The organism is Pleomorphomonas sp. JP5, from assembly GCF_023721815.1.
Taxonomy (GTDB): Bacteria; Pseudomonadota; Alphaproteobacteria; order Rhizobiales; family Pleomorphomonadaceae; genus Pleomorphomonas.
Genome location: NZ_JAMDLI010000022.1, coordinates 515869 through 626283 on the forward strand (window position 1 = coordinate 515869; position 110415 = coordinate 626283).

A 110415-nucleotide genomic window follows, 5' to 3' on the forward strand; every position below is an offset into this window, starting at 1 on the left:
GTGGTGTCGGTTCTTCGAGCATGCCAAGGGCGGCGGACGTTCGCCTACGGCCGGCAAGGCGAAGTTCATGGCTCAACAGGCGGAACGGGGGCAGGGAGTCGCGGTGACGCTTGCCGAGGCTCAAGCGATGGAGAGCGCATCGAGGAGCTTCGCCTATGTGCTGGTCGCTTCGCCTGAGTTCGTGGCGTGGCGCGAGTGGTTCGCCGATCGGGGCTTCAGGCTTCCACGGCCGGTCAAGGTCGATCGGATCTGGATGCCATCGGTGAGGCCACCGGAGGAGCCGACAGGCGGGCAATTTCAGACAACTCAGGGCGAGGGCGTGCGATGACTGCTAACGCAAGAATTGAAGTATCTGTCGCAAGTCCTTGGTTTAAAGACAAAACGGATAGGGTTCTCGTTCGCGCTTCGGAGACGATCCGACGCCTTGCCGCCAAGTCTCCGGAGCGAGGCGGCCTCAGCCGGTTGGCGATCGTTGCGGCTGGCTACGTCGTGTCACTTGCCGAGGCAGCGCAGGCGAGCGGCTCTTCGGCGATCGACTACCGCGTGATCCGGGTGGACACCTCGACCAAGCCATACGACGGGCCGGCCGATACGATCCTCGGCGCAAAGACCGAGCTCGCAATGATCGCCGCGTACATCGGGCAACCCGACTGGTCGATCCTGATGGCGATCTGCGTGGAAGGGCGAACGATCGAGGAGGCCGCCAAGGCTTGGCCTACGGTCAAGGTGTTGAACGGAAAGGCGGACAAGGAGACGTGCGCCGCGATTGGGCGCCGTTTGCGAGACGCCCTATGCCTCGTCGGTGAAAGGTTTGTCCCCAACTCGATGAAACCCCGCCTGGGGTCGCCTTGACTTCTCCGGGGAAGATAATCAGTTTTTGCCACATTGAAGAATTGCGCCTTCGGGCAGCGAAGCCGGGTTGGATCTCCAGCCCGGCTTTTTCTATGGCGGTGCGCTGATGGAATTCGAAATTCGGGCGAACATGGCCGATGTGTCGGCGAGGCTGGCATCGGTTGCCAGCGAGCAGATCCCGTTTGCCACGGCGCTCGCGCTGACCTGGACGGCCAAGGATGTGCTCGCCGCCGAGAAGCGCACGATGGGGCAGGTGTTCGATCGGCCGACGCCGTTTTCCAAGAACGCCTTCCAGGTGGTGCCCGCCACGAAGACGCGGCTCGTTGCCTCGGTGGTGCAGAAGACGGCGACAGGCACCTCGCATCCTCGCAACTGGTTCAATCCTCAGGTCCATGGTGGGACGCGTCGACACAAGGCTTTCGAGCGGCATCTGATCGCAGTCGGTGCGATGCCGTCGAACCTCTACGCAGTGCCGTCGCGGGCCTGTCCCAAGGATGCCTATGGCAACGTGCGCGGCTCTGTGATCATGCAGATCCTGTCCGACCTTGGCGCACAGGCGGTCGACGTCTGGCAGAATGCCTCGGCTCGATCGCGGCGACGCAACCGGCGGGAGCGGTTCTTTCTGCTGAAGGCGTCGAACACGCCTCTCGCCATCGCCATCAACAAGGGCGGCCGGCTCGTCGTCTACTTCAACTACGTGCGGACCCCGAACTACCGGAAGCGCTTCCCCTTCTACGAGGTCGGGCAGTCGGTAGGCGAGGCACTGGCAGCGACGAACTTCCGGAAGGCCTTCACCACGGCCATCGCCAGCCGGCGCCGAGGCTGACCGGCCTCTGAGAAAAAGCCGATCCGACGCGGGGCCCCAACCCTTTTGGGTCCTTCCAGAGAAAAACCCGCCTGGGGGTAATTCGCTCCCCGGTCGGTCGATCTGTGCGCATCTCGAAAGCGCGTTGGGTTGATATTGTTGTTGTTGTTCAAGAGGGTGCGACGTGACGACTGACGTTGAGCGCTTCCCGCTGCCGCAAGGTGTGGCCGATGCCGTTCTCAACAAGTCCCAGCTTGCGCGCGCCCTCAACGTCTCGGAACCAACCGTTGATCGTTGGATCGGCGACGGGATGCCGGTGCTCTCGACCGGTACGAATGGCCGTTCCTATGAGTTCCAGCTTTCCGAGTGCTACGCTTGGCGCAAAGCACGGGAAGCCGAGCGGGAAGCCGAGAACGATGCGGCCGAACGTGCGGTTCAGGAAATGCGCCTCGCCCTGGTCGGTGGGAAAGCTGGAACGTCCGAGCAAGCGTTGCCACCACGCGAACGGCGCGAGCTCTATGCGGCCGAACGCGAGTACATGGCCATGTCGCAGGCGCGCGGCGAGTTGGTGCGTTTTGACGACATGGTCGACGTGCTCGACGGTGCGCTAGCTGCTGTCCGAGCCGGTATCGAGGCAATGCCCGATCGCCTTGGCCGCGAACTGTCGTTGACCACTCCGCAAGTCCTGGTCGCCGTCCGGCTCGCCGACGACATCCTCGACGATCTCTCGAAGTCGCTTGCCAAGTTCGTAGAACAGCAGCGGGCGAAGGGCGAGAAGGTATCCGCATGAACGTTCAGAGCTTCCGCCGCGACCGTGAAGGGCCGGTGCCGTCCTTCGCACGAGCCGTGAGCGCGCTTGCGGCCACCGTCAAATCCGTGGCGCCGATCGAGCGGGTTTCGGTTGCCGCCGCCGCAGAGATGTATCGGCGGATCTCCTCGGGTGGTGCTCGCACCAAATGGCGCAACGACGTCGCGCCTTACATGGTCGAGCCGATGGACATGACCGACAGTCGGCGTTTTCGCGGGCTGATCTTCGTGGGCCCGGCGCGTTCGGTGAAGTCGGAAGCGCTGATCAACAACGTGATCGCCCATCGCGTGAAGTGCCGGCCGCGCGTCGGCCGTCTGATCTGCCCCGATGAGAAGGCGGCGCGCGAATACTCGCTGTCGAAGCTCGACACGATGATCTGGGACTCGCCCGACATTTCGGCGCAGATCATGCCGGGCCGCTACTCGATGACCACCTACGAGAAGCGCTTCCTTGGCGGGATGCGCCTCACGCTCGGATGGCCGGTGAAGTCGCATCTTGCGATGGTCGACCTCTTCGACATCCTCTTCACCGACTATGACCGCATGCCGATGGACGTCGACGGCGAGGGCTCGCCCTGGGGCCTCGGCTTCAAGCGTATCCAGACCTTCGGCACGCAGGGCATGGCGATCGCCGAGAGTTCGCCGGGCAAGCCGATCCTTGACGAGGCGTGGCGGGCGCCGGCCGACGCACCGCACATGGCGCCGCCGTGCGATGGCATCCTGTCGCTCTACAACGACGGCACGCGCGCCCGTCGCTACTGGCAGTGTGATCATTGCGGCGAACTGTTCGAACCGGATTTCAAGCTGTTCGACTATCCCAAGGACGGCGATCCGATGGAGCGCGGCCGAAAGGCGGTGATGCTCTGTCCGCATTGCGGTGGGGTCCACGAGCCGGCGCGTCGGCGGGATCTCGATGCGGCCGGGGTGTGGCTGCACGAAGGACCGGGCGGCGTACTCGCCCGGATCGATGACGAGGTGCGCGACACCGAAATCGTCTCCTACTGGCTGAAGGGGCCATGCGCCGCCTTCCAGCCTTGGGCACAGCTCGTCAGCCAATATCTGACGGCCAAGGAGACCTATGACGCGACCGGCAGCGAAGAGAAGCTGAAGACGACCGTCAACGTCGATCAGGCATTGCCCTACAAGCCGCAGTCGGCCGACAGCGAAACCGAACTGACGCCGGATACGCTCCGCGACAAGCCGGCGCCGATCGTCGTCAAGACACTGCCGGCCGGCACGCGCTTCGTCCTGTTGTCGGTCGACGTGCAGGCAAATCGCTTCGTCGTTCAGGCGGACGCCTTCGGTCTCGGACTTGAGCGCTGGATGGTCGACCGCTTCGACATCCACGCGCCGCCGGCCAAGGCGCCCGGCGCCGGGACGCGCGCCATTGCGCCGCCGCTCTATTCCGAGGATTGGGCAGCGCTCGACGAGCTGTTGAGCAAGCCCTATCCGGTGGAGGGTAGCGGTTGGCGGATGCTGCCGGCGGCGATCATCGTCGACAGCGGCGGCGCGCCTGGCACCACGCAAAACGCCTACGCTTGGTGGCGCAAGGCGCGTAAAGCGTTCGGCCGGCGCCGGGTGTTCCTGGTGAAGGGCCTCGGTGGCGTTGATCGCCAGCCCCGTGCTCAGGAACGCGAGCCGGAGAAGATCGACCAGACGCGACAGACCAAGGCCAATCCACGCCGCCGCAAGACGGTCAACGTGGTGTTCGCGGCGTCCGACGTCCTCAAAGACGAAGTTGCCGTTTCGTTGGCGCGCAAGGTTCCGGGGCCGGGTGCCTATCACTTGGCGTCCGGACTGCCGCCGGAGGTCTACACCGAACTATGCGCCGAACGCCGATCGGCGGACGGCTGGGAGCCGAAGCCGGGGCAACGGCGTAACGAGGCTTTCGACTGTGCCTATTACGGCAAGGCGCTCGCCATCGTGCTCGGCGCCGAGTCCATTGACTGGACCAATCCGCCGCTTTGGGCCGCCTCGATCGAGGCCAACGCGTGGGCGCTCAGACCGGAAAATGACAACGCACCGGCTCCGCTCGCTCCGGCGGCTCCGCAAGCATCGGCGACAATCGAAACAACGGAAGACACCAAGGCGCCGCCTCCGGCGCCCGTCGCGGCAAGGCCTCGCGGCCGCCGGATGCGCTCAAGAGGACTGAGATAATGGCCGGGATCACGCTGGAACAGGCAGAAACGCAACTTGACCTCTGGATGGCCGCCTCAACGGCGGTTGCGTCCTCACAGTCCTACGAGATCGGCGGGCGCAAGCTGACGCGGGCGGACGCGGCAACCATCCGCGACAACATCGAGTTCTGGGAAGCCAAGGTTCTGAAGCTCACAGGCGGCGGGCGTCGCGGGCCGCGCTATGGGGTGTCGGCATGAGCAAAGCGTCGGTTCCGAAGGTCCGCAATCACGGCAAACGACGACAGAGGAGCGCCGGGATTGCGGTGGCCGCGCCGAACCTGGTTGACCGCGTCGTCGGATACTTCAACCCGACCGCCGGGCTTGAGCGGGCAAAGGCGCGGACCCTGCTCAGCATGTCTCTCGAAGGCGGCTATAAGGGCGGCAAGACCGGCCGGCGGCCGACGCGGAATTGGCATCCGGGCGAAGGGTCGGCCGATGCCGATTTGTTGCCGGAGCTTCGCGATTTGCGCAGCCGGTCGCGGGATCTCGCGCGAAACATGCCCGTGGCGACCGGCGCCATTTCGACCAACGTCGGCCATGTCGTTGGAGACGGTCTCCAGCCACAAGCGAAGATCGACCACGAAGTGCTCGGGATCTCGCCTGAGGAAGCCGCCGCGCTTGGACGACAGGCGGAGACGGAATGGGGCCTGTTTGCGGCAACGCTCGATTTCACCCGCGTGCAGTCCGACGAGGACATGCAAGGCACGGTGTTTCGGGGCGTGTTGGAAAGCGGCGATATCTTCGGGGTGCGCCGCTATCGCAAGGATGCCGGCGACACCTACGGGACGAAGGTGCAGCTCGTTGAGGCCGACCGGGTTTCCAACCCGAATTGGGGCGGCGATCGGCCGAACCTAGCCGGCGGCGTCCAGGTCGACGCGGATGGGGTGCCTGTCGCCTATCACATGACCAACCGGCACCCTGGCGAATTGAGCTCCAGTCGCTTGGAATGGACGGCCATGCCGGCCCGTTTCACCGATGGCCGACCGCTGGTGTTGCATCTCTTCGACCGTCTCAGGCCGGAACAGTCGCGCGGCATCCCGTACCTCGCCCCCGTGATCGAGGCGTTGCACGAACTCGGCGAGTATACAGACGCCGAGGTACGGGCCGCTGTGATCTCGGCCTATTTCACGGTGTTCGTCAAAAAGCAGGCTGCGACGGACGAAGGTCCGCTGCCAGCCGGACAGGGCGGCGGTGCTGATAGCGATGAGATCGAGTTGGCACCGGGCGCGGTTGTCGAGCTTGCCGAAGGCGAGGATGTGCAGATTGCCAACCCCGGCCGGCCCAATCCGGCCCTCGATGCTTTCCTGACCGCCATGCTCCGGCAGATCGGCGTTGCGCTGGAACTGCCGTTCGAAGTGTTGGTGAAGCACTTCACGTCGAGCTATACGGCCGGCCGCGCCGCGCTGGAGATGGCCTTCTTCTTCTGGCGCCGCCGTCGTGGTTGGCTCGCCCGCAACTGGTGTCAGCAGCTCTACACGTGGATGTGGGAAGAGGCGGTTGCGATAGGCCGGCTCAAGGCGCCCAGCTTCTTCACCGATCCGGTGAAACGGCAGGCCTACCTCTATGCCGAGTGGATCGGGCCGACCCGGATCTCTCTTGATCCGCTCAAGGAAGCCAAGGCCGATGACGTCGACCTGACCAATGGCGCCACCACCTTGCAGAAGATCGGCATTCAGAGAACCGGCGGCGACTGGCAGGACAACATTCTTCAGCGCGGCCGCGAAAAGCGCCTGATGCGTGCCGAGGGCATCGAGCCGGCGCCGGTCGCGACACCGGCCGGGAGTGCTCCGCCGGCCGAGCCGGACGAAGACGACAACTGAGGACACCAACATGATGAGACTTGCAGCGGAGGCGTTTGAAACGCCTCTGATGATTGACGCACGCAAGGCCGCGACCATTGCCACGGTGCTCGGCCCGCGCCTTCTCGGCTCGTCCGTGGTGGTGGTCGACCATGCCGGGATCGAACATGACGTTCATCGCCAGCATGCCGGTGTCGTCGGCGAGCCGGTGCGGCGGATCATGGAAAAGCGCGAGATGTTCGGCTTCATGCGCATCGGCGCCGTGGGCATCATCCCGATTGAAGGCACGCTTGTGCGTAAAGGCGCCTTCCTTGGTCAGTCCTCCGGCGAGACCTCTTATGAGGGGCTATCGGCACAGGTGGCGCGGGCGATGGACCCCGCCATTCGCGGCGTCGTCTTCGAGGTGGACAGCTTCGGTGGAGTGGTCAACGGCGCCTTTGAGCTGGCCGACCAGATCCATGCCCTGTCGCAGGTCAAGCCGACCCTCGCCATTCTGACGGATTACGCTATGTCGGCCGCCTATCTCCAGGCCTCGCAGTGTCGACAGATCGTCATGCCGAAGCACGGCGCGGCCGGCTCGATCGGCGTCATCACCATGCACGTCGATCGCTCGGCGGCCGTCGAACAGTCCGGCCTCAAGGTGACGGTGGTCAAATCCGGCGCCAAGAAGGATCAGGGCTCCTCTCTTGGCCCGCTTTCCGATGACTATCTCGCCCGTCTTCAGACGAGCGTGGATGCGGCCCGCGACGAGTTCGCCGACGTGGTCGCCCGTGGGCGCGGCGCCCGCCTGACCAAAGCCGCCGCACTCGCAACTGAAGCCGACTGGTTCGAAGGGGAAACGGCTGTTGCCGCCGGCCTTGTCGACGCCATCGCAGATCCCCGTGAGGCTTTCGAGGCCTTCGCCGCCGCCATCAACGCGGCCAACACTGGAGCGTGAAACATGAGCTTGCTTGCCAACACCATCCTCGCCGCCGTGAGCGATCCGGCCGCCACCAACCCGGGGCCTGTCGCGTCCGCCGCCTCGGCGCCGGCCGTGGATCTGGACGCCATTCGCGCCGAGGCCGCCGCCGCCGAACGCACCCGCATCATGTCGATTGATGCGCTCGCCGTTGCCGGCTGCGAGACGCTGATCGCCGACGCCAAGTCCAACGGCTGGACGCCGGGCGACACTGCAACCGCCGTCGTCGCCAAGATCAAGGCCGACGGCATGCTCGACGCTGTCGCCGCGCTGTCGAGCGCCGCCGCGACGGTGCCGGCGATCGCCGCCGATACCACCGAAGCTGGCACGGCGGCTCCTGTCGCCGGAGCGCCCGAAGGCCCGGAAACTTGGGCCAAGAGCTGGCACGCCTCTGAGAAGCTTCAGGAAGAGTTTCCGACAGCCGAGGCCTACGTCGCCGTGAAGCGGCGCGAGACGCTGGCGGGCTGACCCCGCCGAACTAACCCAAAGGCGGCCGTCGCCGCCAACCTTAGGAGACAGACATGACCACGCTTGCCAAGAACAAGACGCGGGAGTTCTCGCTCGGCGACGAGGAAGAGTATCCCGTCGTTGCCGCCGACATCATCTTCCAGGGCGCCGCAGTCGGCGAGAATGGCGCCGGCTATTCGCGGCCGCTGGTTGCCGCCGATCCCTTCCAGGGCTTCGCCATCGCACAGGCGGACAACTCCACCGGTGGTGCAGGTGAAGTCACCGTTCGCGTGAAGTCGCGCGGCCGGATCGTCCTCGACATCGCCGGCATCGCCATTACCGCCAACGATCGCCCGGCGGTCTATGCCTCCGATGATGACACCTTCACGCTCGCCGCCGCCGGCAACAGCCTTATCGGCTACGTGTCGCGCTGGATCTCCGCCGGCACGGCCCTCGTCGAATTCGACGCCGCCCTCGTGAAAGCCGCTCTTCAGGCCTGATCCCAAGTCTTAGCGCCACGCATTTCCGTGTGACGCCTGTCCATTTTGACCGCGCAACGAACCTCGTTGGCGCGGTTTTTCATTTCGTGGAGAACAGACATGCTGCCCTCGCAGTATAGGAAAATCACGGCGCGCGGCGTCCAGGGCCTCATCCTCGCCCGCCTCGACACAGGCGATAACTCGTGGGTCGATGCGATCGCCATGCGCATCAACTCCGATCAGGCGACCGAAGAATACGGCTGGCTTGGCTCTTCGCCGGCCATGCGCGAGTTCATCGGTGGTCGCACCCCGGCGGAACTTGCCGAAAACACCTTCAGGATCTCCAACAAGGATTATGAGGGGTCGATCACCGTCAAGCTGAAGGATCTTCGCCGCGACAAGCTGGGCATGATCCAGGTGCGAACCAATCAGCTCGCCGATCGTGCCATGGACCATCCGGCGTCTCTGATTTCCAAGCTGCTCGTCGGCGGCGCCAGCAAGCTTTGCTATGACGGGAAATACTTCTTCGACACGGCGCATGAGGAGGGCAAGTCCGGCCCTCAGTCCAATAAGCTCAACGTCAAGGCTGAGACGCCGGACGCGCCGACCGTCGAGGAGTTCTCGTCTGCCATTCTCAGTGGCATTCAGGCCATCTACGGCTTCAAGGATGATCGCGGCGAGCCGATCAACCAGTCGGCCAAGGCGTTTCAGGTGCAGGTGCCGATTTCCCTCATGGGAACGGCGCTCACCGCGACCACGGCGCTCCTCGGCAACGGCGGCAAGAGCAACGTCCTGCCGGCGCTGGCCGGCAAGTTCTCGCTCGATGTCGTGCCGAACCCGCGCCTTTCTTGGACGAACACCTTCGCGATGCTGCGCACCGACGAGGCGGCGAAGCCCTTCATTCTCCAGCAGGAGGGCGAAGCGGACGTCATCACGCTCGATGAAAGCTCCGAGTACTGCAAGCTCAACAAGGAATGCCTGTTCGGCATCGACTGGTCGGGCAACGTCGGCTTTGCCTATTGGCAGCATGCCGTACAGACGACCTTCGCCGCCGGCTGATCCATCCCCTAACTCGCAGAACCGATGACCGGCCGCCTGACGCGGCCGGCCTATCCGGAGTGATCATCATGGCAAAAGAGAAGTTCGCCGCTTACCGCGTTCTTGATCGGGTGGGCTATGGCGTTGGCGTTCGCCTGCAACTGACGGCATCCCAGATCGCCGACCGCCGGCACGCCCTCGACGTCGAAGACGAGAAAGCCGGCGTCGTCTCGGTAAAGGAGCCGATTGAGTTCCGTGCCGGAGAAGAGATCGGCATCACGCACACGTTGACGCGCCACGAGGAAACCGCGCTCGAGCCGGTCGACAAGGCCGCATCTCGCAAGGCCAAAACGTCAGTCCCGGTCTCCAAGCCGGCACCTGTTGTCGACGATGGGCCCGACACCGATGAGGCTGGCGCCGATCAGGGCACCGGTGAAGACAACGTCGACAGCGACGACGACGCGGATGGTCCCGATGTGGGCGCCGCCGATGAGGGCAACGGCGAAGCGGACGGCGACGATGCCGGTGGAAACTGAGGCCGATCGGCGGTCCTTCTTCAATACCGCCGAGTACGGCCGCGAAGCCACCTACACCCCGCCCGGAGGTCCTGCCCGGACCATCGCCATCCTCGACGACTGGCAAGCCCTCGATCTCCTGACCGATGGCGTCGCCGGCATCGAGGCGGACAGTCTGAAGGTGTCGGCGCTGGCCGATGACGTCCCCGACACCTCTCGTGACGCTCGCCTGATGCTCAGCGGCGTCACCTACAAGGTGGCGAGGGCGCATCCGGACGGCACCGGCTTCGTCGTTCTGACGCTGGTGGAGGCATGATGCATCACCGCAGCAAGATCAGACAGCGTCTCGTCACTGTCCTCGACGCCATCCCCGAGCTGACGGGCAACGTCGAAGCCAGCCGGCGCTATCCGCTCGAACGCGGTTTCACCATGGCCGCGACCGTACAGACGCTCGACGAGGCGTCAACGCTCGACATCGAAGACGATGAAGATGGAGACGGCCTCCGCCGGACGGTTCGCCTTCAGATCATCGTCTCGCTGCAAGATGGCGCTGATCCCGACACCGCACTCGACGACATCGCCGAGAAGATAGAGGCCGCGATCGAGGCGGACGACATCCTTCAAGGGCTCGTCCATTCGATCCGTCTCGACAGTACCCGCTTTGACATCCCCGGCGCCGATGGCGGCGAGGAACAGCCGACGCAACCTGTCATCCGCGTCGGCTTCATCTACACGGCGACCTACTTCACGGCCGCTGCCGACCCGGCCCGCTCCTACTGAGCCGGCCATCCTCCGGAGACATCAATGACCGATCTCACGCCCATTCGCTTTGGCGCCGGCACGCTGTACGTCGAAGACCTGGCAACGCCTGGCACCTATATCAAGCTCATCGGCTTCACTCAGATGAGCCTCACTTACAAGAAGTCGACCGGAACGACGGTCGTTCCCGATCCCGATGACCCCGACGCGGCCGCCTGGGAGGTGACGGACACCACCTCGCTCGGCTGGTCGATTGGAGCGCAAGGCGTTTGCGCGGCCGAACAGTTGCCGCTCCTCGACGCCCTCAGCCAGCGCGGAACGTCGGTACCGATCCGATGGGATGTGAAGGGAGCCGGCAAGGGAGTGGACACCCCGAAGCGACGCTATGCCGGCAGTGCCGTCATCACCCATGACATTACCGGCCAGCGCGGCGAGCGCTATCAGGTGAAGCTCGACGGCACCGGCGACGGCCCGCTGACGCCGACCGATGTCGCGGCGGACGCCTGACATGAGCCGGGACGCTTCCACCTCCGGCGTGTTCGGCGATGGCGAACACACCTTCCGCATGGGCATCGGCGAGCTGCGCGAGCTTCAGGAGAAGACGGGCGTCTCGCCCTTTGCGGTGCTCGCCCGTCTCACGGCCTACATGCCCATGGTCGACGACGCGCCGGACATCATCCGCATCGGGCTCGTCGGCGGCGGTATGGCGCCGATCGACGCCGTTCGCCTCACCGATCGCTATGCGCGGCAGCGCCCGCCGGCGGAATCGATCCCGTTGGCAACGGCGATCCTCAAGGCCGGGCTTCTCGGCGTTCCGGACGAAAAGCCGGGAAAATCGGAGGGGGAGGCGGCAGCGGAAACGCCTCTCCCGACAACCGGCTGAAGTTCGCCGTCTACTACGGCCTCGGCGCCGCGATGGGGTTTACCCCACAACAGGTGGACAGAATGAGCCTTTGGCAGTTTCAGGCCGCTTACGCGGGCTGGGCCGAAGCCAACGGCGCCACTGTCGAAGAAGACCTGTCCGAAGACGAATGGAAGGCCGCAGAAGCGGCCTTCGACGAAGCCCCCGACAGCATCAGGTGACACCATGGGCGTTGATATCGGAACGCTTGAACTGGAGTTCGTCGCGCGCGGCGAGAAGCTGGAAGCGCAAATGTCGGCCGTCCGGCGCGATATCGAGATGTCCTTCAAGGAACTGGATAAGCGTGTCCGACAGGCCGGCGGCGGCTTCGATGCCATCCCGGCCGGCGCCAAGAAGGCGGGCGCGGCCGTCAACACCCTGCAAGGCCAGACGGCCAACATGGCGGCGCAGTTCCAGGACATTGCCGTCCAGTTGCAGGGCGGCGGTTCGCCCTTCACCATCGCCCTTCAGCAGGGAACGCAGCTTGGCGCCATCCTCTCGGGGGCTGGCAGCGTGAACGGAGCCGTTCGCGGCCTTGGCGCTGCCTTCATGTCGGTCGTCTCGCCGGTGAACCTCGTCACCATCGGCTTGATCGCCGCTGGAGGCGCGGCGGTTCGGTATTTTGCCTCCGGCGATGAAACCAAGGCGCTGACGGAAGCGCTGAAGGAACAGCCCGACGTCATTCGCGATATTCGCGACGCCTGGGGCGAGGCCGCCCAAGGCGTCAAGGACTACAACACCAGCAGCAAGGCCGTCGCCCTTGCGGGGGCCGCCCGGCAGGCCAAGGCCTTCGCGGACGGCATCGCCGAGGCCGCGAATGAAGCGTCGGCGAAGATTGACGCTGCGTTTGGCCAGAGCGACGCCATTTCGAGTGTCGCGGCAGCATCAAGCTCGCTGACAGGTCCCGCCGCAGGTGGCCCGGCCGGTCTCGATGACCTCAAGCGGGCATCCGATGAGCTACAGGCCAGCATTCAACGTGGCGCACCGGATATGTCGGGCTTCAGGGATACGCTGTCGCGCCTCATCGTGTCGGACACGGCAGCGGAAAGCGTCAAGGCGCTGGCGCGGGATCTGCTCGACACCACCAAGGAAGCCGGCGACGCGGACGCGGCCCTCAAGCGGATGGCGTCGACGGTTCTGCAACTCAACATCAAACAGGCAACGGCCGACCTTCAGAAGTGGGCCGACACGCTGAAGAACGCCCCTTCGGAGGGTGTCATTGGCTATCTCAAGTCCGTCGTCGGCTGGATGGAGCGCGCCGTCGACTCGGCCACTCAGTTTCGCAAGGGCATTGAGGAAAGCATGGGGCGGCAGGGGCCGGCGTATGAAGCGCTCGACAACGCCTATCGCATGCTCGCAGCCGGCGAACAGGGGTTTTCGCCCGCTGGCGGCATCCTCGACCTCATCGCACAGGCAGAGGGCACGGCCAACGGTCGCGGCTATAACGAAACACTCGACTATGGCCGCTGGACCGGCGGCAATCGCAATCTGACGATGATGACACTCGATCAGATCGACTCGCTTCAAACCAACATGCTGGCCGATCCGGCCAACCGGGCAAAATATGGCAATGGGCGCGGTTCCTCGGCCCTCGGTCGCTATCAGTTCACCCGCGAAACCTTGCGCGACCTTAGGGGCAGCCTCGGCATCAAGGGCGAGGAATACTTCACGCCCGACATGCAAGACCGGCTGGCCACGGAGCTTGTGCGGCGATCGGGAGGCGACGTCGGCAAGCTTCGCGGCCGGTGGGAAGGGCTCAACCGTGTCGGCGATCCCGTGATCTCCGCGGCGATGGGGAACTCGGCTCAGACCATGCCGGGGCAGGATCAGGCCGTTGCCCAACGCGCCCGCAGCTATGAGGACATGATCAAGCAGGGCGAGGCCTACATCACTGAACAAAAGTCAGAGGCCTCGACGGTCGGCCTGACGGCGATCGCCGCTGCCAAACTCTCCTATGAACAACGCATGCTCGCCGAGGCGACCCGGCTCGGCATCGAGTTGACGCCCCGGCAGCGTGAGGAGATCGGGACGCTCGCCGACCGGATGGCGGAAGCCGACGTCGAAGTGCAACGGCTTGCGACGTCGCAAAAGCAGCTCGTCGACGCGCAACAGTTCCTTGCCGAGTCTGCCTCGAATGCCTTCATCGACATGATCGTCAACGGCCGGAGCGCCGCCGACGTGATCAGCGGCCTTGCCAAGAGCATCGCGAGTGCGGCTCTGCAGGCGGTGTTTCTGGGACAGGGGCCTCTTGCCGGTCTGTTCGGAGGCGGTTCGTCCGGTGGGACGTCTGGCGCCGGCGGTCTATTCGGCAAGCTGTTCTCCTGGCTGGTCCCCTCAGCCAAGGGGAACGTTTTCCAGTCAGCCGGCCTCAGCGCCTATTCGAACTCTGTGGTTTCCAAACCGACCATGTTCGCCTTCGCGCGCGGCGCCGGGCTGATGGGTGAGGCTGGCCCTGAGGCCATCATGCCCTTGCGTCGTGATGCCAGTGGCCGCCTCGGCGTCATGGCCGCCGGTGGTGGTAGCAGCGGAATGGCGGTCAGCTTCGGCGACATTCACGTCTCGGTACCCGAGGGGACCAGTGCGAAGGAAGCCGCACTGTGGGGCAACGAAATGCGGCGCCAGCTCGGCCTTTTGGTCGACGAACGGCTGAAAGATCAGTCGCGCTCGCGCGGCTTGCTAACGCGGGGGCCGTTCTGATGACGGAGACTTTCACGCCCCCGCGTCGTCCGGCGTCGCCCTCGAGCCTCGCCGTTGAGATCAAGACGGCAGAGTCGGCCTTCGGTGAGGGCTACTCGCAGCGATCGGGCGATGGCCTCAACACCGAAGGGCGAACTTGGACGACTGTCTGGCCGGTGCTCACCTTCGCCGAACTTGAGGCGATCGAGGGCTTCTTTCGGGCGCACAAGGGATATGTCGCCTTCTTCTGGAAGGGGCCGGGCGACAATGAGGTGATGAAGTACCGCTGCAAGACCTGGCAGCGCTCCTTTGCTGGCGGCAAACCGTCGTTGTCGGCGACACTGGAACGGGTGTTCGACCGATGACGCTGCCCGCCGTTCTCGCGACAACAGGTCAACAGGCCGAAGCGGATAGCATTGTTCATCTCTACGAACTCGATACCAGCCTTTATGGCGGGCCGGTCTACCGCTTCACCGCGTCGGCGCTGGAAACGCGCGCCGTGTCCTATGGCGATGAGGTCTACGAGCCGTCACCGGTGGAGGCGACCGGTTTCGAGACGTCGTCTGAGGGCACCTTACCTCGGCCGACGATCAAGGTGGCCAACGTCTCGGGAATCTTCTCGGCGGCGATCGCCGAGTTTGGCGACCTTGCCGGGTGCATCTTCCGCCGCATCCGCACCTATCGCCGCTGCCTCGATGGCGAGGCGGACGCCGACCCCGACGCGCACTATCCGATCGACGTCTACCAGATCGAACAGAAGACCAACCAAAACCGCGTCTATGTGGAATGGACGCTGAAAGCGGCCTTCGACCAGGAGGGGCGGCTATTGCCGGGCCGGCAGGTGTTGCAGGGCGTCTGCACGCAGCATTACCGCCGCTGGACCGGGGCCGGCTTCGATTACTCCTCGGCGACCTGTCCCTATGTCGGCGAGGCCTGTTTCGATGCGACCGGCGCCCCGACAACGCCGGCCAAGGATCGCTGTAGCAAACGCCTGACCAGCGGCTGTCTCAAACGGTTCGGCAGCAATCCCCTGCCGACTTGGGCTTTCCCCGGCGCCGGCCGCTCATCAACCACCTGAGGGGACACCTCAATCATGTTTGGAAACGACGTCTCACGGGCGGCGTGCGAACACGCCTTGTCCGAATGGCCGCGCGAGTCTTGCGGCGTGGTGGCCGGCGGGGCCTATCACCCGGTTCCCAACATCGCGACCGACCCGCTGAACAGCTTCGAGATGGATGCGCGGGTATGGCTCGATCTCGCCCCCGAGGCGGTCATCCATAGTCATGACGCCTCGACGGTGACGGGTAAGAACGGCAGGCCTCGACCGCGCCACCCTCACCACCCGAGCCGGGCCGACATGGCCAGCCAAATCGCCGCCGGAGTGCCCTTTGCCATTGTCTCGACCGATGGCGAGTTTGCCAGTGATCTCCTCTGGTGGGGCGATCACCTGCTCGCCGAGCCGCTGGAAGGGCGGACCTTCGTCCCCGGTGTGCGCGACTGCTACGCCCTCGTGCGCGCTTGGTACTTCCAGGCGCGAGGCGTCACCCTGCCAGACTTCGCCCGTGATGATGGCTGGTGGTCGGCCGGCGAGAACCTTCTGCTCGATGGCTTTGCCGAGGCCGGCTTCGTGCCAGTCACCGGACCACTACAAGCGGGCGACGTGTTCTTCGCCCGCGCTGGCTCGTCGGTGCCTTGTCATTCGGGCGTGCTGCTCGCTGATGGGCTGATCCTTCATCACCTCGACGGTGGTCTGTCAGGTCGGGCGCCGCTCGGCCGCTGGCTTCACCGCATCACCCACTGGGTGCGCCATGCTCCGTAACATCTACCTTCACGGCGCGCTGCGTCGCCAGTTTGGCCCGGTGTTTCGTCTCGATGTCGCGACGGCAGGCGAAGCCGGACGGGCACTCGCCGTTGTGTTGCCAGGCTTTCGTGAGGCGGCGATCGGAAAGTGGTTTCGCGTGGTGCGCGGCGATCGGCGCAAGGGGATGTCGCTCGGCCGCGACGATCTCGACTTCCGCCTCGGCGGTGCGGATCTGCACATCGTACCTGTGCTGGCCGGAGCCGGCGGGCGCGGCGGCATCGGCAAGATCATCGCCGGTGTGTTCCTGATAGGCGCCGCCTTCTTCTTTGCCCCGTCGATCGCCGCCTTTGGCACCTCGACCGGTCTCGGCATCACCGCCGGTCAGGTGGCTGGCCTCGGCGTTGCGCTGGCTCTGACCGGCCTCGGCCAAATGCTGGCGCCCAAACCCAAAGCGACCAAGGATCAATCCTCCTACCTCTTCGAGGGCGGTGCCAACGTGACGGCCGAAGGCGGGCCGGTGCCGCTGGTCTATGGCCGGCGGGCGCGCGTCAAACCCGTCATCGTCGGTATCGGCCTTTCCACTGAGGACGCAGTGCTATGACCTTTCACGATGCGCGCGCGCCTCGCATCGCCGGTGCCGGCGGAGGCAAGTCCGGCGGCGGCGGCTACTCGGAGTCGCCGAACACGCTCCGCGCCAAGCAGACGCTTCGCCTTCTCATGCTCGTCTCGGAAGGCGTGACCGGTGGCCTTGTCGACGGTGCCAAGTCGATCTTCTGCAATGACGTGCCGCTGCAGAATGACGACGGCAGCATGAACTTTGAGGGCGTGAGCTACGAGACGCGGCTCGGCCTGCCTGATCAGGCGCCCATGTCTGGCTTTCCGGCAGTCGAGACGGAAGTCTCTGTCGGCGCCGAGCTGAAGAAGGCCGTGCCGATCGTCCAGGCGATCACCAACCTCGACGCCACGGCTGCCCGAGTATCGATCCGCGTTGCTTCGCTGACCAAGACCGACACCGGCTCGGGCGCCGTGTCGGGCAACTCGGTTGAAGTTGCCATCGACATCAGGACCGAAGGCGGCGCCTGGTCGGAAGTGAAGCGCGACACGATCTCGGGCAAATGCACATCACCCTATGTGCGGGCCTATCGCATCCCGCTCGCCGGAACCGGGCCTTGGTACATCCGCACCCGCCGGCTTTCCGAGGACAGCAACGGCACCACCTCGCTCAACGCGACCTATTGGTCATCCATGACGGTGATCGAGGATTACCGCCTCAGCTATCCCGACAGCGCCATGCTCGGCCTCGTCGTGGATGCCTCGTCCTTCGGCTCTTCATCGATCCCGACCATCACGGTCGATTGGCGGCCGATCGAGGTGCAGGTGCCTGCGAACTACGATCCGGAGACGCGCACCTATGCCGGCATTTGGGATGGAAGCTTCAAGCGGGCGGCGTCCGACAATCCAGCCTGGGTGTTCTTCGACCTGATCGACAACCCCCGCTATGGCCTCAGGAAGTATCTGCCAAGCCTCAGCGCCGCGTTCCCCGAGGTCTACTCGCTGACCAAGTGGGAACTCTATGACATCGCACGCTATTGCGACGAACTGGTTGACGATGGCTATGGCGGCAAGGAGCCGCGCTTTGCCTTCAACGGCGTGATCTCCGATCGCGACGAGGCAATCAACGTTCTCACCGCCATGGCCGGCGTGTTCCGCGGAGTTGTCTATTGGGGCGCTGGCGCCATCATGCCGGTGGCCGACAAGCCAGCCAGCCCCAAGAAGATCATCAGCCGCGCCAATGTGATCGACGGGGCCTTCACCTATCAGGGCTCGTCGCTGACCGCCCGGCATACTCAGGTGCTCGTCCAGTTCCTCGATCCCGAGAACAACTTCAAGCCGGCGATCGAGGTTGTCGAAGACGCCGAGGCCGTCACGCTCTACGGCGCGCGGCCGACGGAGATTCAGGCGATCGGCTGCACCTCGCGCGGCATGGCGCACCGTTATGGCGACTGGCTTCTCCATACCGAACAGAAAGAGACGGAGGTGGTGAGCTACCGCGCGGGGCTCGACCATGCCGACGCGGTGCCCGGCGACGTGGTGCTGATCGCAGACCCATCCTATGCCGGGGTCCGCTTCGGCGGTCGGCTGGCGGGCGTTGCGGTGGACCTTGAGGAAGTCACTCTTGATGCGCCGGTCACTCTCAGCGCCGACGAGACTTATCAGCTCACCGTCGTCATGTCAGATGGCTCACTCGCCGATCGGGCCGTCACCAGCCCGGCCGGTGAGACGGTAACGCTGTCGCTCGCCTCGGCACTGCCGGCGGCGCCGGTGACCGGTGCCATGTGGCTCCTCACCGGGGCCGACGTCGCTCCCCGGCCATTCCGCGTGCTCGGCGTCAAAGAGAGCGAGAAGCATCAGTTTGATGTGTCGGCGCTGTTCTATGACGAGGGCAAATATGCGGCCGTCGAGCAAGGCCTTGTGCTCGATGCGCCGTCCTTCTCGGCTTACCCCAAGGGGCCGCTCGGCAAGCCTAGCGAGATCAGCATCCGCGAATATCTCTATCTGGCCGGCGGAACGACGGTTCGCGGTGCTGTGACTCTTGGGTGGACGCCATCGATCGACGCTCGCACAGAACGCTATGACGTCGAGATCAAGGCGCCCGGTCTCGAATGGGCATCAGCGGGGAACAGTTCAGCGCCGAGCCTCGACATCTTTGACCTGGTGCCGGGCATCTATCGGTTTCGGGTGCGGGCTGTCGGTGCCCTTGGAGGTCTCCGCTCCGGCTGGCTGGAAACCCCGGCACTGTTGATCTCCAGCGTCAACGCGCCGCCTGATGATGTCAACGGCTTCAGCGTTGCGGTGCTCGGAGATCTCTCCACGCTGTCATGGCGGGCGGTCGCCTCGCTCAACCTCTCGCACTACCTGGTGCGCTACACCCCGGCCACGGCCGGTGCGACGTGGGGGAGCGCGGCCGTGCTGTTGCCGCATGTGACCAGCACCAGCGCGCAAGTGCCGACCCGGCCGGGAACCTATCTCGTCAAGGCGGTGAGCACGCAGGGTGTCGAGAGCCTCGCGGCGGCGCTGATCGTCTCGACGGTGGAGGGGGCGACACGCAACGTCGTCGATGTGATCACTGAGGATCCCGCCTGGACGGGCGACCACGACGGCACCTATGCAACAGGCGGCGCCTTGCGGCTAGACAGCGTCGACACGCTGGCCGACTGGCCGACGCTCGGCGCGGTGACACGCATCGCTCTGGGCATCAACGGCATTCGTCCCTCGGGCATCTACACGAGCGAGACCGTCCTGGATCTCGGCGAGGTCTACACCTCGCGCGTCACGCCGGAGATCGTCGCCTCGGGCGACAACCTCGCCAACACGGTCGGATCGTGGGCTCGCCTCGGCGACGTCGAGAGCCTAGCCGGTGCGAGCTCGACCCTTTGGGGCGCGGCGATGGAGATCCGCACCACCAACGACGACCCCGAGGCCGATCCGGTCTGGAGCGGATGGCGGGAGGCGGCGACCGGTGATGTGGCGGCCCGTGCCTACCAGACGCGACTTGTGCTGACGAGTGGCGCCCCGACCGTCACGCCGGTGGTCACACGGGCGCGGTTCCTAGTCGACATGCCCGACCGCATCGTCAGCGGCAACGATCTCGCCGTGCCGATCGAAGGCCTGCGGGTGGCGTTCGTGCCGCCCTACAAGCGCCTGACCGGGTTGTCCGTGTCGGCTCAGGGCATGGCGACGGGCGACTATTACGAACTGACCGACAAGGGCGAAGGCGGCTTCTCGATCGCCTTCCGGGACGCCAGCGGCGCGGCCGTGGCGCGAACCTTCGACTATGTGGCTGCCGGCTACGGGCAGCTCAAAACCTGAGGTGATCAATGACACAATATGGCTATGAGCCGCTGTCGCCCGCCGACAGCGGATCGACCTTGCTTGAGCGCTTGAACGGTGTGGTGCCGGCGTTGGTGACCAACCACAAGGGACCGGCGCGGCCCGGCTACGTTCAGCCGGGCATGATGTGGATCGACGACTCCGGCTCGGAGTGGCTGCTCAACCTCTATGACGGTGCGAGCGACGTGGCGATCGCCGCGATCGACCCGGATACACATACGGTGGTCGCGGCATATGTGCCGCCCTCACGCAAGCTCAAGGTTGGCGCTGGCCTCGTCCTCAACGGCTTCGCCGGCACCGATGCGGAACCGGCAGAGGCGGACCTGACTGCCGATCTGGCCTTCACGATGGCTTTCGCAACCCCTGCCGTAACGATTGCCGGTGAGCGCGACGATCTGCCAGTGCATCCCGCCGGCCTCAAGGCTGCAATTGCAGCACTGGCACCGAGGGGCGGCTACACAGACGTTGTCGCCATCACGACGAGCGGAGACTTTGTGTTCCCCGCCGATCTCGACACGTCGCTTGATCCGCTTGTGTTCGTGGTGGGGGCTGGAGGCGGCTACAACGGAGTCTCCGGCCAATACGGTGGTGTGGCTGTGGGCACCGTGACAGCATCGCCCGGCGAGGTCGCAGCGGCCACGATTGGCGCAAGCGTAATCACCGGCACCGCAGGGGCATCGTCGTTTATGGGCCTGTCGGCTACCGGAGGCGCAGCGGGTGCGGGATCTGCCGGCGTAGGGACAGGCGGAAACCTTATGAACGGCAGGGCCGACGCCCTAAGAACAGCCACCATTGTCCCACTCGGCGCACGACTTCTGGCGTCAGCGCTATTCTCGCTCCCATTAGCCAAGCATTCAGCATTTACCGGGGCCATGCTCTTCCAGGAATACGCCGTGGCGTCGCTGTCCGCCGCTGAGCCGTGGGTATCTACGTCAGGCATGCTGCCGGGCGGTTACGGACTTAACGCTACCGGCCGCTACGGGGCCGGAGGTGCCGTGATCATCTTCTACAGGCGGAAGGGAGTCTGAAGGATGCGCATAGCGCACAAGATTTTGGGTGGCCAAATCGTAGACGTGTTGGCTTTACCTGACGATGCTGACCCGGCGGCGTTTGGCGCCATAATCAACGATGCCATACCGGAGGGTGCCGGCATCGGTTACCGTCTGATCGACGGCGTATGGACCGCTCCGGACCTACCCCCGACCGAACCGGCTCCGTTCATTCCACTCTCAGCCCGACAGCTCCGGCTAGGCCTCCTCAAGATTGGCATCAAGCCGGCCGACGTTGCGGCGGCGATCGCCGCCTTGCCGGACGATCAACGAGACCAAGCCGAAATCGAATGGGACTATGCCAGTGAGTACCGAAGAGACCACTCGTTGATCGCCTCGTTCGGGCAGACCTTCGGCCTCTCCGCCGATCAGATTGACGCGGCTTGGCGCGATGCCATGGCGCTCTGACGCCCCTCCTGAAGCCTCACGGACAGGAATGCCCATGCCCGCCTCTGGCGGTTTTTTGTTGCCTGAAAGGACGCAACATGACTGCGATCACGACTGAATTCGACCGCGCGCTCGCCAAGGAACTCATCCTTGAGGGCGGCTTCGTGAACCATCCCAAGGACCCCGGCCGCGCCACCATGAAGGGCATCACGCAGGCCGTCTATGACACCTATCGGAAATCGGTCGGCGCCGGCCGGCAAAGTGTCCGTTGCATCTCCGATGACGAAGTGAGGGCCATCTATCGCGGCCGCTATTGGAACCTCATCAAGGGCGACAGCCTGCCGCCTGGCGTCGGCTTCGTCGTCTTCGATGGCGCGGTCAACTCCGGTCCCGCTCAGTCGGTGAAGTGGCTCCAGCGCGCGCTTGGCCTCGATCGTGTTGACGGCCTGGTTGGCCCGCAGACGTTGCAAGCCGTCGCCGCCGTCAATGACCATGACGCGCTGATCGAGCGCGTCCTGAAGCTTCGAGACGCCTTCCTGAAGGCGCTCAAGACATGGTCGACCTTCGGCAAGGGCTGGACCAACCGGCTCCGGCAGGTGCTCGCCGTGGGGCAGTCGTGGGCGCGAGGTTCGGTCGGCCCGGACGTGGTCTATGACGCGGTCGGCGCTGCCAAGGCGCTTTCCTCCGACGCCAAGGCCGCGCCCTCGGCGGCACTCGCCGACGCAGTGACCGGCGGCAGCGCCATTGTCGGCGCGCTCCAGACGGCGCAAACGCAGCTTGCGCCGCTCGCCGCCGGTAGCGCGGCCATCAGCAACATCGTCGCCGGCATCGTCGTGGTCTCGGCCGTGCTGACGATCGGCGGCGCCCTCTACGGCTGGTGGGCGCGCCGGCGCCGGGCCGAACTCGCCGAGGCGCTGGCGTGACCGGCCTCCTCGGCGGCGCCATCGCCTTCGTCAAGGCCGACTGGCGGCTAGTCCTCCTCGTCGCGCTGGCGGCCGGGCTCGGCTTGGCCGCTTGGCGCATCTACGCGGCCGGCGCCGCGTCCGAGGTCGCCCGGCAGAACGCCGGAAGCCTCGAAGCTCTCCAGGAAAGGGTGGTGATTGATGAAAAGCTCGATCGGGAGACGATTGAGGATCTGTGTCGCCGTGCCGGTGGCGGCGCTGGCTGCGGCGGGCTGCGCGAGCACGGCCGGCCGACCCGGTGACGGGCTAAAGCTCGTTACCCCGCTCGCGCCGGCGGCGGCCGTGTGCCTCGCCGAGACCGACCCGGCCGCACTCCGGCGCATCATCGGCAATGACGAGATGATCAAGCGGTCGCGGTGACCGCTCGATCCTGGCGGCGGGGCAGGGCGCTCCGCCGCATATTCAAACAAAGCAGGGGGCTACCGTGGACGATACCCGCGACAAGGTGATCGCGCTGGAAGTGAAGGTCGAACAGATGGGGGAGGATATTCGCCGGCTCGCTGATGCGGTCGAACATCTCAACAGCCTGCTCGATCAGGCTAAGGGCGCCAAGATCCTGCTCGGCCTCATGCTGTTCATTGGCGGAGCGGTTTCGACCTATGCTCCAACGCTGATCAAGTGGGCAATGGCGAGCAAGTGAGGTTCTGTCAGCCGAGAGATACGCTTCGCTCCCTGAGCCAAGCTGCCAAATCGGTCTCGCTGATTTCTCCCTCGGCAAGTTGCAGCCAAGTGCTCAGAAGCTCGGCGTCGCCGGCTTCCAGCTCCATGCCGTTGAGGAGCATGAAGGTTTCGGCGACAACCAACGAGGTTCGCTTGTTGCCATCGGTGAACGGGTGATCTCGTGCGATGCCAAAGGCATAGGAAGCGGCAAGAGCCGGAATGTCGGGCTCGGGTTCCGTGTAGGAAAGGAGGTGCTTCGGGCGCGCCAAGGCGGATTCCAGTAGCCCGTCATCCCTAAGCCCCACGGCGCCGCCATGTTCGGCAAGCTGCTCTTCGTGGGCAGCGAGAACGACGGCCTTGCTCAACCAGATCACCGGCAACTTGGTTTCGTTGGTCACTTCGCCAGCTCGCGGAGTACGTTGCGGCGCTTCTTCATCACTCGCCGGGCCGCCTCCATCTGCTCCTCGAACTCCGGCTCGTAAGGCGTGACCCGAAAGCCTCCAGGCGCTTCGGTCAGGTAGAGGGTATCTCCCTGCTCGACATGAAGCCGCGCCATCACCTCCTTGGGGAAGACGCTGCCGACCGAGTTGCCGATCTTGGTCAGCTTAAGAGCGAGAACCATGGAGTTCGAACCTCGTGTTATAACGACTGTTATTACAAGTAGCGAAACGAACTGCCGCTTGCAAGATCTGACTTACAGCGTGGCAACGTTCTGTTACCCTGCCTCCGGCGCAATCCTTTCCAGCCACTGCCAGTCCGCCCACTTGTCGCCGAGCTGACGCAAGTGCGTGTAGCGCTTGAGCGAGTTCCACGAGCGATGCCCGGACACGGCCGCAACATGCGGCACATTCAGCCCGATCTCGAACAGCCGGGACACGCCTTCGTGGCGAAGGTCATGGAAATGCAGATCCTCGATGCCTAGAAGCGCTACGGCACGTGTGAAGGCTGCACCAATGGCGTAGGTGCTGAAGGGGAAGATGCGGTCTTCGGCCCGCTCCATTGATCGGATGATCTGCAGCGCTGGCGGCGGTAGGTCGCACCACACGTTGTTTCCGATCTTCTCGCCAGGGTTCTTCATGTCGCGAACCAGAACGCGAGAACCTTTCTCGTCCAGGTCGCCCCACTCGATGCGAGTGATCTCTTCGAGGCGCCGCGTCGAGAACATCGCAAAGGCCGTGATCTTCTGCATCGGCGTCGACGTCGGGCGTCTGGCATAGCGTTCGGCGAAATGCCCCATCAGCTTGTCCATCTCCTCGATCGTCGGGCGCCGCTCGCGGCTCTGTGCGCGGCCGGTGAGGCCCAAGGCCTTGCCGACGATGAAGGCATCACGCACCGCCTCGTAGTTCAGTTCGAAGCCCCACGCCGGCCGAGCGATCCGGAACACGGCGGAGAGGTGGGACAGGTAGTTGGAGACGGTCGCGGCCGACCGTGTCTTCCGCAGCTCCGTTGCAAAGGCTGTGATGTGTTGGCTGTTGATATCGGCGCAAGCCATGTCGGCAATGTCAAAGCTCTTGATCGCGTTGAGCACCTGCGTCTTGGTTCGCCCCATGCTCCGGGTGCTTTCCATCACGTATTTGTCGATGGCATTGGCGAGAGTAGCCGTTCGCTTCGCTGCCTTAGCGGCGGCAAGGCCCTCTGGCTTGGCAAGTTCCGCCTCCCGCCTCTTAAGCCAAGCAGAGGCGGCGGGGCGCCGTTCAAACGTTCTGTTCTCGCGGAGCACGATTTTCCGGTCGCGCATAATCATGATTTGCGCCATATAGGCGACCGTTCCGTCTTTTCTCTTCCGCTCGATGATCGAACCCATTTACAACATGGCCTTTGGCTTTACGACATTTGTTGTAAACGGTATCGCAAACGGGCATAGTTCACAACATACGAGACCAAATCGGCATGCTTGGTAGCCCCGGAAATCCGCAGAAGTCCGCGAATTCCCTGTATTCCTCGGGGCCGATTTTTGCGGTGGCACCGATGCTCGATTGGACCGACAGGAACTGTCGCCTGTTCCATCGGCAGCTGAGTGCGCGCGCGCTGCTCTATACGGAGATGGTGACGACGGCGGCGATCCGGTTTGGCGATCGCGAGCGGCTGCTGGGATTCAATCCGGAGGAACATCCGGTTGCCCTTCAACTTGGTGGTTCCGATCCGGCCGAGCTGGCGTTTGCCGCCAAGGTGGGCGAGGACTGGGGGTATGACGAGATCAACCTCAATGTCGGCTGCCCGTCGGATCGTGTGCAGTCGGGCCGCTTCGGTGCCTGCCTGATGTTGGAGCCAGAGTTGGTTGCCGACTGCGTCGCGGCGATGCGCCAGGCCGTCCGTGTACCGGTTACCGTCAAGTGCCGCATCGGCGTCGACGAGCAGGACCCCGAGGAAGCGCTCGACAAACTGGCCGACGCCGTCATTGCAGCTGACGTTTCAGCGCTCTGGGTGCATGCGCGCAAGGCGTGGCTAAAGGGGCTTAGCCCCAAGGAAAACCGCGACATTCCGCCGCTCGACTATGATCGCGTCCGTCGCCTCAAGGCGCGCTATCCCAATGTGTTCATCGGTATCAACGGTGGCATCAATGACCTCGATACAGCGCTCGACCTCCTGAAGACGCTTGATGGAGTCATGCTGGGGCGCGCGGCGTACCAGGAGCCAGCGCTGCTCGGCTCGGTCGATCGGCTCGTCTATGGCGTGTCCACCGATGACGCCGATCCCTTCGCCGTGTTGGAGGGGATGCGCCCCTATATCGCCGCTCATCTGGCTGCCGGTGGTCGCCTCTCCGCCTTCACTCGCCATATGCTCGGCCTCTATCACAAGGTTCCCGGCGCTCGCGCCTGGCGCCGCATCCTGACCGAGGGAGGCGTCAAGGAAGGCGCTGGCCTCGAGGTGATCGATGCGGCCCTCGATGCGCTCGCCCGCCGCAAGGCCGCCTGATAATCGAAAGCTCGTCCGACCGTGGTTCGCCTGCCCAAGCTCGACTATTTCCTCATCGGCCTCGTCCTGATGGTAGCGCTGGCACTCGTCTGGCCGACGCCCGGCATGAGTGGCGGGCCTCTGCATTTCGAGTATGTCACGACCTACGGCGTCTCGGTGGTGTTCTTTCTCTACGGGCTGACGCTGTCGCCTGAGCGGATGAAAGCGGGCGTGCTTCACTGGCGGCTGCACATCTGCGTGCAGTTCGCCACCTTCGTCCTGTTCCCGGTCTTGCTGCTGGCCGCCCGCACGCTGATGCCGGGTATGTTCTCCGACGATCTCTGGCTTGGCTTCTTCTACGTGGCGGCACTGCCGTCCACCGTGTCGTCTTCGGTGGCGATGACCAACATCGCCCGCGGCAACGTACCGGCTGCCGTTTTCAACGCCTCGCTGTCGAGCCTTCTCGGCGTGTTCATTACGCCGCTCCTGATGAGCTGGTACATGAAGAGCAACGGCATCGACATGCCGCTCTTGCCGGTGATCCTCAAGGTGGTGATGCTGGTTCTAGTCCCGATCGTGCTTGGCCAGGTCGCCCGTCGCTGGCTTGGCGGTTGGGCGCATCGCAACGCGTTCTGGGTGAAGCTCGCCGACCGCTCCACCATTCTCGCCATCGTCTACAACTCGTTCTGCGATTCCGTGGCAGCCGGCGTTTGGAGCGCCAACGATCTCGAGGTGGTGCTGGAGATTGCCGTCGCCTCGGTGGCGCTGTTCTTCTTGGTCTACCTCATCATGAACGGCGTCTGCTCCGTGATGGGCTTCAACATCCCTGATCGCATCGCCTGCCAGTTTTGCGGCTCGAAGAAGTCGCTCGCGACCGGGGTACCTCTGGCTCCGGTGATGTTTGGCCAGAATGCGGCCATCGGCCTGATCGTGGCGCCGATCATGGTCTTTCATTTTCTGCAGTTGGTGATTGTCAGCGTGCTGGCGGCGCAATTTGCGAAGAGGACGACCGACTGATCAGATCGCAGTGGAGCGGGTGTTCTCGCTTGGTGCGAAGGCCGCGGGCGGCTGGTTGAACCACCGATAGCCGGCGGCGAGCGCCAGGAAAATGGCGAGCCACACCGCTATGTGCCAGAGCCTTGCATTGATCCTGTGCCGTCCGAGGGCGAGCGAAGCCCCGATCAGCAGGGCAAAAATCGAGAGATAGGCGACGTTGGCGAACTCGGTGGGGGCAAGACCGACGATGTCGCGCGACCCGCCAAAAATCAACAGGACGCCGGTGGCGACGACAAGGATCGCCACGGCAAGGTAGAGCACGGGTTGCCGCATGGGCTCAGGCCTCCGATCAGGATGTGTTATCCTGAATGTCGGCCTGCTTCAGTCGCTCCGCAAGGCCAGCCATGATTGCAAGCCGCTCCTCATGACGCATCGACGTCCAGCGAGCGATCTCGTCGAGGGTGCGGCCACAGCCGAGGCAGAGAGTTTCGCCTTCGAGTATCTGGCAGATCTTGATGCAAGGCGTTTCAACCATCGCCGTCACCTGCCGATCAGGAGGCCGATCAGGAAAGCGGCCTCGGTGAGGACCTGTGTCGCACCGAGGATGTCTCCGGTCTGTCCGCCGATTTTTTTGCGCGCGAGGGCCCCGAAGGCAAGCGCGGCAAGTCCGGCGAAGGCGATGCCGAGGATAACAGCTGGGGCGCCAATGATCACCGGTAGCGGCGAAAGCAGCAGCACCGTCACGCCGGCGCCAATAGCCACCGATCGGCGGTCCGGCTGGCCAAGCCGAGCCGCGAGGCCGTCGGGTCGGGCATTGGGTAGCGCTGCCCAAAGAGCAGTCATGGAGAGGCGGCTCAGGGCGCCTCCACCCAACACGGCCAAAGCACCCGCAGCCGGGTGAAGGAACAGCGCGCCATAGGCGCTGGCGCGAATGAGAGTCGACAGGACGAGCGCAAGCCCGGCAAAGGTGCCGATGCGGCTGTCCTTCATGATCAAAAGCCGTTTCTCCGTCGTTGCGCCGCCAACGAGACCGTCGGCACTGTCGGCAAGGCCGTCCTCGTGAAGCGCACCGGTGGGAGCTACCAGCGCCGTGACGACGAGAAGTCCGACGAGGAGATCAGGCAAGCCCGCCGCGCTGGCTCCAAGGCCGACGAGTGCCGCCGGCAGCGCGATCAGGAAGCCGGCCAGTGGCACCGCCGCCGCTGCCCTTGGCAGGACGGGCAGGGCGCCGGTGTCGTCCCGCCGGCCGAGTTGTGGCACAGGCAGGCGCGAGAAGAAGCGGAGAGAGGCGCCGAGATCGGCAAGGCAGTGGAGGATTTCGTCACGCAGCATTCTTCGTTTGTAGGCCGCCACGCGAGTCATGTATAGCGTGACCCCGCTAAATGTTGTGGCGTTTCGCGGTATTGCGATGATTTTGGCACTAAATCCAGACTTGTTGCTTCCAGTTCAATCAGAAAGACGAAGATATGATCCCCTCGATGTCCGGCCTACCGTTCGACGATTTTCGCGAGTTGATCCGTTCGATGCCAGGGCCGGACGACGCTTCGGTCGACGCCGTTCGGGCCCGCAATGCCCAACTCACCAAGCCGCTTGGTTCCCTGGGCCGGCTTGAGGAACTCGCCGAGTGGCTGGCCGCCTGGCAGCGAGTGGAACGACCGGCGGTGCGCCATCCGATGGTGTCGATCTTCGCCGCGAGCCACGGCGTTGCGGCGAAGGGAGTATCGGCGTTCCCTGTGGAGGTGAACTTCCAGATGGTCGCCAACTTCACGGCTGGCGGCGCCGCCATCAACCAGCTGTGCAAGAGCTATAACTACGGGCTGAAGGTGTTCGAGCTGGCGCTGGAAGTGCCGACCCCCGACATCACCGAGCAGGACGCGTTCGACGAGGCCGGCTGCGCCGCCACCATGGCCTTTGGCATGGAATCGGTGGCTGGTGGCACTGACTTGTTGATGCTCGGAGAGATGGGCATCGGCAACACCACGGTGGCCGCCGCCATCTATCACGCGCTCTACGGTGGCATGGCGTCCGACTGGATCGGTCGCGGCACCGGCGTCGACGACGCGGGACTGACGCGCAAGCGCGATGCTGTCGCCGCCGCCGTCGACCGTCTCGGCAAGGGCGAGCGCGACGGGCTCGAGGTCCTGCGCCGCGTTGGCGGCCGCGAGATCGCCGCGATGGTCGGCGCCATCATTGCGGCCCGTCATCAGAACATCCCGGTGGTCGTTGACGGTTATGTCGTCACCGCGGCGGCAGCCGTGCTGCATGCCGTTGACCCGCACTCGATCGACCATGTGCAGATTGCCCATGCATCGGTGGAAGGCGCCCACCGTGACGTCATTGCCCGGCTCGGCAAGGCGCCGATCGTCGACCTGGGGTTCCGCCTGGGCGAAGGCACTGGCGCGGCCATTGCGGGCTCGATCATTCGTGCGGCCGCCGACGTACACGGGGGCATGGCGACCTTTGCCGAGGCGGGGGTCGCCAATAAAGACTGATTTGATAAAAGAAAGTTCGGACAATATCTTATCCGGACTTTCTAATTTCATATCTCAGGAGTTAGCTGACCCGACTGACGCAGAAATATACGACGTCTTCCAGCGCCGCCCGGTAGGGGCTTTCCTCGAGTACATCGAGCGCGGCAATCGCCTTGTCGCCATAGGCGCGAGCACGTTCGACGGTGGCGGCGATGGCCTGATGCTTTCCCAGCAGCTCGATGGCATGGTCCAGATCGGCGTCCTCGATCTCGCCGCGCTCAATGGTCCGCTGCCAGAAATCGCGGTCAGCATCGCCTCCACGGGCGGCGGCGATCAGGATCGGCAGCGTCACCTTGCCCTCGCGGAAGTCGTCGCCGACCTTCTTGCCGAGCGTCATCGACGAGCCGCCATAGTCGAGCGCGTCGTCGACGAGCTGGAAGGCGAGCCCGAGTTGGGTGCCGTATTCGGCAAGTCCGGCGCGCACTTCGGCGCTGCTGCCGGCGATGATCGGGCCGACCTCGGTCGCTGCCGAGAACAAGGCCGCCGTCTTGGCGTTGATCACCTGGAGATACTGGTCTTCGCTGGTCGACAGATGCTTGGCTGCAACGAGTTGCAGCACCTCGCCCTCGGCAATCACGGCGGCGGCTCGCGACAGCACGGCCAGCGCATCGAGCGAGCCGACCTCGACCATGGTTCGGAAGGCTTGGCCGAGCAGATAGTCGCCGACCAGAACGCTTGCCTGATTGCCCCAGACCATGCGAGCCGAGGGTTTGCCGCGCCGGAGCTCGCTTTCGTCCACCACGTCGTCGTGGAGAAGCGTCGCGGTGTGCATGAACTCGACGGTGGCCGCCAGCTTGACGTGTCCATCACCCCTATAGCCGCAAGCCAGCGCGGCTGCGAGCGTCAGCATCGGCCTTAGCCGTTTGCCGCCGGAATCGATCAGGTGGCGGGCGATTTCCGGGATCATCTCGGCGTTGGCGGCGGCCATGTCGAGAATCATCTGGTTGACCCGCTGCATGTCGGCGTCGACGAGTTGCATCAGGGGCGCGATCGACTTCTCGCGCGGTGCCGCCGGAGCGTTGCTGTGCTGAGATGCCACCGAACTCAAACCTCACTCCCAAAACCGTCCGTCCGGCTTGCCGCCAGTTGTTTCCACAGCGCTTCCCGCCTCGAGTCAGCGCCCGCGCAGGAAAGATTAATTGGGTGACCATTAGGCCGCCAAGCGGATAATGTCCAATCCTGTCGGGGAAGGCCACCGGCATTTCCGGAGGTTTCATGGAAGAATTGATCCGAACCAACGATCTGGTGATCATCTCCTTCGTAGAGGCTTTGCTGAAGGAGGCCGACATCGACTACTTTGTCGCCGATCAGGCGATGAGTTCGCTCGAAGGGATGGTCGGCGCGTTCCCTCGCCGAATCCTGGTCGACACGGACGAGGTGGATCGCGCCAGGCGCCTCGTCGCCGACGCCGGTCTCGGTCACGAGCTGCGCCCGGCGCCGAAGGCGGGGCGGTAGGCATGAACCTTTCCGGCGGGGTCAGTCGCGACGGTTTTCTCGGCAACCAGCTTATGATCGATCAGCCCGTGTCTGGTGCGCATCGGGCCGGTCTCGACGCCGTGCTGCTCGCCGCTGCCCTGCCCGAGAGAACGTCCGGCCATGTCGTGGATTTGGGCGCCGGCGTCGGCGTGGCCGGCTTGGCCGTGGCGCGGAGGTTGCCGGAGACGAGCGTCACCCTGGTAGAAATCGACGAGGAGCTGGCGCGTCTTGCCGAGGGCAATGCAGCGCTGAATGCGGGCATGGCCGATCGTGTCCGAGTCATCGTCGCCGACGTGCTTGCACTTGCCGCCGAGAGGCGCGCGGCTGGGCTTATCGATGACATGGCGGACCATCTCATCATGAACCCGCCATTCCATATCGCCGATCGCGGTCGATCATCCCCCGCACCTTCGCGGGCGCGGGCGCATGTGCTGGAGGCCGAGGCCATCGATGGCTGGATACGGGCCGCCGCGGCGGTCCTGAAACCATCGGGAACGCTGACGGTGATCTTTCGGGCCGACGAACTGCAACGGCTGCTTTCTGCAATCGGCAGCCGCTTCGGCTCCCTCGCACTGCTGCCGATCCACGCGCATGCCGGAGAACCAGCGCATCGGTTGATCCTGCGGGGGCGGCTGCAGGGGCGGGCGCCGCTTCGCATTCTGCCGGGGCTGGTGCTGCACGCGCCGGACGGCGGTTTCCGCCCTGACGTCGAGAGCGTTCTTCGGGGCGCAAGCCTGCCGGTCGTCTGGTGGTAGCTCAGGGCAGTCGCAGATCGGCGAGGACCGGAAAGTGATCGGAGCCGATATCGGGGCCGACCTCGAAGCGCTTCACCTCGATGTCGCGCGATACCAGGATGTGATCGACAGGCGAGCCGAAGTGGACGAGTTTGGCGAACCGTCTTGAAAACCGGGTGGTGGACGGCCAGTTGGTGCCCGACGCGTCCGCAAGGCCCGAAGTCTTCAGGAACGACTGAAAGAACGGCGACCAGGTTGGCGTGTTGAAGTCGCCCATGGCGACGATCGGGGTTCCCGGGGGCTCGGCGGCGATCGCCTTGGCGACGACCTCGAGGTAGGCGTTTCGGTTGACCCATTGATCGTAGCTGCGCGGCGTCGTGGGGTGCAGAACATAGACGACGAGGGCTGGTCGCTTGGTGTCGTGAGCGCCGGGCGGCGTCAGCTCCAACCTGAGCGGGGCGCCCCCCCAGCCGAACACCGGCAGGATGGGAACGTTCTTGACGTGCTCGGCCTTGAGGATGTGCCAGCCGGTCCAGGCCATCACTTCCGGATGACGACCGAGGAGGTCGGCCGGCGGAGTTGAGGGAAAGTGGGCGCGCAGGGCCTCGAAGCGCCGCAGGGCGTAGCCGCTCACCTCCTGCTGGCCGAGAATGTCGATGCCCGAGTTCGTGCTCCAGGCGAGCAGGTCACCATAGTTGCTGCGATTTCCAAGCACGTTGCTCGTGGCGACGCGCAGTTCAGGCCCGTTGGCTGACGTGGCGGCCTTGTCCACCGGGCGGATGAGCGGAAAGCCGTTGAGCAGAACAAGGATGACGGCCACAGCAGCGAGGATTCGGTGACCGGCTATGAACGCGACGAATGCAGTGAATAGGCTGGCCCCGAACAAGGCTGGCAGGAAGAAAGTCAGCAGATCGCCATAGTAGAAGGTTTCGGCATTGAGATGTGCGAGCGTCGCTATCACCAGCGCCATCAACATGACCGATGCGACTGAGCCGGAAAGCTTTCGTCGAGCGGGAGTCGCGCTGAACTCGAATGCCGTCATGCCAACTCCAGAAACCTCGGCGAACCGCCGCCCCGTCGATCGTCGAGGAAGTCTGCGGCATTCTTGTGAACGCCGGTCTAAACCTGTCCATCCCCTACAGGAAAAGCAAGGCGTGGGCCAGGCATCATCCGGCCGCCTAAAAAAGGCTGCCCTGGATCTCTCCTGTGTGGCGACCGGTTTCGTGCGCCAGCAGCCAGCGTTTGGTGTCGATGCCGCCACCGAAGCCGGTAAGGGCGCCCGACGCGCCGATCACCCTGTGACAAGGCACGATGATGGGAATGGGATTTGCGCCATTGGCGGCGCCGACCGCGCGGCTTGCCGAGGGGCGGCCAAGGCGCGAGGCGAGTTCGCCATAGGAGATGGTGACGCCGAAGGGAATGGCCTTGAGCGCCTGCCACACGGCAAGCTGGAAGGGGGTGCCGGACGGCGCTAGGTCGAGTTCGAAGGTGCGCAACTCGCCGCCAAAATAAGCAGTGAGCTGAGCGCGCGCCTCCACGAACTGACTGTCGTCGCGACGCCAGACGTCATCCGTCGTGACGTACCCCTTACCGTTGGGAAAGCCGACCTTTGCCAACCTCACGCCGTCGCCGGCCAGAAGCAAAGGTCCGATGGGGCTCTGCAGGTAGGTGTAGATGACCTCGTTGAGCATGAGCGCCTCACATGGCAGGGGCTCGCCTGAGGATGGCGAAGACTCGGCCGTCAATCGAGAGAAGGCCGAGTGCGATCAGTGCCATGCCCAGGAAATGGTTCGCCGACAATCTCTCGCCGAGTATCAGGCTGCCGAGCAAAATGGCCGAAACGGGGATCAGCAGTGTCACCAGCGACGAGTTGGTGGCGCCGCCGACCGAGAGGAGATGGAAGTAGATGATGTAAGCGAGTGCGGTCGAAATCAGCGCAAGGGCGAGAAGTGCGCCGATGGTGACGGCATGGGGTGCCGCCATGGTCCACGGCGCATCGACGAGGACGACGAGCGGCAGCATCATCACCGTGCTTGCGGTTGTCTGCCCGAAGGCGCCGACGGCGGGCGATATACCCATGCGACGAAAGCGGCGACCGAAGGTTCCGGCGAAGCCATAGGAAAGGGCGGCGCCGAGGCAGGCAAGCAGCGCCCAGAGAGGCGGACCGTCGCCAGAAAAGGCACTGCTGCTCATCAGTACACCGACACCGAGAACCCCGAGCAGAACACCGGCGATCTTCTGCGGCGTCATCTTCTCGTCGGTCGTCAGCAGATGCGCAACGAGGATGGCAAAGATCGGCGTGGTGGCGTTGAGAATGGACGCGAGACCGGAGGCGATCGCCGTTTGCCCCCAGAAGATCAGGCTGAACGGGATGAGGTTGTTGATCAACCCCATGCCGAAGAAGACACGCCACGCTTCGCCGCTTCCGGGGATCGTTCGCCCGGTTGCCCTGAGGTAGACGTAGAGCGCCATCGCGGCGATCGCCACGCGGCCGAGCACGACGGTGAAGGGCGGCAGCTCGGCGAGCGCCACCTTCGAGAAGAAGAACGATCCGCCCCAGAGCAGGGAAAGGACAAGGAGAAGGCCCCACTCGAGGAGGCCCATTTGCGGAGCTTTGGTCAAGGATGCCTCCAGGGTCGCAGAGAAAGAACCATTACCCGATGGGAAATGGTCGGCTCGCCGGAATCGGACTCGGTTCGTTGAACTTGCCGGATTGGGTGTACAATTCTTGTCATGAGCCTCGACATCACCCTCTGCGAAACCGCCTGGGCGGCCCGTGACCCCGCCTATGATGGCGCCTTCTTCGTCTGTGTGCGGACAACCGGTATCTACTGCCGCTGCGTCTGCCCGGTGAAGCCCCCGCTCAGGCACAACGTCGAGTTCCTGCCGAGCGCGACGGCGGCCGAACTCGCGGGCTATCGGCCATGTCTGCGTTGCCGACCGGAGACTGCACCCTTCTGTCCGGCGTGGAAGGGCACGCTGGCGATCGTCGAGAAGGCGGCTCGGCTCATAAAGGACGAAGGCGCTCTCGACGGGAATGATGGCGTCGAGGCGCTGGCGATGCGCGTCGGAATCGGCAGTCGGCATTTGACGCGCCTTTTCCGCCGCCACCTCGGCGCCAGCCCGATCGAAGTGGCGAAGACGGCGCGGATACAGCGCGCCAAGCGACTGATCACCGAGACTGATCTTCCGATGACCGAAGTGGCGCTTCAGGCTGGCTTCGGCAGCTTACGGCGGTTCAACGCGGTGTTCCGGGAGATCTATAGGCGGCCGCCGAACGAGATGCGGCGAGGAAGGAGCTAGATTTGAGCTGCACAGTCAGTCGCTCACACAGTAAGCTCTCATAGACCCTTTAGTGAGTGATTCAGGTGAGCTGGCACTGTCCATCACGAGTGGACTACAAATATCTCGCATCACGCCTAGGAACGCGTTGCGAATCTCACTTGTAGCGTCAAAGCCGATGGCGTCCGGTCCGCGAAATGCGAAAACTGGAAGACCGTTCAAACTCTGATGGGGATGACTAACCGCTGTCCGGGTCTCCCAGTTCATTGAGACTGCCCAATCGCGCTTGTTCCCCTGATAAGAAACCCCGCCGCGTTCCGTGCCGTCGGCCATCTCCGCCCACCATTCTCCTCCACTTTCAAACTGGAATCTCAGTTGGATGGTTTGTATGTATAACGGCCCTGGCTCTTCCGGGGGATCCCGTCTCTTCAATACAACGTAGCTTATCTCGCTTTGGTTTGTGTCTGAATTGTCGAAATTATTCAATATCTTGCCTGCTACTCCATTTTCATAAAGGTGGGAGTTGTTGATATATTTACTGATTTTGTCGCTGAACAATGTTTCGAGATCGTGGCGTGACTTTAATATTTCTAGCCTGGAGTCATCCTTGTCGAAGTACATCCCGGGCGCGAATTTTTGCTCGTAATGTGATGCTAAACGCGGTCCTTCGTCTCCAACCTCAAAACCAATTGATGAAAACAGAAATTTCTTAGTTCCGCTCCGGAAAGCTAAAACGACACATTGATCGGGGGCGGCAGTCTTCTCACCAAGCGCTGGAAAGACACACAGACCAATTGCGTCAGTTGCCTTTTTTGAGGGAAGAACTGCATGGGCAACTCTGTATTGCGTCTCGAAATCTGCCCCCGAAAACCCTAGCCCCCGATGTACCCACAGTCGTTCCGCCGAATGACCGGTTTGGCCTACCATCTGCTGAAGCCGATCGTAGTCCTCTTCGCCATGTTCAATATAAGGGACTTCGACAAAAGCAAACATGTTGCCGCGATGGGCCGGTGCTTTCGGAAAGCGAAAAATGCTCTGCGCAAGTTTGAATGGCCGAAAGTCTTTCGTAACGAAAGTCACCCAATCGGGCCTGCAGGGCAGATCCAGACCGTCACATGTCGCAGCTACAATGGGGGTGGCTGCCGGGGGTGGGAAATCGACAACATAGGCTTCCGGGGCACTGTGGACCTCAGATGCCATGAGAAGGCTGGCGGCAAGTGTCAACGTGCGGTACATGCGGCGGACTCCCCCAAGCCATACCGTTATTGTGCTTTCTTCGCATTCAAACCGGATAGCTCACCGCCTTCAGGAACGCGCGGGCGATGATCATGTGGCCGGTCAGTGTCGGGTGGACGCGATCGGTGGCTATGCCCATCGGGTGAATCTCGGTCATCACCTCGTCGAAGGCGGCCTGCGTGTTGGCGAAGACGGCGCCATGCTTTTCGGCCAGCTTTTTCACCACCGAACCGTAATCGTCGATCATCTTGCGCATGGGATCGGCGCGGTTGAACTCGACGAAGTAGGGTGCCATCAGCACCAGGCCCTTGAGGTGGGGCATGGTCCGGACGATCAGGCGCTCGAGCGTTGCCTCGTACTCGTCGATCAGCACGTGGTTCTCTGTTTGTAGACGGGCGTCGAACTGCCGCCAGACGTCGTTGACCCCGATCATGATCGACAGCCAGTCGGGCTTGAGGGCTTCGACGTCGGTCGACCAGCGCGCTTCGAGGTCGCGCACGGTGTTGGCGCTGACGCCCATGTTGACGACGCGGATGCGGTGGGCCGCGTGCGTCGCATTGAGGAAGGCGTTGACGAGACCGACGTAGCCGGTACCGAGGGAGTCGAACAACGCTTCGCCGACCGGACGAGCGCGGCTCCAGTCGGTGATCGAGTCGCCGATGAACAGCAACTTGCTGCTTTGATGGATCTTCACCTTTTCCTCCTTCATCTCCTCACCACACCCTGTTGAGCCAGGTCCTGATGCGATTTTCGTAGGCGTAAAACGAAATGAAGCCGATCACCACGGACAGAGCCATGCCGATCAACGCGTGCCCCGGCAGGCTGGCGAACAGGTACTTTTTGTATTGGTACATGGGCTGTTGCCAAAGATAGATAGAAAAGGAGGCGATACCGAGCAGCCTGAGGGGCGTCCAGGACAGCGCGGACCTCACCCATCGCGGGGCTTCGGCCAAGTGGTTCACGGTGAACGCGAGGAAGAAAGGGGCAACCGTCATGGTCAGCATCCACGGGAAGACGGAGCCGACGTAGAGCGCCGACCCTGCGGCGAAGGCGGCAACCGGCATCCACGGGCGGACGTAAGGTGCGGTCCGGTCCCTGAGAAGGGCATAGCCGGCCGAGAGCAACAGGTTGGTGGCGGCCACTTCGCTTCGTACCCAATATTCCTTGGGTGGGGCGATGGTGGGGAAGGCGTAGTAGCTCAGGTGAATCGCGATGGTGACAAAGCCAAAGGCGATCAATGCTCCACCTTCGCGGCCGCGCAGAAAAGGAACAAGGGTCAAGACCGACAGGAAAATATAGGAGTGCTCCTCCACGTTCAGCGACCACAGGTGGCCGATCGGATAGGGGCTTAGGAACATGTGAAAGTCGGTCGGCAGGTAGGACCGCAGAAATAGCGCGGTCGGTACGATTTCCGTCGCGGGTGCCGGCTTTCCGATCAGCGCGGCGATGCCGAAGACGACCAGAAGGAAAAGCAGAAAAGCCGGCATGATGCGCGATATGCGGCGCTTGTAGAAGGTGGCGAGTGGTACGCGCCGCTGGAACAGGATGCGGCTCATCAAGAGGCCTGACAGGCAGAAGAAGACGTCGACGCCCATTCGGCCGCTGTGCCAGCCCTGCACGGCGAAGAAGTGCCCCTGCAAGACCAGAAAGATCGCCAGTCCTCGCCAGCCGTCCAGATAGTCGATGCGCCGCAACTCGCTGCCGCCGTGCCGCGCCGAAGAGGACGCCATTTTTTCGATGGTCATGATTGGGCTCGAAACGAACCGTCGCGCAACTGGCGGCCGGACTGCGGCAGTCATTCCGGAAAATCGTGATAAAATAGTGACCGCTAGAGGTCGAAGACCCAAATACGACAAAGCGCCCGGCATCCCCTGGGGGATCGGGCGCTCACGTCGTACGTGGCAAGCCTGTTTGGGCTTATCAGAGGCCGAAGCCCTTCAGAAAACCGCGCTTCGGGGCGCGTGCCTTGCTGCCGAGGGTCTCTTCGTAGTTGGCGATCGCCTCGGCGATTTCGCGTTCGGCGGTGCTCTGGCTGTTGCGCTTCTTGTTGGCGCCCAGCATGGCGAACATCATGGCGTCCATCGTTGTTCTCCGTTCTCTTTTCTGTCTCTCTTCTTACAGCCTCAATATAAGTGACATGCCTGATGGGGACAAATCGTATCTTCTGAAGGGCTCCTTCAGTTTTCCTGCATCCAACGGGCGCGGCCATTTGATTCCGTCCCGCCTGCTTCCTACATGCGAAGACGACGAATTTTCCTTGAAGGATGCTGCCCTTGGTCGATTTCAGATCCTGGCTGCCGCGACGGTTTCGTGGCGATGTGCCCGTCGTGCCTCTCGTCCGTTTGTCCGGAGCCATAGGCATGCCCGCCGCGCTGGGACGAGGATCGCTTTCGCTTTCCGCCGTCGACGACACGCTCAAGAAGGCATTTTCCGTCAGCGGTGCCAAGGCTGTGGCGCTCGCCATCAACTCGCCGGGCGGCTCGCCCGTCCAGTCCCATCTCATTTTTCGCCGCATCCGGCAGCTTGCATCCGAAAAGAAGCTGCCGGTGATCGCCTATGTCGAGGATATCGCGGCATCGGGCGGCTACATGCTGGCCTGCGCTGCCGATGAGATCGTTGCAGATCGTTCGTCGATCCTCGGCTCGATCGGCGTGGTGTCGGCGACGTTCGGCCTCGACAAGGCCATTGCCCGCCTCGGCATCGATCGCCGCGTCTATACGGCCGGTACGCGCAAGGTGACGCTCGACCCCTTCCAGCCCGAGAATGGCGAGGATGTCGAGCATCTCAAGACGCTGCAACGCGACATCCACGCCTTCTTCATCGAGTTGGTGAAAGAGCGCCGAGGCGCTCGGTTGTCGGAGAGTGAGGATATGTTCTCCGGGCTTTTTTGGGCCGGCGAGCGATCGGTGTCGCTCGGCCTTGCCGATCGCATCGGTACAGCTCACGACGATCTTGCCTCCCGCTATGGCGACAAGGTCCATACCCCCCTGTTCGAGCCGGGTCGAAGTGGCTTCCTGCGGCGGCGTCTGTTCGGCGCCGCAAACAGCGAAGCCGTTGGTCTCGTCGATTTTGACAATGCTCTCGCGGCGATAGAGCGGCGCTATCTATTCTCGCGCTACGGTTTGTGAACCTTTCACAGGAATTTGCGCTTGCCAGGAAACAGAGACGGTGGTCTCATGGTTTCGTCAGCAAAGGAGACAGGCCCATGTCCCATTTGGTTGGATTTGCTCTCATCGGAGCCGGCGTCTATGTCGTCGTTCAGGTGCTGAAGCGCGAGATGACGCGTGTGGGCGAGATTCTCCACGAGGCCAACGCCAAGCCCGTCCGCGTCGAGATTCGCATGGAGCGCGACCCGGCAACGGGCGTCTACCGCGATCGCCGCTAGGCGTCATCGATCCGTTCAGGCGGTTGTTCCGCCCTAGTCCCAGAAGGCCGAGGCGCATTGCTTCGGCCTTTTTCGTATTGCGTCGCTATGGAGACAGGTTGCGGATGACGCCGCAGTCGCCGCGGGTGAGAACCTTTCTGCTGCCGTGCTCCGGCTTCCTTTCCGAACAGACGACCTTCCACGTCAGCCGTCCCGCCGAGTTTCTCTCGTGGATCGTTCGGCAGTAGCAAAGCTTGTCGCTCGCTTGCGGGCTGTCCATGGTCTCCTGCTTTCTGCGGTCTGGCTGTATCGGTTCGATGAACTGGTGGCGTTTTTCGGCTGCGAGCGTTGGCGAAGCGATGGCCAGTGCTGCAAGAACCATTGCGAGGTGGATTGGCGCGAAGGTCATCGTTTCTTCCTTTGGCGACGTTCGAACGCCGGTGACGGTTTGTATCTTGAACGTTGACGACCGCTTTTCCGGGCGCGAGTCCGCGCGGCTTTTTGCGGTTGACGGGGCGAGGGGGGGCACCTAATTTCGCCCCCGATCCCGCCCGGCTTCCGCCGAGGTTCCAGCCGCTTTCAGGTAGCTCCCGATGACCCAAACCGCCCAAGTCAACGATCCCCGCCGTTCCTTTCAGGGGCTGATCCTGACCCTGCAGCGCTTCTGGGCCGACAAGGGTTGCGTCATCCTGCAGCCATACGACATGGAAGTCGGCGCTGGCACCTTTCATCCGGCGACCACGCTGCGCTCTCTGGGCCCTAAGCCCTGGAAGGCCGCCTACGTTCAGCCGTCACGACGTCCCAAGGATGGACGCTACGGCGAGAATCCAAATCGCTTTCAGCATTACTACCAGTTCCAGGTGATCCTGAAGCCGTCGCCCGAAAACCTGCAGGAGCTCTATCTCGAGAGTCTTCAGGCCATCGGTATCGACCTCAAGCTGCACGACGTCCGTTTCGTCGAGGACGACTGGGAGAGCCCGACACTCGGTGCATGGGGGCTTGGCTGGGAGTGCTGGTGCGACGGCATGGAGGTCAGCCAGTTCACCTATTTCCAGCAGGTGGCGGGCATCGAATGCTCGCCGGTGTCGGGTGAGTTGACCTATGGCCTCGAGCGTCTCGCCATGTATCTGCAGGGCGTCGACAACGGCTACGAGCTCAACTTCAACGGTCAGGAAGGTGCGGACAAGGTCACTTATGGCGACGTCTTCCACCAGGCTGAGGAAGAGTACTCCCGCCATAACTTCGAATATGCCGACACCGACATGCTGATGCAGCACTTCAAGGACGCCGAGGCCGAGTGCAAGGCGTTGCTTGAGAAGGGCGCGGCGGACGCAGGCGAGCTCCACAAGTGCGTGTTGCCGGCTTACGACCAGTGCATCAAGGCCAGTCATCGCTTCAACCTTCTCGACGCTCGCGGCGTTATTTCGGTGCAGGAGCGGCAGAGCTACATCCTGCGCGTTCGTGAGCTGGCCAAAGCCTGTGGCGAGGCCTGGCTGAAGACCGCCGGCGGCGGCGCACGGGCGTGAGCTGGCGGATAACTGACCGATGACGCCCAAACTCGTCCTGTTCGATTGCGACGGTACGCTGGTGGACAGCCAGCAGATGATCGTGGCCACCATGACCGAGGCTTTCACCAAGCTGGGTCATGCGCCGCCCGACCGCGCTGGCGTGCTGTCCATTATCGGCCTCTCCCTGCCGGAGGCGGTCGGTCGGCTTGACCCCAGTCTGGATGTGGCCCGCGTCGCCCTCGTTGCCGAAGCCTATCGCGATACCTACCAGGCGATGCAGTTCCGTCTCGCCGAAACCGCGCCGCTTTATCCTGGCGCGCTCGATGCCTTGAGGACGTTGTCGGGCCGGGAAGACGTGCTGCTCGGCATCGTGACCGGCAAGTCCCGGCGCGGCCTTGATGCCATCCTGGAAACGCATGGACTCACGAACTTGTTCTCCGTCCTGCGCACCGCCGACGATGGTCCGTCGAAGCCGCATCCGTTCATGGTGGTTGATGCCATGTCGGCGCTCGGCGGGGATGCCTCCCAGACCGTCGTCGTGGGCGACACGGGCTACGACATGCTGATGGCCCGCGCGGCCGGTGCCTTCGCGCTCGGAGTTACCTGGGGCTATAACATCCGCGATGAGCTCTCGCAGGCCGGCGCGCAGGAACTCGCCGACGACTTTGCCGAGGTGCCTTCGCTGGCAATGGGGCTCCTCGGCGCGAAGGAGTAGATCCATGGCCGATCTCTTCGAAGAACTCGCCGCCTCCTTTGATCCGGTGCTGGCAACGGAGCGTGCGCGCGCCAACGTGCAGCGCGTGCTGCCAAAGCGCTTCTACAAGGTGGTTTCGGTCGAACCGGTGGGTGGGCTTCACAGAGTGCTGCTTGACGGCAAGCCGGTACGAACGCCGGCGCGTCATGAGCTTTCCGTGGCGTCGTTGCGCGCCGCCTGTGCCCTTGAAGCCGAGTGGTCAGGGCAGGGCGAGTTCGTCGACCCGATGACCATGCCGCTGACACGCCTCGTCAACTCGGCGATTGATGGCGTTTCGAGCGAAATCGAAGCGGTGAAGGATGCGATTGCCGCCTACGCCGGTTCCGATCTCACCTGCTATCGAGCCGGTGAACCGCCGCGTCTCGATGAGCGTCAGCGCCTCGCCTGGGAGCCGGTGCTCGACTGGGTCAACGGGCGTTTTGGTGTTCGACCGGTCGCGACCATCGGCGTGATGGCGATCGCCCAGCCGCCCAAGCTTGTTGCGGCCATTCGTTCCGCCCTGCCTGATGATCCCATCCGTCTCGCTGCCATTGAGCTGGTCACCACAGTGACCGGCTCTGTGTTTCTGGCCCTGGCGCTTTTGGAACGGCGTCTCCTACCCGACGATGTCTGGCTTGCCGCCCATATCGACGAGGACTGGAACGCCGAACTCTGGGGAGTCGACAGCGAGGCCAGGCAGCGCCGCGACTTCCGCCGTGCCGACTTCGACGCGGCTGCTCTGCTTCTTCTGGATTGACAGTCAGCGCTGAAAATCGTCTCGCTTCAGACGGTACAGCACATGCGGCCTCAAGGGATGGTCTTCTGCAAGCAACGGATGCAGGAAGTCGTCAGTCGGATTCCGCGTCATCCCAAGGCTCTTCATCACCGCTTGCGATGGAAGATTGGGAACAGCCGTGAAGGCGACGATCTCGTCGAGGCCAAGAACATCGAAGCCATGGGCCAGGGCGGCCCGCGCGGCTTCGCTGGCATATCCGTGGCGCCAGAACGCCTTGGCAAGCCGCCAGCCGACCTCGACAGCAGGCGCGAAGGGATAGGCAGGGTTCAGCACCTTCTGAATGCCGACCATGCCAATGAACGCGTCGTCCTCGCGTCGCCGCACCGCTGAGAAACCGTAGCCGTGGTCCGCCCACATGCCGCGCAGGCGGTCGACAAGCGCGTTGCTTTCCTCTTCCGTCATCGTTTTCGGGAAGTAGCGCATCACGTCCGGGTCGGCGTTGAGGGCGGCAAAGGGCGCAAGGTCTCGCTCCGTCCAGGGAGCCAGCAAGAGGCGTGATGAGGCGAGGATCATGGTCGGCTCCTTTTCCAGACGGCAAGGGCTTGTGATAGGTTGTCGGCTTTCCAAAATAAACGCCATAGAAAGGTGGAAAGGCCGGCAACCTTCGTGTACAACGCCGCGGACTCGGGCCGCATGTGCGGTCGGTGTGCCCTTTGGCGCGTCCCCGGCCGGGATGCCCGACAAGAGTTTTGGGGTTACATGCAAACCGTTCTTCTCGTCATCCACCTGATGGTGGTCGCAGCCCTCGTGGGCGTCGTGCTCCTGCAGCGTTCCGAAGGCGGCGCGCTCGGCATTGGTGGCGGCGGCGGCTTCATGACCAGCCGCGGTACCGCCAACGTGCTGACCCGAACCACCGCCATCCTTGCGGCAGTGTTCTTTCTGACGTCGCTCGCGCTGTCGATTCTGCCGCGCTTCACCGGGTCGCAGGAATCTATCCTCGACCGCGTGCAAACGGCTCCTTCCGCGCCGGCCGCCGATCAGCCGATCGGCAGCGGCAAGGGTGGCGTTCTCGACCAGCTCAACCAGATCAGCAAGCCGGCCGCCCAGCCGGGCAATACCCCGGTTGCGCCCGTCGTGGATGTCCCCGCGGCTCCCGCTGCCGAGGCGCCAGCAGCTCCTGTGACCGAAGCTCCCGCCGCAGAGGCCCCAGTTGCTCCCGCGACCGAAGCTCCGGCGGCTCCCGCAGTGGAAACTCCGGCCGCTCCGGCAACTGATTCGGCTCCAGCCACCCCCGGGACAACGCCCTGAGGCGCCCCGAACGGCAGAAAACGGACAAACACGGTCGCGGAATTCCGCGGCCGTTTTCATGAGATGAAACAGCAACTTGAAACGTAAGTCGGCCGGAGGGAAACGCTCCTTCCGGAGCGGCCTTTTCGTTTTGTTTTGGATAAACCAGTCGGACCACTCCCCAAACGGTCCGCGAAGAGATAGGTTGAAGGCCCATGGCGCGGTACATTTTCATTACTGGCGGCGTGGTTTCGTCCTTGGGCAAGGGGCTCGCAGCTGCGGCTCTGGCGTCTCTCCTGCAGGCGCGTGGCTACAAGGTTCGTCTCCGTAAGCTCGATCCCTATCTGAACGTCGATCCGGGGACGATGTCTCCGTATCAGCATGGCGAAGTTTTCGTGACCGACGACGGCGCGGAGACCGACCTCGATCTTGGCCACTATGAGCGCTTCACGGGGCGCCCGGCCAACAAGCAGGACAACATCACCACCGGTCGCATCTATCAGGAGATCATCGCCCGCGAGCGACATGGCGATTATCTCGGTGGCACGGTGCAGGTGATTCCGCATGTCACCGACGCCATCAAGGCGTTCATCCTCGACGGCAACGAGAACTATGACTTCGTGCTGTGCGAGATCGGTGGAACGGTCGGCGATATCGAGGCAATGCCGTTCTTGGAGGCGATCCGTCAGCTCGGCAACGAGCTGCCGCGCCGGCACTGCGTCTATATCCATTTGACGCTGATGCCCTACATTCCCTCGGCGGGCGAACTCAAGACCAAGCCGACCCAGCACTCGGTCAAGGAGCTGCGCTCCATTGGCATCCAGCCGGACATCCTGCTCGTCCGTTGTGACCGACCCATTCCCGAAGGCGAGCGCAAGAAGCTGTCGTTGTTCTGCAACGTCCGCCAGTCGGCGGTCATTCCGGGGCTCGATGTCGGCACGATCTACGAAGTGCCGCTCGCCTACCACAAGGAAGGTTTCGACGACGAGGTGCTGGCGGCCTTCGGCATCGAGGCGGCGCCGGCCCCCAAGCTTGAGCGCTGGGAAGGTATCGTCAACCGCATCAAGAACCCCGAGGGCGAGGTGAACATCGCCGTCGTCGGCAAGTACACGGTGCTGAAGGATGCCTACAAGTCGCTGATCGAGGCGCTGGTGCATGGCGGCATCGCCAACAATGTGCGCGTCAGGATCGAGTGGATCGAGAGCGAGGTGTTCGAGAAGGAGGATCCAACCCCCTATCTCGACCATGTGCACGGCATTCTGGTGCCGGGCGGCTTCGGCGAGCGTGGGTCCGAGGGAAAGATCCTTGCGGCCCGCTTTGCGCGCCAGCACAACGTGCCGTATTTCGGCATTTGCTTTGGCATGCAGATGGCTGTGATCGAAGCGGCGCGGGCGCTCGCCGGCGTGAGCGGAGCGTCTTCGTCGGAGTTTGGGCCCACCGACGAGCCGGTGGTCGGCCTGATGACCGAGTGGCTGAAGGGCAACGCTCTCGAGAAGCGCAGGGCCGGTGGCGACATGGGCGGCACCCTGCGTCTTGGCTCCTACGAAGCGCATCTCGCCAAGGGGTCCAAGATAGCCGAGATCTATGGCTCGGAGATCATCCACGAGCGGCATCGCCACCGCTACGAGGTCAACATCGACTATCGCGACCGGCTCGAGGCCTGTGGCCTGTCGTTTGCCGGCATGTCTCCGGATGGCGTGTTGCCGGAGACGGTGGAGATTCCCGGCCACCCCTGGTTCATCGGCGTTCAGTACCACCCCGAGCTGAAGAGCCGGCCATTCGAGCCGCATCCGCTGTTTGCAAGCTTCATCGAAGCTGCGGTGGAGCAGAGCCGGTTGGTGTGAGACCGATGAACAGGTCCTAGACGTGCTGAGGCGGCCGGATTCTTGTCCGACCGCCTCTTTCTTTGGGCGAGGGTGGGAGCTGTGGGGTGTGTTGACCGCACCCGCCTCGCGCCCCGGGGGCGTCGCTTACATCACCAAGATTTGAATCGATTTTTCAGTTTGACTTTGCCGGAGCCAGACGAGACGGACTATGGTTCGAACGCAGTGGCTTTAGTCATCTCTTGCCCCGGAGATGCGCTTCGCCGGGGCGGGGGCGAGGATAAAGGTGCTTCATGACCTGCTCTCGTTTCGTCCGCCTTGTAGGCGTGGTGATGACCATGCTGATGATGGCGACCCTGCCGGCTAGGGCTTCGGAGCTGCTTGAGGCGATTGATGCCGACGACGTTGTTCTTCTTCAGTCACTGAGCCGGACCGCACAGACGAAAGCCGAGAGAGAGCTTGCGGCAGCGACCGTGCTCAGCCTCTACCACCATGACGCAGAGGCCGAAGCGGCCTTCCGCGCTCTTGGTGTCTCGTCGGCGGAGAATGGACTCAAGGCGGCGGCCGAGGGTGGCCTTGCCGGGCTTTTTGTGCGCCAGAGCCGTTTTGCCGAAGCCGAGGCTGCGCTCAAGGCGATGCGGGAACTCAGGGAAGAGCCACTCAGTGAAAACGAACAGCGTACACTGGTTTTCGTCGCGGCCTTGCGCGACATGCCGTCAATGCGGCGCGAACGTCATGCTCCGGGCACTCTGGCGATCACGCGTGACAGGGCAGGCATGACGGTTGTGACGATGCTGATCAACGGTCGGGAGCAGGCCTGCGTTCTCGATACAGGCGCCGTTTTCTCTGTGGTTCCGCAATCAACGGCGGATCGCCTGGGGCTCTCGGCAGTTGCCTCAACGGCGCGAACCGGCAGCAGCACGGGGGCCTCAGTCGAAACGCGTCTTGCCGTTGCCGACCGGATCGAGTTTGGCGACACGGTTTTGCGCGACGCCGTGTTCATGGTGGTGCCAGATGAGAGCCTTCGCTTTCCCGATGGCTACCGCATTGACGCCATCATCGGCCTGCCGGTGATGCGGGCGCTCGATCGTCTGGAGTTCGTGCGCGCAGAGGACGAGGAGCACCTGGACTACGGTGAGCGACCGGGGGCGGATGTCACGCCAAACCTGATAATGTCCGGTGCACAGCCGAAACTGCTGCTCGATGTCGATGGCGGTGACAGACCGCTTCGGCTCATGCTCGACAGCGGCGCCTCGAAAACCATGCTGTATGAGAGCGCACTTGACCGCAACCCCGGACTGGCCGCGCGGGCGGTGGCCAAGCCAACGACCTCCGGGGGGGTTGGTGGCGTCGTTACCGATCACACAGCGAGAGCGCTCGACAGGCTTGTCGTCCATGTCGGCGACCGTGCCCTGACGATCCACGACGTCAGGATCACCAACCTGGTCAAGGGCCCGATGGACGGACTGCTTGGGCAGGATCTGCTGTCGCAAGGCCGTCGCGTCGTGCTCGATTTCCAACGAATGCTGTTTGCCATCGAGGATTGACGGCCTCGCGCCGGCCGCCGTGAGGCGCGCCGGCTTTTCCGTTGGGGCTACAGAGCCGCGAGGGCCTTGATCCTCTCCATGCCGCCAACCTTGGGTGCCAGGGTCGTCCAGACGCCTTCGGCGCCCTTTGCCCAATCCTCGCGATTTTCCGGCGCGATCACCCGCCCGCCAGCGGCCAGGGCTGCTTCCATCGAGGTGATCTCGTCGGCCTGCATCAACTCGTCGAAATAGGTCGCGCCCTCGGAGATCGCCGACGCAAACACCGCTTTCTCGTCGTCGGCGAGGCTGTTCCAGAAGCCAGCCGACAGGTAGACCGCGCCAGTCGCCCAGATATGGGCTGTCTCTATGAGGTAGGGCACCACCTCATAGAGGCGGAAGCCGGCGTAGGCGGACTTGGTGAGGTCCATCATGTCGACGACGCCGGTTTTCAGGGCGTTGTAGGTTTCCGTGATCGGGATCGGCGTCGGCTGTGCGCCATAGGCCTTCCAGAGTTCGACGTGCAGCGGGCTTTGGATGACGCGGATGCGTTTTCCGGACACGCCTTCCGGCGTGGTCACCGCCTCCTTGGCGAGCAGGTGACGGGCGCCATAGTTGATGAAGCCCAGGGTGACAAAGCCCTGGTCGGTCAGCTTTGCCTTGAACTCCTCGCCGACCGGCCCCCTGGTGGCGCGGCGGACATGATCTCGGTCGCGAAAGACGAAGGGTAGATCGAAGAGCTGTGTTTCCGGCACCCAGGTCGACAGCGCCGACAGGGTGGACAGGCTGGCTTGGATGGACCCGAGGCGGACGCCCTCGGCGACTTCTTTTTCGCCGCCCAGAGCCGCATTGCCGACGATGCGGAAATCGAAGCGGCCCGGGAGCTTTGCTTCCACGAGATCCCGCACCTTGAGCCAGATCTTGGTTTCGGGTTTATCGTCGCCAAGCAGCGAGGCAACCGTGAGCGCCCTTGGTGCGGCTTTTGCCGGTCGAATGATGGCGGGGAGGGCAAGGGCGGTAAGGCCGGCGGCAAAGGCGCGACGCGTGAGAACGGGCAAGGGTTTTCTCCAAAGTTGAGATCAAGGGAGCGCCCAGAGGGCGACGACGATCGCCATCGCCGAGGTGGCGGCGATGAGGGTGAGGGTGAGCGGAAACACGGCGCGGAACACGCGGCTGGCGGAAAGGCCGGTAGTGCCAGCGGCAACGAAGACCAGCACGCCGACGGGCGGCGTGACGCCGCCGATCATCAGGTTGACGGTGAGAATGACGCCGAAGGCCACCGGGTCGATGCCGGCGGCCACGGCGGATGGCAACAGGAGCGGCGCAAACAGAAGGATACCGGGGCCGACGTCGAGCGGACCACCGACGGCGATCAGGATCACGTTGGCGATGAACATGACGGCAAGCGGATTGCCGCCGAAGCTGGTCACCCGGCCTGCCAGGGCCTGCGGAAGACCATCGATGGCCAGCAGAAACACCAGCGGCGCCGACGAGGCGACCAGCAGGCCGATGGCGGCGGTCTCGCGGCCGGCCTGCAAGAAGGCCGCGAGAGCGACGCCACGGCCGGCCGACCCGGTCAGCGCGGCTGCTAGAGCATAGACCGAGGCAATGGCCGCCGCTTCCGTTGGGGTGGCGAGCCCCAGGCGGATGCCAAAGAAGACAACGAGCGCCAGGCCGAACACCGGTGCCGCCGCACCGAACGCGATGAAGCGCTCACGCCGGTTGGCGGAGGGACGGGCCGGTGAATCCGCCGAAATGTGCAGCATCACCGCCATGGCCGCCGCGAGGATGAGGCCGGCAACAAGTCCTCCCTCGAACAGGGCGCCGACCGACAGGTTCGTGACCGAGGCCAGCAGCAGAAAGGCGATCGAAGGCGGGACGATGTTCGGCAATACGGCGGTCGCGGCAACGATGGCTGCCGCCTTTTCGGGCCTGACGCCGTCGGCGATCAGCGCCGGGGTCAGCACCTTGCCGCCGAAGGCCGCGTCGGCGATCGACGAACCGGAGACGCCGGAGAAGATGAGGTTGGTGACGAGCGTTGCCTGTGCCATGCCGCCGCGCCTGTGTCCGACCAGTGTCGAGGCAAACCGCACGAGACGGTGGGCCAGACCACCAACATTCATCAGCATCCCCGCAAGGAGAAAGAACGGGATGGCGAGCAGCAGGAACTTGCCCATCCCCGACACGGTCTGCTGCACGATGGCGGCTTCCGGCAGACGGGCGCCGAAGGGTACGGAAACGGCAAGTCCGACGATCAGCGAATGAACGAAGGGCGCGCCGGCCAAAAGGGCGATACACACGACGACGCAGGCGACAAGGCTGGGCAAGTCGGTTGCCACCAGTACCGGAAGGTGCGGCAGGCCGGCGAGGATTGTGCCGCCGGCGATGACGGCAAGGACGAACAGCCGCGTCCGTCCCTTGGACAGGCAGCCAAGGACCACTTGCCCAGCCGCCAGCGCCCCGCCGATCACCACCGGCCAGAAGCGCCAGCTCTCGGGAATGCCGAGTGTGGGGGATGTGCCGCCGATCAGCGCGGCCACCTTGGCAGCGCCGAACATCAAGACCAGCGCACCGGCTAGCGTGATGGCATCGGAGATGGCGTCAGCGAACACGCGTCCACGGCGACCGAGGTGCCGGGTCACCACGTCGATGCGCATGGCCAGCGGCCCGTTGGCGCAGAGCGGCAGGCCGAGGAACACCAAAACGGTATGCAGGAGGATTCCGAGGTCCTCTGTGGCGACGAAACTGGTCGCGAAGATGTAGCGCAACAGTGTGGCGCCGAAGACCAGAACGAGCAGCGCCGCGAGCACGGATGCCAGCACGCCGGCTAGCGCCCGGTCGATGCCCGTGTAAAGCCGCGTGACGATGCTCGTCATCGCCTCGGCACCGCGCCGCCGAGCGGAGAGAACCAGGTCGGTTTCAGGATGCGGCTTTTCATCGTCTGGACGTAGGGCGCCGCCTTGGCGCGGAAGGCCTGCCAGGCGGGATCGCTTTCCATGCTGGCGCGGCGTCGCTCGCGGTCAGCGAGGTCGTCGTACTGCCAGATGTGGACGACGTCGTTGACCGTGCCGACATCCTGGGTGAACCAGCCGATCAGCGTGCCGAGATGGCCGGTCTGGATCGCCATGCCCTCGCGGACATAGAGGTCGAGATAGGTGCCGACATGTGCCGGCGCGATGGTGTAGGTGCGTTCGTCGAGAATCATGGTCGTTCGGCCGTCGTTGGAATTGCGGGCGGCGGAACGCGTCAGGCGACTGTCTGCATGGCTCTATCCCTCCGCCGGCATGACCCGGATCAGGTTCGTCGGGTTGGAAAACTCCTCTCAGCCCCGGAAGGGGCACCCCGTGAGATATGTCGAGCTTAGCCGGATGGCTGCGAAGGCGCCATAGGCAAACACCTCTATCCGCGAGGGAGAGCCATGCGCCGAGCGAACAGGCGGCGATGGCAAACGGCTTGTGGGGGCGATGACCGTCCACTAGGGTCGGCGGGTTTACTGGTATCGATATTGACGATGAAACCGACCAATCCGATCTTCACCGGCCTTCCCACCACCATCTTCGAGGTGATGTCGGGTCTCGCTCGCGAGACGGGCGCCATCAACCTCGGCCAGGGCTTCCCCGATATCGATGGTCCTGAGGATGTACGCCGCGTCGCGGCCGAGGCTTTTCTTGCCGGACCCAACCAGTACCCGCCAATGATGGGGCTTCCAGCCTTGAGGCAGGCAGTCGCGGCAATCAACAAGCGCTTCTACGGTCTCGACGTCGATTGGCAGACCGAGGTGATGGTGACGTCCGGCGCCACCGAGGCGCTCGCCGATGCGATTCTCGGTCTCGTTCGTCCCGGAGACGAGGTGGTGCTGATCGAGCCGCTCTACGACAGCTACCTGCCGATCGTTCGGCAGGCTGGCGGTGTTGCCAAGCCGGTGCGCATCGCCCCGCCGAACTGGGAGCTCGACCCGCAAGCGCTTGCCGCCGCCTTCTCGGATCGCACCAAGGCAATCCTGATCAACACGCCGATGAACCCGGCAGGCAAGGTGTTCTCGCGGGACGAGCTGGAGCTGATCGCCGGTCTCTGCCAGAAGCATGACGCGGTGGTGATCGCCGACGAGGTCTACGAGCATCTGGTGTTCGATGGCAAACGGCATATCTCGCCGATACAGATTCCCGGCATGCGCGATCGCGTCGTTCGCATCGGTTCGGCCGGCAAGACCTTCTCGTTGACCGGCTGGAAGGTGGGCTATGTGACCGCCGCTCCGGCGCTGATGGAGCCGATTGCAAAGGCACACCAGTTCGTCACCTTCACGACGCCGCCTGCGCTTCAAACGGCAGTCGCGCATGGATTGTCGTTTGGAGACGACTACTTCGAGGGCTTCGTATACGGCTTGCAAGCCAAGCGAGACCGTCTCTCGAAGGGGCTCTCGATGCTGGGATTTTCCGTGTTGCCGTCGGCCGGCACGTTTTTCGTCGTGACCGATACCGGACCGCTCGGTATGGACGATGATGCCGAGGCGTGCCTCAGGATGACGCGCGAGGCTGGGGTTGCCGCGGTGCCGGTTTCCGCCTTCTATGCCTCGGAGCCGCCAAAGCGGTATATCCGATTCTGCTTTTCCAAACGCGACGAGGTGCTGGACGAGGCCATTGCCCGTCTCGCCGCTTGGATCGACAAACAAGGACGATAGTTTCGATGGAAAATCCGGTTCTGGTCGAGGTAACGCGCGGTTCCATCATTGAGAGCTTTCACAGGGGATCGGTGGCGATCGTCGATGGCGACGGCCGACTGGTTTTCGGTGTTGGCGACATTGAACGACCGAGCTTCCCGCGCTCGGCCGTGAAGCCGTTTCAAGCGCTGCCATTCCTCGAGAGCGGGGCTGCCGACCGCTTCGGCTTCGGCGACGCGGAGCTGGCTCTTTCCATGGCGTCCCACAACGCCGAGGCCCGGCACGTGGAAACGGCCCGGGCAATGCTCGCCGCTGCCGGTCTCGACGAGACCTGTCTCGCCTGCGGTCCGCACTGGCCGGGACGGCATGACGATCAGGGCGAGTTGCATCGGCGTGGGGAAAAGCCAGGGCGCATCCATAACAACTGTTCTGGCAAGCACACGGGATTTCTCTGTACTTGTGTGGTCGCCGGTACCGATCCCAAGGGGTATGAACAAGCGGATCATCCGGTGATGCGAGAGGTGATCGCGGCCGGGGCGTCAATGACGGGCACACCGCACGCCACGGATATCTGCGGTACCGATGGCTGCTCGATCCCCACTTTCGCCGTGGCGCCGCGTGCCCTTGCTCATGGGTTTGCCCGGTTCGTGACGGGTGTCGGCCTGACGGCGACACGCGCGCGCGCGGCCGAGCGACTGAGGCTCGCCGCCGCCGCCGAACCCTTCATGATCGCTGGCACGGGCCGCTTCTGCACCCGGGCGATGACGGCCCTTGGCGACCGAGTGTTGGTGAAAACCGGGGCCGAGGGCGTGTTCATCGGGGCGATCAAGGAGCTCGGCCTTGGTATTGCGCTGAAGATCGACGACGGTGCCACTCGGGCCTCCGAAGCTGTAATGGCCCGCGTTCTGATTGATCTTCTGAAACTCACCCCCGATGATCAGGGGTATGCCGAGATGAAGGCCCTCGCCAATCCTGCGGTCAAGACCTGGGCGGGCGACACGGCCGGCGAAGTCCGCGTCACCGCGGCGCTTGACGGCGTGACCGGCTGAGAGGCAGCATCAAGGCAAAGGGAGGACGGGAATGGGTGAGGTCGTCAAGCTCGACAAGAAGGCGCGCGAAGCGCGCAAGAAGGCCGAGGCTGCCCGAGCGGCTGGCGATGGCGCGTCTGGCACTCGTTCATCGGGCGGAGGGCGACCGATCGCCGCCATTGCCGGCGGCTTGATCCTGGTGCTGATGATCGTCGTCACCTTCTTTCTGTAATCCAACTCAGACGGCCTGTGGCAGCGGTTCCGCCGGTTCGCGCTTGCGATCGATGGTGAGGCAAAGAGCCGCTGCGACCAGACAGAAAGCGCCAGCCACGACGAGCGCCGGTACATAGCTTTCAAGATCGGTTCGGCTCCAGCCGGCGCCGTAGGCGGCGGTAGCCGCGCCCAGCTGGTGGCCGGCGAAAACCCAGCCGAAAATCAGCCCCGCCTTCTCGGCACCGAAACGCTCGGCCGAGATCTTCACGGTCGGCGGCACCGTCGCTACCCAGTCGAGACCATAAAAGACGGCAAAACCGGCAAGCAGGAGCGGGTCGAAGCCGGTCAGCGGCAGATAGAGCAGCGACAGCCCGCGCAGGCCGTAATACCAGAACAGAAGCCAGCGATTGTCGTAGCGGTCGGACAGCCAGCCGGACAGCAACGTGCCGGCGAAATCGAACAGACCGACGAAGGCCAGGAACCCCGCCGCGCTGACCGGGCGGATGCCGTAGTCGCCGCAGATCGAAACCCAGTGCGTCTGGATGAGGCCGTTGGTCGACAGGCCGCAGACGAAGAAAGTCACGAACAGCACCCAGAAAACATAGGAGCGGGAAGCCTCGCGCAGGCCAAGGAGGGGCGCGGATACGAGCGTCATCAGGCCGGCTGTGCGGGGCGGGGCGGCTTGGTACGTACCGCCCAGCGGTGCCAGACCGACATCGGCCGGCCGATCGCGCATCAAGACCAGGACGCCGACCAGCGCGATGGCGAGAAGGGCGACAACCACGCCCAGAGCGACTCGCCATCCCCAAGCCTCGGTGGCAGCGGCGATCACCGGCAGGAAGATAAGCTGCCCGGTGGCGTTGGAGGCGGTGAGCAGTCCGACCACCAGACCGCGCCGGCTGACGAACCAGCGGGTGGCCACCGTGGCGCCGAGCACCTGTGCCGTCATGCCGGTGCCGAAGCCGATGACGAGGCCCCAGAACAGCATCAGTTGCCAGAGTTCGGTCATGGTGACCGAGAAGCCGAAGCCGGCAATGATGAGGAACAGGGCCGTGACGACGACCCGGCGAACGCCGAATCGGTTCATCAGCGCCGCCGAGAAAGGCCCCATCAGGCCGAACAGGATCAGGCGGACGGCGAAGGCTGTCGAAATATCGGAGTTCTTCCAGCCGAACTCGGCTTCGAGCGGCCGTAGCATGACGCCGGGGGCGCCAAGCGCGCCGGCCGTCGCCAGCATGGTGACGAACGTGACGGCCGCCACCACCCAGCCGTAATGGATGTTACGACGGGAAAAGAATGCCGGAACGGCGGATGTCGTCATTGGCGAGCTTTCGCTGAAAAGAGAACCGAGAGACCTAGAGAGCGCCGGAAATGGCGGTAATCGCCTTGATCTGGTCGGGGCCGAGCATGGACTCAATTTCGGTCTGGGCGGTTTGCCACAGTGGTGCGGCGGCGGCGAGACGGTGTCGGCCCAACTCGGTCAATCTCAGCATGCAGCGCCGACCGTCGCCACAGCTGGTTTCCTCGACGAGGTCATGCTTTTCAAGAACCTGCGCATTGCGGCCAATGGTCGACCGGTCGAGATCGCAGGCAGCCGCGAGCTCGGAGATCGACAGTTCGCCGGCGCGGTCGATTTTCTTCAGGAGCTTGTACTGGGCGAGCGTCAGTCCGACCTCGGCAAGGTAACGGTCGTAAACGGCGGTCGTTTTGCGGGCCGCGGTCCTAAGGAGATCGCAATAGCAAAGTGAATCCATGAAACGGGTATATACCCCTAAAACCTTTCAGGCAAGCGTTGGAACGCCAGCCGGAGAGCAAGGGCAGGGCGTGTCCCTTCGATGGAATTGGCTTCGGCACCACGAACGCCAAGCTCAACGGCTGCGACATGCACGGCCGAGCTGCGTCGGGAAAATGGCTGTCTCCTATGGTTGCTGCCAGGGGCAACTATAGGCGAAAGGACCTATTGACGGCCAATGTAACCGGTTACATCATGCTTTCGGGCGGTGAGGGCCCATGGGATCGCTTCGCGTCGCGGCGGATGCCGCGCGGTGAGGATCCCAAGAGGAAACGACAGCAACGACATGGCCGATGGACTGGAGGGTCGGTTCGCGGCGCGTCAGGGAGGCGACAATGAAATCAGTTCTGTTGGCGGCGGGCATCGCCGTGGCCGCGGTTAGTGCGGCATCGGCGGCCGATACGTTCACCATCGGCCTGTCGAATGGCTGGGTCGGCAGCGAGTGGCGCACCCAGATGATCGAGGAGGCGCAGGCCGCCGCCAAGGCGTGGGCCGACAAGGGCGTCACCGTCAATGTCGTCGTGCAGTCGGCCAATGTCGACGTACAGGGTCAGATCGGCAACGTCCGCAACTTCATCAATCAGGGCGTTGACGCCATCATCATCAATCCGAACAGCCCGACGGCGTTCGACCCGATCTTCGCCCAGGCCAAGGCCAAGGGTATTCTGGTGGTTGCGACCGACGCCGAGGTGTCGTCGAAGGATGCCATCTACGTCGGCATCGACCAGAAGGGCTGGGCGATGAAGTCGGCCGAGTGGCTGGCCGACACGCTCGGCGGCAAGGGCAATATCGTCACCATCAACGGCGTTGCCGGTCATCCGGCCAACCAGATGCGCGTCGAGGGCTACACCGAAGTCTTCAAGAAGTTCCCCGACATCAAGATCCTCAACGAGGCCAACGCCAACTGGGATCAGGCGCAGGGCCAGCAGACCGCGCAGACGCTTCTCGCCACCTATCCCGACATCAACGGCATCTGGGTGCAGGATGGCATGGCGGCCGGTACATGGCGCGCCATCATGGCGGCCGGCAAGCAGAAGTCGATCGTTGCCACCGGCGAGATCCGCAAGGACTTCATGGATCTCTGGTCGAAGGAAAACCTGACGTCGGGTGCTTCGGTCAATCCTCCGGGCGTGATGGCCTCCGCGCTCAATGTCGCGGTCCTGAAGCTGCAGGGCAAGGAGTTCAAGGACGGTATCTTCGGCGGCGTCTATGGCAATGCCATCTACATCCCGATTCCGTTCGTCTCCAATGACAACCTCGCCGAGAAGCTGAAGGAAGCCGAGGGCAAGCCGGGCTACTGGTCGGTGACCGACGTCGTGTCGATCGACGACGCGGCCAAGTTCTTCAAGTAACCTCAGAGCGGGCCGGTCCTTCTTCCTTCCGGACCGGCCCGTCCTTTTCACGTTGTCCAGCGCGCGCGGTTTTGCGTGCGATGGATGTCTGTTGCCGATCCGAATCCGGATGCGCCCGATGCAACCAGTCCTCCGTGCCAGAGACATATCCAAGTGCTTCGGCGCCGTGCATGCGCTCGACAAGGCCCGCCTGACGGTGGAGCACGGCGAGATTCATGCGCTGCTCGGCGCCAACGGATGCGGCAAGTCGACGCTCTGCAAGATTATCGCCGGCACCGTCGGCCTCGACACCGGCGAGGTGCTGATCGACGGGAAGGCGGCGGCGCTCGGTTCGCCGCGTCTCGCCGAAGAGCAGGGTGTGGCATTGTTCTACCAGGAGCTTTCGCTCGTGCCGCAGCTGTCGGTCGGGGAGAATGTCTTCCTCGGTCGCGAACCGCGCGATCGCTTTGGCTTTACGGACCGTTCCGCCATCCAGCGCGAGACCGAAGCACTGATTGCTCGTGTCGCAGCGGTTGCCGGAAAGGGCTTCACGCCGGATGTTCGCGTTTCGGATCTTTCTCCGGATCAGCGCCAACTGGCCGAGATCCTGAAGGTGCTGGCGCGCAAGCCGAAAGTCATCATCTTCGATGAGGCGACGGCGACGCTCGACCGTCGGCAGGTGGAGGTGTTCTTCGAGATCCTGCGCCAACTCAAGGCCGAAGGCGTCTCGTCCATTTTTATCTCGCACCGCATGGACGAGGTGTTCGCCATTGCCGACCGGATCACCGTGATGCGCAACGGCCAGACGGTGGCCGAGTTTGCCGCCGCCGAGACCGACCGCTACGCCGTGGTCTATGCCATGGTCGGCGAAACCGGCGCCATCGCCGCGTCCGTCCGCGACCACAAGCCACTCGAAGGTGATGCTCGCCTCTCTGTGACGGACGTTCGTGCCTCTCGCCTGGGGCCGGTGTCCTTCACGGCTCGACGAGGGGAAATTCTGGGTCTCGGAGGTCTGCAAGGGCAGGGGCAAAAAGCCCTGCTCGCCGGTCTGTTCGGTGCCGCTCCATTCCTGAGCGGTTCGGTGAGCCTTGACGGTGTCGATGTCACGGTTCGCCGACCGGCCGACGCCATGGCCCATCGCATCGCCTACGTTTCGGGAGATCGGGGGCGTGACAGCGCATTGCCCGGCCGCTCGATCTTCGAGAACACCGCCATAGCAAGTCTGGTGCGCGAGCGACGGCATGTCGTGCCGGGCGCTGTATTCCGCGAACGCTTTGCCGAGGTACTGGCCGGGCTCAACACCCGCTACGCCGGTCTCGACGCGCCGATCGGCTCGCTCTCGGGTGGCAATCAACAGAAAGTTTTCATCTCGCGCTGGCTGTCACCGGCGCCCGGGCTCCTGTTGCTGGACGATCCGACCAAGGGGATCGATCTCGGTGCCAAGGGCGATTTCTATCTCCTGGCGCGCAAGCTTGCCGACGAAGGGGCGACCGTGATCATCTACTCCTCCGAGGACAGCGAGCTGCTTTCCCTTTGCGATCGGGTTCTTGTGTTGAACGGTGGCGCCATCACCGCCGATCTTACGGGCGACAGGCTGACGCCCTTCGATCTGACACGCGCATCCTACGGAGACGCGGCATGATCGGGCTTGCAAAACTCGGTGGCCGCACCTGGGTCGTGACAGCGGCAGCGCTCACCGTTCTCCTCGTTGTCAATGCACTGCTCCAGCCCAACTTCCTGGAGCCCTCGGTCATCCAGTCGAACCTCACCACGTTCCTGCCGCTGGTTCTGGTGGCGATCGGCCAGACCTACGTCATTCTCGGCGGCGATATCGATCTGTCGGTCGGCGCCATCGTTGCGCTGGTCAATGTCGTGACCGTGTCGGTGATCGCCGCTCTCGGTGGTGATGGCATGGCCGTCGTCATCGGTCTTGCCGCCGGCATGGGCGTTGGCGCGGGCTGCGGTCTCGTCAATGGCCTGATCATTGCGGGCCTTCGCTTCCAGCCGATCGTGACCACTTTTGCGACGTCGATTGTCTTCTCCGGTCTTGCCCTCTGGGTGCTGCCGCAGGCAGGGCTGCCTGTCCCAGAGCCCTACTGGCGCACCTATGCGGGAACGATTGCCGGCGTGCCGACGGTCTACGCGATCTATCTGCTGGCTTTCCTGATCGCCGCCTTCCTGGCCGCGCGGCCGTTCATGACGCGCCTCAAGGCTGTGGGCGGCCTCAGAGCCGCCGCCTTCCAGACCGGCCTCGACCTCGGGCGGCTACGGGTCTTGGCTTTCATGTTGTCGGGTCTGTTCGGCGCCTTCGCCAGTCTCTGCCTTACGGGCGAGACAGCGAGCGGCGACCCTCTGATGGGGCAGACGCTCGCCATGTCGGCGATCTCGGCCGTGGTGCTGGGAGGAACGGCTCTTGCCGGCGGTGTCGGCGGCGCTCTTGGTTCGGTGCTCGGTGCCTGGGTGATCGGCATGATCGGTTCGGTCATCTTTTTTGCCGGGTTGCCGTTCGAGTATCAGACCCTGGTCCAGGGCCTCATCATTCTCGCCGCGCTTGCCGGCGGCGTCCTCGTCACCCGGCGCTGAGGAGGGAGAGTCATGAACCGCTTCGTCGACCTTGCGAAGAACCCGCTGCTGATCTCCTCGGTCGCCATCCTCGCCCTGCTGATCATCGGCGAGCTGGTCTCGCCGGGCTTTGCGCGCGGCGACCAGGTCGTCCGCCTTCTGACCGTTTCCGCCATCCTCGGCATCGCCGCGGCCGGGCAGAACCTCGTCATTCTCGGTGGGCGCGAGGGCATCGATCTTTCCATTGGGGCCGTCATCTCGCTCGGTGCGGTGATCGCCGGCAACGTGATGAACGGGTCCGATGCGGCCATCCCCTTGGCTTTCGCAGCCGCCTGTTTTGCCGGCTTCTTGATCGGGGTCGTCAACGGGCTCGGCGTTACCTATCTGCGCATTCCTCCCCTCGTCATGACGCTGGGCATGATGGGTGTCATCCAGGGGGGGCTCGTCGTGTTGTCGCGCGGCGTGCCTTCCGGCAATGCCGCTCCGGCCTTGCTGGCCTTCGTCAGCCGTTCGGCATTTCTCGGCGTCCCCGGCATTCTGTTCGTCTGGGCGGCAATCATCGTGTTGATGGCGTTTGTGCTGAAGCGGACGCGTTTCGGCTGGTCGATCTACGCCATCGGGTCCAATGAGAATGCCGCCATTCTGACCGGCCTGCCGGCTCGCCGCATTCGCGTACTCCTCTACGGCCTTGCCGGTCTCTTCGGAGGTTTCACCGGCGTCTGCGTCATCGGCTACACCGGCAACTCGTTCATCAGCGTTGGCGACCAGTACGTGCTGCCGTCGGTTATCGCCGTGGTGATCGGCGGGACCTCGCTCGCAGGCGGCGCCGGCTCGTACACCGGTACGGCTCTCGGCGCCATTGCGCTCATCCTGCTGCAAAGTGTGCTCACCACGCTCAATCTGGAGTTCTGGGGACGGCAGGTGATCTTCGGGGGAACGCTGCTGCTGCTCATGCTGCTTTACGGGCGGCAGGCGCGGCTGAGGGTCTGATCGCCATGTCGGGATCCGCCAATATTCGTGATGTCGCGGCCATGGCCGGGGTTTCGGTGGCGACTGTGTCGCGCACGCTGAAGAACCCGGATCTTGTGCGGCCGGAGACGCGAGAGACCGTGCTCCGCTGTGTCGCGACGCTCGGTTTCGTGCCGAACGCTCAGGCGCGCCACTTTCGTCGCCAGGCGACCGATACGGTGATCCTTCTGGTGCGCGACATCTCCAACCCCTTCTACCTCGATGTGTTCAAGGGGGTAGAGGATGTGGCCTCGTCGGCCGGCTACAAGGTGCTGATGGGAGACGCACGCTCCGACCCGGCCCGCGTGCACCATTACATCGACATGGTTCGAGAACGGCATGCCGACGGGCTCATTCTGATGACCGGCTCGATGCCGGTGGAGCTGGAGGATGCCGGTCTGCCGCCTATGGTGGTGGCCCTCGAGTATCTGCCGACCCGCAAGTTGCCGACCGTTCTGATCGACAACGAAGGCGCAGCGGCATTGGCGACGCGGCACCTTCTCGATCTTGGCCACACCGCCATCGCCCATCTCAGTGGTCCGGTGCCGGAGGTGATGAGCGTGGCCCGTGTTGCAGGCTGGCGCAAGACGTTGTCCGAGGCCGGCTTCCCGCCCGACGAGAGGCTCTCGGTGCGAGGCGACTACAGCCTCGCCTCTGGCGAGGCGGCCGTCGACGAACTCTACGACCGTGGCGTTTCCTTTTCGGCCATCTTCGCCTCCAACGACGAAATGGCCGTGGGCGCCATCAATCGACTGAGGGAGCGAGGTGCGTCGGTTCCCGGTGATGTTTCGGTGGTCGGCTTCGACGACACGATTTTCGCTGTCGCATGCAACCCGCCGCTGACCACCGTTCGGCAGCCGCAGCGTGAGATCGGCGTCGAGGTCATGCGCCTGATGATCGAGCGATTGGCGGGCCGCCTCGCACCGGATGCCAAAGTGGTCATGCCGACCGAGCTCGTCGTTCGGTCTTCGACCGCTCCCGCCAAACCGAGCGGCCAAATGGCCGCCGGATAATGACAAAAGACTTGGGAGGACCAGAGATGACGACCGATTTCCCGCGCCAGACCCTCCGCATCGGCTTTGTGGGCAGTGGCTTCATTGCCCATTTCCATCTGAAGTCGCTCGTCGGCGTTCGCAATGTCGAGGTGACCGGCGTCTACTCGCCGACCGAGCGAAAGCGCCGTGCATTTGCCGAAGCGGTGAGCGATCTCGATCTCGGTGCCTGCATCGTCCACCCAACCCTCGAAGCGCTGCTGACGGCGCCGGACGTCGATGCCGTCTGGGTACTGTCACCGAACTATACCCGCCTCGATGTCATGCGGACACTGCATGATCTCAAGGTTGCCGGTCGCTCGTCCATCTACGCGGTTGCTTGCGAGAAGCCGCTTGCCCGCACTCTCCGCGAGGCGCGCGAGATGCTGCGGCTCGTCGAGGACGCCAAGCTCATTCACGGGTATCTTGAGAACCAGGTGTTCTCGACGGCGGTCCTTCGGGGCAAGGACATCATCTGGCGTCGGGCCGTGCCGTCCGCCGGTCGCCCCTATCTGGCCCGTGCGGCGGAAGAGCATGCCGGCCCGCACGAGCCCTGGTTCTGGAAGGGCGATCAGCAGGGTGGCGGGGTGCTGCTCGACATGATGTGTCACTCCGTCGAGGTGGCGCGATTTCTTCTGACGCGACCGGACGCGCCGCGTTCCTCGCTGAAGCTGAAGTCGGCAACGGGCGCGATCGCCTCTCTCAAGTGGACGCGGCCGAACTACGCGGCCGAGCTCAAGGAGCGTATGGGGCCGACGGTCGACTATGGCCGTCGAGCCAGCGAGGACTTTGCGCGCGGCATGATCACCCTGGAGGACGACCTCGGCCAGGAGGTGATCATCGAGGCGACGACCTCCTGGGCCTATGTCGGCGCGGGGTTGCGCATCCAGCTCGAGCTTCTTGGCCCGGAGTATGCGCTTGAGTTTTCCTCGCTCAACACTGGTCTCAAGGTGTTCATGTCTCGTCGGATCAGCGGCAGCGAGGGAGAAGATCTCGTCGAGAAGCAGAATGCCGAGCAGGGCTTGATGCCGGTGTTGGAGGATGAGGCGGGCGTTTACGGATATACCGATGAGAACCGTCACATGGTCGAGCGCTTTCGCAAGGGACAGGCGCCTGACGAGACCTTTGCCGACGGCGTGGCGGTGATCGAAATGCTGATGGCGCTCTACAAGTCGGCCGAGGAGGGGCGCACGGTCTATTTCGACCGCGAGGATCTCTCCGATTTCGTGCCGGCGGTCGGCCGGCCCGAATCCGAATAAGCGGCTGCTACGGCCTCCTGCGCCAGAAACTCTTCGCGCAGGAGGCCGTAGCAGACGGACCCGGTGACCGAGCCGTCGGGATGGCGCTTGTCGGCGCGCAAGTGACCTTCCTGACGCATGCCCAGACGTTCGGCGATGCGCCGGCTCGGGATGTTGGTGTCGTCGCACCAGATTCCGACTCGCAAGGCGCCACATTGACCGAACAGCGCTTTGACCGTGGCCGCCGCGGCTTCACCGATGAAGCCTTGCCCCACATGGGCTTCATCGCAGAAGTAGCCGACAAGATAGCCGGGCAGATCGGCATTGCTGACACCGACATAGATCTGCCCGACGAAAACGCCGTCCTCGCTACGGAAAGCACCAAGGAAGGCAGCCCGACCGGCTTGCGCTTCCACGTCGAAATCGCGAATGGCGGCGGCGGCGTCAGCTTCCGTCGCGATCTTCATCGCCGCATTGTCTCGCTCATGGCGTGAGAGGTGCTCACGGTTGCGGTGCGCCATCGTTGCGTACCAGCCGGCATCGTTCTCTGTATAACGACGCAGGGTCAGGCGTTCGGAGCGAAGATCAGAGGGAAGGGCGGGCATCTGTCCTACTCGCTTGTCCGCTATGGTTGCCAACAAGTGGACCCAGGTACGGACACGGTCAATTGTCGTGTTTCTTCTGATGTGTCGTTCGAGCCGGCACGTTCACGGTTCATGAGCGGCTTGTCTTCGAAAAAGCGGTGCGTTGCCATCAATGGTTACACTTTTCAACCTCTTTTGATTTGCGGGCTGGCGTGGAAGCGGTCCAAATCGTAACGGTTCAAAATGGGGTCGTCAGTGAGGTCATGATTTTGCGCGCGGATACGATGGTCAGCGGTTTTTCCTCCTTCCGTCGCGCAGCGGGGATCAGTGTCCCGCTTCTCGGCCTGCTTTTGGCAGGATGCGCCGTCGGTCCGGACTACATGGTGCCTCGGCTCGCGTTGCCGGCGAGCTGGAGCTCTTCGGCAGCCGAAACTCCGGCTCGGCCGGTCGAGCTTGCACGCTGGTGGGAGCGCCTTGGTGACAAGGAGCTCAATGCACTTGTGGAGGAAGCCGTCGCAGGCAATCTCGATGTCGCCGCCGCCAAGGCCAAGATCCGCGCGGCGCGTGCCACTGAACGGCAGACAAACGCGGCATTGGCGCCATCCGCCGATGCATCGTCCTCGGCATCTCGGCTGAAGTCGCAGGGCGAGGTGCGCAATCAGTTCAAGGGCGGCTTCGACGCATCGTGGGAACTCGATCTGTTCGGCGCCAATGCGCGATCGTCGGAAGCGGCGAGTTACGGTCGTCAGGCGGCCGACGAGGATCTGAACTCGGTTCTGCTGACGCTGATCGGCGATGTCGCCTCCAACTACGTGGCGGCGCGCGGCTACCAGGCACGCATGGCGCTGGCGCGGCAAAGCGCGGCGTCGCAAAGAGAGACCGCGGGCCTGACCCGGAAGAAGTTCGAGGCTGGATCGGCCTCGGCGGTCGACGTTTCCAACGCCGAGGGACAGGCGGCGAGCACTGAAGCCAAGCTGCCCGACCTCCAGACGGCCTATTCCGAGGCCGTCCATCGTCTTGCGGTTCTAACCGGCCGCGCTCCGGCGGATCTCGATGCGCGCATGAAGAGGGGCGGTGCCATCCCGAGGCCCCGCCAGCCGGTGCCGACAGGATTGCCGGCCGATCTTCTCAGCAATCGGCCTGATATTCGCAAGGCGGAGCGTGAGTATGCACAGGCGACGGCCAAGATCGGTGCCGCAGCTGCTGCGCGCTATCCTTCGGTCAGCCTGTCCGGCGCCATCGCCACGACGGCGACGAGCGTCGGCGATCTCGGGAAATCCTCGTCGATCTCCTGGAGCCTGGGGCCTTCCCTGTCTGTTCCGATCTTCAACGCCGGCAAGCTCGCCGCGGCGCAGGAAGCCGCCGAGGCTACACGCGACCAGTATTTCGTCGCCTACAAGGCGGCCGTGCTCAAGGCTTTGGAAGACGTCGAGAACGCCATCGTCGCATTCCGGCAGGAGCGCATCAAGAATAGCCGTCTGACCGCCGCCACCCAGGCCTATCGAAGGGCCTCCGAGCTGGCTCAGTCTCTGTATCAATCGGGTTCTTCGAGCTTCCTTGATGTGCTCGATGCGGAACGGTCGCTTTATTCGGCCGAAGACTCCCTGCTCACGAGCAGAGTTGCCATCGCCGACAACTACATCGCCCTCAACAAGGCATTGGGCGGCGGTTGGAACGGAACGGTCGATGCGTCGAAGCCGGAAGTGGTGGACACCAACACAGGGCCGCGCCTGCGTCGGGTGGCCGCCAACTGATCCAATGGCCTTGAGCCGCGAGCCGGCGCTTCCCCGGTAATGCCGTGAAACGATGTCATCTCTTGCGTCCGTCAAACTCAACACCCTAAGCCTGACCCTCATCCTCGCCGCTCTCACGGCCTTTGCCCCACTCTCGACCGACATGTATCTGGCGAGCTTCTCCAGCCTCGCCGAGACTTTTGGCACCGACGAGGGCAGGGTTCAGCTTTCGCTGTCCGTGTTCTTTTTCGGCCTGTCGGTCGGTCAGCTCATCTACGGTCCGTTGGTCGATCGCTTCGGTCGCAAGCCCCCTCTGATCGCCGGTCTCCTGATTTTCACCCTGGCATCGGCTGCGATCGTCGTCGCGCCGACCGTCGAGAGCTTTATCGCCTTGCGTCTCTGCCAGGCGCTCGGTGGTTGCGCCGGCATGGTGGTAAGCCGCGCCATCGTCGCAGACCTGTTCGATGAGCGGGGCAGCGCTCGCTTTCTGTCGCAGATGATGCTGGTGCAAGGCCTTGCTCCAATCGTCGCGCCGCTTCTCGGGGGGTATATCCTGGCAGTGGCGCCATGGGAGGCGATCTTCGTCGTGCTGACGTTGTTCGGCGTCGGCTGCCTCTGGGCCGCTTCGCGTGGATTGCCGGAGACGCTGCCGCCTGAACGGCGCCATGCCCAGGGCATCGTCGGTGTCATTCGCGCTTTCGGAGAGGTGGTTTCCAATCGTGATTTCATGGCTCCGGCATTGTCCGGCGCGTTCGCGGCCGCGTGCATCTTTGCCTTCATCACCGGTTCGCCCTTCGTCTACATGCATCTCCACGGTGTCGGGCAGCAGCACTATGGCTGGTTGTTCGGTCTCAACGCCTGCGGCATGATCGTCGCTTCGCAGATAAATCGCGTCCTGTTGCGTTGGTTTTCGACACAGAGGGTGATGGCCGGCGCGCTTGCCTTCAATGTACTCATGGGAACCGTCCTCGTCGCGTCGGCGGCAAGCGTACCGCTGCCGGTCCTCGTCGCGCTTCTGATGCTCTGTCTCTCGACGGGGCCGTTGATCGGCGCCAACTCGACCGCGATCGCCATGAGCCATGTGGGCGCCCATCGTGGCACGGCGTCATCGGTGCTCGGCGTCATGCAGTTCGCCGTCGCTAGCCTCGCCAGCGCCGCCGTTGGGTTGCTGCACAACGGAACCGTCTACCCGATGGTGGGTATCATCCTCGCCGGAGGGGTTTTTGCCTCGCTGGCCTACTTCATGGGGCGCCGCGCATGACCGTTGCACCGCGCAAACGCAAGAGCCGTCGTGGCTTGATCCTCCTGGTTGCTCTCGTTGCCTTGGCTACGGTCGGTTACATCATAAAGGGGCGCTACTACGCCGAGCCGACCGTCAGCATGATGACGGCTGCCGTCGCGCGGGGGAGCGTCGAGGAAACCGTGCTGGCGACCGGTCAGCTTCGACCGGCCAAGTTGGTTGCCGTCGGAGCTCAGGTTTCGGGGCGCATCACGTCGCTGGAGGTCGCTCTCGGAGACCGGGTGAACACCGGCGACCTCATCGCCGAGATCGACTCGGTGACACAGCAAAACGATCTCAAGAAAGCCCAGGCCTCGCTCGCCAGCGTTCGCGCCCAAAGATCCGAGAAGGAGGCTTCGCTGACGCTGGCCCGGCAGACTCTGGAACGTCAGCAGACGATGGTCAGCCAGAATGCCGTCGCGCGGGCCGATCTCGAAAGCGCGGAGGCGACGGTCAAGACGACGGAGGCGCAGATCGCCGCGCTCGACGCGGAGATCCAGTCGTCTGAGGTGGCGGTGGAAACCGCCCAGGCCAACCTCGGCTACACGCGCATTACCGCGCCAATTGACGGCACGGTGCTCGCCGTGGTCAGTCAGGCAGGACAGACCGTCAACGCCGCTCAGTCGGCCCCGACGATCGTCGTGTTGGGACAACTCGACACCATGACGGTGCGGGCCGAGATATCGGAGGCCGATGTCATCCACGTTGCGCCGGGCCAGAAGGTCTACTTCACCATTCTCGGCGATCCCGAACGCCGGTACGATGCGACGCTCGAAAGCATTGCCCCCGCCCCGGAATCGATTCGCTCCGACGCGGATATCTCGTCGTCGAGCTCCTCCTCGTCATCGAGTTCATCGTCCTCCGCCATCTATTACTATGGCAACTTCAGCATCCCCAATCCCGACGGTCGTTTGCGGACCTATATGACCGCCGAGGTGAACATCGTGCTCGGGCGGGCCGAGGATGTGCTGACCGTGCCGGCGGCTGCACTGGGCGCGCGCGCTTCCGATGGGACCTATCGGGTCAGGGTGTTGAATGCCGACGGCAGTACGACGGAGCGGCGGGTGGAAATCGGCCTCAACGACAAGGTTACTGCCGAAGTGAAGACCGGCCTTGCCGAGGGTGACAAGGTGGTGACCGGTGAAATGACAGCCGCCCAAAGGGCTGCGGCCTCGTCGTCGCTGAGGCTTGGGCGCGGCGGCGGTGGGCCGCCGCCGGGGATGTAGGCCATGGCCGAACTCATCCGGCTGGAGAAACTCCGGCGTGAATTTCCCTCGGGCGACAGCACGATCACGGTGCTGAAAGACATCGATCTCGTGATCGAGGCGGGAGAGATGGTGGCGATCGTGGGGGCGTCCGGGTCCGGCAAGTCGACGCTGATGAACATCCTTGGCTGCCTCGACCGCGCGACTGCCGGCAGCTATCGCATCTCGGGCCGAGAGACCGCCTTGCTGGAACCGGACGAGCTCGCCGCTCTCCGGCGGGAGCATTTCGGCTTCATTTTCCAGCGCTATCACCTGCTCGGCGAACTCGACGCGCTCGCCAACGTGGAGATCCCGGCCATCTACGCCGGCATGCCCCCGCGCGACCGGCGGGCACGGGCAGAGCGCCTGCTTGACCGCCTCGGCATGAGCGACCGCATCGATCATCGGCCGGGACAGCTTTCCGGCGGTCAGCAGCAGCGCGTCTCGATCGCCCGCGCCCTTATGAATGGGGCCAACGTCATCCTTGCCGACGAGCCGACCGGCGCCCTCGACAAACACTCCGGCGAGGAGGTGCTTCGCATCCTCGAAGAGCTGAACGCCGAGGGCAAGACTGTCATCATCGTTACCCATGACATGAACGTTGCAAGTCGTGCCCGCCGCATCATCGAGATTTCCGACGGCGTCATTATCAGCGACAGGAAGAGCGAAACGGCGGCGGAAGGCGCGTCAACCGTCGCGCAAGCGCCGCAGGGCGAACGGCCGACACGCGGCGGCTACTTGCGCTCGGTGGTCGATCGCTTCAAGGAGGCGTTGCACATGGCCGTGCTGGCCATGGCGGCTCATCGCCTCAGAACCTTTCTCACCATGCTCGGCATCATCATCGGCATCGCCTCCGTGGTGTCCGTCGTGGCGATCGGGCAGGGCACGCAACAGCAGATACTCGCCAACATTTCCAGCCTGGGCACCAACACCCTTGAGATTTTCGCCGGGCGCAGCTTCGGGGATACCCGCTCCGGCAAGATCACTACGCTGGTCGCTTCCGACGCCGAGGCGCTGGCGCGGCAGAACTACGTCGCGGCCGTAACGCCGACGGTTTCCACAAGCGAGATCTTGCGCGTCGGCTCGCTCGAGGCGAATGCGCTCGTCAATGGCGTCGGCGAGCAGTATTTCGCTGCGCGCGGCACCAAGCTTGCGGAGGGTAGCTTTTTCGACGCCCGGTCCGTGCGCAACCGGGCGACGGACGTGGTGATCGACGAGAACACCCTCAAGACGCTATTTGCCAACAGCCCGACATCGCCGGTAGGGCAAGTCCTGTTGATTGGTAATGTGCCCGCTCGCATCGTTGGCGTCACGCAGCCGCAGCAGGGCGGGTTCGGCTCCAGCCAGAATCTCTCGGTCTATCTGCCCTACACAACGGTGCAGACCCGCTTCCTTGGCAACATGTCGCTCCGGTCGATCACCGTTCGCGTTGCCGATGATGTGGATACGAGCCTTGCCGAACAGGACGTTACGCGCTTTTTGACGCAACGACACGGCAGCCAGGATTTCTTCATTCTCAACACCGACGACATCCGACAGACCATTACCTCGACGACACAGATGCTGACGTTGCTGATCGCGGCCATCGCCGTCATCTCGCTGGTGGTTGGCGGCATCGGGGTGATGAACATCATGCTGGTCTCTGTGTCGGAGCGGGTGAGCGAGATCGGCGTTCGCATGGCCGTCGGCGCCCGACAGAGCGACATTCTCCAGCAGTTCCTGATCGAAGCCGTTCTGGTGTGTCTCATCGGTGGCCTTTTCGGCATCGGTACCGCCTTTGGAATCGGGCAGCTCGTTAAGCTCATTTCCAGCGACTTTGCGCTGATCTATTCGACCACTTCAATCGTCGCCGCCTGTCTCTGCTCAACGCTGATCGGCGTGGTGTTCGGCTTTCTACCGGCCCGCAATGCATCGCAGCTCGATCCGGTGGTCGCGTTGTCGCGCGATTGACGGTCCTGGCAACAGCTTCGGACGTTTCGCCGCAATTCGCCCGAACCGGGTCGCTTTTCATTGACCATCCGTAAATCAGTCGATTGACTGAATCGATGTCGGGTGTAAGCTGCGGGTCATGACAAAGCCACCTTCACCCGACACCACCCGCAACGACGGGACCCGCGAAAAGCTTCTTCTCGCCGCTCTTGATCTGTTTGGCCAATACGGCTTTGAGGGCGTTTCAACCCGCAAGCTCGCCGAGCTGGCGGGCGTCAACCTCCAGGCGATCAACTACTATTTCGGCAACAAGCGTGGTCTTTACAACGCCGTAGCCGACTATCTGATCGAGCGGTTGCAGAGCCGCATCGGTGAACGGCGGAAGATGGTACTGGGTCGTTTTGCCGAAGCTCAGTTCGGCGGACGACCGATCGACGTCGAAGAGGCGCGCGCCATCCTGACCGTGCTTGGCGAGGCCATGCTGACGCTGTTCGCAGACGACGAGTCGGCTGTGTGGGTCCGCTACATGGTTCGTGAGCAGGCCGAGCCAACCGAGGCTTACGACCGAATCTACACGGGCTTCATGCAGCCGATGCTGACGGCCGTGCGCCATCTCGTCAGCATTCTTCTCGAAGCCGATCCCGACTCCGAGCGTGTGCGACTGCGGACGCTGTCCCTGATCGGCTCGCTGATCGTCTATCGCGTCGGACGGGCAACCATTCTGCGCGAAATGGGATGGTCGGAGGTTGGTTCGACGGAAACCGCCACGATCCGCAGTATTGCCGGCGAACTCGTCGCGAGCATTCATCCCATCGGGGAAAGTGCAACATGAACAAGATCATCCCCGTCGTCCTGCTTCTCGCGGCTGCCGGTGCCGGTGTTGCCTGGTATCTCGGCGTCCCGCAGCGGTACGGATACCTCCAGCCCACGCCTCCATCGCAAGTGATCTACGGAAATGTCGACATCCGACAGGTATCGCTCGGTTTCCGCGTCGGGGGGCGGCTTGCCTCTGTGGAGGTGGAAGAGGGAGACACGGTGAAGACCGGCGACGTTCTGGCTCGCCTTGACTCCGGGCCCTACGAGATTGCCGTCCGCGCTGCCGAGGAGAATGTCGCGGCACTCAAGGCGACGCTCGACAAACTCAAGGCCGGTCCGCGCCCTTCGGAGATCGCCAAGGCGCGCGCCGCTTACGAGGAGCAGGTCGCCAGTCTCGCCAACACCGAGCTGGCTCTTTCCCGGGCAGACCAGTTGCGGAGCCAGGGAACCGTAGCCCAATCGAGTCTCGATAGGGCGACCGCCGCCAAGGACATGGCAAGTGCTCGCGTCGCTAGCGCGAAGGCGGCGCTTTCGCTTATTGAGGAAGGTAGCAGAGAGGAAGACATTGCGGCCGCCGAGGCGCAGCTTCGCGCCGCCGAGGCACAGCTCGACGCGGCCCGAACGTCGCTATCCGACACCGAACTGAAGGCGCCCGCCGACGGTGTGATCCTGTCGCGCGTCAGCGAGCCGGGTGCCATCGTTGCATCCTCGACCAATGTGCTGGTTCTGTCGCTGACAGAGCCGGTGTGGGTCCGCGCTTACGTCTCGGAGCCGGATCTCGGCCGCGTTCACCCCGGATTGAAGGTCAAGGTCACCTCCGACAGCATGACCGGGGCCGGTTACGAAGGTCATGTTGGGTTCATTTCGCCGGTGGCGGAGTTCACGCCGAAAGCGGTCGAGACTCCGGATCTGCGGACCGACCTCGTCTATCGTCTTCGCATCATCATCGATCATCCGGGCAAGGATCTGAGGCAGGGCATGCCGGTCACCGTGCATTTGCCACCTGCTGCCAGCGAGGCAAAATGAACACCGCCGCCGAAGGCAAGCCCGTCCTCGTTAGCCTCGCCGGGATCGTCAAACGGTTTGGCGATGGCGCGCCGGCACTCGATGACGTGTCGGGCGACATCCGCGGCAGCGAGATCACCGGTCTTGTCGGTCCTGATGGGGCGGGAAAGACGACACTGATCCGCCTGATGACCGGTCTGATGCAGCCGGAGGCCGGCCGTATCGCCGTGCTTGGTCACGACGCACGGACCGAAGCGCCGGCCATTCAGGCGGCGATAGGCTACATGCCGCAGCGCTTCGGACTCTATGAAGACCTGTCGGTCCGGGAAAATCTCGACCTATACGCCGACATGCGCGGCCTGCCGCACGGCGAACGACCGGCGGTCTTCGATGAGCTGCTGACCTTCACCGACCTCAAGCGCTTCACCGGCCGCCTTGCCGGAAAGCTCTCCGGCGGCATGAAGCAGAAGCTTGGCCTTGCCTGTGCGCTGATCCGCAAGCCGCGCCTCCTGTTGCTCGACGAGCCTGGTGTCGGTGTCGATCCGATCTCGCGGCGCGAACTATGGAAGATGGTCGAGAACCTTACCTCCGAGGGCATCGGCGTCGTCTGGTCGACCGCCTATCTCGACGAGGCCGAAGCTTGCGATCGCGTTCTGTTGATGAACGCCGGCAAGCTGCTCTATGCCGGCGCGCCGTCCGGTCTCACCGATCGCGTCGAGGGAAGGGTGCAGCGCCTGACCGGCATAGAGGGAAGCCGTCGTCGGCTGCTGGCGCGTCTCCTCGACGAGGACAAGGTGGTCGATGGCGTCATCCAGGGCGAGGCCATCCGATTGGTGTTGGCTAGCGAGGGCGACGCCGGGGAGATCGCCAGGAATGCAGGGCTCGGCGCTGCCAGCTTCGTCACTACCGCGCCGCGTTTCGAGGACGCTTTCGTCGACATGCTGGGTGGTGGCCCTGGCGGTCGCTCGGCGCTGGCGGACGCTCAGGCGTCCCGCGCCGTTGGCGATGGTCGGCCGGTCATCGAGGCGCGCGGACTGACCAAGCTCTTTGGCGACTTCACCGCAGCCGACCACATCACCTTCGATATCCCGCGTGGCCAGATCTTCGGCCTGCTGGGCCCCAACGGCGCCGGCAAGTCCACCACCTTCAAGATGCTGTGCGGCCTTTTGAAGCCGTCGGAAGGCGAGGGCAGGGTCGCGGGCTTCGATCTTCGCAGGGATGCGGCGGAGGCGCGGAACCGGTTGGGCTACATGGCGCAGAAATTCTCGCTCTACGGCGATCTCTCGGTTGCCCAGAACCTGGACTTTTTTGCCGGCGTCTACGGCCTTTCGGCTGCTCGCAAGCGCGAGCGCATCGCCATGATGCTCGAGATCTTCGACCTGAAGCCTCACGCGACCATGTCGGCCAAGGATCTGCCGCTCGGCCTCAAGCAACGTCTCGCGCTCGCCGCCGCCGTCATGCACGAACCGGAGGCTCTGTTCCTTGACGAGCCGACATCGGGCGTCGACCCCATCACCCGCCGCGAGTTCTGGACCCACATCAACGGGCTTGTCGAGAAGGGGGTGACGGTTCTCGTAACAACCCACTTCATGGACGAGGCCGAGTATTGCGACCGCATATCGCTTATCTACAGGGGCAAGTCGATCGCCCTCGGCTCACCCGACGAGCTCAAACTCAAGGTTGCCGGGCCAGACCGGCCCGACCCCACCATGGAGGACGCTTTCATCGCCCTGATCGAGGAAAGCGAGAGGGAGGGCTCGGCATGAACGCCGATCGTCGAGGGCGGGCCCGCCGCGTTCTGGCGCTCGTTCGCAAGGAGAGCTTCCAGATCGTCCGAGATCCGTCCAGCATCCTGATTGCTCTGGTGTTGCCACTCATCCTGCTGTTTCTGTTCGGCTATGGGGTGTCTCTCGACACCACCCGCACCCGTGTCGGGCTCGTGCTTGAAGAAACGACCCCGGTCACTCGCGATCTGGCGGCGAGCTTCCAGAACTCCCGTTATTTCGCCGTGACCGTCGGTCGGGACCGGCGCGAGTTCAACTCGGACCTCGTCCAGAGTCGTATCGGTGGCATTCTTGTCATCCCCAGCGGCTTTACCGCCGATCTGATGGCCGCCCGCCATCCGGTGGTGCAGGTGATCGTGGATGGCGCCGATCCCAACACGGCCAACTTCGTGCAGAACTATGCCGCCGGAACGGTTTCGACCTGGGAAGCGCAGCGGGCGGCCGAACGGGCGCTCACCGCGACGCCCCTCTCCATTCAGCAGCGTTTCTGGTTCAATCCCGAGCTCAAGAGCCGAAACTTCCTGGTGCCGGGGTCGATCAGCATCGTCATGACCCTGGTCGGCACGCTGCTGACCTCGATGGTGATCGCTCGCGAGTGGGAACGCGGCACCATGGAGGCGATGATGGCGACGCCTGTCACCGCTTGGGAGTTGCTGGCTGGCAAGATCGTGCCTTATTTCCTGCTCGGCCTCGCCTCGATGACCCTTTGCGTCGTCCTGGCTGTTCTCCTGTTCGGCGTGCCGTTCCGAGGATCGATCCTGGCGCTTTATGCGCTGTCGGCCGCCTTCCTGATGCCGGCGCTGGGGCAGGGGTTTCTGATCTCGGCCGTCACCAAGAACCAGTTCCTCGCTTCGCAGTTGGCGCTGCTGTCCGGCTTCCTGCCGAGCTTCCTCTTGTCGGGGTTCATTTTCGAAATCAACTCGATGCCACTGGTGATCCAGTACATCTCGATGATCGTGCCGGCCCGCTACCTGATCCCCAGTCTTCAATCGGTTTTCCTGGCCGGCGACATCTGGCCGATGTTCCTTCGCGCCATCCTGATCCTGGTCGGCTTCGGTCTCGTTCTCTTCGCCATCGCCATCCGGAAGACAGCCAAGAGGATCTCCTGACATGGGACTGACTCGCCTCCTAGCGCTCGTCCGGAAGGAGTTTCTCGCTCTCTTTCGCGATCCGAAGAGCCGGATGATCCTAATCGCGCCTCCGGTCCTGCAGCTGCTGGTGTTCTCCTATGCCGCGACACTGGAGGTTCGGAACGTCGACGTCATGGTGCTCAACCGGGATTCCGGTCATTGGGGGAGCGAGCTCACGAGCCGCATCGAGGCTTCGCCACAGTTTCGTCTCGTCCAGCGGGCGGACAATCCCGCCGAGCTTCGCGAGGCGATCGACCGCGAGCGCGTGATTGCCGCCGTCGAGATCGGCTCCGATTTCTCGCGCAACATCGAGGCTGGTACCACCGCCGATGTCGCCATCATTCTCGACGGACGCCGCTCCAATGCCTCGCAGATCGTTTCCGGCTACATTTCGGCGATCGTAACCGGGCTTGCCGCCGACACGCCCGCCGGTCTGCGGCTTGCACCCGTCCGGGTGGGGACCGTGGCGCGCAACTGGTTCAACCCCAACCTGGATTTCAAGTGGTTCATGGTGCCGGGGCTCGTCGCCTCGATCGCCATGTTGGTCGGCCTCCTGGTGACGGCGCTATCCATCGCTCGAGAACGCGAGCTCGGCACCTTCGATCAGTTGATGGTATCGCCGCTCCGAACGCACGAGATCCTGGTTGGAAAGGTCATCCCGCCGATCCTGATCGGTTTCCTGCACATTACCCTGTTCGTCCTCGCCGCTGTGTGGATCTTCGGCATACCGCTGCGCGGTTCGATCGTCGCCCTCTACGTCGCCGCGTTCTTCTACCTGATCTCTCTGGTCGGCTTCGGTCTGTTCATTTCAGCGCTGGCCGCGACGCAGCAGCAGGCGATCCTCGGCGCCTTTCTGTTCCTGGTTCCGGCCATGCTGCTGTCCGGGTTCGCGACGCCGATTGCCAACATGCCGGAGTGGCTGCAGCTGATCACCTACGCCAATCCGCTCCGCTATTTTCTGGTCATCGTGCGCGGGGTGTTCCTGAAGGATATCCCGATCGCCGAGATCGTCGTCGAGACGGTGCCGATGGCGCTGATCGCCTTCGCGACGCTGCCGGCGGCCGGTTGGCTGTTTCGTCGCCGGTTGGAGTGAACAAAAAAGCGGCGGCCCGAGAGCCGCCGCGAGAAGTCTGTCAGACAGAATTCTTCAGGCGCTACGCACCGAGGACAGGAAGCGGGTGACCTCGTCGCGAAGCGTATCCGACTGGCGGGCGAGATCGTCGGCCGAGGACAGCACCTGCGTCGCCGCGCTGGAAGTCTCGGTCGCCGCCTGGGTGATGCCGACGATGTTCTGGGACACCTGATGGGTACCCGACGAAGCCTGGGCGACGTTGCGCGCGATCTCGTTGGTCGCGGCGCCTTGCTGGTCGACGGCCGCCGCGATCGACGAGGCGATGGCATTGAGCTGCTCGATGATCGAGGTGATGCCGACGATCGCTTCGGCCGAGTTCTGCGTCGAGGACTGGATCTCGCCGATCTGCCGGGAGATCTGCGAGGTGGCCTTCGATGTCTGGTCGGCGAGCTGCTTCACTTCGGCGGCAACCACTGCGAAGCCCTTGCCCGCCTCGCCAGCGCGCGCAGCCTCGATGGTGGCATTCAGCGCCAGGAGATTGGTCTGACTGGCGATGTTGTCGATGAGATTGACCACTTCGCCGATGCGATTGGCGCTTTCGGCCAGTTCCCGAACCCGGTTGGCGGTGTCCTGAGCATCGCTGGCCGCGCGGGAGGCGACACGGGTGCTTTCATCGGCCTGCCGCTTGATCTCGCCGATGGAAGAGGCGAGCTCCTCGGCGGAGGCGGCCACCGTCTCCACATTGGTGGATGCCTCTTCGGCCGCGCTCGCAACGGTGATCGACTGACCGGATACCTCTTCGGTCGCCGAGGTCATGGAACGCGCTGCGAGCTGCAGCTGGGAGGAGGCGCTGACCACGGACTGGACGACACCACCCACGGCCATCTCGAAGGCGTCGGCGAGTTGGCTCATCTCCCCGCGACGGCGTTCCTCGGTCGCCGCCTTGGCATGATCCTGCTCGATGCGCAGTCGTTCGTTCTCGGCCAGCCCTTCCTTGAAGACGTTCAGCGTCGCGGCCATGGTGCCGACTTCGTCCGTCCGGCCGAGCCCGGGGATGGTCACGTCCAACTCGCCGGCGGACAGGCGCTGCATGGCGCGAGTGATCGACACGATCGGCCGGGAGATACCACGACCGAGGAGAACGGCGAAGACGAGGCCAATAACGAGACCTCCGGCCGAAATTCCCCACAACATCGTCTCGGACGAAGCGAGCATCTGTTCCGACTTCGCCTGCAGGGCGGCTTGGCTCTTGTTGGCAACGCCCATGAAGGCGTTCAGCGTGTCGATGATGCTGCCGACCTTGTCGCTGAGGGCCGCGACGTCCTTGATGTTCTGGAGGCTTGATGCCTGGATGACGGTGAAGTCCGATTCAAACTGCTGCGCCTTGCCCAGCAGTTCGGCAAATGTCGAACGCAACTCCTTGGGGCCCGACTTGGCCGAGGAGTCGATCCAGCTATCGGCGGTGGTCAACGTGTCGAGCGCCGCCTGAACGGATTCCTCGTCAAGGTTGGCGAGGGCGACGTTCGCCTGATTTTGCACCAGAAGCACAAGTCGCAGGATCTCGTTCACGGTGTCGCGCGTCGAGGCGTCGCTGGTTGCCAGCGCGATGGCTGCAACATCTTCAAGGCCTTTCTGCACGGCGGCGATGGCCGGCTCCATGGACTGGGCGCGCATAGTCGCCAGCTTGGCCTTCTCCGAGCCGATGCGGGCAAGTTCCGTCGCGTAGGATTCGAACTCGAGGCTCAGTTCCTGCAGGGTGTCGCGCTGCCCGAAATCGGAAACCTTGGCGATGCCGTCAGCGATGGCGGTCCGCAGAATCTCGGCTTGCTTTTCGGTGGCCTGGGCCGTCCCGGGAAGCGAGGTGTAGATGAGCTCTCGGCTGAGGCGACGATACTCGAGGAACTTCGCCTGGATGTCGTTGGCGATGCTGACTTCGACGTTGCGGGTGGCTAGGTCCGTCACCACGCTGTTCGACTGGGAAAAGGTCCTGAGTGAAACGCCGGCTACGACAACCATTAGCGCTAGCGCTACCAGGAAGCCGGAAACGATCTTTCCGGATATGCCGAGCCGCAAGGCCTTCACCTTGAGTTTGCCAACAGTCCAGCGCATCTCTCTCTCCCCAAAGCAATCGCTCAGCCAATTTTCTTGCCTGAACCGCGCGTTCAAAATGTGTAGGCACATTTCAGGATACTCGAGGTTAAGTTGCCGTTTATTCGAATGCCGAACTTCACGCGGCTGGGGGCAGGGCTGAACAAATGTCGAGATACTTATCGTTGTGCGGTTTTATGTCTTAAGATGAACCGATACAAGTGTGTGTGGTTGTGCTTTTTGGCTTACGTATATCTTATGTTGTTCTGTCTATTCTGTCGCTAACACTTGACGGTTCTGTCGTTGATTGTAAATAATCCTTACTCTCTTAAGATAGATGAGGCGCGTCTGTCTCCACGCGCGCCCATGTTGCCTTGCTGTTGGCGAGTTGGATATTGAGTGGTCGACCCTCTGATCGGACCGTTGGGTGGATTTTCTTTGCCAGGGGCGGGAAGGGGAGCGACCTCTGGTGCAAATAGGCAAAAATACGCATAGACGAAAGATTCAGCCCTTGAGGCGCCTCGTCGTGACCGCTAGTCGGGGCTGAGCCGGAACAACCTGCTGGCCTTCATCTTTTCCAGATCCCGGTCGCGGTTCGCGTGGCGGAAGAGAGATGTGTCCCCCCGCGCCCGCGGGCGTCATCGAACCGTCATGCAGCGGCAATGCCTCTGTCACAAGCCGCTCCTACTGCTTGCCGTCACCGACAACCTCGAGAGTAGGAAGACGCCATGCTGACGCGGTCCCTCATCGCCGGACTTGCCCTGACCTTCTTGTCCGGATCCTCCTTTGCCGCCACCGAAATCACCTGGTGGCACGCCATGGGTGGCGAGCTCGGCAAGAAGCTCGACGAGATCGTCGCCAAGTACAACGCCTCGCAGGACGAGTACAAGGTAACCGCCGTCTACAAGGGGTCCTATCCCGAGACGATGACGGCTGCCATCGCCGCCTTCCGCGCCAAGCAGCAGCCCGACATCGTGCAGGTGTTCGAGGTTGGTACCGGTACGATGATGGCCGCCAAGGGCGCCATCTATCCCGTTTATCAGCTGATGAAGGACACCGGAGCCACGTTCGATCCGAAGGCCTTCCTGTCCGCCGTGGTGGGTTACTACACCGATGCCGACGGTAACATGCTGTCGATGCCTTTCAACTCGTCGACCCCGATCCTCTATTACAACAAGGATGTCTTCAAGAAGGCCGGCCTCGACCCCGAGCAGCCGCCGAAGACGTGGGAAGACGTCGAGTCCTACTCCAAGAAGATCATGTCGTCGGGCGCTGCCAAGTGCGGCTTCACCACGGGCTGGATCTCGTGGGTACAGCTTGAGAACTTCTCGGCTTGGCACAACAAGCCGATCGGCACCCTCCAGAACGGCATCGGCGGCATGGATGCCGAGTTGACCGTCAACGGCGACCTGCAGGTCCGTCACTGGACCAATCTCAAGAAGTGGCAGGACGAAGGGCTGTTCCAGTATGGCGGTCCGGCCGGAGGCAACGACGCTCCCCCGAAGTTCTACAGCCAGGAATGCGCCATTTACATGAACTCGTCGGCCTCGCGCGCCGGCGTGATCGCCAACTCCAAGGACTTCGAGGTCGGCTTCGGCATGCTGCCGTACTATTCCGACGTTCAGGGCGCTCCGCAGAACTCGATCATCGGTGGCGCCACCCTCTGGGTTCTCAAAGGGCATGACGAAGCCGAGTACAAGGGTGTCGCCGACTTCTTCAGCTTCCTGTCGTCGCCGGAAGTGCAGGCCGACTGGCACCAGTACTCGGGTTACCTGCCGATCACCGAGGCGGCCTACAAGCTCGGCCAGGAGCAAGGCTACTACGCCAAGAACCCTGGCTCGGACGTTGCCATCAAGCAGATCACGCTCAACCCGCCGACCGACAACTCCAAGGGCTTGCGCTTCGGCAATTACGTGCAGATCCGCGACGTGATCGACGAGGAGTTCCAGAATCTGCTCGCCGGCCAGAAGAGCCCCAAGGACGCGCTCGACTCGGTTGTGACGCGCGGCAACAAGCTGATCGCAGACTTCCGCGCCGCGAACGGCTGATCCTCGGCTTCAATGTGACATCCGGCGCCGGCGGGCCTCCCGTCCGGCGCCGGCCTTCTTGCGGGTATTGGCAAAAGCACGCCGCGCCCGCGTTTCTCGATCCGGTTTCCTTCATGCAGACCAAGCGCACCGTCTTCGGCAACCGCCTGCTGCCTTATGCGTTCCTCTTTCCGCAGCTCGCCGTGACCGTCATTTTCTTCCTGTGGCCGGCAGGTCAGGCCGTCATCCAGTCGTTTCAGCGTGAGGACGCCTTCGGCCTGTCGACGACATGGGTCGGTCTGGCCAACTACGCCGACCTCCTTCACGACCCGACCTACCTCAACTCACTGAAGGTGACCGCCATTTTCGCGCCGGCCGTCACGCTGTTGTCGGTCGGTCTTGGCCTTGTCTTCGCCGTCTGTCTCGACCGCCTCGTTCGGGGCAGTCGCATCTACGCGGCGCTCCTGGTCTGGCCCTATGCCGTGGCTCCGGCCGTCGCCGGCATCATGTGGTGGTTTCTGTTCAACCCCAGTATCGGCCTCTTGCCCTATCTCCTCGCCGCGGTCGGCTATCGCTGGGACCACTCCCTTCAGCCGACGGATGCGATGATCCTGGTCGTGATCGCCGCGAGCTGGAAGCAGGTTTCCTACAACTTCCTGTTCTTCATGGCCGGCCTGCAGGCGATTCCGAAGTCGATGATCGAGGCGGCGGCCATCGACGGCGCCGGCCCCGTGAAACGCTTCTTCACCATCGTCTTCCCGCTGCTGTCGCCCACCACCTTCTTCCTCGCCGTCATCAACCTCGTCTACGCGATGTTCGACACCTTCCCGGTGATCCACGCCACCACGGGGGGCAACCCGGCCCAGTCGACCAACATCCTTGTCTACAAGGTGTTCGTCGACGGCTTCATCGGCCTCAACCTCGGCTCGTCGGCCGCACAGTCCGTGGTGCTGATGGCCATCGTCGTGACGCTCACGGTGATCCAGTTCAAGTGGGTCGAGCGCAAGGTAAACTATTGAGGAGTCGGCCATGATCGACCGCCATCCGTGGCTCGACGCGCTCGCCCATGCCGTGCTGATTGCTGGCGTGCTGCTCGTCGCGTTCCCAGTCTATGTCGCAGTCATCGCCTCGACGCATGGTCCCAACGACTTCATGTCGGGGCTGGTTCCCCTGCTGCCCGGCAGCGATACGATTGCGAACTACCGTTCGATGCTGACCGATGGTCTGTCCAGCTCCGGCGCACCGCCGCTCGGTGGCATGCTGTGGAACTCGCTGGTCATGGCGCTCTGCGTTGCCTTCGGCAAGATCGCCATCTCGATCCTGTCGGCTTACGCCATCGTCTACTTCCGCTTTCCCTTCCGCGCAGTTGCCTTCTGGATGATCTTCGTGACGCTGATGCTGCCGGTCGAGGTGCGCATCGTTCCGACCTTCAAGGTGGTGGCCGACCTCGGCCTGCTCGACAGCTACGCCGGCCTGACCGTCCCTCTGATCGCCTCGGCGACGGCTACCTTCCTGTTCCGGCAGTTCTTCCTGACGGTGCCGGAAGAGCTGATGGAGGCGGCGCGCATCGACGGGGCGGGGCCGCTCAAGTTCTTCCGCGATATCCTGCTTCCGCTCAGCCGCACCAACATCGCCGCGCTGTTCGTCATTCTCTTCATCTACGGCTGGAACCAGTACCTCTGGCCGATGATGGTCACCACCAAATCCAGCCACTACACCATCGTCATGGGCATCAAGCGCATGTCGGACGTCGCCGACGCGCTGCCGCAGTGGAATGTCGTCATGACAACGGTGGTGCTGGCATTGTTACCGCCGGTGATCGTGGTGGTCGGCATGCAGCGCCTGTTCGTCAAAGGCCTTATCGAAACGGAGAAGTAAGAATGTCCGCCATTGAGATCACCGGCGTAAGCAAGGTTTATGCTGGCGGCGTTCGAGCCGTTTCGGATGTGAGCCTGTCGATCGCCGAAGGCGAGTTCATCGTGCTTGTCGGTCCGTCCGGCTGCGGCAAGTCGACGCTGCTCAGGATGCTCGCCGGCCTGGAAACGATCACCTCGGGGACCGTCTCCATCGGCAGCAGGGTGGTTAATGAAATCGACCCGGCGGCGCGCAACATCGCCATGGTGTTCCAGAATTATGCGCTCTATCCGCACATGAGCGTCTACGACAATCTCGCCTATGGCCTAAGAAATCGTGGGGTTCCCAAGGCCGATATCGATGCCCGTGTGGCCGAAGCAGCGCGCATGCTGGAGATTGAGCCCTACCTCACGCGCAAGCCGAAGCAGCTTTCCGGTGGTCAGCGCCAGCGCGTCGCCATGGGACGGGCCATCGTCCGCAAGCCCGATGCCTTTCTGTTCGACGAACCGCTTTCCAATCTCGATGCCAAGCTTCGCGTGTCCATGCGCGGCGAGATCCGCCAGTTGCAGCGGCGCTTGGGGGTAACGTCCGTCTATGTGACGCACGACCAGCTTGAGGCGATGACGCTGGCCGATCGCATCGTCGTATTGAACGGCGGACGCATCGAACAGGTTGGCCGACCGCTCGACGTCTATCACAACCCCGCCTCGACCTTCGTGGCGAGCTTCATCGGCTCACCGGCGATGAACCTCGCCGAGGCCGAGGTGATGGGGGGCTCGGTGGCGATTGGCGGGCAGGTGGTCGCGAACGGGATCTCCGGCGTCAAGGATGGCAAACTGATCGTCGGTCTTCGCGCCGAAGACATTCAGCCAGCGGCGCCCGGTACCGGGGTGCCCTTTGCCGTGCGCTATATCGAGGAACTGGGAGCCCTGCGGCTGGTTCACGGGTCCGTTGAAGGCCGCCACCTCACCATGGCACTGTCGCCGGATCTGCCGCTCGCCGACGAGATGAAGGTTGCGGTAGCCGCCGACAGACTTCACTTCTTCGAGGACGACAGCGGCCGTCGGATGACGAGGTAACGAGAAAAGGCGGTCGCCGTCAGCCTGGCAGATAGGCGATCGCCTCGTCGGTGCTCATGACCGAGCAGTAGATCATGTTCATGATCTCGAGCTCATGGTCGTGCAGGTCCATTGTGCCCGCCGCGCAGGCGTCCTCGGCCACGATGACGTCGAAGCTCTCGTCGGCGAGGCTGCGTACCGTCGAGGCGACGCATTGGTCTGTAAAGATGCCGCAACAGACCACATGAGTGACGCCGAGGTTCGAGAGTACCAGTCGAAGATTGGTTCCCGTGAGCGCACTGTCGGAGGTCTTGGTCACGACGATTTCGTCGCCTTGAGGCGAGATGGTCGGCACGATCTGCGACGCGAGCCCGTCCTTGGGCAGCAAGATGTTGTTCCAGCCCGGCTTCTTCTGGCTCAACGAACGGTCGCGCCCATCCTCGCGCAGCGCTGCTATACGGGCATAGAGCACATCGAGCCCACGGCCGCGAAAGGCCTCTAACAGCTTCCGGATCGCCGGGATCACGGTACCATGCATGCGTTCGTGGAACGGCGTCCAGGCGCGATAGCGGGTGAGATCCTCTCCGAACAGCGTCGCAGGATCTGGGCGGTCAAGGTAGACATTCTGCACGTCGATGACGAGGAGTGCCACCTTGCCGGCGACGAGCACAGGGTCCTCGGGTTCGGGGGCGCCGTCATAGTAGAAGGAACGGCGGGCGGTCTTCCAGGTCATGGTCGCTCCTCAGCATGCTGACGTCTTGTCGGCAAAAGAGCGCCGACGCCTCATGGGGACCGCCCTCGCTTCCGTCGCGGCGATGTGGAAGGCGAGGGCGGCGCAGCCCTCCGGGGTGGCTGGCTCCACATTTGCGGAGGGCGAGTACGCTGGCTGTCAGTCCTCCACGGCCTTCAGGAAGTCCGACACGGTCGCGAGGCATTTCGCCTCTTCTTCGACATGCGGCATGTGGCTCGAATGCTCGAACAGCACCCAGCGGATACCCGGGACCTTTTCGACAAAGGGGCGCACGACTTCGGGCGTCGCCTCGTCGTATTTTCCGGAGATCACCAGAGACGGCACATTGATGAGTGGAAGTCGATCCTCGATGGTCCAGTCCTTCATCGTGCCGATGACGTGGAACTCGGTGGGGCCGTTCATGTTGATGTAGACGGTGTTGTCGAGGTCCATCAGCTCGAAGGTACGGCTCACCTCCTTCGGCCAGGGATCGAGGCGGCAGACATGACGGCTGTAGAACACCCTCGACGCGGCAATGTAGTCCGGATGGGTGATGGTGCCGTCCGTTTCGTGCTTCAGAAGCGTCGCCTGAACCTCGGGCGGAAGTTCCTCGCGCAGACGATTGGCTTCGCTCACCCAGGTGTGCATGTTGGCCGGCGAGTTGGCGATGATCAGCGCCTTGAGGCCTTTCGGCCGGCGCACGGCATGTTCGGCACCGAGCATGCCGCCCCAGGACTGGCCGAGATAGGCGTAGCGGTCGGCGATGCCGAGATGGGAGAGCAGGGCTTCCAACTGATCGAGAAACAGCTGGACCGTCCAGAAGTCCTTTCCCTTGTCGGGCAGGTGGGTCGAGTTGCCGGAACCAAGCTGGTCGTAGTGAATGACGGCGCGACCGTCCAAGTCGGCGATGCGCTTGAAGCTGTCGACATAGTCGTGCGTGCAGCCCGGACCGCCGTGGGCGATGATCAGGGGCAACCTGGGAGACGACAGCGAACCACTGACACGGTACCAGGTTTCGTAAGCGCCAAAGGGCGCAAATCCTTCCACGACTTCAACCACCGTTCACTCTCCGCTGCATATGTGTTGAGCAAAAACATAGTGCGACGAAAAGCTAAGCAGCAGCTATCAGAAGTTATAGGTCCGGGGTTCGTCCAGCAGACGGTAGTGGATGGCGCGCACGACGGCCTGGGTGCGGTTGCGGGCGCCAAGCTTGCGGATCGCCGAGTTGAGATGCATCACGACTGTCGGCACCGAGCGGTCGATGATGCGTGAGATTTCCTTGGCGGAGAGTCCCTCGGCGGAGTGGCGCAAGCATTCGCGCTCGCGATCGGTCAGCCGTGGCATGGCGCCGACGCGGGCCGGCGCATCGAAGGCCGAATAGGCCGTTTCGTGGAAGAGATGGGCGAGCAACCCGAAATCGGCGATAGCGCCCTCCGCCGTGCGCTGGAAGTCGCTGCCGGCTCCGAAGCGAACACCAGTGACGGTCGCATAATCTCCTCGCGGCAGATGCACGGGGACCGTGACGCCGGACGTCAGGCCCCTATCCCTCAGGTAGCTCTCGACTGGGCGACTGTCGTCGCAGAGATAGCGGCGGATCGCCGTGTCGGCGGTACGATCGTAGTCCCAGAAGAAGGGAGTCGATGTCCGGAGAGCGAGCTGCTGCACCGGATCGAACCGGAAATAGCCGCGACCGCACCAGTACTCGTGCATGTCCTCTGGTATGTTTCTGAGCTTCAGAAGCGAGGGGATGTTCATGCTGCCGTCGACGTCGTAGGGCACCGGCGTGTAGTCATAGATGAGCGCGTCGAAACCGAAGCCCTTCACTATGTCAAAGGCTTGGTCGATACACCCTTCCAGATCTTCGTTGGTGGCAAGCCGCTCTCTGATGGCGGCCATGTCGACAGACATCTATAGCTACTCCGGAGTGAAACGCCTACCGGATGGCGGCTCAGGCTCATCCATCGGCCCAACCCTATCACTTCTAATAGCTGGTGTTGAGCGTCAATTCATCCAAAATTTGATCACGCTCAAATCCTGGGCTTTGAAACGGATTGAGGAGGTCGCGCATGTGGCGGGAAATCGCCCCCGATGCCATGCACGTGGTGAAGGTCGATGGCCATGACGTCGTGGCCTACGAGTTCGGCGCGGGCGACGATGTGGTCTTTCTCGCCAACGGCGGTCCGGGACTGCCTTGCGATTATCTGCGCGAAGCCCACTCTTGTCTGGTCGATCATGGCTATCGCGTCGTCGCCTTCGACCAGCTCGGCACCGGTGCGTCCGATCGCCCCACCGACCCCAGCCTCTGGACGATCGGCCGCTATGTCGAGGAAACGGAGACGGTGCGGCGGACCCTCGGCCTCGGCAAGGTTCACTTCCTGGGACATTCCTGGGGCGGATGGCTCGCCATCGACTATGCGCTGACCTATCCGGATGCGATCAAGACGCTGATCCTTGAGGACACAGTCGCCGACATGCCGCACCTCGTCACCGAGCTCGAACGCCTGCGCGGCGCGCTTGGCTCCGAGACCGTGGCAATGATGCAGGCGCACGAGGCAGCCGGGACCATCGATCACCCGGAGTATCTCGCGGCGATCACGCTGCTCAACTATCGCCACGTTTGCCGCCTGAAGGAATGGCCGGCGCCGGTCAATCGATCGCTTTCGGATTGGAACATGGGGCCCTACGGTACCATGCAGGGGCCGAACGAGTTTCTTTACACCGGCAATCTCAAGGACTGGAACCGCGTTCCGGACCTCCATAGGATTACCGTGCCCACGCTGATCACCTGCGGCGAGCATGACGAGCTGACGCCGGCCTGCGCGTTGCGCATGAAGCTGCACTTGCCGGATGCCGAGCTCAAGGTGTTCGCCAATGCGAGCCACATGCCATTTTACGAGAACCCGGGGGATTACTACCCTGCGCTTCTTGCCTTCCTGGGGAAACACAGCCAGCGATGACGTTCGCCCTATCCATGACAATCGTTGCCAAGCCCGGGAGCCACGATGCACCGGTATAAGTTCGTCCTCTACCGTCCCCTGCAGTTCCTGCCGGTGCTGCTGGGCATCAGCATAATCACCTTCGTTCTTGTGCGCCTCATTCCCGGCGATCCGGCGCGCGTGTTGCTGGGAACCAAGTCGACGCCGGCTGCCATCGCGGCCATTCGCGCCCAATACGGCCTCGACCAGCCGATATGGCTGCAATACCTCTACTTTCTCCAGAACCTCGCCCACGGCGAGATGGGAAAATCGATTCTCTACAAGATCGATGTGCTGAGGCTGATCACCACCCGCATCGAACCGACGCTGGCGCTGGTGCTCTGTTCGGTACTGCTGTCTCTCGTGATTGCCGTACCGCTTGCCTCGCTGGCCGCCCGGTCGAACGGCGGCCCCGCCGACCACGCGGTGCGCTTCATCTCGACCTTCGGCATCGGTTTCCCGCCGTTCTGGCTGGCGCTGATGCTGATCATCTTCTTTTCCGTGCGGCTCGACCTGTTCCCTGTGTCCGGTTATGGCGAGAACCTTGCCGACAAGCTCTACCATCTGATCCTGCCGTCGCTGACCATCGCCCTGTCGCTGTCGACGGTGCTGATCCGCTCGCTCCGGACGGCGATGATCGCCGAACTGAAGGGCGATCTCGCCACGGCGGCGCGGGCGCGCGGCATGCCGGAAAGCGTCGTCTTCTGGCGGCACGTGATGCCCAACTCGCTGGTGCCGACCGTCAACCTGCTGGCTGTCAACATCGGCTGGCTGATCGGCGGCACGGTGGTGGTTGAAAGCGTCTTCGCGTTGCCGGGCATGGGGCAGTTGCTCGTCCGGGCCATTTTCTCGCGGGACTACATGGTGGTCCAGGGCGTCGCCATGGTGTTCGCCTGCGCGACCGTGCTGGTGAATTTCATCGCCGACATCGTCACCGTGGCCATCGATCCGAGGGTGAAGCAATGAGCGCCGCGCTTGTTCCTGCCTGGAAGGCGGTTCGCCGGCGGCCGACGTTGCTCGCCGGCCTGATCCTTCTCTCGCTGTTCGTCGTCATCGCGTTGCTCGCGCCGCTGATCGCGCCGTTTGACCCGATCCTCCAGAACGGCGACCTTCGCCTTCAGCCGCCGTCCTGGGGGCACCCCTTCGGGACCGACAACTTTGGACGCGACATTTTCTCGCGCGTCATCTGGGGCGCGCGCGTCGACTTGCAGATCGCGGTGATCGGGGTGCTCTTTCCCTTCCTGATCGGCACGACGGTTGGCACCATCGCCGGCTATCTCGGCGGCAAGGTCGACATTGCCTTCATGCGTTTCATCGACATCATTCTCGCCTTTCCCTTCCTGGTGCTGATGCTGTCCATCATCGCCATTCTCGGTCCGGGACTTAAGAGCTTCTATATCGCCATGGCGTTGGTCGGCTGGGTTTCCTACGCACGGCTGATCCGGGCGCAGATGCTGGTGCTGAAGACCGTGGACTACGCAACGGCGGCGCTCAGCCTCGGCTTCTCCGGACCACGCATCATGTTCCGTCATCTGCTGCCCAACGCCATTGCGGGATCGGTGGTGTTTTCGATGTCCGACTGCGTGCTGGTGCTGCTGTCAGGCGCGGCCATCAGCTACCTCGGTCTCGGCGTGCAGCCGCCGATCGCCGAGTGGGGCGTGATGGTGGCGGAAGGGCAGAGCTTCATCACCACGGCCTGGTGGATCACGCTGTTCCCCGGCCTGTCCATCGTGACTCTGGCTTTCGGGTTTTCGCTGACTGGCGATGGCCTTGGCGATCTTCTGGGAGTGCGCGAATGAGCGAGGCACTGCTCTCCGTCCGCGACCTCAGCGTCGTCTTCTCTGGTGAGGACGGCCCGCGCACGCTGATCGACAACCTGTCATTCGATCTCGGCAAGGGCGAAATCCTGGGCCTTGTCGGCGAAAGCGGTTCGGGCAAGAGCCTGACCTGCCGGTCTCTGGTCCGGCTGATGCCGTCGCCCAAGCTGAAGATCACCGCGGGCACAGTGACGCTGGATGGGCGCGACATCACGCAAGTGTCCGAGGCCGAGATCCGTTCGGTGCGTGGTCGCGACATCGGCATGATCTTCCAGAACCCGACCAGCCATCTCGATCCGTTGATGCGGATCGGCGACCAGATCGCCGAGGGCATCCGCGTCCATCGCGGCGTCGATGGCAAGGAGGCGAGGGCAGTAGCGCTGGATATTCTGGCGCAAGTCGGCTTTCCGCATCCGAGCCGGCAATACAACGGCTATCCGCACGAGTTTTCGGGCGGCATGCGTCAGAGGGCGATGATTGGTGTCGCGCTCTCCTGCGATCCCCGCATCCTGATCGCCGACGAGCCGACGACGGCGCTCGACGTCACCATTCAGGCGCAGATCCTGAGACTCCTGATGGATTTGAGGGAGACTCGCGGTCTGTCGGTGATCATGATCACCCACGACCTTGGCATCGTCGCCCAGACCTGTGACCGCATCGCCGTGCTCCGGCACGGGCGATTGCTGGAGATTGGCGACAAGCGCGATGTTCTTGGCCAGCCACAGCATCCCTACACGCAGAACCTGATCGCCTCTCATCCTTCGATGCCGGCGCGACAGGGGACGGCCGTCGCTCCGAACGACAACGCCGCCTCGAAGGCGCGACCGCTGATTGAGATCGATGACCTTCACGTTCGCTTTCCGGTGACCGGTCGGGCCTTGTTCTCCGGTGGGCCGCGTGAATTCTCGGCCGTGAAGGGTGTCAGCTTGCAGGTGATGCCCGGCGAGACCGTCGGAATCGTCGGCGAGAGTGGTTCCGGCAAATCGACTCTGGCACGTGCTCTGCTTGGCCTGACACCGATTTCCGAGGGACACGTTGCCTTCGACGGCGCCGACATCGTCACCGAGCGGACCAAGGCGCTGAGGAAGCTTCGTCGCGAGACGGCGATGGTGTTCCAGGACCCCTACAACGCGCTCAATCCGCGCCTCACCATCGGCGCCATGCTGGCCGAAGTGCTCGCCGTGCAGGAGAGCGTGCCGAAGGAGAAGATTCCCGAGCGTATCGGCGAGCTTCTCGATCTCGTTGGCCTCGAACGCGAGTTTGCAGACCGAAAGCCGCTGTCCATGAGCGGCGGCCAGTGCCAGCGGGCCGGCATCGCTCGCGCGCTGGCGGTCAATCCCAAGCTGATTGTCGCCGACGAATGTGTCGCCGCCCTCGATGTGACCATTCAGGCGCAGATCGTCGACCTCTTCCGCGATCTCAAGAAGCGTCTCAACCTGACGCTGCTCTTCATCGCCCACGACCTCGCCATCGTTCGCAGCCTCTGCGAGCGGGTGGTGGTGATGTACCACGGCGAGATCGTGGAGGAGGGGGCAACCGACAAGGTGTTCGCCGCGCCGCGAGAGGCCTACACGCGGGCGCTGATCGACGCCATTCCGGACATCGATCCGGACAAGCCGCTTCTGTCTCCGAAAGGTGGGGAAGAGTTTGACGAAGAAACGCCTGGGCTCGTCACGGGCGAAGCAACATAACCAGAAGGGAACTCGACATGACCGCAAAGTGGACCAAACTCACTGTGGCGACCGTTCTCGCCACCCTTGTTTTCGGGGCATCGATCGCCGAGGCTGCCGGCGTGCTGACCATCGGCCGCCGCGAGGACGGCACGACCTTCGATCCCATCAAGACCGCCCAGAATGTTGACAACTGGGTGTTCTCCAACGTGTTCGACGTGCTGGTGCGCGTCGACAAGACCGGCACCAAGCTGATCCCCGGCCTTGCCGAAAGCTGGACCGTATCCGACGACGGCCTGACCTATACCTTCAAGCTTCGCGACGCCAAGTTCTCCAACGGCGATCCGGTGACCGCCGAGGATGCCGCCTTCTCCATCCTGCGCATCCGCGACAATCCCGGTTCGCTCTGGGCCGATAGCTACAAGATCGTCGATACCGCGACCGCTGCCGATCCGAAGACGCTGGTCATCAAGCTGACCGGCCCGTCGGCGCCTTTCCTCGCCTCGCTCGCGTTGCCCAACGTTTCGGTGCTCCCCAAGAAGGTCGTCGAGGACATGGGCGAGGACGCGTTCGGCGAGGCCCCGATCGGCTCTGGCGCCTTTGCCGTCAAGGAATGGCGGCGCGGCGATCGCGTCATCCTGGTCAAGAACCCGGACTACTGGGACGCCGCCAATGTCAGCCTCGATGGTGTCGAGTGGATCTCCATTCCCGACGACAACACGCGCATGCTGAAGGTGCAGGCCGGTGAGATCGACACCGCCATCTTCGTGCCGTTCTCCCGTATCGCCGAGCTTCAGAAGGATCCCAACCTCAAGATCCACCTGGACACCTCGACGCGCGAAGATCACCTGTTGATCAACCACGAACATGGCGCTCTCGCCAAGAAGGAAGTCCGTCAGGCCTTGGACATGGCGATCGACAAGAAGGCGATCGTCGATGCCGTGACCTTTGGTCTCGGCGAGGTCGCCTACTCCTACATTCCGAAGGGCGCCCTCTACCATTACGCGGACAACCTCCAGCGCCCGTATGATCCGGAGAAGGCCAAGGCCATGCTGGCCGACGCCGGCGCAGCCGATCTCAAGCTCAATTACGTCGTCAACGCAGGTGACGAAGTCGACGAACAGATCGCCGTTCTTCTCCAGCAGCAGCTTGCCAAGGCCGGTGTCACGGTGGACCTGCAGAAGGTCGATCCGAGCCAGAGCTGGGACATGCTGATCGCTGGCGACTACGATATCTCGGTCATGTACTGGACCAACGACGTGCTGGACCCGGACCAGAAGACGACCTTCGTGCTCGGTCACGACAGCAACATGAACTACATGACCCGCTACAACAATCCGACGGTCAAGGAACTGGTTGGTGCCGCGCGCGTCGAGATGGATCCCAAGAAGCGCGAGCAGATGTATATCGACCTCCAGAAGATGGCCAAGGACGACGTCAACTGGATCGATCTCTACTATAGCCCCTACCGCAACGTGTCGCGGGCGAACATCGAGAACTTCGATCAGAACCCGCTTGGCCGCTTCTTCCTGGAAGATACCAAGAAGAACTGAACGGTCTTGTGAGCCGCCTCCCCAGGCGCTCGGTAGAAAAGGTTCGCCCCGGCACATTGCGCGCCGGGGCGATCGCGTATGAGACTATCGACCCATGACTTGACAGCCATCGCGTTTGAAACGCGCGACCTGAGGTCGGCGACCGTCCCGCCACGAGAAGGGGCGTGGCAATGGGGTTGAACACGAAAGGCCCCGGAGCATCGAGCTGCCGGGGCCTTTGTCTTTTCAGTGGTCGACCGTCACTCGAAGCGTTCGGGCAGGTAATCGTCCTTGGCAAGATCGGAGAAGCGGGTGACCGAAGCGTCGAAGGCGAGCTGCACGGTGCCCGTGGGGCCGTGGCGCTGCTTGCCGATGATCACCTCGGCCTTGCCGGTGACGCGGTCCATCTCGGCCTGCCACTTGAAGAAATCCTCGGTGCCTTCCTTCGGCATGCGCGACTGCATGTAGTATTCGTCGCGGTAGATGAACATCACAACGTCGGCGTCCTGCTCGATCGAGCCGGATTCACGCAAGTCCGAGAGCTGCGGCCGCTTGTCATCGCGGCTTTCGACCTGACGCGACAGCTGTGACAGGGCGATGATCGGCACCGCCAGTTCCTTGGCCAGCGCCTTGAGGCCAGTGGTGATCTCGGTGATCTCCTGCACGCGGCCGCCTTGCGCGGACCGCGCCGAACCCGAGAGCAGCTGCAGGTAGTCGACGATGACGACGTCCAGGCCGCGCTGGCGCTTCAGACGACGGGCGCGGGCGGCCAACTGGGCAATGGAGATGCCGCCGGTATGGTCGATGTAGAGCGGCAGCGTCTGCATGCGCTGGGCGACGGCGGCCAGTTTCGCGAACTGATTCTCGTCGATGTTGCCTCGGCGGATGTCGGACGAAGACACTTCCGATTGCTCGGCGAGAATACGCGTCGCGAGCTGCTCGGACGACATTTCGAGACTGAAGAAGCCGACGATGCCGCCGTTCACCGTCTTCAGGGAACCATCCGGCTGTTCGGCGGCCTCGTAGGCGTTGGCGACGTTGAAGGCGATGTTGGTGACGAGCGAGGTTTTGCCCATGGCGGGGCGAGCGGCGAGGATAATCAAGTCGGACCGCTGCAAGCCGCCCATCGTCCGGTCGAGATCGGCAAGGCCGGTGGCGATGCCCGACAGATGACCGTCGCGCTGGTAGGCGGCGGCGGCCATGTCGATGGCTTCGCGCAAGGCGTCGGAAAAGGTGTGGAAGCCGCCTTCATAGCGGCCGCTCTCGGCGATGCCGAACAACCTGCGCTCGGCATCCTCGATCTGGGCGCGGGGCGGCATGTCGATCGGCGCATCGTAGGCGATGTTGACCATGTCCTCGCCGATGCGGATCAGGTCGCGGCGGACGGCAAGGTCGTGGATGATGCGGCCGTAATCCTCGGCGTTGATGATGGTGGTCGCCTCGGAGGCAAGCCGCAACAGATACTGCGTCACCGGCATCTCGGCGATCTGATAGTCGGCCGGATAGAAGGTCTTTAGCGTGATGGGCGAAGCGACCTTGCCGCCCCGGATGAGCTGGCCGATCTTCTCGTAGATCGCCTTGTGCTGCTCGATGAAGAAATGCGGCGGCTCAAGGAAGTCGGAGACGCGGAAGAACGTCTCGTTGTTCATCAGCATGGCGCCGAGCAACTGCCGTTCCGCCTCGACGTTATGTGGCGCACTACGTGCGAGCGCGGTTGCCTGATCTTCGACGCGGCGGATGGTGGACATGGGGCGGACGGGTTCCTGCTGGCAAACGAGGGAACGACAGTATCAAGCCGAAGTGCTGACAGGGGGCGGCAGTGGCGACTGACCCCGATATTCACAAACGAGTCGGATTTCTCCGAAGGAGATCATTGACTCTCGCCTTCGAACGAGTCCGTCGAGTGGGAACCGGCTTGTGCTTGTTTTGACAAGAAAAACCCCGGGACTCGGTGTCCCGGGGTCGATCTCAGACGAAGGTATCGAACCGTAGCCGGCTCAGAGCTCTTCGCGGTCCATGCCTTCGTCGTCGAGCACCGAACCGACTTCGCGCACGAAGGTGTCCTCACGGGCGCCGGCGGTCACGTCTTCGCCCTTGGCCTGGCGCTGGGCCTCGTCCTCGGAGCGAGCGATGTTGAGGGTGATGGTGGCGCGAACGTCGGCATGCAGCACGATCTCGACGTTGTGGACGCCGAGGTTCTTGATCGGCGCGTTGATGTCCACCTGCGAACGGGTGATGGTCTCGCCGGCAGCGGCCAGAATGTCGACGATGTCGCGGGCAGCGACGGATCCGTAGAGCTGACCGGTCTCGGCAGCCTGACGAACCACGACGAAGGAACGCTGGTCGAGACCGATCTTGATCTGCTCGGCCGACGACTTGCGCTCGGCATTGCGGGCCTCGAGGGCAGCGCGCTCACGATCGAAGCGGGCCTGATTCTCCTTGGTGGCGCGCAGCGCCTTGCCCTGCGGCAGCAGGTAGTTGCGGGCGAAGCCGTCGCGGACCTTGACCGTCTCGCCGAGGGTGCCGTGCTTGCCGATGCGCTCGAGAAGGATGACCTTCATTTTCTATACTCCGTTCTGTCTGTTGTGGCGTCGCCGCCGTTTCGGGGATCGAGGCCGTCAGGCACCCGGTCGTTGGTTGAGCCGCTTGGCCCTGAGGCCGAGCGGACCGTCTAGAATGCCGGCAATGACCAGCGGAATGAGAGGAATGGAAAGGACGAATGTGGCGCCATATGTGACGCCCAGGATGAGCGGGGCGGCCGGGTTTCCGCGCAGGAAAACGTGGAGGACGGCGAAGCCGACCATCGCAAAGCCCATGCCCGCAGACCCCGCGATCACACCGGCGATAAGACCGATCGAGCCATCGAGGCTGGCGAGAAGAGCGGCGCCCACGAACAAGCCCACCATCCACAATGGCAGGGACAGCGTTTCGGCAATGGAATCGTTGCCGCGCTTGAGACGTCCCGACAAACGCACGACGCGACCGCCCAGCCAGAGATTGAACGCCGTCAGCACCAGCCAGAACATGCCGAGCGCAAAGGGCATCAGGCGCATGTAGACGAGCAGGGCGGGCAAGAGATCTTCGCGGGTGGGAGCGCCGGGTTCGCCGGAGGCCTGGGCCATGGCCACGAGCATGTCGGCAACGTCGGAGGCGGTCGCGTGGATGTCAAAGCCGACCACCATGCCGACGCCAACGATGGTCGCAGCGGTTATCAGCACCATGACGGTGAAGACGCGCCCGAGCGGGTACCACTCGAAGCTTCGCCCCTCCGGATCAAGCGGCCGGCCAAGACCGACAAGATAGCCATAGAAGGCCATGGGGCCGGCGATCACCAGTGCGTGCAGCAGGGCCGCCTTCCAGGACACGAAAACCCAGAGACCGATCAAACCCGCCAGCACGGCGATGATGCCAGCAAGCGTGCCCCAGCCGATTGTGACGATGGCGACAGGAAGCGCGGACATGAAGAACAGCGGCGTGCCAAGGGCACCGCCACTTGTAACGGCCGCGAAAAGCAGAGCGGAGGCGGCACCTGCGGCGATGCCGAGAAGAAGTCCGTTCACTTTGGTCTCGCTGTCCCGCGCGATCGCCGATGAAACGATCGATGCTGTGATCGACGGCCGATGCCGCCGGGCGGTTAGGGGTGCCGAGCCGGATGGCCGCATCCCAACTTTGCAGGAACGGCGCCGCGACATTTCGCGACGCCGGAAGGTTCAACGCGCCATCAGGCGCCCGTCATCACTTGATGATGAACGGCAGCAGGCCGAGGATGCGGGCGCGCTTGATCGCCTGGGCGAGCTCGCGCTGCTTCTTGGCCGACACCGCTGTGATGCGGGAGGGAACGATCTTGCCGCGCTCGGAAATGTAACGCTGCAGCAGACGCACGTCCTTGTAGTCGATCTTCGGCGCGTTGGCACCGGAGAACGGGCAGGTCTTCCGGCGACGGAAGAACGGACGGCGAGCGGCGGGGAGGGAGGTGATTTCCATGATTATTCCATATCCCCAGCTTCGGCTTCACGACGGGGAGCACGGTCGCGGCGCGGGCCACGATCGCCACCGCGGAATCCACCACGATCGCCACGACCACCGGGGCCGCCATCGCGCTCGTCACGGTCGCGCTTCTGGAGCATGGCCGACGGGCCTTCTTCCAGTTCGTCGACGCGAATGGTCATCGTGCGGAGGATGTCCTCGCTGAGGCTCTCCTGACGCTCCATCTCGGCGACGGCCGCGTGCGGCGCATCGAGATTGAACAGGACGTAGTGAGCCTTGCGGTTCTTCTTGACGCGGTAGGCGAGGGCGCGCAGGCCCCAGTTCTCCACCTTCTTAACCGCGCCGCCATTGCTTTCAATGACGGCCTTGTACTGGTCAGCGATCGCTTCCACCTGCTGGGCGGAAACGTCCTGGCGGACCAGGAACACGTGCTCGTAGAGCGCCATGTCGGTACAGCCTTTCTCGGTTCATTGACCACCCGGCGCCAAGCCTCTGCGAACCCTCCGAAAGGCTCCACAGATACGAGATCGAGAGCGGAGACACGGGAAGACGATCCTTTGTTTCGGGATCCAGAGACCTTGTCTTGCGACGCGGTCACCTTCCGTTCAGCCCCCAGCCGGGTATCGTCCATCTTGAACGATCGCGGGCTCATTACAGGAATCGCGTGGGTGCGGCAAGCAAAATCGGCTTGCGCCACGCCCACAAGCTCCACTGCCGGCGATTGTTGCACGGCACAGGGATTTGCCCGGATGGTCAAGGCGGTCCGGCCATGGTTGGCTGGAGGTCCCTGGAAGGATGGAGCGGCGAGGAGGCCGATATGGACGTGATGCTCGTCGTCGACATGCAGGCTGGTCTCAGAGAAGGATCGCCCAAATACGACCTTCTTGGCGTCGTCGGCCGCATCAACGCCCTAGGCGTTGCCATCCGCAAGCGGGGCGGGCGACTGGTGTTCATCCAGCACACCGGCGAAGAGGGCGACAGCTTCGAACCGGGCACTCCCGGTTGGCGGTTCCTCCCCGAGCTGCGGCGCGCGCCCGACGATCTCGTGGTTCCCAAGACGCTCAACGATCCGTTCCACGACAGTCCGCTTTCGGAGATCCTCGGCAATCTTGGCGCGGAGCGTCTGTTCGTGACCGGCTGGGCAACCGATTTCTGCGTCGATGCCACCGTGCGGCGGGCTGTTACGCTCGGTCGATCGGTGATCCCGGTTGCCGATGCGCACACGGTCTCCGATCGACCGCATCTGAACGCCCGCGCCGTCATCGAGCATCACAACTGGGTTTGGAGTGGCCTGATCGCCCCCGGCGGCATCGAGGTATTGCCAACGCATGCCATCCTGAATGGCGGCGGCTGAGTACAGGCGCGCGAATCCATCGGAAGCCTCGGGACACGACCTCTTCGTACGCGTAGCCTCTTGCCCTGTAATGCCACCTTGCCTTCATCGACGGCCTTCTTGGCGGTGAGATGGGCATTGGAGCCTCTCGCAGCTCTCCTCAAGCGACCTGGCGGCATTGCTGGGGACAAGGCGGCATCAGACTGGAGCGTTGGGGATGAAAACGAGCGTCCGCTTGAGGGCGTCGGACTCGACGCGTGAGCACGGCGGATGCTTCGGGGCTTCATTCGACGTTGAAGCAATAAATGAAAGACATCGCGTTAGGCGATGATTCCATTTGTTTTCTTGGAAGAAGTGGCGGGAGTGACGGGGCTCGAACCCGCGACCTCCGGCGTGACAGGCCGGCACTCTAACCAACTGAGCTACACCCCCGCTGGGTCGTATCGAACCGCTCGCTGTCTTGTCGGCAGCGCCGCGTTCCGTGTTGGTGAGCGGTGAATTAGGGGATGCCTCCGGGGAAGTCAAGCGGCCTTTTTCGACTTTTTGTCGAGGCGGTGCGCCTCGCTTGCAAAAAAGGCGGAATCCTCCTGAATCTCCTCAGAAATTTCCTTCCGCAGGTCGACTGGGGACAAGCCGCTTCGGTGCGCCTCAGCCCATGGCTCGAGACTTTGCCGGCGAATCTGGACTGCGCCGAGACGCACTTCACCGAGCCTCGATTTGGAGCTGGCGCACCGAGCTTGCTCTGCCTTGGCCGCGTGGTTCAGCTGCCGCGTCGGAGATCTTCGGCTATGGCGAGACGGGCGCCATCGAGGCGCTCGCGATAGACCTGGATGTTCTCCAGCACGCGCTGCACGTAGTTGCGAGTCTCCCCGTAGGGAATGCTCTCGATCCAGTCGACGGGATCGACACCCGGGTTGCGCGGATCGCCAAAGCGCTGAACCCATTCCCGGACGCGGCTCTTGCCGGCATTGTAGGCGGCGAATGTTAGGATGTAGGAGCCGCCGAACTCATCCAGCAACTCCCGTAGATGGGCCGCGCCCAGCGTGGCGTTGTAGCCAGGATCGCTAGTGAGGCGATCCTTGGAGTATTTGACGCCGATTGCCTTGGCCGTATGGGCGGCCGTCGATGGAATCAGCTGCAGAAGGCCGAGTGCGCCGGCTCTCGATCGGGCACGAGGGTCGAAGGCGCTTTCCTGGCGGGCGATGCCATAGACCATCGCCGTTTCCACCTGCGTCTGGTGGCGGGCGCTTTCGGGTATGGCATCGAGCGGGAAGGCAAGGCGCTCCGCCCCAAGCCCCCGGTCGGCGGCGAGCTTGCCGATCTGAAGGGCAAGGCGATGATCGCCCTGGCTCTCGGCAAAGCTGGTGAGCAGCGCCACCTGGCCGCCGGTGGATAGGGTCTTGGCCAGTTCAAGATAGAGCAGGTTGGCATCGCTCTGACGACCTGCCCTGAGCAACTGCACCAGAACGCGGGCAAGATCGGTTCGCGCGAAAGCGGCGCGATCGGATTCCGTCGGCTTTGGCGCGGGCGGCAGGCCAAGGCTTCGCAGGCCGAGCTTCACGCGCGCCAGCTGGCCATAGAACGTGAACTCGTCGGCCGCCGCGCGACCATAGCGGGCGCGCGCATTCTCGGTACGGCCGGCAGCTTCTTCGGCGCGTGCAATCCAGTAGTTGGCTCGGGCGCGGGAGATCGGCTTCTGCGACACCTTTTCCAGTTGATCGAAGTGCCTCAGTGCCGATTGAGGGTCCTTCAGGAAGCGCAGGGCGTACCAGCCCGCGTGAAAATAGGCTTCCTGGCGCGTTGTCTCGCTGCCGCCGGCGTGATTGGCCACGACCTTGTAGGCAAGGCGATGGCTGTTCTTTTCCACGAGATCGCGGGAAACGATGCGCCGCTCTACCCACCAGTCATCGCCATGGAGCGCGGTGGCCTTGGCATCGACCGACAAAAGGACCTTGGCCGCCTGCTCCGGTCGGTCGCCGCGGCGGTGCCACTCGGCCAACGTGAAGGCATAGAGCGGGTCCTTGCGGGCCGCCTTCGGTACCGCGTCGAGTTTGCGGCCGGCGTCGGAGCTCCCGCGCAAAACGGCAGTCCTGGCGGCGGCGAGGGCGGCATACCCGTTCGGCAGATAGGGCGACAGCGCCGCTGCCTGCGTGACGCGATCGGCATACATCAGCATGTCGTAGCGCGCCTTGTGCTGGGCGCGCGTCAGCACCCTGCCGAACTCCGCGATCGTCGCCTTGTCTTCGGCCGGGGACAAGCGTTCCCGCGACCACCAGGCGCCCAGCAAGGCCGACGCATCCGAGTTGCGTCCGGCGGCGATCAGGGCACGGGCGAGCGACTTCGTTCCCTTGTCCGAGATAGGCGCCGATCCCGCATAGGCGGCGATCTCGTCTGCCGGGGAAAGGTTCATGTCCGACAGCGCCTGCTCGGCACGGCGGCGCATCAGTTCCACGGATGGCCAGTCGGGCCGACGACGAGCGAAGTCCGTGATCGTTCCCGGCGTAAGGCCGTCGACCCCCCGGCGGATAGCCATCCACGTAACGATGTCGCGATCGAGCTCGGATAGTCGCGCGGCCATTGAGAGAGCCCCGGACAAGTTCTTGGAGTCGAGTGCGTCCAGAGCCGAACGCAGGCCGTCGATGTTGTTTTGCGACAGGTTCGGCAGGGCGCCCGTGATGTCGGCGGAAGGACCGGCGGCAAGGGCCGGCGACGGCTCCGACAGCATGGCCGGCAGGGCGATCAGCAGAGCGGCAACGAGCGAAGGCGTCTTGTACATGGCAACCCTCATCAAGTGAAAATTAACTTCAACATGTCGCCACTTTGTTGAGGAAACCTTGACGCCGCCGACGGGGAGGGGTGAAGCCGGTTTTGTGACACGGCTTTGTGGCATTTTTTCACAAAGGCGGGCGGACCAGTTGTTCTTCGCCAAACCTCGCCTTATTGTCCGCCGGCTGCGGACCGGGGTGCACTTTCGTACTCTGCCCAGTCCATCATGAAGAGGGATCATGTTCAAGGGATCGATCACCGCGCTCGTCACGCCTTTCCGCGACGGTGCCATCGACTGGAAAGCCTTCGAGGCTTTCGTCGACTGGCAGGTCACGGAAGGTAGTCATGGCCTGGTTCCGGTGGGAACCACGGGCGAAAGCCCGACGCTTAGCCATGACGAGCACAAACGGGTGGTCGAAACCTGCGTGAAGGTGACCGCCGGCCGCGTACCGGTGATTGCCGGCGCAGGCTCGAACAACACGGCCGAGGCCATCGATCTCGCCCAGTTCGCCGAGAAGGCGGGGGCGAACGCTCTTCTTGTGGTCACGCCCTATTACAACAAGCCGAACCAGGAGGGCCTTTACCGGCACTTCAAGGCGATCAACGACGCCGTCGGCCTGCCGATCTTCATCTACAACATCCCTGGACGGTCGGTGATCGACATGTCCGTGGAGACGATGGCCCGGCTCAACGAGCTCAGGAACATCGTCGGCGTCAAGGACGCCACGGCGAAGGTCGAGCGCGTGTCCGCCCAGCGTCATGCGATGGGCCCCGGCTTCATCCAGCTGTCCGGCGAGGACGGCACCGCGCTGGCGTTCATGGCGCACGGTGGTCACGGCTGCATTTCGGTGACGGCCAACATCGCTCCGCGCCTTTGCTCGGAGTTCCAGAACGCCTGCCTGTCGGGCGACTTTTCCAAGGCGTTGTCGATTCAGGACAAGCTCTACCCGCTGCACCACGCATTGTTCCTCGAGCCGAATCCGCAGGGCGCCAAATACGCGCTGTCGCTGATCGGCAAGATGCAGAACGAGCTGCGTCTGCCGCTGGTGCCCGTGGCGCCTGCGACGGAAGTTGCGTTGCGCAAGGCGCTCGAGCACGCCGGCCTCTTGAGCTGATGGACAGCAGGTGATGGCGCAGAAGAAGAAAAAGGCCGATCCGAACAGGAAGGTCGTCGCCGATAACCGGGCGGCGCGCTATCACTACGCGCTCGGCGAAAAGCTGGAAGCGGGCATCATGTTGCTCGGCACGGAGGTGAAAAGCCTGCGTGCCGGGCGCATCAACCTCGGCGAAGCCTATGTCGGTGTCGCCGGTAGCGAGGCCTACCTCTACAATGCCCATATCCCGGAGTATCTCCAGGGCAATCGGTTCAATCACGAACTGCGGCGGCCCAGGAAACTTCTGTTGCACCGCAAGCAGATCGACCGGCTGATTGCGTCGATCCAGCGCCAGGGCATGACCATCGTGCCGCTCCGCCTCTATTTCAACGAGCGGGGTATGGCCAAGTGCGAGATCTCGGTGGCCGAGGGCAAGAAGCTGCACGACAAGCGGCAGGCAACCAAGGAACGCGACTGGAACCGCGAGAAGGCGAGACTCCTTCGCTCGCGCGACTGAAGGCGATATCGACAGCGAATCCCTTGCCAAGACGATGAAAAGTCGACATGGTCGCGCGCCGGCAAGGACGGATGGCCGAGTGGTTTAAGGCAGCGGTCTTGAAAACCGCCGAGGGTGCAAGCCCTCCGTGAGTTCGAATCTCACTCCGTCCGCCATCACCCCTTTATTTGCTTGGTGCGTGCCGGTGACATTCGAATTGCCTCATGATTCCATTCGGGTTCAGCCTCCGCTGGCATCTGCTAAGTCGTTCGAATGAGTGCGCGTCGCGGATTTCACAGGTGGCACCATCGGGTGCGCGAAGCTGAGCAACACGTGGTGTTCCCGGATGGCTGCCGCGACGTTCTGGTCGTCCGCGAGCCCGGCGGAGTTCATGAAGTCTTTCTGACGGAGTTCGATTTCGGTCCCCGACCCGCCGTGTTGCGCCCGGGGACCGAAATCACCGGCTACCGCCTGAAACCGGGGGCAGATGTTTCCGCCCCCGTCGTCGAGGCGATTGCTGCCAACCCCGACCTGGCCGAAACACTTCTCGGCGACGCGTGCGGCGATTGGAACGATCTGGATGAGGCTATCGCGGCGCTAACCATGCCAGGGGCAACGGTGGCGGCAGTGGCTCGTAGCCTTGGCGTTTCAATCCGAACGATGCAGAGGCACTTTCTGTCTCGAAATCTGCCGCCACCCGACTTTTGGCGATTGCTGGCGCGAGTCCGCCAAGCAGCGAGATTACTCCGCGTCGCCGCGCCGCTTGCGGAAATGGCCGACGAGTGTGGTTTCAGCGATCAGGCGCATATGACCCGCGACTTCACGCGATGGTTCGGGCTGACGCCTGTGCAACTGCGCGGGAACGAGTCGCTGCTGAAGGTTTTGGGTCAGCCGGCGCTCGGCAACTGGACCGGCGAGCAAATCTCCACGAGATAGCCATCGGGATCGGCGACGTAGGACGTCGTCTGCCCCCAGGGTTCGTCGCGAACCTCCTGTATCGGTTTCGCTCCCGCGGCGACCGCTCGGTCGAAGGCGGCTTTCACGTCGGCGGTTTCGAAGGCGATCTCGAAGACGGGCGTTTTGGGGTTCGGTTTGCCGGGTGTTTTGCCGAGCTGGGTCATCAGAGCGACCGAGGAGAACGCGAGCTTGGTTTCCCCAGTGGCAAGCTCACCGTAATCGCCGGACTCGTGCAGGAAAACGCGTTTTAGGGCAAAGGCACGCTCGTAGAAATCGAGCGAAGAAGCAACGTCGGCGACATAGAGGATTGTGTATCGCAGGATCATGTGGACTCTCCGAAAGCAGGTCTCGGAGGAGTATCTGAACTAGGAGACGTTCGGCGTCTTGAACAATCGCGACACGCTGTGGGTTTGTGCGTCGCGAGGTTGCGCAGGCGTGAGCCCGGCAGCAAGACACCCCTATAATGTCAAACGGAATCCGGGCTAACCTTGGGATCGCCTGAGCGCCTGGGGTGGCTGACCGAAGCGTCTCAGGAATGCCCGTCGCATCCGTTCCGGATCGCGAAACCCAACGGCCATCGCGATCTGTTCGATCGGTTGGCTCGAGCTTTCGACCCGTTCGCGCGCCGCCTCCAGCCTGAGACGTTCGACCGCCTTGGCGGGGCTGGTTCCAACGATGCTCAGGAAAGCCCGGGAGAAGTTGCGCGGGCTCATCGCCATGTGTTCGGCGAGCTGTTCCACTGTCAACCTCTCCGCAAGATTGGCTCGCATCCAGTCGAGCAGGGGAGAGAAGCGAGTGTCGCCGTCACCCAGGTCGGCGAGTGCGGAAAACTGAGATTGACCGCCCGGACGGCGGTAATAGACGACCATTTCCTGTGCCACCCGCCGAGCGAGCTTTTCGCCCAAATCATCGGCGATCAATGCAAGGGCGAGATCGATGCCGGCGCTGATCCCAGCCGATGTCCATATGTTGCCGTCGCGGATATGAATGCGGTCGATCTCGACGCGAACCGATGGAAAGAGCTGCTGAAGCTGTTCGGCCCGACGCCAGTGGGTCGTCACGCGCTTTCCGTCGAGCAGTCCTGCCGCGGCCAACGGAAAGGCGCCGGAGCAGACACTGCACATCCGACGAACATTGGGAGCGCAAGCGCGCAAGAAAGCGATCGTTTCGGGGCAACGCATCGCATCTCGGCTGCCGTTGCCGCCGGAGATGATCAATGTATCCAAGGGCGCGGCATCGGCCACGGGCACACTGCTCATCGCGGCGCCGGACGAACTCTCCACCAGCCCACCCATGATCGACAGGAGCGTCAATCGATAGGCTTCCGGCTTCATTCGCTCGGCGATCTCGAACGCGGTGATCGGCCCGGACGCATCGAGAATCTGGAAGTCCTTGTAGAGAAAGATGCCGATGTTTCTGGTCATGGCTGAAAACGAGGGATCCTTGTCATTTTGGCAGACTGCTCGCTTGGGCATGATGGAGCAAGTCGAAAAGAGGGGGAGTTACCCGTGACCACATCGCCGTTTCGGATCGTCTTCGCCATCTACCCCGGCATGACACATCTCGATTTTACCGGGCCACATCAGTTTCTCTCGCGCCTGCCACGCAGCGAGGTGGTCGTTGCCAGTGCCGCTGGCGGAGACGTGCCAAGTGAGGGGCTGATTTTCGCGTCGACCCGGCGACTTGAGGATATCGCAGCCTGCGATCTGATCTGCGTACCCGGAGGCGCCAACGCCACGACCGTCGCACTGGATGACGCCTTTGTGGGGAATGTCAGACGCTTGGCGCTGAGCGCTCGCTACGTCACGTCGGTTTGTACCGGATCTCTCATCCTCGGCGCGGCGGGCCTCCTGAACGGCCGGCGCGCAGCCTGTCATTGGGCATGGCGTCACTTGCTGCCGCTATATGGCGCAGTGCCCGATGAGGCGCGCGTTGTCCGCGATGGGAACCTGATCACCGGCGGGGGCGTGACGGCAGGCATCGACTTCGCCCTTGTTGTGCTGGCCGAGATTGCCGGCGCGGACGTGGCCCAGATGGTCCAGCTCGGACTTGAGTATGCGCCTGCGCCGCCTTTCGACGCCGGTCACCCGGATCGGGCACCGGCGGCGATCCTTGCCGCCTATCGCGAGCGAATGGCAGATCTGTTGCCGGCTCGGGAAGCCGAAACCCGCGCAGCAGTCGAACGTCTGGATATCTGGGCGGAAAAGTAAGCCGACTCTCGGGCGCGCCAAGCTTGTATGATGCCAATGGTCAAGGAGCGCCGGCATCGAACGTGAGACCGCCTTGCACCAAGGATCCCTTCGGGCCGTACAGGCGTATGGACGTCTCGCAGAATGGCTTCAGTCCGTTGGCCGCAATTTGAAGGCCTGCCTGCTTCTCGGCATCGTCGTAAACTTTGCCCCACAGGTCGCACTCCATTTCACTTGGCCTGAACCCGTTCCAAGCAAGGGCAAGGTAACCAAGAAACGGCTCCAGGTTCCTCTCGAGGTTCGGGCAAAACTCCCCCGCCGCTCCGACCGCCGCCAGATGCTTGATCAGGTTGGTCTGCTCGTCGGAGTATCTGGAAGGACACGACGAGGAGGCGGCATGCGAAACACTCGACATGGCAAGGATGGCGACAACGGCTAGATACTGCGCTCGATACATCAGGCCTCTCGTCAGTGTGTGGTGTCGTGGACAAACGGTCCCACGGATAGTCCACTCACTAAGCGAGCGGCCCAGACACAATTACAACCAAAAGCGTGCAGCTCCAGCGGTTATTTTGCCATGCACCATAATCGCTGAGAGAAAGTAGCGAGAACGTTCAGCAGCACCCCGACGGACGACGAGTAACAGCGCTGGGGACCAGAACCAGTCGCCAGCGCACAGGTCTGCCGTACAAAGTTACTACGGAACGAGGTGCCATAGATAAACCGGCGGCGGTCCATGTGAAGACCGCCGCCGGGATTGGTTCAGCCGTTTTCCAGCATGTAGCCGACGTAACGCTTGGAATCGATGGGATCGAACCCCAGGCGTGCCCGCAGCTTCTTGCGAAGCTTGCTGATGTGGCTCTCGATAACGCTCTCTTCGACCTCTTCGTTGCAGAAGCCGTAGACGAAGCCGAAGATCTTTTCCTTGGTGACGCGTTTGTTCTGGTTTCGCACCAAGTACTCAAGAATTCGGCGCTCGCGGCGCGGCAGAACGAAGGGTTCGCCGTTCACTTCCGGGTCGCGCCCGTCGAAGAAGACGCGCATCGACCCGATGATTCGGCAATCGTCGGTCTGGCTGCCGGTCCGGCGCTGGATGGCGCCGGCCCGAGCGATGATTTCGCGGACGTGGACCGGCTGCCGAACGACGTCATCGACGCCAACGGCAAACAGATTCAGCGTCTGCTCGAGACTGGGAACGTCGCTGAAGGCAATCAGAGGAGCGCCGCATCTCTCACGGATGATTTTCGGCACCGACTGACGATCTTCGCAACTGCCCAGCAAAAAGCCCTCGATGGTTAAAAGGTCGCTGTCAGGCGCGGCCCCCATCCAGTCTCGGAACTCCGGCGATCGAAAACCGATCGAGGAAACCCCTTCTCGTTCAAATCCTGACGCGTAACCGGAAGTAACGATCTTCCGGTCATCAATGATGACGAACATAGCTCACTTTCCCCGTCAATCGACCTAGTGGTAAAGATCAACGTCGGGGATAAGCTAGGTTGAGAAGTGGATATTGGTCAACGTTTTGCTATATGTATCTGATGCGCTTCTGGAAATGTGTTTATGTATATGGAAACGCTACCATTCGAATTTGTACGATAAAAGGCGTTATTAAGTATCGAAAAATTCCATAAAAATATGCACTGTTGCCAATGAAGTTCATTTTCTATTCACATTGAGATTTATGTATACGCCGATCAAGAGATCGGTCAAGCCCTGCGAGGCTTGAGATCTGTATTTTTGCATACATTTGCAGTGTCCTCGTTCAACTCGCCTTGTGACCGCAGAACGCTGCCGAGTTGGGTGTCCATGCCCCGAACCCGCTTCTCACCATGTTGCCGATAACAAGACAGACATATCGCTTTTGCGCCGGGTTGTTGTTCGGGCCGGCGTGATAGCGGGCAACTGCCATCGTCCATGTGTCATGGCGGGCGTGCAGCTCGTTGAGGAAACGCGCGGCATATTGGACGTTCTTGTGCGGATCGAACATCTCGGCCACCGAGGCGAAGCGCCCGCCATGATAGTGGTGGTTGATCTGCATGCAACCGAGGTCGATGAGCTTGACGCCGCGTGCCCGCTCTTTCTCGAACCGAGCAAGGCCCTCCGCTAGGCTGGGAGCCACGTAAGGCTTGCCGGCAATGTTCATCGCCAGGGGCTGCAGTCCTTTCTTACCGCCACTTTCGGTCATGCCGACGGCGTAAAGCACGCCAAGCGGAATGCCATACTCATCGGCCGCCGCCCGCATTTCTCTCTCGCATATGGTCAGTTCCTCGGCCGGCGCGCGGTCGATGGAGCTAAAGGTAGAGATCGCCGCCAGAATGGCCATCACCGCTGTCTTCATGGAATGCTCCTTCCATGGGGTGCGGACGAGCCGACGGCCGATTGCCGCCGCCTGCTGCATTGTTCGAGTCCCCGTTGGCGCCAGCTTGTGCGCCGGAATGGCCCGATGGCGCCTGGCCGCCGGACCGATTGTCCCCGGTCATCTGGCCGCTGTCCGGGGATGTGGAGGTAGTTATGGTCACGACGTCGGCGGTGTAGCCCGATGCGCGCAAAGCCCGCGTCAGCATGTCCCTGTCCTTGGCAAGAAGATCGGCAGTCTCCTGGCGGGAGGCCACCACTTCGAGCTCGAGCGACTTGTCGACAAGCCGCATCTTGAGGACGACGGCGCCAAGATCCTCAGGTTCGAGCTTGAGGTGCAGCACCTTGAGCGGTCCTGAAGAATGACGGGTGGGCTCGGCAGGACGCGAGACGGCTTCTCCCCCAACGGGTTCGGCAAGGGCCGCGAGATCGTCGCCGATCGCGGTGGCGATCTGCTGAACCGGAGACAGGCGCGACACCGGCTCGAAATGCGTTTCGCGCGTAACGACCGACATCTTGATTGGGGCGATGTCCACGCCTTCGGACTCGACGACCGCATCGGTCTCCCGATCGAGAAGAGAAGACAAGGCGGCAAATGGATCGGCCTGTTCGGTCTCCGTCGAACCGGTCGAATGGCCGGAGGCGAGATCGAGATTGAGATCCATGTTGGATGGCAGTGTCATGCTTGGCAACCTGCCGGGGCGATTGGCGGCGGGCGGTGCTTTCTCCGGCGGCAAGCCTGTTCCTTCCACCGCCGGGGCGCGCGGGGTAACCAGCGTCGCCAGATCCTGGGCCGCGGAAGTTTGTCCTCGCTGTTCGCCGCCGAGCAGGGCCTGCAAGCCGGCCAGCGGTTCACCGCCGGCCACGGGCTCGGCTGGCGTCGCGGTTGCAGGGGCATCCGGCGGCGGTTCCGCCATCTCGTCTTGCTTGGATGAGATCCGATGGCGAGTGGGCGAGGGCGGACGTGCGGCGTCGCCGGAGACTTCCTTCGTGCTCTTGCCCCCGCTGCCGTGCACGGCGGGCGTTTGACCGCCGAGTTGCCTCAGCAGTGATCGGAAAGCGGTCTGCCGGTCGTCACCGTCTTTCTGCGCCCCCTTGCCGGTGGTCTTGTCGACCGGCTTCTCTGGGGTTGGCTGGGCAAGCGGCGTTTCGATCCTGGTCATGGACTGTTCGCCTTTTCAAGCAGGGCATCGGCGGTAGAAAGGCCAGCTTCGGCGGCGCGCATGGTGTCCGTCACCCATGTGTCGCCGCGCTTGGTGTCGGCGGCGACCGCCGAAACGGCTTCGAGTGGCGCGGACGTGGTCGGCTCCTCTCCGACAGCGGTGGCAACCGCTGTGGCGGCGTCGAGAAGGTCGACATCACGGCGGCCGAGTTGGCGGCGGCTGAGGCCGGAAAGGCGCTTGCGCACTTCGCCGATGTCCTTGCCGGGAAGGATGGAGGCGGCGGCGGCGTAGAGGCCGGCGCGCATGGCGTCGCGACCGCCGATGGGGGCGAGCGCCGCCGCATCGGCCGCAGCCGACCTCGCCGTACCGAGCTTGCCGTGCACCACGGCCGCCTGGGCAAGTTGCAGGAAAAGTGCGCGCTGGTTTTCCGGATCGGAAGATTTCAGGATTGCCTCCAGACGGGGAAACCGGTCGTCGCCGTCGGCAATCCCGAGCCGGGCGATGGCCGTCGCAAAGCGCTGACGGAAATCCTCCGCGTAGATCGACGTGCCGAAGCGACGCAGATACTGCTGCGAAAGGTACTCGAAGCGATCGAGGTTACCGGTCTGCGCGACGAGAAACACCTCGCGCCGCAAGGCTGCTTCTTCCACCAAGGTTCCAGGCATCAGCAGACGAGCGTCGTCGAGCAGGCCGATGGCCCGGGGCAGTTCCTCTCGGGCGACGAGGCTGGCCTGCACCAATGCCACCTGACCGCCCAGCGACATTGGCAGCTTGCGGGCATCCAGCGGCAACAGACGCTTGCGGGCTTCGTCCTCCCGGTTCTCGATATAGGCAAGCGCCCCCGTGGCGAGATCGGCATCGATGGCGATCGGCGGATCAAGTGTGAGGAGGCTCCGCATCAGCCGTGGGCTTCCGCCGGAAAGCGTGTAGGTGACGGCGGCACGGGCATTTCGCGCGTCTCTCCAAACGGAAGGGGAGGCGGCGAGAAACGCCTTCTCCATGACGGAAAGCAGTTCGCGTTGCGCGGCGACGGCGGTGGCATTGCCGCCAGCGATCTGCGCCTGCATGGTTTGCAGCGTCCGCACCATCTCGAAGGGCGGTATGCCATCGACTGGTGCTTCGGCGGCGGCGTGAGGGCCTGAGACCAGCAGCGAAACGAGGAGAAGGATGCGCCGGATCACGTCGGCATCTCCCGGATCAGGATTTCTATGCGGCGGTTCTCGGGCGCTTCCGGATCGCCGGTGTTCTTGAGCCAGTGATCGGCATATCCCTCGATCTTCTCGAAGCGTGTCTCCGGGACGCCGCCACGCACCAGCATGTAGTAGGCCATATGGGCGCGAGCGGTGGACAGGCGCCAGTTGTCGTAATCCTTGCTTCGGAATGGCCGGGCGTCGGTATGGCCGCGCACGACGATCTTGCCGGGACGCTCGCCGATCAGCTTGCCGATGGCGTCGATGGTGCGGATCAGTTCAGGCTCGGGTTCGGCCGAACCGACTGCGAACATGCCAAACTTGCGCTCGTCCATCAGTGTCACAAGGAGGCCTTCCGGTGCAGCGGTAACCTCGATACCCGGCGTCGGGCCGATGTTGCCGATGGCGGTGTGAATATCGCGGTCGAGTGCCTTGGCATCGCCTCCCATCTTGGCCTTGGCAGCCTCGGACTGCTCGGTGGACGTTGCAGCGACCGGCTTGTCGGGCGCACTCTCGGTCGTATTCTCGAGGCTTGCCGTGGCGGTTTCTTCAGGTGCAGCGAGCGGGGCGACTAGTTGATTGTCCTCGCCGCTTTTTGCCTCGGCCGGTGGTGGTGCGGGGAGCGCTGCGGACGCGACGGCGAGCTCCTGGCTCGGCGCGGGGGAGGCGACCGGCGGCTTGGCAGGTGGCAAGGGTGGGGTGTTCTCAAGTTCGGCTTCCGCGACCGGCGCGGGATCTGTCGCGGCGAGTTGGGACAGGATCGGCTTTCCCTCGGTCTTGTCGTCGACGACGTCGGTGCCGCCAGTCTCCTCACCATCTCCCGGCGCCGGAGTACGCGACATTTTCCAGTAGACCGGATCGAAGGGGTCGCGCTGGGCATCACCACCGTTGAGGCCAGGCTCTCCCGACTGGCCCAGCGTTTCAAAGGCACCGACGTTGTCGGCCAACTGGTCGGGTTCCGAGCCGGCAACCAAGGCGGCGAGAACGGCATAAGGATCTTCGAACAGTGCCGCCTCCGAATAGCGCGGCTTGCGCTCGTGCGGTCTGTCGAGCGTCTGGCTGTAGCCCTCCAGGCTGTCGTCGACGCTTTCCATGGCGGCCCTTTGGTCCTTGCCGTCCGGTATGCCTTCCTTTTCCGTTTCAAGCGGGTCGCGCAGACCTTTCTTGTCAACCGTCGCCTCGGCAAGCTTGATCGGATTGAAGTAGCTGGCGACCGCCTCGCGCGTCTTCTGGTCGGTGGCATTGATCAGCCACATGACCAGGAAGAATGCCATCATCGCCGTCATGAAGTCGGCATAGGCGATCTTCCAGACCCCGTGCTGAGGCTCATCGGCTCTGCGATGCAGCGACCGGCGAACGAAGATGATTTCCGGGGGCTCGGCACTCATGGCGCTCACTCTTCACTGTGCAGGAGGCGGGCGACCCATTCCTGAAGGCGGGTCTCGATCAGGGTTTCGCCTGCGGTCACGACGATGTCGGTCTGATCGCCGGGATGAAAGGAGATGGCGGCGGCGTGACCACCCAGCTTTTCGGCCAGGCGATCGAGCAGATCGGCCGGTCCGGTGATCTCCAGCGGCGGGGACGTGCCATCGGTCAAGATCCGCTCGACGCAGCTCGCCAGATCCGCGATCGACCGGTCGACGAGGCGCTCGACGAGAAACGGCCTGAGCGCGCGAGCAGCAGCGACACCGAGGCGGTTCCCGAGTTCGGCAAACCGCTCGTCGATCACGGCGGCAATCCGATCGGACTGTTCCTCCACCCAAGCCTTGCGAGCGGCATCATTTTCGGCACGAAGGGACCTTGCCTGCTCAGCCAGGGCTTCGGTCATCTGCCACTCGGCATCGGCACGCTCCTCGGCACGTACCGTTGCGACCGCTTCGGCCACACGGCGTTCGATCTCTTCGGCGACCGAGTATCCGAGCGGTTCGATCGGTGGTTCCGCCTCCAGCGCCACCGGCGGTGGCTCGGGTCGATCGAGATCGAAGACGGCGAGCACGTCAATGGCCGAACGGAACATCAAGCCGCCTCCTCTTCGTCCATCCACTGCCTGAGGATGCTGGCGGCCTGCTCCTCATCCATCTCAACCAGCTGTTCGAGCAACTTGAGCGGCGAGTTGCGCATGCGGGCATTCATGTCCTCGATCAGATGCTGCATGGCGCCGTTGGCTTCTCCGGCCGGTAGCGCCGCCTGACCGACGCCGGGCAGGGCAGTTGCGGCCGCCTCGGCGGATGTATCGGCCAACGCGACGACTGCTTCCTTCTCCTCCGCTTTTGCCTCGAGACGCGGCAACAGGGCATTCATCGCCGGCCTGAGGCCGAACCAGATGAGGAGCAAGGCGACCGCGAGAATGACGACGGCATTGACGACCGTGCCAGCCTGGCGCAGCAGCACGTCCTTGAAGGTCAAGGGGGGCACAGGCTGCATGTCGGAATAGCTGTCGGCGAAGTCGACGGCTGTCACCTGGATGCGGTCGCCGCGCCCTTCGTTGAGGCCGGCGGCCGAAGCTGCGAGATTGCGCATTTCCGTCACCCTCGCCTCGACCTGTTCGGCGGTGGGGTTTTCGCCAAGCGACTGGGCGATGCGCGCGCGGTTGACGATAAGGGCGACAGAC

Annotated in this window: 116 protein-coding genes, 2 tRNA genes and 1 riboswitch (2 of these 119 cut by a window edge); of the genes, 75 read left to right on the forward strand and 43 right to left on the reverse strand. The window is 63.4% G+C overall.

Translation table 11 applies throughout. The features are described 5' to 3' along the window. The 28 genes from M4J40_RS21740 to M4J40_RS21875 form a co-directional block, all read left to right on the forward strand. On the forward strand, window positions 1-328 hold the 3' portion of the coding sequence (locus M4J40_RS21740) for a hypothetical protein (RefSeq protein WP_251756498.1). Its footprint begins 170 nt before the window's first position; the window shows 328 of its 498 coding nt (coding positions 171-498); its start codon lies off the left edge, out of view; it ends in the stop codon at window positions 326-328. A 134-nt stretch (window positions 329-462) separates the two neighbouring features. Beyond that, entirely contained in the window at window positions 463-852 is a 390-nt protein-coding gene (locus M4J40_RS21745; protein ID WP_251756499.1) for a hypothetical protein, read from the forward strand. Window positions 853-958: 106 nt separating this feature from the next. Then, window positions 959-1678 (forward strand): hypothetical protein, encoded by a 720-nt coding sequence (locus tag M4J40_RS21750; RefSeq protein ID WP_251756500.1) that lies wholly within the window; start codon window positions 959-961, stop codon window positions 1676-1678. A 163-nt stretch (window positions 1679-1841) separates the two neighbouring features. After that, window positions 1842-2447 (forward strand): terminase small subunit, encoded by a 606-nt coding sequence (locus M4J40_RS21755; protein WP_251756501.1) that lies wholly within the window; start codon window positions 1842-1844, stop codon window positions 2445-2447. Continuing rightward, on the forward strand, window positions 2444-4621 hold the full coding sequence (locus M4J40_RS21760) for a terminase gpA endonuclease subunit (RefSeq protein WP_251756502.1): 2178 nt from the start codon (window positions 2444-2446) through the stop codon (window positions 4619-4621). The genes M4J40_RS21755 and M4J40_RS21760 overlap by 4 nt, the downstream gene beginning before the upstream one ends. Further along, the gene (locus M4J40_RS21765) at window positions 4621-4839 is read left to right on the forward strand and encodes a DUF6148 family protein (protein WP_251756503.1); all 219 of its coding nucleotides are present in this window, start codon (window positions 4621-4623) and stop codon (window positions 4837-4839) included. Before M4J40_RS21760 ends, M4J40_RS21765 begins: the two co-directional genes overlap by 1 nt. After that, a complete protein-coding gene (locus tag M4J40_RS21770; protein WP_251756504.1) occupies window positions 4836-6461 on the forward strand; it encodes a phage portal protein in 1626 nt (541 codons plus the stop codon). Before M4J40_RS21765 ends, M4J40_RS21770 begins: the two co-directional genes overlap by 4 nt. A gap of 10 nt (window positions 6462-6471) precedes the next feature. After that, window positions 6472-7377 carry a S49 family peptidase gene (locus M4J40_RS21775; RefSeq protein ID WP_251756505.1) on the forward strand — a complete coding sequence of 302 codons (906 nt, stop codon included), beginning with the start codon at window positions 6472-6474 and terminating at the stop codon, window positions 7375-7377. Window positions 7378-7380: 3 nt separating this feature from the next. Continuing rightward, a complete protein-coding gene (locus tag M4J40_RS21780; protein WP_251756506.1) occupies window positions 7381-7866 on the forward strand; it encodes a hypothetical protein in 486 nt (161 codons plus the stop codon). A gap of 53 nt (window positions 7867-7919) precedes the next feature. Next, entirely contained in the window at window positions 7920-8345 is a 426-nt protein-coding gene (locus M4J40_RS21785) for a hypothetical protein (protein WP_251756507.1), read from the forward strand. 99 nt (window positions 8346-8444) lie between these two features. Beyond that, a complete protein-coding gene (locus M4J40_RS21790; protein ID WP_251756508.1) occupies window positions 8445-9383 on the forward strand; it encodes a Mu-like prophage major head subunit gpT family protein in 939 nt (312 codons plus the stop codon). Window positions 9384-9451: 68 nt separating this feature from the next. After that, on the forward strand, window positions 9452-9898 hold the full coding sequence (locus M4J40_RS21795) for a hypothetical protein (protein WP_251756509.1): 447 nt from the start codon (window positions 9452-9454) through the stop codon (window positions 9896-9898). Then, window positions 9882-10193: a hypothetical protein gene (locus tag M4J40_RS21800; protein ID WP_251756510.1), complete on the forward strand. Its 312-nt coding sequence runs from the start codon at window positions 9882-9884 to the stop codon at window positions 10191-10193. The genes M4J40_RS21795 and M4J40_RS21800 overlap by 17 nt, the downstream gene beginning before the upstream one ends. Next, window positions 10190-10657 carry a hypothetical protein gene (locus M4J40_RS21805; protein ID WP_251756511.1) on the forward strand — a complete coding sequence of 156 codons (468 nt, stop codon included), beginning with the start codon at window positions 10190-10192 and terminating at the stop codon, window positions 10655-10657. The genes M4J40_RS21800 and M4J40_RS21805 overlap by 4 nt, the downstream gene beginning before the upstream one ends. 24 nt (window positions 10658-10681) lie before the next feature. Further along, a complete protein-coding gene (locus M4J40_RS21810; RefSeq protein WP_251756512.1) occupies window positions 10682-11143 on the forward strand; it encodes a phage tail tube protein in 462 nt (153 codons plus the stop codon). A 1-nt stretch (window position 11144) separates the two neighbouring features. After that, the gene (locus M4J40_RS21815; protein ID WP_251756513.1) at window positions 11145-11519 is read left to right on the forward strand and encodes a gene transfer agent family protein; all 375 of its coding nucleotides are present in this window, start codon (window positions 11145-11147) and stop codon (window positions 11517-11519) included. A gap of 62 nt (window positions 11520-11581) precedes the next feature. After that, the gene (locus M4J40_RS21820; protein ID WP_251756514.1) at window positions 11582-11719 is read left to right on the forward strand and encodes a hypothetical protein; all 138 of its coding nucleotides are present in this window, start codon (window positions 11582-11584) and stop codon (window positions 11717-11719) included. A gap of 4 nt (window positions 11720-11723) precedes the next feature. Then, entirely contained in the window at window positions 11724-14234 is a 2511-nt protein-coding gene (locus M4J40_RS21825; protein WP_251756515.1) for a phage tail length tape measure family protein, read from the forward strand. After that, window positions 14234-14578 carry a phage tail protein gene (locus M4J40_RS21830; protein ID WP_251756516.1) on the forward strand — a complete coding sequence of 115 codons (345 nt, stop codon included), beginning with the start codon at window positions 14234-14236 and terminating at the stop codon, window positions 14576-14578. The genes M4J40_RS21825 and M4J40_RS21830 overlap by 1 nt, the downstream gene beginning before the upstream one ends. Further along, the gene (locus M4J40_RS21835) at window positions 14575-15291 is read left to right on the forward strand and encodes a phage minor tail protein L (RefSeq protein ID WP_251756517.1); all 717 of its coding nucleotides are present in this window, start codon (window positions 14575-14577) and stop codon (window positions 15289-15291) included. The genes M4J40_RS21830 and M4J40_RS21835 overlap by 4 nt, the downstream gene beginning before the upstream one ends. A gap of 15 nt (window positions 15292-15306) precedes the next feature. Then, entirely contained in the window at window positions 15307-16032 is a 726-nt protein-coding gene (locus M4J40_RS21840) for an NlpC/P60 family protein (RefSeq protein WP_251756518.1), read from the forward strand. Continuing rightward, the gene (locus M4J40_RS21845; protein WP_251756519.1) at window positions 16022-16615 is read left to right on the forward strand and encodes a hypothetical protein; all 594 of its coding nucleotides are present in this window, start codon (window positions 16022-16024) and stop codon (window positions 16613-16615) included. The genes M4J40_RS21840 and M4J40_RS21845 overlap by 11 nt, the downstream gene beginning before the upstream one ends. Beyond that, window positions 16612-19884: a host specificity protein J gene (locus M4J40_RS21850; protein ID WP_251756520.1), complete on the forward strand. Its 3273-nt coding sequence runs from the start codon at window positions 16612-16614 to the stop codon at window positions 19882-19884. Before M4J40_RS21845 ends, M4J40_RS21850 begins: the two co-directional genes overlap by 4 nt. A gap of 8 nt (window positions 19885-19892) precedes the next feature. After that, complete coding sequence (locus tag M4J40_RS21855; protein ID WP_251756521.1) at window positions 19893-20933, forward strand: hypothetical protein; 1041 nt, start codon at window positions 19893-19895, stop codon at window positions 20931-20933. Window positions 20934-20978: 45 nt separating this feature from the next. Further along, the gene (locus M4J40_RS21860) at window positions 20979-21362 is read left to right on the forward strand and encodes a hypothetical protein (RefSeq protein WP_251756522.1); all 384 of its coding nucleotides are present in this window, start codon (window positions 20979-20981) and stop codon (window positions 21360-21362) included. A gap of 77 nt (window positions 21363-21439) precedes the next feature. After that, window positions 21440-22264, forward strand: a complete 825-nt coding sequence (locus tag M4J40_RS21865) for a glycoside hydrolase family 108 protein (RefSeq protein WP_251756523.1) — start codon at window positions 21440-21442, stop codon at window positions 22262-22264. Then, on the forward strand, window positions 22261-22545 hold the full coding sequence (locus M4J40_RS21870) for a hypothetical protein (RefSeq protein ID WP_251756524.1): 285 nt from the start codon (window positions 22261-22263) through the stop codon (window positions 22543-22545). Before M4J40_RS21865 ends, M4J40_RS21870 begins: the two co-directional genes overlap by 4 nt. A gap of 182 nt (window positions 22546-22727) precedes the next feature. Beyond that, on the forward strand, window positions 22728-22943 hold the full coding sequence (locus M4J40_RS21875; RefSeq protein WP_251756525.1) for a hypothetical protein: 216 nt from the start codon (window positions 22728-22730) through the stop codon (window positions 22941-22943). 7 nt (window positions 22944-22950) lie between these two features. Here M4J40_RS21875 and M4J40_RS21880 read toward each other — a convergent pair whose 3' ends face one another. The 3 genes from M4J40_RS21880 to xerC all read right to left on the reverse strand — a co-directional run bounded on the left by M4J40_RS21880 (window position 22951) and on the right by xerC (window position 24512). Beyond that, window positions 22951-23361 carry a type II toxin-antitoxin system death-on-curing family toxin gene (locus M4J40_RS21880; protein ID WP_251756526.1) on the reverse strand — a complete coding sequence of 137 codons (411 nt, stop codon included), beginning with the start codon at window positions 23359-23361 and terminating at the stop codon, window positions 22951-22953. Further along, a complete protein-coding gene (locus M4J40_RS21885; RefSeq protein ID WP_251756527.1) occupies window positions 23358-23585 on the reverse strand; it encodes an AbrB/MazE/SpoVT family DNA-binding domain-containing protein in 228 nt (75 codons plus the stop codon). Before M4J40_RS21885 ends, M4J40_RS21880 begins: the two co-directional genes overlap by 4 nt. Window positions 23586-23678: 93 nt before the next feature. Further along, window positions 23679-24512 carry a tyrosine-type recombinase/integrase gene (gene xerC, locus M4J40_RS21890; protein ID WP_311134181.1) on the reverse strand — a complete coding sequence of 278 codons (834 nt, stop codon included), beginning with the start codon at window positions 24510-24512 and terminating at the stop codon, window positions 23679-23681. Between the two features lie 341 nt (window positions 24513-24853). Here xerC and dusA point away from each other — a divergent pair, with 341 nt between their 5' ends. Beyond that, window positions 24854-25879: a tRNA dihydrouridine(20/20a) synthase DusA gene (gene dusA / locus M4J40_RS21895; RefSeq protein ID WP_257235326.1), complete on the forward strand. Its 1026-nt coding sequence runs from the start codon at window positions 24854-24856 to the stop codon at window positions 25877-25879. A gap of 21 nt (window positions 25880-25900) precedes the next feature. Next, on the forward strand, window positions 25901-26875 hold the full coding sequence (locus M4J40_RS21900) for a bile acid:sodium symporter (protein ID WP_251756530.1): 975 nt from the start codon (window positions 25901-25903) through the stop codon (window positions 26873-26875). Here the strand turns inward: M4J40_RS21900 and M4J40_RS21905 are convergent, their stop codons facing one another. From M4J40_RS21905 to M4J40_RS21915, 3 genes are read right to left on the reverse strand one after another with little or no spacing between them, the layout of a single operon-like run. Then, entirely contained in the window at window positions 26876-27187 is a 312-nt protein-coding gene (locus M4J40_RS21905; protein ID WP_251756531.1) for a hypothetical protein, read from the reverse strand. 16 nt (window positions 27188-27203) lie between these two features. Next, entirely contained in the window at window positions 27204-27389 is a 186-nt protein-coding gene (locus M4J40_RS21910) for a DUF1289 domain-containing protein (RefSeq protein WP_251756532.1), read from the reverse strand. A gap of 5 nt (window positions 27390-27394) precedes the next feature. After that, a complete protein-coding gene (locus M4J40_RS21915) occupies window positions 27395-28186 on the reverse strand; it encodes an adenosylcobinamide-GDP ribazoletransferase (RefSeq protein WP_251756533.1) in 792 nt (263 codons plus the stop codon). 134 nt (window positions 28187-28320) lie between these two features. On the opposite strand from M4J40_RS21915, the gene cobT reads away from it, so the two are divergent. After that, the gene (gene cobT / locus M4J40_RS21920) at window positions 28321-29346 is read left to right on the forward strand and encodes a nicotinate-nucleotide--dimethylbenzimidazole phosphoribosyltransferase (protein WP_251756534.1); all 1026 of its coding nucleotides are present in this window, start codon (window positions 28321-28323) and stop codon (window positions 29344-29346) included. 61 nt (window positions 29347-29407) lie between these two features. Here cobT and M4J40_RS21925 read toward each other — a convergent pair whose 3' ends face one another. Next, window positions 29408-30364 carry a polyprenyl synthetase family protein gene (locus tag M4J40_RS21925; RefSeq protein WP_251756629.1) on the reverse strand — a complete coding sequence of 319 codons (957 nt, stop codon included), beginning with the start codon at window positions 30362-30364 and terminating at the stop codon, window positions 29408-29410. Between the two features lie 236 nt (window positions 30365-30600). Here M4J40_RS21925 and M4J40_RS21930 point away from each other — a divergent pair, with 236 nt between their 5' ends. Both M4J40_RS21930 and M4J40_RS21935 read left to right on the forward strand, forming a co-directional pair. Continuing rightward, window positions 30601-30840: a DUF2007 domain-containing protein gene (locus M4J40_RS21930; RefSeq protein WP_251756535.1), complete on the forward strand. Its 240-nt coding sequence runs from the start codon at window positions 30601-30603 to the stop codon at window positions 30838-30840. A 2-nt stretch (window positions 30841-30842) separates the two neighbouring features. Then, complete coding sequence (locus tag M4J40_RS21935; protein WP_251756536.1) at window positions 30843-31616, forward strand: tRNA1(Val) (adenine(37)-N6)-methyltransferase; 774 nt, start codon at window positions 30843-30845, stop codon at window positions 31614-31616. A 1-nt stretch (window position 31617) separates the two neighbouring features. On the opposite strand, the gene M4J40_RS21940 is transcribed toward M4J40_RS21935, so the two are convergent. From M4J40_RS21940 to M4J40_RS21950, 3 genes are all read right to left on the reverse strand, one after another. After that, on the reverse strand, window positions 31618-32637 hold the full coding sequence (locus M4J40_RS21940; protein WP_251756537.1) for an endonuclease/exonuclease/phosphatase family protein: 1020 nt from the start codon (window positions 32635-32637) through the stop codon (window positions 31618-31620). A gap of 136 nt (window positions 32638-32773) precedes the next feature. After that, window positions 32774-33286, reverse strand: a complete 513-nt coding sequence (locus M4J40_RS21945; RefSeq protein ID WP_251756538.1) for a methylated-DNA--[protein]-cysteine S-methyltransferase — start codon at window positions 33284-33286, stop codon at window positions 32774-32776. Window positions 33287-33293: 7 nt separating this feature from the next. Continuing rightward, complete coding sequence (locus M4J40_RS21950) at window positions 33294-34199, reverse strand: DMT family transporter (RefSeq protein ID WP_251756630.1); 906 nt, start codon at window positions 34197-34199, stop codon at window positions 33294-33296. Between the two features lie 129 nt (window positions 34200-34328). Here M4J40_RS21950 and M4J40_RS21955 point away from each other — a divergent pair, with 129 nt between their 5' ends. After that, window positions 34329-34898: a bifunctional transcriptional activator/DNA repair enzyme AdaA gene (locus tag M4J40_RS21955; protein ID WP_251756539.1), complete on the forward strand. Its 570-nt coding sequence runs from the start codon at window positions 34329-34331 to the stop codon at window positions 34896-34898. Window positions 34899-34913: 15 nt separating this feature from the next. Here the strand turns inward: M4J40_RS21955 and M4J40_RS21960 are convergent, their stop codons facing one another. The 4 genes from M4J40_RS21960 to M4J40_RS21975 all read right to left on the reverse strand — a co-directional run bounded on the left by M4J40_RS21960 (window position 34914) and on the right by M4J40_RS21975 (window position 38195). After that, on the reverse strand, window positions 34914-36113 hold the full coding sequence (locus tag M4J40_RS21960) for a hypothetical protein (RefSeq protein WP_251756540.1): 1200 nt from the start codon (window positions 36111-36113) through the stop codon (window positions 34914-34916). Window positions 36114-36159: 46 nt separating this feature from the next. Further along, window positions 36160-36807: a GDSL-type esterase/lipase family protein gene (locus M4J40_RS21965; RefSeq protein ID WP_251756541.1), complete on the reverse strand. Its 648-nt coding sequence runs from the start codon at window positions 36805-36807 to the stop codon at window positions 36160-36162. 19 nt (window positions 36808-36826) lie between these two features. Further along, complete coding sequence (locus M4J40_RS21970) at window positions 36827-37858, reverse strand: acyltransferase (protein WP_251756542.1); 1032 nt, start codon at window positions 37856-37858, stop codon at window positions 36827-36829. A gap of 175 nt (window positions 37859-38033) precedes the next feature. Next, the gene (locus M4J40_RS21975) at window positions 38034-38195 is read right to left on the reverse strand and encodes a hypothetical protein (protein WP_251756543.1); all 162 of its coding nucleotides are present in this window, start codon (window positions 38193-38195) and stop codon (window positions 38034-38036) included. A gap of 182 nt (window positions 38196-38377) precedes the next feature. Here M4J40_RS21975 and M4J40_RS21980 point away from each other — a divergent pair, with 182 nt between their 5' ends. Both M4J40_RS21980 and M4J40_RS21985 read left to right on the forward strand, forming a co-directional pair. Beyond that, window positions 38378-39241 (forward strand): S49 family peptidase, encoded by an 864-nt coding sequence (locus M4J40_RS21980; RefSeq protein WP_251756544.1) that lies wholly within the window; start codon window positions 38378-38380, stop codon window positions 39239-39241. A 77-nt stretch (window positions 39242-39318) separates the two neighbouring features. Next, window positions 39319-39498 carry a hypothetical protein gene (locus M4J40_RS21985; RefSeq protein ID WP_251756545.1) on the forward strand — a complete coding sequence of 60 codons (180 nt, stop codon included), beginning with the start codon at window positions 39319-39321 and terminating at the stop codon, window positions 39496-39498. Between the two features lie 85 nt (window positions 39499-39583). Here M4J40_RS21985 and M4J40_RS21990 read toward each other — a convergent pair whose 3' ends face one another. Continuing rightward, window positions 39584-39886 carry a hypothetical protein gene (locus M4J40_RS21990; RefSeq protein WP_251756546.1) on the reverse strand — a complete coding sequence of 101 codons (303 nt, stop codon included), beginning with the start codon at window positions 39884-39886 and terminating at the stop codon, window positions 39584-39586. Window positions 39887-40070: 184 nt separating this feature from the next. On the opposite strand from M4J40_RS21990, the gene M4J40_RS21995 reads away from it, so the two are divergent. From M4J40_RS21995 to M4J40_RS22005, 3 genes are read left to right on the forward strand one after another with little or no spacing between them, the layout of a single operon-like run. Further along, complete coding sequence (locus M4J40_RS21995; protein WP_251756547.1) at window positions 40071-41003, forward strand: glycine--tRNA ligase subunit alpha; 933 nt, start codon at window positions 40071-40073, stop codon at window positions 41001-41003. Window positions 41004-41022: 19 nt separating this feature from the next. Beyond that, entirely contained in the window at window positions 41023-41700 is a 678-nt protein-coding gene (locus M4J40_RS22000; protein ID WP_251756548.1) for an HAD-IA family hydrolase, read from the forward strand. A gap of 4 nt (window positions 41701-41704) precedes the next feature. Then, window positions 41705-42475 carry an ATP12 family chaperone protein gene (locus M4J40_RS22005; protein WP_251756549.1) on the forward strand — a complete coding sequence of 257 codons (771 nt, stop codon included), beginning with the start codon at window positions 41705-41707 and terminating at the stop codon, window positions 42473-42475. A gap of 3 nt (window positions 42476-42478) precedes the next feature. On the opposite strand, the gene M4J40_RS22010 is transcribed toward M4J40_RS22005, so the two are convergent. Beyond that, window positions 42479-43240 (reverse strand): GNAT family N-acetyltransferase, encoded by a 762-nt coding sequence (locus M4J40_RS22010; protein ID WP_311134182.1) that lies wholly within the window; start codon window positions 43238-43240, stop codon window positions 42479-42481. On the opposite strand from M4J40_RS22010, the gene secG reads away from it, so the two are divergent. From secG to M4J40_RS22025, 3 genes are all read left to right on the forward strand, one after another. Continuing rightward, complete coding sequence (secG, locus tag M4J40_RS22015) at window positions 43214-43762, forward strand: preprotein translocase subunit SecG (RefSeq protein WP_251756550.1); 549 nt, start codon at window positions 43214-43216, stop codon at window positions 43760-43762. The genes M4J40_RS22010 and secG overlap by 27 nt on opposite strands. Window positions 43763-43956: 194 nt before the next feature. After that, window positions 43957-45585 (forward strand): CTP synthase, encoded by a 1629-nt coding sequence (locus M4J40_RS22020; protein WP_251756551.1) that lies wholly within the window; start codon window positions 43957-43959, stop codon window positions 45583-45585. 272 nt (window positions 45586-45857) lie between these two features. Then, window positions 45858-47111, forward strand: a complete 1254-nt coding sequence (locus M4J40_RS22025) for a pepsin/retropepsin-like aspartic protease family protein (protein WP_251756552.1) — start codon at window positions 45858-45860, stop codon at window positions 47109-47111. 47 nt (window positions 47112-47158) lie between these two features. Here the strand turns inward: M4J40_RS22025 and M4J40_RS22030 are convergent, their stop codons facing one another. Genes M4J40_RS22030 through M4J40_RS22040 form a run of 3 tightly spaced genes read right to left on the reverse strand, consistent with a single transcriptional unit; the run spans window position 47159 to window position 50292 of the window. After that, the gene (locus M4J40_RS22030; RefSeq protein ID WP_257235328.1) at window positions 47159-48145 is read right to left on the reverse strand and encodes a TRAP transporter substrate-binding protein; all 987 of its coding nucleotides are present in this window, start codon (window positions 48143-48145) and stop codon (window positions 47159-47161) included. 21 nt (window positions 48146-48166) lie between these two features. Beyond that, complete coding sequence (locus M4J40_RS22035; RefSeq protein ID WP_251756553.1) at window positions 48167-49963, reverse strand: TRAP transporter large permease subunit; 1797 nt, start codon at window positions 49961-49963, stop codon at window positions 48167-48169. Continuing rightward, window positions 49960-50292 (reverse strand): NIPSNAP family protein, encoded by a 333-nt coding sequence (locus M4J40_RS22040; protein ID WP_251756554.1) that lies wholly within the window; start codon window positions 50290-50292, stop codon window positions 49960-49962. Before M4J40_RS22040 ends, M4J40_RS22035 begins: the two co-directional genes overlap by 4 nt. Before the next feature lie 48 nt (window positions 50293-50340). After that, a riboswitch (TPP riboswitch) is annotated at window positions 50341-50442 on the reverse strand. A gap of 156 nt (window positions 50443-50598) precedes the next feature. Between M4J40_RS22040 and M4J40_RS22045 the strand changes: the two genes are divergently transcribed. From M4J40_RS22045 to M4J40_RS22055, 3 genes are read left to right on the forward strand one after another with little or no spacing between them, the layout of a single operon-like run. Continuing rightward, entirely contained in the window at window positions 50599-51765 is a 1167-nt protein-coding gene (locus tag M4J40_RS22045) for an aminotransferase (protein WP_251756555.1), read from the forward strand. Between the two features lie 5 nt (window positions 51766-51770). Next, window positions 51771-52793 carry an asparaginase gene (locus M4J40_RS22050; protein ID WP_251756556.1) on the forward strand — a complete coding sequence of 341 codons (1023 nt, stop codon included), beginning with the start codon at window positions 51771-51773 and terminating at the stop codon, window positions 52791-52793. A 31-nt stretch (window positions 52794-52824) separates the two neighbouring features. Next, window positions 52825-53004 carry a hypothetical protein gene (locus M4J40_RS22055; RefSeq protein WP_251756557.1) on the forward strand — a complete coding sequence of 60 codons (180 nt, stop codon included), beginning with the start codon at window positions 52825-52827 and terminating at the stop codon, window positions 53002-53004. 6 nt (window positions 53005-53010) lie between these two features. On the opposite strand, the gene M4J40_RS22060 is transcribed toward M4J40_RS22055, so the two are convergent. Then, window positions 53011-54306, reverse strand: a complete 1296-nt coding sequence (locus tag M4J40_RS22060; protein WP_251756558.1) for an MFS transporter — start codon at window positions 54304-54306, stop codon at window positions 53011-53013. A gap of 34 nt (window positions 54307-54340) precedes the next feature. Further along, window positions 54341-54739, reverse strand: a complete 399-nt coding sequence (locus M4J40_RS22065) for a MarR family winged helix-turn-helix transcriptional regulator (RefSeq protein ID WP_251756559.1) — start codon at window positions 54737-54739, stop codon at window positions 54341-54343. Window positions 54740-55112: 373 nt separating this feature from the next. Between M4J40_RS22065 and M4J40_RS22070 the strand changes: the two genes are divergently transcribed. The 6 genes from M4J40_RS22070 to M4J40_RS22095 all read left to right on the forward strand — a co-directional run bounded on the left by M4J40_RS22070 (window position 55113) and on the right by M4J40_RS22095 (window position 61968). Then, window positions 55113-56129, forward strand: coding sequence for a substrate-binding domain-containing protein (locus M4J40_RS22070; RefSeq protein ID WP_251756560.1), 1017 nt, complete (start codon window positions 55113-55115; stop codon window positions 56127-56129). Between the two features lie 118 nt (window positions 56130-56247). Next, window positions 56248-57750, forward strand: coding sequence for a sugar ABC transporter ATP-binding protein (locus M4J40_RS22075; protein ID WP_251756561.1), 1503 nt, complete (start codon window positions 56248-56250; stop codon window positions 57748-57750). Continuing rightward, window positions 57747-58691 carry an ABC transporter permease gene (locus tag M4J40_RS22080; RefSeq protein ID WP_251756562.1) on the forward strand — a complete coding sequence of 315 codons (945 nt, stop codon included), beginning with the start codon at window positions 57747-57749 and terminating at the stop codon, window positions 58689-58691. Before M4J40_RS22075 ends, M4J40_RS22080 begins: the two co-directional genes overlap by 4 nt. A gap of 12 nt (window positions 58692-58703) precedes the next feature. Continuing rightward, window positions 58704-59660, forward strand: a complete 957-nt coding sequence (locus M4J40_RS22085; RefSeq protein ID WP_251756563.1) for an ABC transporter permease — start codon at window positions 58704-58706, stop codon at window positions 59658-59660. 5 nt (window positions 59661-59665) lie between these two features. Continuing rightward, complete coding sequence (locus M4J40_RS22090) at window positions 59666-60691, forward strand: LacI family DNA-binding transcriptional regulator (protein ID WP_251756564.1); 1026 nt, start codon at window positions 59666-59668, stop codon at window positions 60689-60691. 26 nt (window positions 60692-60717) lie between these two features. Continuing rightward, window positions 60718-61968: a Gfo/Idh/MocA family protein gene (locus M4J40_RS22095; RefSeq protein ID WP_251756565.1), complete on the forward strand. Its 1251-nt coding sequence runs from the start codon at window positions 60718-60720 to the stop codon at window positions 61966-61968. Here the strand turns inward: M4J40_RS22095 and M4J40_RS22660 are convergent. Continuing rightward, complete coding sequence (locus M4J40_RS22660; protein WP_405030776.1) at window positions 61905-62552, reverse strand: GNAT family N-acetyltransferase; 648 nt, start codon at window positions 62550-62552, stop codon at window positions 61905-61907. The two genes, M4J40_RS22095 and M4J40_RS22660, sit on opposite strands and share 64 nt — an antisense overlap. Window positions 62553-62815: 263 nt before the next feature. Between M4J40_RS22660 and M4J40_RS22105 the strand changes: the two genes are divergently transcribed. The 9 genes from M4J40_RS22105 to M4J40_RS22145 all read left to right on the forward strand — a co-directional run bounded on the left by M4J40_RS22105 (window position 62816) and on the right by M4J40_RS22145 (window position 74544). Next, on the forward strand, window positions 62816-64285 hold the full coding sequence (locus tag M4J40_RS22105) for an efflux transporter outer membrane subunit (RefSeq protein WP_251756567.1): 1470 nt from the start codon (window positions 62816-62818) through the stop codon (window positions 64283-64285). 52 nt (window positions 64286-64337) lie between these two features. Continuing rightward, window positions 64338-65525 carry a multidrug effflux MFS transporter gene (locus M4J40_RS22110; RefSeq protein ID WP_251756568.1) on the forward strand — a complete coding sequence of 396 codons (1188 nt, stop codon included), beginning with the start codon at window positions 64338-64340 and terminating at the stop codon, window positions 65523-65525. After that, window positions 65522-66769, forward strand: coding sequence for an efflux RND transporter periplasmic adaptor subunit (locus M4J40_RS22115; RefSeq protein WP_251756569.1), 1248 nt, complete (start codon window positions 65522-65524; stop codon window positions 66767-66769). Before M4J40_RS22110 ends, M4J40_RS22115 begins: the two co-directional genes overlap by 4 nt. A 3-nt stretch (window positions 66770-66772) precedes the next feature. Continuing rightward, on the forward strand, window positions 66773-68737 hold the full coding sequence (locus tag M4J40_RS22120; protein ID WP_251756570.1) for a MacB family efflux pump subunit: 1965 nt from the start codon (window positions 66773-66775) through the stop codon (window positions 68735-68737). 118 nt (window positions 68738-68855) lie between these two features. Beyond that, window positions 68856-69548, forward strand: coding sequence for a CerR family C-terminal domain-containing protein (locus M4J40_RS22125; RefSeq protein WP_251756571.1), 693 nt, complete (start codon window positions 68856-68858; stop codon window positions 69546-69548). After that, window positions 69545-70558, forward strand: a complete 1014-nt coding sequence (hlyD, locus tag M4J40_RS22130; RefSeq protein ID WP_251756572.1) for a secretion protein HlyD — start codon at window positions 69545-69547, stop codon at window positions 70556-70558. Before M4J40_RS22125 ends, hlyD begins: the two co-directional genes overlap by 4 nt. Beyond that, complete coding sequence (locus M4J40_RS22135; RefSeq protein WP_251756573.1) at window positions 70555-72303, forward strand: ATP-binding cassette domain-containing protein; 1749 nt, start codon at window positions 70555-70557, stop codon at window positions 72301-72303. The genes hlyD and M4J40_RS22135 overlap by 4 nt, the downstream gene beginning before the upstream one ends. Then, window positions 72300-73430 carry an ABC transporter permease gene (locus tag M4J40_RS22140; RefSeq protein WP_251756574.1) on the forward strand — a complete coding sequence of 377 codons (1131 nt, stop codon included), beginning with the start codon at window positions 72300-72302 and terminating at the stop codon, window positions 73428-73430. The genes M4J40_RS22135 and M4J40_RS22140 overlap by 4 nt, the downstream gene beginning before the upstream one ends. Before the next feature lies 1 nt (window position 73431). Further along, window positions 73432-74544 carry an ABC transporter permease gene (locus M4J40_RS22145; RefSeq protein WP_251756575.1) on the forward strand — a complete coding sequence of 371 codons (1113 nt, stop codon included), beginning with the start codon at window positions 73432-73434 and terminating at the stop codon, window positions 74542-74544. 54 nt (window positions 74545-74598) lie between these two features. Here M4J40_RS22145 and M4J40_RS22150 read toward each other — a convergent pair whose 3' ends face one another. Next, window positions 74599-76632, reverse strand: coding sequence for a methyl-accepting chemotaxis protein (locus tag M4J40_RS22150; RefSeq protein ID WP_251756576.1), 2034 nt, complete (start codon window positions 76630-76632; stop codon window positions 74599-74601). 707 nt (window positions 76633-77339) lie between these two features. Here M4J40_RS22150 and ugpB point away from each other — a divergent pair. The 4 genes from ugpB (at window position 77340) to M4J40_RS22170 (ending at window position 81571) form a co-directional block, all read left to right on the forward strand. Further along, entirely contained in the window at window positions 77340-78659 is a 1320-nt protein-coding gene (ugpB, locus tag M4J40_RS22155) for a sn-glycerol-3-phosphate ABC transporter substrate-binding protein UgpB (protein WP_251756577.1), read from the forward strand. Window positions 78660-78772: 113 nt separating this feature from the next. Further along, window positions 78773-79657, forward strand: a complete 885-nt coding sequence (gene ugpA / locus M4J40_RS22160; protein WP_251756578.1) for a sn-glycerol-3-phosphate ABC transporter permease UgpA — start codon at window positions 78773-78775, stop codon at window positions 79655-79657. Between the two features lie 10 nt (window positions 79658-79667). Further along, a complete protein-coding gene (gene ugpE / locus M4J40_RS22165) occupies window positions 79668-80516 on the forward strand; it encodes a sn-glycerol-3-phosphate ABC transporter permease UgpE (protein ID WP_251756579.1) in 849 nt (282 codons plus the stop codon). 2 nt (window positions 80517-80518) lie between these two features. Beyond that, window positions 80519-81571 (forward strand): ABC transporter ATP-binding protein, encoded by a 1053-nt coding sequence (locus M4J40_RS22170; protein WP_251756580.1) that lies wholly within the window; start codon window positions 80519-80521, stop codon window positions 81569-81571. A gap of 19 nt (window positions 81572-81590) precedes the next feature. Here the strand turns inward: M4J40_RS22170 and M4J40_RS22175 are convergent, their stop codons facing one another. The 3 genes from M4J40_RS22175 to M4J40_RS22185 form a co-directional block, all read right to left on the reverse strand. Beyond that, on the reverse strand, window positions 81591-82283 hold the full coding sequence (locus M4J40_RS22175; RefSeq protein ID WP_251756581.1) for a cysteine hydrolase family protein: 693 nt from the start codon (window positions 82281-82283) through the stop codon (window positions 81591-81593). 156 nt (window positions 82284-82439) lie between these two features. Further along, window positions 82440-83339 carry a proline iminopeptidase-family hydrolase gene (locus M4J40_RS22180; RefSeq protein WP_251756582.1) on the reverse strand — a complete coding sequence of 300 codons (900 nt, stop codon included), beginning with the start codon at window positions 83337-83339 and terminating at the stop codon, window positions 82440-82442. Between the two features lie 66 nt (window positions 83340-83405). Next, window positions 83406-84188: a LuxR family transcriptional regulator gene (locus M4J40_RS22185; protein ID WP_251756583.1), complete on the reverse strand. Its 783-nt coding sequence runs from the start codon at window positions 84186-84188 to the stop codon at window positions 83406-83408. Between the two features lie 158 nt (window positions 84189-84346). On the opposite strand from M4J40_RS22185, the gene M4J40_RS22190 reads away from it, so the two are divergent. Genes M4J40_RS22190 through M4J40_RS22210 form a run of 5 tightly spaced genes read left to right on the forward strand, consistent with a single transcriptional unit; the run spans window position 84347 to window position 90295 of the window. Beyond that, window positions 84347-85237 (forward strand): proline iminopeptidase-family hydrolase, encoded by an 891-nt coding sequence (locus tag M4J40_RS22190; protein WP_251756584.1) that lies wholly within the window; start codon window positions 84347-84349, stop codon window positions 85235-85237. 45 nt (window positions 85238-85282) lie between these two features. Then, window positions 85283-86221 carry an ABC transporter permease gene (locus M4J40_RS22195; RefSeq protein ID WP_251756585.1) on the forward strand — a complete coding sequence of 313 codons (939 nt, stop codon included), beginning with the start codon at window positions 85283-85285 and terminating at the stop codon, window positions 86219-86221. Continuing rightward, complete coding sequence (locus M4J40_RS22200) at window positions 86218-87054, forward strand: ABC transporter permease (protein WP_251756586.1); 837 nt, start codon at window positions 86218-86220, stop codon at window positions 87052-87054. The genes M4J40_RS22195 and M4J40_RS22200 overlap by 4 nt, the downstream gene beginning before the upstream one ends. Next, window positions 87051-88763, forward strand: coding sequence for an ABC transporter ATP-binding protein (locus M4J40_RS22205; protein ID WP_251756587.1), 1713 nt, complete (start codon window positions 87051-87053; stop codon window positions 88761-88763). The genes M4J40_RS22200 and M4J40_RS22205 overlap by 4 nt, the downstream gene beginning before the upstream one ends. 17 nt (window positions 88764-88780) lie before the next feature. Beyond that, entirely contained in the window at window positions 88781-90295 is a 1515-nt protein-coding gene (locus M4J40_RS22210; protein WP_251756588.1) for an ABC transporter substrate-binding protein, read from the forward strand. 239 nt (window positions 90296-90534) lie between these two features. Here M4J40_RS22210 and M4J40_RS22215 read toward each other — a convergent pair whose 3' ends face one another. From M4J40_RS22215 to rpsF, 5 genes are all read right to left on the reverse strand, one after another. Then, window positions 90535-92022 (reverse strand): replicative DNA helicase, encoded by a 1488-nt coding sequence (locus M4J40_RS22215; RefSeq protein ID WP_251726262.1) that lies wholly within the window; start codon window positions 92020-92022, stop codon window positions 90535-90537. Window positions 92023-92271: 249 nt separating this feature from the next. Then, complete coding sequence (gene rplI / locus M4J40_RS22220) at window positions 92272-92835, reverse strand: 50S ribosomal protein L9 (RefSeq protein ID WP_251756589.1); 564 nt, start codon at window positions 92833-92835, stop codon at window positions 92272-92274. A gap of 57 nt (window positions 92836-92892) precedes the next feature. Next, complete coding sequence (locus tag M4J40_RS22225; protein WP_251756590.1) at window positions 92893-93834, reverse strand: hypothetical protein; 942 nt, start codon at window positions 93832-93834, stop codon at window positions 92893-92895. A gap of 175 nt (window positions 93835-94009) precedes the next feature. Beyond that, window positions 94010-94258 (reverse strand): 30S ribosomal protein S18, encoded by a 249-nt coding sequence (rpsR, locus tag M4J40_RS22230; protein ID WP_084632951.1) that lies wholly within the window; start codon window positions 94256-94258, stop codon window positions 94010-94012. Between the two features lie 2 nt (window positions 94259-94260). After that, window positions 94261-94707 carry a 30S ribosomal protein S6 gene (gene rpsF / locus M4J40_RS22235; RefSeq protein WP_251756591.1) on the reverse strand — a complete coding sequence of 149 codons (447 nt, stop codon included), beginning with the start codon at window positions 94705-94707 and terminating at the stop codon, window positions 94261-94263. Window positions 94708-95078: 371 nt separating this feature from the next. Between rpsF and M4J40_RS22240 the strand changes: the two genes are divergently transcribed. Beyond that, window positions 95079-95615: an isochorismatase family protein gene (locus M4J40_RS22240; RefSeq protein ID WP_251756592.1), complete on the forward strand. Its 537-nt coding sequence runs from the start codon at window positions 95079-95081 to the stop codon at window positions 95613-95615. A 334-nt stretch (window positions 95616-95949) separates the two neighbouring features. Here the strand turns inward: M4J40_RS22240 and M4J40_RS22245 are convergent. Next, window positions 95950-96026: transfer RNA gene (locus M4J40_RS22245), tRNA-Asp, on the reverse strand. Between the two features lie 328 nt (window positions 96027-96354). Next, window positions 96355-98370 (reverse strand): lytic transglycosylase domain-containing protein, encoded by a 2016-nt coding sequence (locus M4J40_RS22250; protein ID WP_251756593.1) that lies wholly within the window; start codon window positions 98368-98370, stop codon window positions 96355-96357. A gap of 229 nt (window positions 98371-98599) precedes the next feature. On the opposite strand from M4J40_RS22250, the gene dapA reads away from it, so the two are divergent. The 4 genes from dapA (at window position 98600) to M4J40_RS22270 (ending at window position 100886) form a co-directional block, all read left to right on the forward strand. After that, on the forward strand, window positions 98600-99475 hold the full coding sequence (dapA, locus tag M4J40_RS22255) for a 4-hydroxy-tetrahydrodipicolinate synthase (RefSeq protein ID WP_251756594.1): 876 nt from the start codon (window positions 98600-98602) through the stop codon (window positions 99473-99475). Window positions 99476-99488: 13 nt separating this feature from the next. Next, a complete protein-coding gene (smpB, locus tag M4J40_RS22260) occupies window positions 99489-99971 on the forward strand; it encodes an SsrA-binding protein SmpB (protein ID WP_251756595.1) in 483 nt (160 codons plus the stop codon). A 65-nt stretch (window positions 99972-100036) separates the two neighbouring features. Further along, window positions 100037-100126: transfer RNA gene (locus M4J40_RS22265), tRNA-Ser, on the forward strand. Between the two features lie 136 nt (window positions 100127-100262). After that, window positions 100263-100886 carry an AraC family transcriptional regulator gene (locus M4J40_RS22270; RefSeq protein WP_251756596.1) on the forward strand — a complete coding sequence of 208 codons (624 nt, stop codon included), beginning with the start codon at window positions 100263-100265 and terminating at the stop codon, window positions 100884-100886. Here the strand turns inward: M4J40_RS22270 and M4J40_RS22275 are convergent. Beyond that, window positions 100838-101233: a VOC family protein gene (locus M4J40_RS22275; protein WP_251756597.1), complete on the reverse strand. Its 396-nt coding sequence runs from the start codon at window positions 101231-101233 to the stop codon at window positions 100838-100840. The genes M4J40_RS22270 and M4J40_RS22275 overlap by 49 nt on opposite strands. A 156-nt stretch (window positions 101234-101389) precedes the next feature. Continuing rightward, window positions 101390-102331, reverse strand: coding sequence for a GlxA family transcriptional regulator (locus M4J40_RS22280; RefSeq protein ID WP_251756598.1), 942 nt, complete (start codon window positions 102329-102331; stop codon window positions 101390-101392). Between the two features lie 84 nt (window positions 102332-102415). On the opposite strand from M4J40_RS22280, the gene M4J40_RS22285 reads away from it, so the two are divergent. Next, the gene (locus M4J40_RS22285; protein ID WP_251756599.1) at window positions 102416-103117 is read left to right on the forward strand and encodes a DJ-1/PfpI family protein; all 702 of its coding nucleotides are present in this window, start codon (window positions 102416-102418) and stop codon (window positions 103115-103117) included. A gap of 40 nt (window positions 103118-103157) precedes the next feature. On the opposite strand, the gene M4J40_RS22290 is transcribed toward M4J40_RS22285, so the two are convergent. The 8 genes from M4J40_RS22290 to fliF all read right to left on the reverse strand — a co-directional run. After that, complete coding sequence (locus tag M4J40_RS22290; protein ID WP_251756600.1) at window positions 103158-103553, reverse strand: hypothetical protein; 396 nt, start codon at window positions 103551-103553, stop codon at window positions 103158-103160. 305 nt (window positions 103554-103858) lie between these two features. Further along, the gene (locus M4J40_RS22295; RefSeq protein WP_251756601.1) at window positions 103859-104533 is read right to left on the reverse strand and encodes a response regulator transcription factor; all 675 of its coding nucleotides are present in this window, start codon (window positions 104531-104533) and stop codon (window positions 103859-103861) included. Between the two features lie 325 nt (window positions 104534-104858). After that, window positions 104859-105434 (reverse strand): transglycosylase SLT domain-containing protein, encoded by a 576-nt coding sequence (locus M4J40_RS22300; protein ID WP_251756602.1) that lies wholly within the window; start codon window positions 105432-105434, stop codon window positions 104859-104861. Then, entirely contained in the window at window positions 105388-106614 is a 1227-nt protein-coding gene (locus M4J40_RS22305; RefSeq protein ID WP_251756603.1) for a flagellar hook-length control protein FliK, read from the reverse strand. Before M4J40_RS22305 ends, M4J40_RS22300 begins: the two co-directional genes overlap by 47 nt. Further along, window positions 106611-107795, reverse strand: a complete 1185-nt coding sequence (locus M4J40_RS22310; RefSeq protein WP_251756604.1) for a chemotaxis protein — start codon at window positions 107793-107795, stop codon at window positions 106611-106613. Before M4J40_RS22310 ends, M4J40_RS22305 begins: the two co-directional genes overlap by 4 nt. Further along, window positions 107792-109192, reverse strand: coding sequence for a MotB family protein (locus M4J40_RS22315; RefSeq protein ID WP_251756605.1), 1401 nt, complete (start codon window positions 109190-109192; stop codon window positions 107792-107794). The genes M4J40_RS22310 and M4J40_RS22315 overlap by 4 nt, the downstream gene beginning before the upstream one ends. 5 nt (window positions 109193-109197) lie before the next feature. Further along, window positions 109198-109821 carry a hypothetical protein gene (locus M4J40_RS22320; protein WP_251756606.1) on the reverse strand — a complete coding sequence of 208 codons (624 nt, stop codon included), beginning with the start codon at window positions 109819-109821 and terminating at the stop codon, window positions 109198-109200. Further along, on the reverse strand, window positions 109821-110415 hold the end of the coding sequence (fliF, locus tag M4J40_RS22325) for a flagellar basal-body MS-ring/collar protein FliF (protein WP_251756607.1). It continues 1073 nt past the right edge of the window; the window shows 595 of its 1668 coding nt (coding positions 1074-1668); its start codon lies beyond the right edge, outside the window — the gene reads right to left on this strand; its stop codon occupies window positions 109821-109823. Before fliF ends, M4J40_RS22320 begins: the two co-directional genes overlap by 1 nt.

What these genes read in the sequence shown, in the direction of transcription:
- M4J40_RS21985 (WP_251756545.1), top strand. Translation starts at nt 39,319, where the DNA reads ATGTCCCATTTGGTTGGATTTGCTCTCATCGGAGCCGGCGTCTATGTC.
- M4J40_RS22240 (WP_251756592.1), top strand. Translation starts at nt 95,079, where the DNA reads ATGGACGTGATGCTCGTCGTCGACATGCAGGCTGGTCTCAGAGAAGGA.
- M4J40_RS22110 (WP_251756568.1), top strand. Translation starts at nt 64,338, where the DNA reads ATGTCATCTCTTGCGTCCGTCAAACTCAACACCCTAAGCCTGACCCTC.
- M4J40_RS21915 (WP_251756533.1), bottom strand. Translation starts at nt 28,186, where the DNA reads ATGCTGCGTGACGAAATCCTCCACTGCCTTGCCGATCTCGGCGCCTCT.
- M4J40_RS21885 (WP_251756527.1), bottom strand. Translation starts at nt 23,585, where the DNA reads ATGGTTCTCGCTCTTAAGCTGACCAAGATCGGCAACTCGGTCGGCAGC.
- M4J40_RS21855 (WP_251756521.1), top strand. Translation starts at nt 19,893, where the DNA reads ATGACACAATATGGCTATGAGCCGCTGTCGCCCGCCGACAGCGGATCG.
- M4J40_RS22140 (WP_251756574.1), top strand. Translation starts at nt 72,300, where the DNA reads ATGAACGCCGATCGTCGAGGGCGGGCCCGCCGCGTTCTGGCGCTCGTT.
- M4J40_RS21940 (WP_251756537.1), bottom strand. Translation starts at nt 32,637, where the DNA reads ATGACGGCATTCGAGTTCAGCGCGACTCCCGCTCGACGAAAGCTTTCC.
- M4J40_RS22035 (WP_251756553.1), bottom strand. Translation starts at nt 49,963, where the DNA reads ATGACGAGCATCGTCACGCGGCTTTACACGGGCATCGACCGGGCGCTA.
- M4J40_RS22135 (WP_251756573.1), top strand. Translation starts at nt 70,555, where the DNA reads ATGAACACCGCCGCCGAAGGCAAGCCCGTCCTCGTTAGCCTCGCCGGG.
- M4J40_RS22120 (WP_251756570.1), top strand. Translation starts at nt 66,773, where the DNA reads ATGGCCGAACTCATCCGGCTGGAGAAACTCCGGCGTGAATTTCCCTCG.
- M4J40_RS21825 (WP_251756515.1), top strand. Translation starts at nt 11,724, where the DNA reads ATGGGCGTTGATATCGGAACGCTTGAACTGGAGTTCGTCGCGCGCGGC.
- M4J40_RS21840 (WP_251756518.1), top strand. Translation starts at nt 15,307, where the DNA reads ATGTTTGGAAACGACGTCTCACGGGCGGCGTGCGAACACGCCTTGTCC.
- M4J40_RS21790 (WP_251756508.1), top strand. Translation starts at nt 8,445, where the DNA reads ATGCTGCCCTCGCAGTATAGGAAAATCACGGCGCGCGGCGTCCAGGGC.
- M4J40_RS22115 (WP_251756569.1), top strand. Translation starts at nt 65,522, where the DNA reads ATGACCGTTGCACCGCGCAAACGCAAGAGCCGTCGTGGCTTGATCCTC.
- M4J40_RS21865 (WP_251756523.1), top strand. Translation starts at nt 21,440, where the DNA reads ATGACTGCGATCACGACTGAATTCGACCGCGCGCTCGCCAAGGAACTC.
- M4J40_RS22210 (WP_251756588.1), top strand. Translation starts at nt 88,781, where the DNA reads ATGACCGCAAAGTGGACCAAACTCACTGTGGCGACCGTTCTCGCCACC.
- M4J40_RS21990 (WP_251756546.1), bottom strand. Translation starts at nt 39,886, where the DNA reads ATGACCTTCGCGCCAATCCACCTCGCAATGGTTCTTGCAGCACTGGCC.
- M4J40_RS21785 (WP_251756507.1), top strand. Translation starts at nt 7,920, where the DNA reads ATGACCACGCTTGCCAAGAACAAGACGCGGGAGTTCTCGCTCGGCGAC.
- smpB (WP_251756595.1), top strand. Translation starts at nt 99,489, where the DNA reads ATGGCGCAGAAGAAGAAAAAGGCCGATCCGAACAGGAAGGTCGTCGCC.
- M4J40_RS22040 (WP_251756554.1), bottom strand. Translation starts at nt 50,292, where the DNA reads ATGATTCTCGACGAACGCACCTACACCATCGCGCCGGCACATGTCGGC.
- xerC (WP_311134181.1), bottom strand. Translation starts at nt 24,512, where the DNA reads ATGGGGCGAACCAAGACGCAGGTGCTCAACGCGATCAAGAGCTTTGAC.
- M4J40_RS22050 (WP_251756556.1), top strand. Translation starts at nt 51,771, where the DNA reads ATGGAAAATCCGGTTCTGGTCGAGGTAACGCGCGGTTCCATCATTGAG.
- M4J40_RS22250 (WP_251756593.1), bottom strand. Translation starts at nt 98,370, where the DNA reads ATGTACAAGACGCCTTCGCTCGTTGCCGCTCTGCTGATCGCCCTGCCG.
- M4J40_RS22315 (WP_251756605.1), bottom strand. Translation starts at nt 109,192, where the DNA reads ATGAGTGCCGAGCCCCCGGAAATCATCTTCGTTCGCCGGTCGCTGCAT.
- M4J40_RS22175 (WP_251756581.1), bottom strand. Translation starts at nt 82,283, where the DNA reads ATGACCTGGAAGACCGCCCGCCGTTCCTTCTACTATGACGGCGCCCCC.
- M4J40_RS22145 (WP_251756575.1), top strand. Translation starts at nt 73,432, where the DNA reads ATGGGACTGACTCGCCTCCTAGCGCTCGTCCGGAAGGAGTTTCTCGCT.
- M4J40_RS22295 (WP_251756601.1), bottom strand. Translation starts at nt 104,533, where the DNA reads ATGTTCGTCATCATTGATGACCGGAAGATCGTTACTTCCGGTTACGCG.
- M4J40_RS21770 (WP_251756504.1), top strand. Translation starts at nt 4,836, where the DNA reads ATGAGCAAAGCGTCGGTTCCGAAGGTCCGCAATCACGGCAAACGACGA.
- M4J40_RS21955 (WP_251756539.1), top strand. Translation starts at nt 34,329, where the DNA reads ATGAGCCTCGACATCACCCTCTGCGAAACCGCCTGGGCGGCCCGTGAC.
- M4J40_RS22075 (WP_251756561.1), top strand. Translation starts at nt 56,248, where the DNA reads ATGCAACCAGTCCTCCGTGCCAGAGACATATCCAAGTGCTTCGGCGCC.
- rplI (WP_251756589.1), bottom strand. Translation starts at nt 92,835, where the DNA reads ATGAAGGTCATCCTTCTCGAGCGCATCGGCAAGCACGGCACCCTCGGC.
- M4J40_RS22105 (WP_251756567.1), top strand. Translation starts at nt 62,816, where the DNA reads ATGGTCAGCGGTTTTTCCTCCTTCCGTCGCGCAGCGGGGATCAGTGTC.
- M4J40_RS22045 (WP_251756555.1), top strand. Translation starts at nt 50,599, where the DNA reads ATGAAACCGACCAATCCGATCTTCACCGGCCTTCCCACCACCATCTTC.
- M4J40_RS21805 (WP_251756511.1), top strand. Translation starts at nt 10,190, where the DNA reads ATGATGCATCACCGCAGCAAGATCAGACAGCGTCTCGTCACTGTCCTC.
- M4J40_RS21950 (WP_251756630.1), bottom strand. Translation starts at nt 34,199, where the DNA reads ATGGGCCTCCTCGAGTGGGGCCTTCTCCTTGTCCTTTCCCTGCTCTGG.
- M4J40_RS21975 (WP_251756543.1), bottom strand. Translation starts at nt 38,195, where the DNA reads ATGGACGCCATGATGTTCGCCATGCTGGGCGCCAACAAGAAGCGCAAC.
- M4J40_RS21925 (WP_251756629.1), bottom strand. Translation starts at nt 30,364, where the DNA reads ATGCAACTCGTCGACGCCGACATGCAGCGGGTCAACCAGATGATTCTC.
- M4J40_RS22280 (WP_251756598.1), bottom strand. Translation starts at nt 102,331, where the DNA reads ATGACCAGAAACATCGGCATCTTTCTCTACAAGGACTTCCAGATTCTC.
- M4J40_RS22300 (WP_251756602.1), bottom strand. Translation starts at nt 105,434, where the DNA reads ATGAAGACAGCGGTGATGGCCATTCTGGCGGCGATCTCTACCTTTAGC.
- M4J40_RS21845 (WP_251756519.1), top strand. Translation starts at nt 16,022, where the DNA reads ATGCTCCGTAACATCTACCTTCACGGCGCGCTGCGTCGCCAGTTTGGC.
- M4J40_RS22080 (WP_251756562.1), top strand. Translation starts at nt 57,747, where the DNA reads ATGATCGGGCTTGCAAAACTCGGTGGCCGCACCTGGGTCGTGACAGCG.
- M4J40_RS21780 (WP_251756506.1), top strand. Translation starts at nt 7,381, where the DNA reads ATGAGCTTGCTTGCCAACACCATCCTCGCCGCCGTGAGCGATCCGGCC.
- M4J40_RS21800 (WP_251756510.1), top strand. Translation starts at nt 9,882, where the DNA reads ATGCCGGTGGAAACTGAGGCCGATCGGCGGTCCTTCTTCAATACCGCC.
- M4J40_RS22200 (WP_251756586.1), top strand. Translation starts at nt 86,218, where the DNA reads ATGAGCGCCGCGCTTGTTCCTGCCTGGAAGGCGGTTCGCCGGCGGCCG.
- M4J40_RS21910 (WP_251756532.1), bottom strand. Translation starts at nt 27,389, where the DNA reads ATGGTTGAAACGCCTTGCATCAAGATCTGCCAGATACTCGAAGGCGAA.
- M4J40_RS21810 (WP_251756512.1), top strand. Translation starts at nt 10,682, where the DNA reads ATGACCGATCTCACGCCCATTCGCTTTGGCGCCGGCACGCTGTACGTC.
- M4J40_RS21750 (WP_251756500.1), top strand. Translation starts at nt 959, where the DNA reads ATGGAATTCGAAATTCGGGCGAACATGGCCGATGTGTCGGCGAGGCTG.
- M4J40_RS22205 (WP_251756587.1), top strand. Translation starts at nt 87,051, where the DNA reads ATGAGCGAGGCACTGCTCTCCGTCCGCGACCTCAGCGTCGTCTTCTCT.
- M4J40_RS22085 (WP_251756563.1), top strand. Translation starts at nt 58,704, where the DNA reads ATGAACCGCTTCGTCGACCTTGCGAAGAACCCGCTGCTGATCTCCTCG.
- M4J40_RS22170 (WP_251756580.1), top strand. Translation starts at nt 80,519, where the DNA reads ATGTCCGCCATTGAGATCACCGGCGTAAGCAAGGTTTATGCTGGCGGC.
- M4J40_RS21765 (WP_251756503.1), top strand. Translation starts at nt 4,621, where the DNA reads ATGGCCGGGATCACGCTGGAACAGGCAGAAACGCAACTTGACCTCTGG.
- M4J40_RS21795 (WP_251756509.1), top strand. Translation starts at nt 9,452, where the DNA reads ATGGCAAAAGAGAAGTTCGCCGCTTACCGCGTTCTTGATCGGGTGGGC.
- dapA (WP_251756594.1), top strand. Translation starts at nt 98,600, where the DNA reads ATGTTCAAGGGATCGATCACCGCGCTCGTCACGCCTTTCCGCGACGGT.
- M4J40_RS21815 (WP_251756513.1), top strand. Translation starts at nt 11,145, where the DNA reads ATGAGCCGGGACGCTTCCACCTCCGGCGTGTTCGGCGATGGCGAACAC.
- M4J40_RS21760 (WP_251756502.1), top strand. Translation starts at nt 2,444, where the DNA reads ATGAACGTTCAGAGCTTCCGCCGCGACCGTGAAGGGCCGGTGCCGTCC.
- M4J40_RS21970 (WP_251756542.1), bottom strand. Translation starts at nt 37,858, where the DNA reads ATGACCATCGAAAAAATGGCGTCCTCTTCGGCGCGGCACGGCGGCAGC.
- M4J40_RS21960 (WP_251756540.1), bottom strand. Translation starts at nt 36,113, where the DNA reads ATGTACCGCACGTTGACACTTGCCGCCAGCCTTCTCATGGCATCTGAG.
- M4J40_RS21835 (WP_251756517.1), top strand. Translation starts at nt 14,575, where the DNA reads ATGACGCTGCCCGCCGTTCTCGCGACAACAGGTCAACAGGCCGAAGCG.
- secG (WP_251756550.1), top strand. Translation starts at nt 43,214, where the DNA reads ATGCAAACCGTTCTTCTCGTCATCCACCTGATGGTGGTCGCAGCCCTC.
- M4J40_RS21995 (WP_251756547.1), top strand. Translation starts at nt 40,071, where the DNA reads ATGACCCAAACCGCCCAAGTCAACGATCCCCGCCGTTCCTTTCAGGGG.
- M4J40_RS22195 (WP_251756585.1), top strand. Translation starts at nt 85,283, where the DNA reads ATGCACCGGTATAAGTTCGTCCTCTACCGTCCCCTGCAGTTCCTGCCG.
- M4J40_RS21830 (WP_251756516.1), top strand. Translation starts at nt 14,234, where the DNA reads ATGACGGAGACTTTCACGCCCCCGCGTCGTCCGGCGTCGCCCTCGAGC.
- M4J40_RS21980 (WP_251756544.1), top strand. Translation starts at nt 38,378, where the DNA reads ATGCTGCCCTTGGTCGATTTCAGATCCTGGCTGCCGCGACGGTTTCGT.
- M4J40_RS22065 (WP_251756559.1), bottom strand. Translation starts at nt 54,739, where the DNA reads ATGGATTCACTTTGCTATTGCGATCTCCTTAGGACCGCGGCCCGCAAA.
- M4J40_RS22660 (WP_405030776.1), bottom strand. Translation starts at nt 62,552, where the DNA reads ATGCCCGCCCTTCCCTCTGATCTTCGCTCCGAACGCCTGACCCTGCGT.
- M4J40_RS22055 (WP_251756557.1), top strand. Translation starts at nt 52,825, where the DNA reads ATGGGTGAGGTCGTCAAGCTCGACAAGAAGGCGCGCGAAGCGCGCAAG.
- ugpA (WP_251756578.1), top strand. Translation starts at nt 78,773, where the DNA reads ATGCAGACCAAGCGCACCGTCTTCGGCAACCGCCTGCTGCCTTATGCG.
- hlyD (WP_251756572.1), top strand. Translation starts at nt 69,545, where the DNA reads ATGAACAAGATCATCCCCGTCGTCCTGCTTCTCGCGGCTGCCGGTGCC.
- M4J40_RS22305 (WP_251756603.1), bottom strand. Translation starts at nt 106,614, where the DNA reads ATGACCAGGATCGAAACGCCGCTTGCCCAGCCAACCCCAGAGAAGCCG.
- rpsF (WP_251756591.1), bottom strand. Translation starts at nt 94,707, where the DNA reads ATGGCGCTCTACGAGCACGTGTTCCTGGTCCGCCAGGACGTTTCCGCC.
- M4J40_RS22060 (WP_251756558.1), bottom strand. Translation starts at nt 54,306, where the DNA reads ATGACGACATCCGCCGTTCCGGCATTCTTTTCCCGTCGTAACATCCAT.
- M4J40_RS22020 (WP_251756551.1), top strand. Translation starts at nt 43,957, where the DNA reads ATGGCGCGGTACATTTTCATTACTGGCGGCGTGGTTTCGTCCTTGGGC.
- M4J40_RS21850 (WP_251756520.1), top strand. Translation starts at nt 16,612, where the DNA reads ATGACCTTTCACGATGCGCGCGCGCCTCGCATCGCCGGTGCCGGCGGA.
- M4J40_RS22190 (WP_251756584.1), top strand. Translation starts at nt 84,347, where the DNA reads ATGTGGCGGGAAATCGCCCCCGATGCCATGCACGTGGTGAAGGTCGAT.
- M4J40_RS22070 (WP_251756560.1), top strand. Translation starts at nt 55,113, where the DNA reads ATGAAATCAGTTCTGTTGGCGGCGGGCATCGCCGTGGCCGCGGTTAGT.
- cobT (WP_251756534.1), top strand. Translation starts at nt 28,321, where the DNA reads ATGATCCCCTCGATGTCCGGCCTACCGTTCGACGATTTTCGCGAGTTG.
- M4J40_RS21905 (WP_251756531.1), bottom strand. Translation starts at nt 27,187, where the DNA reads ATGCGGCAACCCGTGCTCTACCTTGCCGTGGCGATCCTTGTCGTCGCC.
- M4J40_RS22125 (WP_251756571.1), top strand. Translation starts at nt 68,856, where the DNA reads ATGACAAAGCCACCTTCACCCGACACCACCCGCAACGACGGGACCCGC.
- dusA (WP_257235326.1), top strand. Translation starts at nt 24,854, where the DNA reads ATGCTTGGTAGCCCCGGAAATCCGCAGAAGTCCGCGAATTCCCTGTAT.
- M4J40_RS22005 (WP_251756549.1), top strand. Translation starts at nt 41,705, where the DNA reads ATGGCCGATCTCTTCGAAGAACTCGCCGCCTCCTTTGATCCGGTGCTG.
- M4J40_RS22090 (WP_251756564.1), top strand. Translation starts at nt 59,666, where the DNA reads ATGTCGGGATCCGCCAATATTCGTGATGTCGCGGCCATGGCCGGGGTT.
- M4J40_RS21945 (WP_251756538.1), bottom strand. Translation starts at nt 33,286, where the DNA reads ATGCTCAACGAGGTCATCTACACCTACCTGCAGAGCCCCATCGGACCT.
- M4J40_RS22275 (WP_251756597.1), bottom strand. Translation starts at nt 101,233, where the DNA reads ATGATCCTGCGATACACAATCCTCTATGTCGCCGACGTTGCTTCTTCG.
- M4J40_RS22290 (WP_251756600.1), bottom strand. Translation starts at nt 103,553, where the DNA reads ATGTATCGAGCGCAGTATCTAGCCGTTGTCGCCATCCTTGCCATGTCG.
- M4J40_RS22320 (WP_251756606.1), bottom strand. Translation starts at nt 109,821, where the DNA reads ATGTTCCGTTCGGCCATTGACGTGCTCGCCGTCTTCGATCTCGATCGA.
- M4J40_RS22025 (WP_251756552.1), top strand. Translation starts at nt 45,858, where the DNA reads ATGACCTGCTCTCGTTTCGTCCGCCTTGTAGGCGTGGTGATGACCATG.
- M4J40_RS22150 (WP_251756576.1), bottom strand. Translation starts at nt 76,632, where the DNA reads ATGCGCTGGACTGTTGGCAAACTCAAGGTGAAGGCCTTGCGGCTCGGC.
- M4J40_RS22000 (WP_251756548.1), top strand. Translation starts at nt 41,023, where the DNA reads ATGACGCCCAAACTCGTCCTGTTCGATTGCGACGGTACGCTGGTGGAC.
- M4J40_RS22095 (WP_251756565.1), top strand. Translation starts at nt 60,718, where the DNA reads ATGACGACCGATTTCCCGCGCCAGACCCTCCGCATCGGCTTTGTGGGC.
- M4J40_RS21775 (WP_251756505.1), top strand. Translation starts at nt 6,472, where the DNA reads ATGATGAGACTTGCAGCGGAGGCGTTTGAAACGCCTCTGATGATTGAC.
- M4J40_RS21935 (WP_251756536.1), top strand. Translation starts at nt 30,843, where the DNA reads ATGAACCTTTCCGGCGGGGTCAGTCGCGACGGTTTTCTCGGCAACCAG.
- M4J40_RS21930 (WP_251756535.1), top strand. Translation starts at nt 30,601, where the DNA reads ATGGAAGAATTGATCCGAACCAACGATCTGGTGATCATCTCCTTCGTA.
- ugpB (WP_251756577.1), top strand. Translation starts at nt 77,340, where the DNA reads ATGCTGACGCGGTCCCTCATCGCCGGACTTGCCCTGACCTTCTTGTCC.
- rpsR (WP_084632951.1), bottom strand. Translation starts at nt 94,258, where the DNA reads ATGGAAATCACCTCCCTCCCCGCCGCTCGCCGTCCGTTCTTCCGTCGC.
- M4J40_RS21820 (WP_251756514.1), top strand. Translation starts at nt 11,582, where the DNA reads ATGAGCCTTTGGCAGTTTCAGGCCGCTTACGCGGGCTGGGCCGAAGCC.
- ugpE (WP_251756579.1), top strand. Translation starts at nt 79,668, where the DNA reads ATGATCGACCGCCATCCGTGGCTCGACGCGCTCGCCCATGCCGTGCTG.
- M4J40_RS22215 (WP_251726262.1), bottom strand. Translation starts at nt 92,022, where the DNA reads ATGTCCACCATCCGCCGCGTCGAAGATCAGGCAACCGCGCTCGCACGT.
- M4J40_RS22185 (WP_251756583.1), bottom strand. Translation starts at nt 84,188, where the DNA reads ATGTCTGTCGACATGGCCGCCATCAGAGAGCGGCTTGCCACCAACGAA.